We start from the raw sequence: 110,794 nt of genomic DNA on the forward strand, positions 1-110,794 counted from the left end.
GCCGCGCTGTTTCGCGGCGGCTATGCGGGCAAGACGCTCGCGATCTGGGCGATCTACCTGCTGAACTGGATTGCATGGTTCATGCTGCTGTCGTGGCTGCCGACCGTGCTGAAGGCGGCTGGCCTGACCGCGCAGCAGGCGCCGGTCGGCACCGTGATCGTCAATGCAGTGTTCATCGTCTGCGCGATTCCGCTGTCGATCATGCTGCCGCGCGTGAATACGCGCAACCTGCTCGGCGCGATGTTCGCGTTCGGCATCGCGATCGCGATCGGCCTCGGCTACGCCGGCACGAACTGGGCGCTCGTGTTCGCGCTCGTCGGTGCGGCCGGGTTCGGGATCGGCGGGCAGCAGATCGCGCTGAACTACCTGATCGTCGGCGCGTATCCGACCGCGCTGCGCGCGACCGCGACCGGCTGGGCGATCGGAATGGGCCGCGCCGGCGCGATCGCGGGCTCCGCCGTGGGCGGCACGTTCCTGTCGTGGGGCGGGCCGTCCGGGTTCTTTCTCGCGCTGGCCGTGCCGCTCGCGCTCGCCGCGCTGGCCGTGTTCAGTCTGCGCGTGGATCGCACGGACGCCGAAGTCGCATCGGCCATCCCGCACTGAGCGTGCGCGGCAGGCGATCCGGCCCGCTCAGTCCTGCGCGGCCGGATCGTCGCGTTCCGCGGAAGGCGGCAGGTACGTCATGCCTTCCTCGTCGTACAGCGCGTAGACGAGGTTCAGCATGCGCTCGATGTCTTCGGACGCATCGAGCCGGCGCATGCTCATGATGATCGGCGACACGAGCCGCGGATCGTCGAGGTCGTGGTAAGAGATGTCGTCGCGTTTGAGCCCGTGCACGCTTTTCGGCACGATCGACACACCTTCGCCGGCCGCGACGAGCCCGAGCGCGATCTGCAGCTCGCGGGTTTCCAGCACGCGCGCCGGCTTCAGCGCACGATCGTGGAAGGCCGACAGCACCTGGTCCGCATAGCTCGGGCGCGGCGTTTTCGGAAACACGATCAGCGTTTCGTTGAGCAGGTCGTGCAGCGACAGCGGCGTAGTGACCGTGCTCAGCCGATGGTCGAGCGGCAGCGCCGCGATCATCGGCTCCTCGCGCAGCACGACGCGGCGCACGTTCGGATCGTTGAGACGGATGCGCCCGAAGCCGACGTCGATGCGGCCTTCCTTCAGCGCCTTGATCTGGTCCATCGTCCACATCTCGTGCAGGCTGAGCTCGACTTCCGCATGCTGCTGGCGATAGCGGCGAATGACTTTCGGCAGCATCCCGTAGAGCGTCGAGCCGACGAACCCGACCGACAGGCTGCGCTCGATCTTGCCGACGCGGCGCGTCATCGATTCGAGCTCGGCCGTCTGCGCGAGCAGCTGCACCGCATGCTGATGAAAGAAGCGGCCCGCCTCGGTGAGCTTCAGCGGTCGCGAATTGCGCTCGAACAGCACGATGCCGAGGATCTCTTCCAGTTGCTGGATCTGCCGGCTCAGCGGCGGCTGCGCGATATGCAGCCGTTGTGCGGCGCGCGTGAAGCTGCATTCTTCGGCGACCGCAACGAAATAGCGCAGATGGCGTAGCTCCATGGTCCTTGCCGTCGAGTGGGGGGATGCGAAGCCCGAGCCGGAGCCGGACACGGCCGAGTGAGGATATCGAGAGGCCGGGAGAAGAGTTAGTGCTCCATATTTTACTTGAGCTTCTTCTTTCGCGTGACGGATTTATGCGATCGGGACGCATCGTATCGCGGGTCCGCATTGCACCAAAGCAGGGCGAATCGCGCATGCATACCTCGCAGATATCAACCGATACCCAATCGGTGTTGGACGCGTTTTTTTGCGGCCGATAGTATCGACTCAAACAGTTGCAACCCGAAGAACGGAAACCATGCAACAAGGAGACATCCCCCGATCACATTCCTCGCCCGCCGGCATGGCGCGCAGCGCGCGTCGTTCCCGGTCCAGTCGTGCCTTTCGGACAATCGTGCCCGCGTTTCGGATCGACGGCCATCCGCCGTCATCGGATCGAATCGCCGGGAAATAAACCGATCCGATTTATCTCGATCAATTAGTCATACGTAGTAATCGGAAGCATTCATATTCAGGTTTGGAGACAGCATGAGATTTCAGCATCTCGTTGGCGGAGCTTTGCTCGGATTCGCGACGACCGGTTTTGCACAAAGCAGCGTGACGTTGTACGGCGTGCTGGATACGGGCGTCGAATACGTGTCACATGCGAACGCCGACGGCAAGGGCATCGTGCGGATGCCGTCGATCACCGGCGAGTTGCCGTCGCGCTGGGGGCTGCGCGGTTCCGAGGATCTCGGCGGCGGCTACAAGGCGGTGTTCGCGCTCGAAAGCGGCTTCAACGTCGGCAACGGCACGATGGGGCAGGGCACGCGCCTGTTCGGCCGGCAAAGCTGGGTGGGGATCGAAAGCCCGTACGGCACGCTGTCGTTCGGCCGCCAGTACACGATGACGTACTACGCGGTGCTCGATTCGGACCTGCTCGGCCCGAACATCTACGGGCTGCCGTCACTCGATGCGTACATTCCGAACGGCCGCGCCGACAACGCCGTCGCGTGGCGCGGCAAGTTCGGCGGCTTCACGGCCGGCGCGATGTATTCGTTCGGCCGCGATTCGGCCGGCACCGGCAACTCGCCGGGGCAGGGCACCTGCGCGGGCCCGACGCCCGGCGAAACGACCGTGTGCCGGCTGTGGTCCGCGATGCTGAAGTACGACTCGACGGCGTTCGGCGTGGCCGCGTCGTACGAAGAGCAACGCGGCGGCAGCGCCACCGCGGCCGCGAACTTCTTCGACGGCGTCAAGCCGTTGCCGCTCTCCGCGAGCGGCGACAAGGACGATCGCGCGCAGGTCAACGGCTACGTCAACGCGTTCGGCATGAAGTTCGGCGGGGGCTGGATCGGCCGCTGGGTCGATACCGATGCGTCGGGCGGCCCGAACCTGCACTCGAACCTGTTCTACCTCACCGCGAACTACTACGTGACGCCCGCGTTCCTCGTCGATACCGGCGTCTATCACGTGACCGTGTCCGGCCAGGACGCGCGCGCGACGCTGGGCGTGCTGCGCGGCACCTACTTCCTGTCGAAGCAGACCGCCGTGTATCTGCAGGGCGCGTATCTCGCGAACAGCGCGCATGCGGCGTTCTCGGTCAGCGCCGGCGGCGGCGGCACGACGCCCGCGCCGGGGCAGAACCAGGTCGGCGTGATGGCCGGGATCCGGCACATGTTCTGAGCACGCGGGCGCGGGCGGCGCACGAACCGCCCGCGACGCGATGCACGCGGCTGTCGCGCGTGCGGACGCGGTTCGATAGACGCGCGACGCGATATGCGCGGCGGCCTCGCTCCTCAGCGATGTAGCGCCGCGCGCAACCGCCTCACATCCTGCTCCGATACCGGCGCGGCCCGATTCCCCCACGCGCCGCGGACGTAGCTGACCACCGCCGCGATCTCGCTGCTGGTGAGCGCGCCGCGCATCGCCGGCATCCGCTGCACGGGCCCGTGCGTGCCGGGCGCCGGCCGCGCGCCTTCGACGACGATCCGGATCGCGCTCGTCGGGTCGGCCGCGAGCACGGCCGAATTGCCCGCGAGCGGCGGCCCGTGATCGGGCACGCCGTTGCCTTGCGCACCGTGGCAGCGCGCGCAGAAGCCCGCATACACGCCGGCCCCCGGCGCCTGCTGGCCGCCTTCCGGGCGCGGCCCGGCGGGCGTCGAGCGCGCGACGCCGACACCCAGCGGGTTGGTCGCCGCAGTCGGTTGCGCGGGCAACGATTTCAGGCAGGCCGCGATCGCTTGGCGGTCGGCGTCGGTGAGCAGCGCGACCCGCAAGTGTTGACGGAAAATAGCATTCTCGACAAATTCGGACTCGTCTAATTGTTGTCTTGACTCCGGCCAATTAATGTCCAGCGGGGTATCCGCCGACATTTTGGGAGGGGCTATTGGCAACGAGCACGGTTATTTACGACGCGCCCGCACGCGCGGGCGTCAACATCCATCAGTTCTACAGCCTCGACATCAAGGGCAATCCCGCTGCCACGCTCGCGGACATCTACGAGTTCGAGGGCGCGCACGGGATCGGTGAGCCGACAAAGTACACAATCCGGTTCACCCATCCCCGGCATGACCTGTCGCGCGGCGAATTTCTGAACAGAATCGGCACGTTGGTGATCCAGCCTCCGCCGCGCGACCGTTGGAGTCAGCCGGAAGACGCGCGGCGCGTGCAAGGTGTCGTGACGGGGTTCGCGCTCAAGGATACCCATCGCGATCAATCCCTCTACGAGATTGTGCTGGAGTCCCGGCTGGCGTTGCTGCGTCAGGCGCCAAAATGCCGGTTCTTCCTCGACATGACCGTTCGCGAGATCATCGAGCAGATTCTCCGGGAACACGCGTTCAACAAGATTTTTGCCGGCTTTGAATTCACGCTGCACCGTACCTACCGCAAACGCAGCTTCGTGATGCAGTGGGGTGAGGACGACCTGGCGTTCATCACAAGACTGTGCCGCCGCTCGGGCATCTGGTTCGTATGCGAAGCGGGCGAGCGTTGCGAACGGGTACGCTTTGGCGACGACTATGCGCACTACCGACGCGATCCTGAGCGCCTGACCGTCGCCTACCGGCCGCGCAGCGGGCTGGAATCCAGCGGCCTCGAATCCGTCAGCGCACTGCAAATGACCGCAAGGACGCTGCCGGAGACTTATACGGTGCGCACGTTCAGTACGGAGGCGCAGCTTTCCGAACCGATCGAGGCAATCAGCCCGATCCGTGAGGACCGCACAACGTATGGTGACGCATATACGTGGGGGACGCCGAACCAGAGCCAGGACGAAGCGAACGAGGAAGCGCAACTACGGCGCGAAGTGGCGCTGGCCGAACAGATCGAGTATCGCGGCGAGTGCGACATGCTCGATCTCACGGCTGGTTCCATATTGAAGCTGTCGAACAGGGCATTGCCCGATGCGAAGCATGGGTTGCTGGTGGTCCGGATGGTGTGTCGGGCGTCGCGCAAGCAGGCGTATCACGTGACGTTCGACGCGATACCGTCCGACCGTCAATACCGGCTGCCGTTGAAGACGGAAACGTGGCCGAAGATTCACGGCGTTATCACGGGGACCATCGCGTCGTCGGGTGGCTGGAAAGACCCATACCTGGACGGTCAGGGTGAATATATCGTTCACCTTCATCTGGACCGCGACACGCGGATGCCCGGTCTGCGAAGTTGCCCGATGCGTCTTGCCAAGCCATTCGCGGGGCCGAATCAAACGGGCTTTCATTTCGGGCTGGTCGAGGGCACCGTCGTTGGCGTCAGCTTCCTGTGGGGCTGCGTCGATTTGCCGTTCATCAGCCACGTGCTCCATACCGCGCAGCACACGGACCCGATCATCTCGGGCGTTCCGTGGGGCACGCGCAATACCCTGCGGACCCGTTCGAACAACACGCTTGAGATGGACGATCGGGACGGTCGCGAACACATCAAGCTGGCGACGGAGCATGGCAAGACGCAGCTGAATCTCGGTCACACGGTGGACCGCGACCAAAAGCCGCGTGGCGAAGGCTTCGAACTGCGCACTGACAATCGCGGACACGTGCGCGCGGGTGGCGGCATATTGATATCGGCCGACCGGCAGGAGAAGGCGCGGGGCGAACAGACCGACATGCGTTCCGCGACCAACCAGTTCCAGCTTACGCAAGCGCATGCGCAGGGGTTGGCAGAGGCTGCGGCGGTGGCGAAAGCCGAGATCGCGGATCTGCGGGCAGAAAACGCGTGGCTCAAAGACGAACTGGCGGGCCTGAAAAAGTCGGTAATCGCGTTGTCCGCGCCGGCCGGCATTGGCCTGGCGACACCCGACCGCGTGATGGTGTCGGCCGGCAAGGACGTGAGCGTCGCCACGTCGTCGCGATTCAACGTGAATGCGATTCGACATGTCGCCATCGCCGCAGGCGAGGTGTTGTCGCTGTTCGCGAACAGGATGGGCATTCGTCTGTTCGCCGCACGCGGCAAGGTCCGGATTCAGGCGCAGTCGGACGCGATGGAACTGGTGGCACGGCAGAACATGCAATTGAGCAGCGCGGCGGGCACGCTGACGGCGAACGCGGCCAATGGCGTTGTGCTCAGTGGCGGCGGCACGGCTTACGTCAAGGTGCAGGGCGATAACGTCGAGATCGGCGGTGCGGGGCGCCTGATTCTGAAGATCGTCGAGATTCAGAAGGAAGGTCCGGGCGCGCTGTCGCTGCCATTGCCGAAGTTCGATCAAAGCAACGTCACGAATGACGAGCGGTTCATCCTGAGCGACGACGTGACCGGCCGGCCCATGAAGAACAAGCCGTACAAGATCCAGCTGGCGGACGGCCGAATCGTGGAGGGCATCACGAGCGCGAAGGGCGAAACGTCATTGACGCCGAACGACATTGCACAGGGCATCAAGCTGATGCTGTCGAAGAACAACAACGGAGCTCGAGCAAATGGATGATTCAGTTGATCGGTCGGGTGATACGGCGAACACGACGAGCGAAACACAGCCAAAGCGCTATCGGCATGAAGACGCAACCCGCATCGTGCCGATGCAGCGCGATCACCTCGGCCGCCCGTTTTGGGAGTCGTACCTGACGCCAACGAGCTATCAGGTGCGCGCCGAGGCGCGGATTCCCCCGCATCTGCCCGGTGTCATCATCTTCGTGCATGGCGTGAACTCCGAGGGGGAGTGGTATGACGCGGCGGAGCAGGCGCTTTGCGATGGATTGAATGAGCGCCTACTTCGAAAGGGGCATTCGTCTGAGCTAACGCCGAATGTGTACTCGGATAATGACGAAAGCACGGGGTATAAAGTGACGCGCTACATAAAACAAAGTGGACATTCGCCCGTGATCCGCTTCTATTGGGGCTATCGAGCGCAAAAAGGTAAGGAGAAAAATTGGCGAATCGCATTGCGCGATCAGCAGGGCTCCGATTATTGGGCGCCTGAATGTACGCCACACAAGGTCGAGGATCATCGCCAAAACACGCCGTGGTATTGGGGCGGCGGGCCTTTCCAGAATGGCACGAACAACCTGCAGCAGTTGTGGAGTGAAAAAGGCTTCACGCGCACGATCTACGGCTTCGACCTGCAACGGCTCAACACGGAAGTGGAGCGGCAGTTGCAGGATGCGCCGCCGCGCGACTACTACGCGCACGCCGCGCAGCGCCTGGCGAACCTGATTGACGAAATTCGGACCCGGTGCCCACGCGACACGGTGACGGTGATGTCGCACAGTCAGGGCACCATGATTGCAATGGCGGCCACTGCCTTGTGCAAGACTCGCGCGCCCGATGCATTGTTCGTGATGAATTCGCCGTTTGCGGTGGATGACAAGGCGACGGACGCGCTGACGTGCGGGAGTGAGCGACCGACTGCGCAGGCGCGCGTCAACACGTTCCGCCGGATCGCGAATCGCATCAAGCGGGACAAGCGAGTCTACACCGAAGAAATGATGGAGCAATTGCACGTCGGTGCAACCCAGGACATGAATTTCTGGCGGCCGGATTTGAAGCTGCATTACGGTATGCCGGAGCGCGACAATCACGGCCGGTTATACGTCTATTTCACGCCGCATGATCGGGTGATGGGCATCACGTCGTTGCAAAGCATTGGCTGGCAAGGCATTGACGATGAACTGCTGATGGAACTGGGCGATACCGTCAAGCAGCGGATGCTGGCGCGTGAAACGGCGGTGGGGGATGAACCAGGCGTTCGGCGGTTCGGCACACTGCCGCCGACCCCGGAGGAGAAGTTGGTCCCCGGTGCGAAAGCGACGGACTTCTGGAACGGCAATCGCGGACCGGCTGCAGGGGTGTTTGGTTTGACAAATCTATGGGCCGTGCCGAAGCCCAACCAGACCGTCACGATCAATGCCGAGCCGGTACCGAATCCGCTGACGGCGGAGGAGATGGAGGGTTTTGAAGAGTCACGCAAAGTTGCGCCTGAGTGGGGAAAGTTTGTTCCCGATTCGATTGACCCGGCAAAGGGCAGGTATCTGGACTCTTCCTTTCCCAACTTTGCCTCGATGTATGAGCGAGAAGAATACAAAACACGCGAAGACGTGTATGCCAATAGCGGGCGCACGCGTTCACTCGAAACACAAGAGGAACTCCAGGAGCGGATCAACAATTACCGTCCCGAGCCGACCAATCACAGCACGCTGCCGTCGCATGCCGAGTTCATGAAGCGCGTCGTGGCCTGGGACTTGCCGATCGGTTTTTGTGATGCTGCCGAGGACTGGGATTTCTGGGCTCGCCTGATCAAGAAGGCTGACTGGACGCAAGGCTACGATCCGTACTTTACGGACGGGGTTCTCAAGACTGTCGAAAAGCCAGACGTGATCGACTGGAGCACGGTGGCCGAAGAAAAGAGCCGCGCCGACGCAAAACGCGTCGAATGGGGGAATTCCAATGGTGCGTAACCTCGCTATCGTCACACTGATGCTGCTGATGCAGGCCTGTAGTGCGCAGCGTCCGTATTCATTCAATCTCGCGGACTTTCTGAGCGCCAAGGAACTGCCTTACGACTCGCCGCCCCAAGTCATTTACCGGCTCGACGATCACCGGTTCGTGACGCTGGAGCGGTATCGTGATTGCTATCACGGCGAGACGTTCTATAACGATACGAAAGCCCATATTCGCAAGAGGATCGGAATTGGTTTGTTCGAGGATTTTCAGGGGCGGATAGTTAATGCCGATCCGACCGGGATGAATATCGTGCTGCCTCTTGCATTTCCGCCTCGAATTTCATGCGGAGATCGAGGCTGTGCCGTGCCGCTGTGGTACTCGACTGATGGCGGAACGACGTTCCATCTCTTGACCTATATGCCGCATAGCTTCAGGCCATTCGAGGATTCGAAGAAATATACGATTACTGCTACAAAGGATGCGATGTTTGTCTACGAGAAGCCGATGGAGACGTCTGACTATCTGATTACTGCTCGATACCCCTTGGTGCAAGGATTCGTGTATGGAGCAGGTGCGAAACTGCCGGGCGGCTTGCGAATTGAATACGGCGTTCCGTTGGCTGAGAATACTCGAGCTCTCTCTGGCCAAGACCGCATCACGTGCGACGCGTCAATCAAGCCGACCAATCCAGATGCGCCACTGGTGCGCTAATACGCGTGGTCGTTCTGTAAGAGACAAGATCATGAAAAATCCGATCTGGGGAAATTCCAATGGTGCGTAACCTCGTTATTGTCGTGCTGATGCTGCTGATGCAGGCCTGTAGTGCGCAGCGTCCGTATTCATTCAGTCTCGCGGACTTTCTAAGCGCCAAGGAACTGCCTTACGATTCGCCGCCCCAAGTCATTTACCGGCTCGACGATCACCGGTTCGTGACGCTGGAGCGGTATCGTGATTGCTATCACGGCGAGACTTTCTATAACGATACGAAAGCGGGTATCCGTAGAAAGCTTGGACGGGGAACCGTCGAGAATTTCCAGGGAAGAGTCATTAATGCGGATCCGACTGGAATGAATCTCGTATTTCCATCCGCAGTCGCGCCTTATACAGTTTGTGGCGACCGAGGATGCAATCCTGTCATGGCGTATTCAACGGATGGCGGCAACACGTTTCATGGAATGGTGTATGCGAGGTACATCTATAAACCATTCGAGGATTCGAAGCGATATACGATTGCAGCAACGAAAGACAAGCTGTTTGTCGCTCAAGTCGATTATGGTGACGAAGACGGCGATCCTTACGTAAAAGAATATCCGTTGCTTCCGAATATCGATTTGAGCAAGCCATATCCTCCGGGCATACGCAGTTCCACATTTATGGCGTCGAAGAGACCTGGCCTTCTTTCGAAGCTTCGCACGCCCTCCGGCCAAGACCGCATCACGTGCGACGCATCAATCAAACCGACCAATCCAGATGCGCCACTGGTGCGCTAACGCACATGTCCCGCTCTGCAAGGAACAAGATCATGAAAAATCCCGTTTGTCTCGGTGACCCGACAACGCACGGCGGCACCGTCAAATCCGCCTCGTCCACGTTCACCCTCGACGGCCGCAAGGTAGTGTTGCTGCACGACGTTGTGTCATGCCCTGAGCACGGCGACAACCGCATCATCGAGACGGGTGTCGGCTATAGCGAAGGCGGGCGCCGGTGGGTGGTTGATCAATGTCGCACGGAGTGCGGCAGTCAGGTCATCGCCGAATCGCCGGGAGTGTCGATCGCATGAGCATGCAATGGCACATGCGGCTGCCGGCGCCGCGCGTATGCAGCAAGCCTCCGCCACTATGGATCGCGTTCGCTATCTACATCGTCATTCAAGCGGCCGGGGTGGTCATCACGGTGCTGACCTGGGGGGCGCAGCCGGTCGCGTCCGGTGACTTTTTCGTGCGCTTGCTGGTCCTGCCGCTTGCGCTGACGGTTGCTTTATGCGGGAGCCTCTACAGCGGCTACGAGAAAGAGCTCAACGACACGGACTGGTGGAACTACCTGTGCCGCGAGACACAGGCGAACTGGCGACGCTGGGCGCAGCGGCGTGTCGTCATCATCGCTAGCGCGACACTCACACCGGAGGTCGGACTGGCCGAACGCATGTTAGGCCTGGAAGGCTCGCGGCCGGCAAATGCCGGTAAGCGGCTGCCGCTGGCGAGCCAGGATCAGGCTTCCAGCGAGGCGAGGCTCGAAGGCATACTCACGGGCCTGTTGACGCCATTGTCGGCGACCATTGCCGGGATCGCGCGCACCCGTTCGATGCACGTCTACCTGCAATCGGCAACGCAGGACGACCTGTACGAGTTGAAGCAGCTTTGGCAGCGCCTACGCCTTCCTGATCTCGTCTCGTTCTCCTGGGTATCGCTCGATACGCCGCTGTCGCTCACCGAGCCTTGGTTTGGCAACGACCACCCGCCGGCGGAATTCGTGCTTACCCTTGCTTGCCAGTTGCATCGGCCTGACCAAGCACCGGCCTGGTCGGAGGCCGCGGTCGCGCTTTTGACCACCTCGTCCGACGTGATGGGCGACTACCGTGGCAAGCGCCGGCCGCAGGCGTATCTGTTCCGGCCCATCACGGCCGAAGCTGATGAGGCGATGGACGCAACCGCCGCCCTTCTGCGCGCGCAGCAGGTTCCGCCCGCCCGGATCAAGCACATGTGGACGAGCAGACTGCCCGTACATCTCCGGCACGCTACCGTATCCGCGGTCAAGGACTGCGGACTCGATTTGCCGGCGCACGACCTCGATAAAGCGATCGGTGAGCCGGGGCCAGTCAGCCCGCTGCTTCTGCGCGCGCTGGCGGCGCAGATCGTGCAGCACGGCCAAGGCGTACAACTGGTCGCCACGCCGATACGTCACGGCGTGCAACTGAACCTGATTGGCACACAGCTGGCGCCGGTTGAGCCTGTCAAGGCCGAGTATTACCGGCTGCTCAGCTTGTCCACGACCATCGGCTTGGTGGGGGTGGCCTGTTTGACGATGTTCGGAGCCGAGACATTCGGCGTCATGAGGCCATGGATCGGCTGGGCGGTGCTGGCATTAGTTATCCTGACGTTACCGATCCAGATGGGCGGGGCGATACTGAGCCGGCGTTTGCTGGAAGACGACTTTTTCAGTGAATTGCAACGTTCAAAGGAGCGGACATGAGCAAGCGCCAAACACGCGATGCTTGGCACGAGATCGAGCGCGCGGTTCGCAGGTCGGGACGGTGGCGCAGGTATCGCCACTACGCCGTACTGTATCTGTTCTGGGCGGGCGCGATACTGTGTGCAGTCTGGGAGACGATCGTTTGCCGGATGGCCGTACAGGCATTGGATACCACGTGGCCGTTCATGCTCGAGGCTGGACTATGGGCTGCGACGCTGTGCTGGGTTGGCCCGGACGCGCTGCGTCACTGGCGGCAGCAGATGGCGATGCGTTTGTATCACGAGGACATCGCCGACGGCATATGTCCCGACCGGGGCATGCAGATCACGGCGGAGAACGGTTGGAGGTGGTACAAGCAGCAGGGTTCGCCGCTGTGGATCAGTTCAAAACGCGCCCGCCCCAAGGTCCGGGTCGTTGACGCCCTCTATCGCCTGTACGGCGACCTTCCGCGGCGCCAATCGCGGTGAAGTTCGGTCAGGGGCGGCACGCGCGATTGAGTCATCGGCGTGTCGGCGCGCTGCCGTCGTGACGGATCAAGCAAGAAGCGCTCGACGATGCAGTGAAGGCCGAGCAGGGCGTACTGGACCTGGCGCGGGATCGCTATCGGAAGGGTTTGTCGCCGTTCCTCGACGTATTCGACACGCAACGCCAATGGTCGGAGGGGCAGCAGCAGGCGGTGCAGGGCGAATTGCAGACGACGATCGATCTCGTCGCACTGTACCAGGCGCTCGGCGGCGGATGGCAGACCGGCGCGGTGTCGGGCAAGGATCCAGTCAGCGCGGCGCCGCCGTCGCATCAGGCGGAAGCGGGCCCCGCGCGCTGGCCGCTACGCCGCGGCCGGCACGCGGCATCCCGCTCAGCGGCACGCGCGCGAATACAGCAACGAATCGGCGTCGTTGAAGCGGATGCGCACCGGATCGGCATACCCGGCTTTTTCCGCGACGCGGATCGATGCGGCGTTGGTCGGCGCGATCAGGCACACGCTGCGCTCGAACCGGTGCTGCGCGTCGAGCCAGCTGAGCGCATGCGTGAGCGCCTCGGTCGCATAGCCGTTGCCGTGCGCCCAGGTCGCGAGCGCCCAGCCGGCCTCCGGCACGCCGCGAATCGACGGCTCGACGGCGCGGTGGAAGTCGGCGAAACCGAGATCGCCGACGTAGCGGCCCGACGCCTTCTCGCGAATCGCCCAGTAGCCGTAGCCGAGCAGCGGCCACAGGCCGCGATACGCGAGCATCCGCATCCACGAGTCGCGCGGCGCCGACGGCTCGCCGTTGAAGATGTGCGCGACGACGGCCGGCTCGGCCCACATCGCGACGAGCGCATCGAAGTCGCCGAGCGGATGGCCTTCGAGGATCAGGCGCGGGGTGTCGAGAACCGGCGGGGACGTGACGGGCGGCAATGCGCTGGCGGTCATCGGATGTTCCACGGGGAAGGAGGATGAAGGCGGCGCGTTGCGCCGCCCGCGGGCACCGTACGATACCGCGGAAATCGCGGCGCGACCGCAAGCCCCCGGTCGTATCGGGCAATGTGCCCGACGCCGTCCTACTTCCGGCTTTTCAGGAAGCTGCGGCCATGCGCGGTGATCGATGCGCCGGAGCGGCCGTTGGCGGCATGGCTGACGAACCCGGCGCCGACGAGCTCCTGTTCGACCGACCAGCCGAGCGCCGGTGCATCCCGGCCGTAGCGCACGTCGGCGAGGCGCTCGAGCGCCCAGATCGCGGATGCAGACAGGGTGGGGGTGTTTGACGTGACGTTGTCGTTCATCGCTTCCTCGCAGAAAGATGATTCAGGGTGAACGGCACGAAGCCGTGGAAGCGGACGACGCAGGGTCAGTCCGCCTGGAGCAAGGGCAGCAGCGCCTGCAGCGCGGCTTCCTCGTCGGGGCCGGTCGCGAGCACCTGCGCGGAGGTGCCGCCATGCATCAGCAGTGACGCGATGGCATCGCCGCTCCTCGCGTTGCCGCTGAGCCCGTTGGCGATCAGCAGGATGTCGCTTTCGAAACGGTGTGCCGCCGCGACGACCGCGGCGCGGGTGGCGTTTGCGCGGCCGCGGTTCCATGCGGCGCCGATTTCAACGTAGACGACGGTTGGCACGATGCGGGTCAGCCTTGCGGAAGGTCGTCGGGACCGTGCGCGACGAGCGGCCGGCAGCACGGCATGAACGCGCGGAGCGCGGCTTGCCGCCGCACCGCGGGGCGTTGTACAGGCGATGTCGGCGCATCATTCATCTCGAACATGTCGACATCCTCAGCGAAACCGCCATCAAGTCCGGCGAATGATGGAAGGGACGCCATTATAATACGGCAGCTTGATTATGTGTATTGCATTATAATGCTGTGCGCGTGAAGCCCGGCCTGCCGATCCGTCGGCGGCGACGCGGCCGCGCGCGTCCGGCATTGTTTGCCGATCCCCGAACCCCCTCCGAATGGAAGCTGGAATGAACGCTGCACCCGCCTGCCCGCAATGCGCGATGGAAAACACCTACCCGGACGGCACGCTTTACGTGTGCGCGGACTGCGGTCATGAATGGTCGGCAGGCGCCGGCGCCGAAGCGGGCGACGAACCGGCGGGCGACGTCGTCAAGGACGCGAACGGCAACGTGCTGTCCGACGGCGATTCGGTCGTGCTGATCAAGGACTTGCGCGTGAAGGGTTCATCGATCACGCTGAAGATGGGTACCAAGGTCAAGAGCATCCGGCTCGTCGGCGGCGATCACGAAGTCGATTGCAAGACCGACCTCGGCGGCTTCATGCTGAAGGCCTGCTACCTGAAGAAGGTCTGACCGCGCGCGGTTCGACCGACTCTCCGATTATCCAGGCCTGCCGCGCATGAGCGAGGATCGAGCTTCCTATGACGCACTCCTGCGGTTCCTGGCGATGCCGTTGAACGACGGCCGCCCGTTCGTGCTCGAGACGAAGCACACGGTGTCGCTGCACTTCGACCACTTCGGCACGCAGAGCTTCATGTCGCTGAAGGATCCGGTGCGGCTCGAGCTCGGCTATACACGCGTGATGATGGGCTTCCTGCTGCTGCAGCCCGTGCCCGCGCGTATCTGCATGATCGGGCTCGGCGGCGGTTCGCTCGCGAAATACTGCTACCGGCATCTGCCCGATACCGCGATCGACGCGGTCGAGATCAATCCGGACGTGATCGCGCTGCGCAACGTGTTCCGGATCCCCGACGACGATGCGCGCTTCGCGGTGATATGCGCGGACGGTGCGGACTACGTGTCGAGGGAAGCGGTGCGGGCGGACGTGATCCTGCACGACGCATTCGTCGCCGACGGCATGCCGGGCCGGTGCACGGGCACCGCGTTCCTCGACGCGTGCCGCGCACGGCTGAGCGAAACGGGCGTGCTCGCGATCAACTTCATGGACGACGATCCGGCGCTGCCGCGGCATCTCGAGCAGCTGCGCGAGGTGTTCGACGCATCGTATGCGCTCGTTCCGTGCGGCGACGACAACAACTTCATCGCGTTTGCATGGAAGAACGGCAACCCGCTGCCATCGCTGCGCGTTTTGCTCGAACGCGCGCTCGGGATCGCATCGGCCGGCGAGCTGAAGCTGTCGCCGACGGCCCGGCGCATGAAGGAAGGCGAGTGCATCAATCCCGCGCGGCTCGTGTGGCGCGCGCGCGAGCATGCCCGTTGGGAAATCTGCGCGTGAGCGCCGCCGCGGGTTCGAGCGCGCTTACTTCATTCGCTTGCCGAGCGCGCTTTTCGTCCGGTACGTTACGCCGTGCTGGTCGAGATACTCGCGGATCAACTGTCGCACGACCTGCGACGGCGTGAGATCCTGCTCCGCGCAAAGTATTTCGAACGCCTCTTTCTTGGCGGGGTCGATCAGGACGGTGAGGCGGGCGGTTTTCGTTTCCATCGTGCGGCAGCGCTGGTGGGTATGTTAATCAAATTATAATACATCTGTTCCCGGCGTCACGTCCGGAATAGGGCATCGAGCGCATGCGTCGGCTCAACGTCGGCGATCGAGCCATGCCGGCGCGCCGGGTTGCTCGAATCGTCAATCGTATATGATAATTAAATTATCATAATCTGTTACCCGAATTTGGCCTTGAGTACAATGTCGGCCGACGTTGCGGCCCTGGGTTGCCCCGGGCGGCTGCGTCGTCTGCGCGACCGGTCGTCCGGCTGCTTCCGGTTTCACACGGCACGTGTTTGCCGTCACTTCGATATCCGCGTCATGACCCCGATCAAGTTCGTTCTTCGCTACACGGCTATCCCGTTTACGGCCATCGTGGCCGTCGTGGTGTGGGCCGTCATCCCTTCGTCGAAAGAAGTCGACGCGCGGCAATATGCGGCGCTGTCGCGCGGATACGCGAGCTTTCCGCTACCGTTCAGACATGAGATCGCGGAAGCGATGGATGAGGGCCGGATCAGCGACCGGCACTACCAGACGCTGGTGCGCGATTCGCTGGGCAATGGCGTGGCGCTGGACTGGCCGGCATCGGGCGTTGCCGACGTCGCCGCCGAGCGGCAGCGGCTGGCCGAACTGCTGAAGGCCGATGCGGGCCTGGAGGAGCATCAACAGTGAAGATTGCACTGGTTTCGATGGCGTTCGCGCTGATTGTCGCGAGCCTGATTTTCGCGCTGTATTTCATGAATCACGATCGCGGGACGAGCAAGCGGATGGCGTGGTCGCTCGCGGCGCGCGTCGGGTTGTCGATCACGCTGTTTCTGGCGCTGCTGATCGCGTACCGGCTCGGGTGGATCGAGCCGACGGGGCTGCCGATCGGGCGGTGATGCGCGGTGCGCCCGCGCATGCCCGCCCGGCAGCATGAGCGGGCCGGGCGGAGTCGGTTCGAAGCCGACCGAAGCCGACCGAAGCCGGCAAGCCGGCGAGCCGGCACCGCCGATGCTTACGCCGCCTGCGCGTAGCGGTTCGACGGATACGGCAGCCCGAGGTGTTCGCGCAGCGTCGTGCCGTCGTAATCGCGCCGGTACGCGCCGCGCTCCTGCAGGATCGGCACGACTTTCGACGCAAATTCCGCGAACGCGGTCGGCGTGCCGCCGCGCACGATGAAGCCGTCGGCGGCGCGCGCGTCGACCCACGCCTGCAACCCGTCGGCGACCTGTTCGGGCGTGCCCGCGAACGCGGGCCGCGGCGTGGCCGCTTCGAGCGCCACCTCGCGCAACGTCAGGCCGCGCGCGGCCGCGTCGCGCTTGATCGCGTCGGTGGTGCTGCGGAACTGGTTGCTGCCGAGTTCGCCGAGATCGGGGAACGGCGCGTCGAGCGCGTATTGCGCAAAGTCGTGGTGATCGAAGTAGCGGCCGAGATAGTCGAGCGCGTTGTCGATCGTCACGAGCCGGGCGGTGTCCTGGTATTGCGCTTCCGCATCGGCGGCCGACGCCGCGACGATCACGCTGATCCCCTGGAACACCTTCAGGCTGTCGGGCGCGCGGCCGTGCGCGGCGAGCCGTCGCTGAACGTCCGCATGGAACGCCTGCGCGAGCGGGATCGTCTCCTGGCGCGTGTAGATCGCATCCGCATGCTCGGCCGCGACGCCCTTGCCGTCGTCGGACGCGCCGGCCTGGAACAGGATCGGGCGCCCTTGCCGCGAGCGGCCGATGTTCAGCGGCCCGGCCACCGAGAAAAATTCGCCGACATGATTCAGCGTGTGCAGCTTGTCCGGATCGAAGAACACGCCGCTTGCCTTGTCGCGCACGAACGCGTCGTCCTCCCACGAATCCCATAGCCCTTTCGTCACCGTCAGGAATTCCGACGCGATCCGGTAGCGCAGCGCGTGCTCCGGGTGCGCGGCGCGCGAGAAATTCTTCGCGGAACCTTCGAGCGGCGACGTGACGACGTTCCAGCCGGCGCGGCCGTCGCTCAGGTGGTCGAGGCTCGAAAACTGCCGCGCGACGGTGAACGGATCGCTGTACGACGTCGACAGCGTGCCGACCAGCCCGATCCGTTCGGTGACGAGCGCGAGCGCCGACAGCAGCGTGAGCGGCTCGAAACGGTTCAGGAAGTGCGGGATCGACTTCGCGTTGATGTGCAGCCCGTCGGCGACGAACAGCAGGTCGAATTTCGCGGCTTCGGCCTGTTTCGCGAGCGTGCGGACGAAGTCGACGCTGATGCTCGCGTCGGCGACCGCGTCCGGGTGCCGCCACGCGGACATGTTGCCGGATGCGCCCTGGATGATGGCGCCGAGATGGATCTGGCGGGGAGAAGCGGAAGTCGATGGGCTCATGGCAGCGGCTCGGTGAAGGGCAAAGGTCAGGCGAGGGCGGGCAGCGGCGATGCTGCCGGCGCGTCGGGCAGGGTCGGCAGCGCGTCGAGCAGCGACGCGGTGTACGGGTGCGACGGCGCGCCGAACACCCGGTCGACCGGGCCGCTTTCGACGACGCGGCCGCCGCGCATCACGAGAATCCGGTCGGCGACGTGATGCACCACGCCGAGGTCGTGCGAGATGAACAGCATCGCGGTGCCGTGCTCGGCCTGCAGGTCGGCGAGCAGGTCCAGCACCTGCGCCTGGATCGACACGTCGAGCGCGCTGACGGGCTCGTCCGCGACGAGCAGCGCGGGATTCGACGCGAACGCGCGCGCGATCGCGACGCGCTGCCGCTGGCCGCCGGACAGTTCGCGCGGATACCGGTCGATGCAACCGGCGCCGAGCTGCACTTCGTCGAGGAGTTGCAGCACGCGCCGACGCCGCGCGTCGCCGTGGATACCGGCCGCATCGAGGCTTTCGCCGACGATCTGTCCGACCGCGTAGCGCGGGTCGAACGAGCTGTACGGATCCTGTGCGATCAATTGCAGCCGCGCGCGGCGGGCACGCCGCGCGGCTTCCGGCACGCCGTTCCACGGCTGGCCGTCGAGCGCGACGGTGCCGCCGTCCGGTTCGACGAGCCCGAGCACGATCCGCGCGACCGTGGATTTGCCGGAGCCGGATTCGCCGACGATGCCGAGCGTCTCGCCGCGTGCGAGCGTGAACGACACGCCGTCGACCGCGGCCGGCGTGTCGCGGCCGCCGTAGCGTTTCGTCAGCGCGTCGACGGCGAGCACCGGCGCGCCCGTATCGATGCGTTTCGGCGGCAGCGGCACGCGCGCGGTGGCCGCGAGCCGGTACCCGCGCGACGCGGCAGTGGGAATCGCCGCGAGCAACTGGCGCGTGTACGGATGCGTCGGCGCGCTCAGCACGTCGCGTGCCGGCCCTTGCTCGACGATCCGGCCGCCGCGCATCACGAGCACGCGGTCGGCCAGTTCGGCGACGACGGCGAGATCGTGGCTGATCAGCAGCACCGCGTCGCCGGCATCGCGGCGCGCGCGCAGCAGCGACAGGATCTGGCGTTGCACGGTCATGTCGAGCGCGGTGGTCGGCTCGTCGGCGATCAGCAGCGACGCGCCGCCCGCGATCGCGGTGCCGATCAGCACGCGCTGCCGCAAGCCGCCCGACAACTGGTGCGGATACTGCGGCAGCCGCCGCTCGGGATCGTCGATGCCGACCGAGCGGAGCAGGTCGGCGCTGCGCGCGGCGACATCGCGCCGCCGCGTGTCGTGCAGCGCTTCGGCGACGAGGTCGCGCACGCGCCACAGCGGATCGAGCGACACCAGCGCGTCCTGCAGCACATAGCCGATCCGGCGGCCGCGAATCGCGCGCCAGTCGCGTTCGCGATGGCGGCGCACGTCGGTGCCGGCGATGTCGAAGCGCGCCGCGTCGATCGCGGCATGCGGGCCGTTCAGCCCGACGAGGCTGCGCGCGGTAACCGACTTGCCGGAACCCGACTCGCCGACCAGCGCGACGCATTCGCCGGCATGCAGGGTGAGGTCGAGCGGTCCGACGACGGGCTGCGTGCCGCGCACGCCGCGGAACCCGACGGTCAGCTGCTCGATACGGACCACCGGCGCGCCACGCGCGGGCGTCGGCTGCGGCCCGATTTCGACCGTGCTCATGCCGCCTCCCGGCGCTCGAAGCGCGCCTGCCAGTAGCCGCCGAGCGCATTCACCGCGATCACGGCCGCGGTGATCGCGAGGCCGGGCCACACGGCAATCCACCATGCGTTGTACAGATAGTTGCGGCCTTCGGCGAGCATCAGCCCCCATTCGGCTGCCGGCGGCTGCGGCCCCATGCCGAGAAAGCTCAGCCCCGACGCGCCGATGATCGCGGTGCCGAGGCCGACCGTCGCGAGTACCGGCACCTGCGCGATCGCGTGCGGCAGCACGTGCCGCCAGACCAGCACCGCCGGCGGGAGGCCGAGCGTGCGCGCGTGCTCGACGTAGCCGGACGACGCGACGACGAAGGTCTGCGCACGCACGACGCGCGCGAAGCGCGGCACCGACGCGACGCCGAGCGCGAACACCAGGTTCACCGCGCCGGGGCCGGTGAACGAGATCAGCATCAGCGCGAGCAGCAGGTCGGGGAACGCGGACACGACGTCGAGCAAGCGCGTGATCAGCTCGTCGAGCCAGCCGCGGGCGAGCCCGGCGAGCAGCCCGAGCGCGGTGCCGAACAGCGTCGCGACGCCGATCGCGGCCATGCTGATCGACAGCGAGTAGCGTGCGCCATACACGACGCGCGAGTAGATGTCGCGGCCGAGCTGGTCGGTGCCGAGCCAGTGCCCGGCGCTGCTGCCGAGCTGCGCGGACAGCGGATCGGCGGCGAGCGGATCGGAGTGCGCGAGCCAGCCGGGCGCAACGACGGCGACGACGTTCAGCAGCAGATAGACGGCGGCGAGCGCCAGCCCCGGATGGCGGTACAGCCAGCCGGCCGTGCTGCGTGCCGCGCGCGGGTGCAATGCGAGGGCGACGGGAGTGGACATCGGTGCCTCCGGTTCAATGCCGTGCGCGGCGTTCGCGCAGGCGGGGATCGATCAGCAGGTACAGCAGATCGACGGCGGTGCTGAGCGCGACGTAGATCGCGGCCGACAGGATCGCGATCGCGAGGATCACCGGCATGTCCTTCGACAGCACCGCGTCGACCGTCACCTTGCCGAGGCCCGGCCGGCCGAACACCTGCTCGGTGATCACGGCGCCGCTCAGCAGGCCGCCCACGAGCCAGCCGGCGAGCGTGACGGCCGGCAGCGCCGCGTGGCGCAGCGCATGGCGCACGCGCAGCGCGAGCCCGCCGATCCCCCACGAACGCACCGTCAGCGCATACGGCTCGTCGAGCGCGCGCTCGATGCCTTGCCGCAGCACGCGGCCGATCACCGCGCCCTGCGCGAGCCCCAGCGACAGCGCGGGCAGCACGAGCGACGCGAAGCCGCGATCGCCCGCCACCGGGAACAGCTTCAGCGTGAAGCTGAACACGAACAGCAGCATGATCCCGAGCCAGAACGACGGCGTCGATGCCAGCAGCAGTTCGACGCCGGATGCGGCGCGCCCCGCCCAGCGGCGGCCGGCCGTCAGCACCGCGAGGCCCACCGCGAACACGATCGTCACGACGAGCGCCGCGCCCGTCAGTTTCAGCGTCGGCCACAGCTGGCCGAGCACGAGCGGCGCGACGTCGGTGTTCAGGATGTACGAGCGGCCGAAGTCGCCGTGCAGCACGCGCCACAGGTAATGCACGTACTGCAGCGCGAGCGGTTCGTCGAGCCCCCATTCCTGGCGGATCGCGGCTTCGATCTCGGGCGTGCTCACCTGCTCGCCGACCAGGATGCCGACGATGTCGCCCGGCGCGAGATGCACGGCCGCGAACGACAGCGTGACCGCGGCCCACAGCACGAGCACGCCGGTGGCAAGCCGCGTGACGACCGGCGAACCCGCCCAGCGGCGCCATGCGGCCGGCGACGGCGCGGCCGGCAGCGTGTCGGGGACGGAGACGGGCGCGGAGGTCGAATGGTTCATTTGGAAAATCTCCTGTCGGATCGGCGCGAACCGTGATGCAAAGGCGGGCGCGCTGCGCGCCGGCTTACTTCTTCACCCACACGTCGTACGGGTTTTCGGGCATCTGCGCGAACGAGCGGAAGCGCAGCCCCTGGACTGCCTTCGCGGCCGCGATCTGATCCTCGGGCTCGTACAGCGGCACCGCGTACGCCTGCTCGTTGATCGCGAAGTGCTGCAGTTCGCCGTACAGCTGCTTGCGCTGCGCGACGTTCTGCGTGCGCGCGGCCGCCTGCAGCCAGCGTGTGAGCTCGGGCGCCGATGCACGGCTGTAGTTCAGCGCGCCGCCGTGACCGACCGGCAGGTAGTGGCCTTCGATGTCGATGCCGTCGGGCGGCGTGTTCGAGTTCGCGATCGAGCCGAACTTGCCGCTCTTGCGCGCTTCGACGTACGTGCCGTCGTCGACGTACTGGATCTTCAGGTCGACGCCGAGGCGTTGCCGGGCTTGCGCCTGCAGTGCCTGCAGCAGCACGTCGCGCTGGTCGCGCACCGTCGCCTGCGCCTGGATCACCGCGATCGTCAGGCGTTCGCCGTTGCGGGTCCGGTAGCCGCTGCCGTCGCGTGCCTGCCAGCCGGCTTCGTCCAGCAACCGGTTCGCGAGCGCCGGATTGTTGCCGTAGGTCTTTTCGACGGCGGCGTCGTAGAGCGGATCGATCGGCGACGTGATGCCCCACGCGCGCGTGCGCTCGCCGCGGTAGATCGACTGCACGATACCGGTCGCGTCGAGTCCTTCGAGCAGCGCGCGGCGGACTTTCACGTCGCGGGTCGGGCCGTAGTCGACGTTCAGGAACAGCGAGTAGGGCGTGCCGGTGTTGAGCGCGCGGCGGTACGTGAAGTCGGCGTTCTTGCGGATCAGCGCAGCGTCGTTGCCGGACACGCCTTCGATCACGTCGACCTGGCCGGACAACAGCGCGCCGGTGCGCACCGACGATTCGGGCAGGAACCGGTAAACCACCCGGTCGAGGTACGCGGGGCCCTGGTGGCCCGCCGTCGGTGGCGCCCAGCGATAGTCGGGGTTCTTCGCGAACTCGATTTCCTGGCCTTTCACGTAGCGCTTGAGGATGAACGGGCCGGTGCCCGCGATGTCCGTACCGCCCGACTTCAGGCTCGGCCGGCCGAACGCGTTCGGCGACAGCAGCGGCAGACGGCCGGCGAATGTCAGGAACGGCGCATACGGCGCGTCGAGCGTGATCGCGACCGTATGCGCGTCCGGCGTCTTCACGTCCGCGACGTGCGAGATCAGCTGTGCCAGCTGGCTGCCGGCCGAATAGGACAGCTCGCGCGCGTTCAGGAAGTTGCGGGCGACGGCCTGCGCATCGAACGGCGCGCCGTCGGTGAACTTCACGCCGTCGCGCAGCGTGAACGTGTAGGTCTTGCCGTCGGCCGAGACCTTGTAGCCGGTCGCGAGCCACGGCACGTAGCTGCCGTCGGGCTTCTGCGCGAGCAGGCTTTCATAGGCGTTGCGCAGCAGCAGCTCGACCTTGTCCTGGCCGTTCAGTTGCGGATTCAGCGTGCGGGGCTCCGTTTCGACGCCCCAGGTCAGCGTGCCGCCGGAGACGGGCGCGCCCTGGGCGAACGCCGCATGCGGCATCGCGACGGCGAGCAGCAGGGCGGTCGAGGCGGCGCGGCGCGACGCGCGGAAAGCGGAATCCGGAAATGCGAGAGTCATGCGTTGAAGCCTTTCACGAGAGGGAGGGCAGGGGATGCAGGATGCGAAGCAGGGTGAGCCCGCGCGTTACGCGTTCGCGGAGAGACGCAGGCCGTCCGGCGCGGTGTCGGCCGTCGCCGGACCCTCGTAGAGCTCCGGGATCAGGATTTTTCTGAGCCAGACGAGCGGCGTGCCGAGCGCGTTCGTCGAGCGATCGAACGGCACGTAGCCGCCGCGCTCGTAGTACGACTGCAGCCACGGATGATGGGTCGCGGTCGCGAGATACGTCGCGGGCGCCTTGACCTGCGCGGTCAGGAACTGCGTCTCGACGTGTTCGAGCAGCGCGTGCCCGAGCCCTTGCCGCTTGAACGCCGGCGCGACCGCGAACCAGTGCAGGAACGGATGCGGCGTGCGATGGCGTTCGCCGGATACCCACGGAAACCGCACGGTCAACGTGGCCGCGAGGGCCGCGCGGCCGTCGGGTGCCGTCTGCTCCAGCACGAACGTCGTTTCGCGCGCGACGGCTTGCGCGACCCGTTCGATCGGCGAGCGCGTGATCGTGAAGTGCACGCCTTGCGGCACGAGCGGTGCGTAGGCGTCCTGCAGCAATGCATAGAGGGCCGGCACGTCGTCGGCGCCGGCGATGCGGATCGTGTCGGTCATGGCGCGGCGCCTTCGAAGTCCGGCTGGCAGGCGGCCGTGTGCGCGCTCGAGTCTCGCGAGTCCGGTGCGTTCAGCGCCGCCGCGCCGGCCAGCAGCCGCAGCGACGCAATTCGCGGTGCGGCGTCGGCGAGCGGCGTGTCGACGACGAATTCGTCGATCCCGTGGCGACGATGCAGCGTGTCGAGCTCGCGCAGTACGTCGTCGCGCGTGCCGTGCACGATTCGCGTTTCGCGCGGCTCGATCCGGTGCGGGCCGTTGCCTGCCTGACGGATGTATGCGTGTGCCTGTTCGAGGCTGCCGACGTTGACGGCCGGCGTGTCGCCGACCTGCACGCGAAAGCCCTGATGGCCGCTCGCCAGTTGCGCGGCTGCGTCGCGCGTCGACGCGACGATCGCGGAGACCGCTAGCAGCGGCGTGCGCCCGCCGGACGCGCGGCGGTACGTATCGAACGCGCGTTCCAGGTCCGTCGCGGATGCGTTCAGATGCGACGCATAGACGAACGCCCAGCCGAGCGTCGCGGCGAGCGTCGCGCTTTCCGCGCTTGCGCCGAGCAGGAACGGGTGTGCGGGCGCTGGCGGGCGCGGCGTCGCGTGCAGCGAAGCCGCGTCGTCCGATGCGTCGTGCGGGATGTCCGTGTGTTGAAGATGACGATTCAGTTCGTCGGCGAGATCGGCGAACGACGGGCGGCGCGCCGGATCGTAGCCGGCCTGCAGCGCGCGCGTCGACAGCGGCAGGCCGCCCGGCGCCTTGCCGATGCCGAGATCGACGCGGCCCGGCGCGAGCGACGCGAGCAGGTTGAAATTTTCCGCGATCTTGTACGGACTGTAGTGCTGCAGCATCACGCCGCCCGATCCGACGCGGATACGCCGGGTATGGGCCAGCACGTGCGCGATCAGGATCTCCGGCGACGGGCACGCGAGCGCGGCCGTGTTGTGATGCTCGGCGAGCCAGTAGCGGTGATAGCCGGCGGCATCGGCGAAGCGCGCGAGCGAGACGCTGCGCGCCAGTGCGTCGGCGGCGGTTTCTCCCGGCGCAACGGGGCTCTTGTCGAGCACGCTCAAGCGGAACGGCAGGGCGGACAAAGCGGAATCGGAGCGAGTGGCGTCGAACGTCATGATGATGCGATCGGCGCGGGTCGAAGCGGCCTGATCAACGGGTTGGCATGACGAATTATTTTTCGCTGCCGTTCGCGCGGTCAAACAATCAAGAAGAATATCGAAAGCCGAAAATATTGGTTCCGGCCGACCGGGGGGCTTGCGTTATGGTCATTGGCTGCGCGCCTCGCGGCGCGTTGCCGGAGCATGCCGGCCGATCCGGCGCGAGCGCGCTCGCCGTCGCGACGCCGGCATGCGTCCTCCGACCGACCGGAATCTCAAGGAATGCAGATGAACGACCAGGGTGAACGACGCGCGGCGCGCACCGCACGCCGTCGCGCGACGACCGGAGCCGCATCATGAGCGGCGCGCGCAGACGACTGAAGACGCTCGTCGGGGCCGCGAGCGTGCTGTACGCGCCCGGCGATGCGGATGTGGCGCAGGGCGTGCGACGCGCGGCAGCGCTCGCGCGCAAGGCCGAAGCCGAGAAGATCACCGGCCTTTTCACCGCCGATCTGCTGCAGGCCGATTCGGCCGGCCTCGCCGGCAGCACGGGCAGCCAGGAGCCGATCGTCGCGCTCGCGGCGCTGAGCCAGGCGACTTCGGCCATCGGGCTCGTCGCGACGGTGTCGACGACCTATCACCATCCATACAACCTCGCACGGCTGATCGGCACGCTCGATCATGTGAGCGGCGGCCGCGCCGCGTGGAACGCGGTGACGTCGTCGGTCGGCGAGGAGAATTTCGGCGACGCGGCGCTGCCCGATCCGGAACGGCGGTATGCGCGCGCGGCCGAATTCGTCGAGGTCGTCAACGCGCTGTTCGACGCGAATGACCCGGCCGCGACGCGCCGCGCTCCGTCAGGCGGCGTCTCGGTCGATCCGCGCAAGCTCGGTGCGATCGACTACCGCGGCGAGCACTTCCAGGTGCAGGGGCCGCTGAACGTGCCGCCGTCGTCGCAGCGCAGGCCCGTGCTGTTTCAGGCCGGGCAGTCGGCCAGCGGCGTATCGCTCGGCGCGCGGTACGCCGAAGTCGTCTACACGTCGCAGCCGACGCTCGACGATGCGCGCACGTTCGTTGCCGAGCTGCACCGGCAGGCCGTTGCATTCGGCCGCGGCGACCGGCTGCCGCTCGTGATGAACTCGTTTCATTCGGTGATCGGCGAATCCGATGCCGACGTCGCGCGGCGGCTGCGCGACAAGCACGAACGCATCGACTACGAACAAGGCCGGCTGAAACTCGCCGACATGCTCGGCGGCGGCATTGACCTGCGCGATCTGCCGCTCGACCAGCCGCTACCGGAATCGCTGCTGCCGGAGATCGACAGCGTGCAGCGCCGCCGCGGACGCGTGGCTATCTTCATCGGCTATGCGCGCCAGCGGCTCACGCTGCGCGAGCTGATCATCCGCGCGCAGGAGACCGGCCACTGGTTCGTCGCCGGCACGCCGGCGCAACTCGTCGATGCGATCGAAGCGCGCTATCGCGCGGGGCTCGTCGACGTGCTGTCGCTGCACGGGCTCGGCCAGCCCGATCAGGAGGATTTGCTGCTCAACGGTTTGCTTCCCGAGTTGCGTCGGCGCGAGCTGCTCGACACCGACTATGTCGGCGGCGATTTCCGCGCGAATCTGGAGCTGCCGGCGTTGCAGCGCGAAGCCGCGACGGCGTGAGCGAACGTGGCCGCGTGCGCCGCGGCCGCTGCATGGATTGCGCAGGCGGCGTGATCGTCGTCCCGCGACCGGGTGGCCGTGCCCCGCCGGCGTTTGCCGCGTGGAGCGGGACGACTGTCGACAGGGCCGGCGCGGTGCTTGCGAGCACACACGTCAGCTCGTTTAGGTATCCGATGATTCCGCTGACGGGGGGCGCAAGCCGAGTATTTCCGCCTGCCGATGCTGCCATTGAATCAGTTCGTCGCGAAACGCATCGGAGGATTGCCCGGGCGTTACCCGCAATGCGCCGGATCGAAAGGCGCTCGCGGCGCACCAGAACGATCGGGCATCCGGCGGTGCGTCAATGGCGGTAATCGGCAACTGATACGTTCGATGCAGATACGACAGGAAGGCGAGACCATGGCCGCGGCGTCTCATCGACGGGCAAATGTCCAGTCGATGGATGTAGACCCGATCGGTTCGTGGCGCCAGACTGTATATCGCCGTGCCGACGGTGTCGCCCGACGCCGCCAGGATCACGACTTCCCAGCCCGAATGGCGCGCATGGTCGATGCCCGGCTCGATCGCGATCGGCCGGGATTGAAAATGAATCGCGGGAAGCCGTCGGGATTTGCGTCGCGCGACAAGGGACCGCAAGCAGGAAAGCACGTTCAGCCTTTTGTCATGTCGACCGTGCGATTCTCGAGTGACGTCGGCAAAAACTATTTCCGGTTCTTCAGGAACGTCTGTCCGGCCGCCGTAATCGAAACGCTGCCGCGACCGTTCGTCGGATAGCGCACAAATCCGGCGCCGATGAGCTCCCGGGTGATGGACCAGCCAAGCGCGGGCGTATCGCGACCGTAGCGAATATCGGCCAGGCGCTCCAGTGCCCAGATCGCGGATGCCGAGATGGTCGGAACAGTCGAAGTTTCGTTTTCGCTCATGGCTTCTCCAGAAATGTGATCATGATCAGGTGCGCGGTATGTCCGGACTCAAACGGCAAGACACGCACTCAGGCGCGTCCAGTCGTAACCGGCGCCGACCTCGATGCGTACGGCCGCCTCAACGAGGTCGATGCCGTGCTGTCCACGGTGTCGATCCGCACGTTCAATCAATGTTTCAAGCGACGGTAGCGGTGCGTCGTGCTTCCACGCGAAGGCGATCACGTTGCCCGCGCTGTCCTCGGCCGGTGCGAGTGCGACCGAAGAACCGAACGTTGCATGAAGTCTCGCGAGACGATCGCCCAGGCGCGGATCGTCGCCCAGCAGATTGACGACAAGCACGCCGTCGTCGTTCAGGCGCGCGCGACAGGTGTCATGGAACGCGGCGCTGCAGAGTTCCGACGGCGTGCCATCCGCATTGAAACCATCCAGCAACAGGGCATCGAATGTGTGCGCGGTCGTCGACAAGTGCTGCGCCGCATCCGCGCAGATGATCGTCAGTCGTTCGTCGTCGGGCGGAATGTGGAACCGGTCGCGAAGGGCAATCACGTCCGGATTGATTTCGATTGCCGTGAGATGGGTGTTCGGCAGGTTCCGATGGCAATACTTCACCAGCGAACCGCCGCCGAGCCCGATCAAGCCCACGCGGGCGGGTTCCGGCTGAAGCAACAGGAAGCCCATCATCGTGCGCGTGTAACCGAGTGCGAGGGCATCCGGGGCCGCCCGCAGCATGGTGCTCTGCATGCCGCGGCCGTCGAAGCACAGCGAGACGAGATGCTCGGTTTCCACGACGATCGGCTTGTCGGCGGCCTGGGCCGGGGACGCCGAGCGCAGGCCCAGGTACGGGAGATCGACAGGTGGCACGCGGGTCAGCCCTCCTGCAGCAAGGGCAAAAGCGCGTGCAGCGCTGCCTCTTCGTCCGGGCCGCTGGCGAGGACTTGCGCGGACGTGCCGCGCCGTACCTGCAGCGACGAGATGGCCATGCCATCCTTTGCATTCCCGTGGCGCCCGTTCGCGATCAGCAGGATGTCGCTGTCGAAACGGCGCGCCGTGTCCACCAGCTCATCGCGCACGGACGCCGCACCGTTCCGGCTCCATGCGGAACCTATTTCGAAATAGACGACGGTTGCCATGTTCCTCGCGTATGCCGTGAGATTGGATCGTGGTATTCAGTGGGACGGAGCGAGCTGGCAGGCCATCAGAAACGCCTGGAACTCCATTTCCCATGCGGCGTTGCGCACATCGATATCGAGGCCGGCGAGACGCTTCATTTCCTCGCCCAGATACACCGCCTTCAGCAATCGAGGAGACACGCCCTGCGCGAAACAGCAGCCATCCACGTCGAGCAGCAGGCGCGGGTGGTGGCGGAATCGCGCACTGGCCACCGAGATCGGATCCATCACATGCCGGGCCGACTCCCTCGGATAAACGAAGGCCAGATGGATACCGGCTGCCGCCAGCCGTTCACCCGCATCGTGGAAGCGGTGAACCATCTGGAAGCCGCGCTCGCCGCCGCGCCCCACGCCCACCACGACAAGCCCCTGACTTCCCGCGACCTCCAGCAGGGATACGGGGCGCCGATCGGGCAACAGCAGCATCCCATCCATATCGAACATGTCGACTACCTCCGCAAATTCGCCCGCAATTCCGGCGAACGGCGGTTGGCAGACATTATAAGGCGACGTTAAGGAAATGTGTATTGCATTATAATGGTGTGTGCGCTTGCTCAGTCGTCGGCCCGTCCGCGAGCCGATGACGTGCCGCGCGCTCACCGATGGCGAACGCGATTGCCGTTGCGGTTCGCCACGGGGGATCCCACCCACTATTTGCTTACCTGGGCTATCGAGCATGGAGCAGGATCGAACCTCCTACGATGCGTTCGTCAAATTTCTGTCGACCCCGTTGAACGACGGGCGCCCGTATGTATTGGAGACGCAGCATGCACGCTCGCTGCACTTCGATCACCTGGCCACCCAAAGCTTCATGTCGCTGCGCACGCCGGACAAGCTTGCACTCGGCTACACGCGAACCATGATGGGATGTCTGCTGCTGTACCCGGCCGTAAGACACATCTGCATGATCGGGCTCGGCGGAGGCTCGCTGGCGAAGTTCTGTTATCGGCATCTGCCCGACGTCGCCATCGACGCGGTCGAAATCGATCCGGAAGTCATCGCACTGCGCGACGTGTTCAGGATTCCCGCGGACGATGCCCGGTTCAAGGTGATCTGTGCGGATGGCGCGGAGTACGTGACCCGGGAGGACGTCCGCACGGATGTGATCCTCCTGGATGCCTTTGTCGCGGAAGGGATGCCGAGCCGGTGCGCGGATGTCGCGTTCTTTACCGCCTGTCGCGAGCGGTTGAGCGATGCGGGGGTGCTCGCAATCAACCTCACGGACGACGATCCGTCGCTGCCCGCTTACATCGAGCGGCTAAGCGCCGTGTTCGGTCTTTCGTATGCGGTGGTCCGATGCGAGGACGACAGCAACTTCGTCGCCTTTGCCTGGAAAGGGCCGCTTCGACTGCCGTCCCGGCGAGTGCTGTTCGAGCGCGTGCTTTCGTTTGCTTTTGCCGGCGAACTCAAGCTCTCGTCGATCGCCCGGCGCCTGAAGGAAGGGGAGCGCCTGGACCCGAAACGATTGATCTGGCATGCGCAGGGGCACGCGCACTGGGAAATCGGCGCCTGAACTGCCTCGAGCTCAGGCCGCGCTTCGCTTCACCCGCTTGCTGAGCGGGCTTTTTGTCTTGTAGTTCACGCCGTGCTGATCGAGATATTCGCGAATCAACTGCCGCACGACTTGCGACGGCGTCAGATCCTGCGCCGCGCAAAGCATGTCGAACGCGGCTTTCTTGGCGGGATCGATCAGGATGGTCAAGCGTGCGGTTTTCGTTTCCATTGCGGGGCAGAGTCGGCAAATATGCTAATCGAATTATAATGCATTGGCCCTTGGCGAGCGGCACCGGACGGCGTGCGGCGCCCGCGTGTCGAGCGGGTTCGGCGGCAGCGCCTCAGGCAGGATCCGCCGCCGACAGGACGTTGACCAACGCGCGAACGGCCTCGCTCGCGTCGGCGCCGATTGCCGTGACATGAACCAGGGCGCCGGAGGGGACGCACAAGGTCATCACGGACATCACGTCCTTGGCGTTGGCCGTTCTGCCTTGCGACGTGCAGGCGACCTCGCTTGCGTAGCGCGACGCCGTCGCCGCAACGAGGGCGGAGCGGTGCCCGTTCAGACCCAGGCGTCCGCCGACATGAACTTGCTCTTCGACCATGCGTTCTCCGAAGTCGGGTTGCGTTTCGCGTTGTGCCGGCTCATGACCTGCGGTCAAGCCGGTAGAGATATTCAAGCACGTCGTCCACAATGGGCACGATCGCCAGCGTGACGAGCGCCGCGGCGAGCGGCACGGTCGAGACGTAGCCGACATGCTTGAAGCCGATTGCGCCGGCCAGGCCGCCGACGAAGAACGACGTCAGCATCGTTCCGTGAATCCTGAGCTTCGCGCGGTTGGCGATCACCGCCTGCGCGTGCACATCGGCATGCGAGCGATTCCAGTAAAAGAGCTTGCCCAGCTCGATGCCGAGATCTGTCACGATGCCCGTCATGTGCGTCGTGCGGATTTCCGCCCCCGACAGCTTCGTGATCATCGCGTTCTGCAGCCCCATGATGAAGCACAGCAGGATCACCGTGACTGGCATGAAGAACGCTTCCCAGAGCGCGAGGTGGCTGCCGAGCAGCCCGAACAACAGCAGCAGTGCGGCTTCGACCAGCAGCGGCAGCACATACTGACTCTGCAGGCTGCGGCGACGCCCCCAATTGACGAGCACCGCCGAGCACCCGGCGCCGACCAGAAACGACGCCAGCGAGCCGATGCCGGCCAGCACGAGCCGGACGTCGCCGAGCGCCGCCTGATCCGCGATCGTCGACACGACTCCGCTCATGTGCGACGTGTACTGCCTGACCGCAAGAAAACCGCCGGCATTGGCGGCGCCGGCGATAAAGGCAAGCGAAAACCCGAGCTGGCGGTTCGCGGCCGCACTGCGGTGTTTTCCCGTCAGGCTTCGGAAGTACTGCGCTGGCATAGGGTCTTTCCTCAGTCGCCAGGGTCGGGGCAATGACGCCATGAACGGAGCCCGGAGCGCCGCGACCCATCGTCGCGGCCATCCGTTCCATCCGGGGAAGCATGAGGTTTATATGATAACGGCATTATCATACCTTGTTATCCAGATTTGATTTTCGGTGTCATAATGCGGACAGGAATACGTCGCGGGAGCCGCGGCCATTTCAACCACCTCGTCCAACCCGAGCGTACTGGAGACATTCCGGATGGCACCCGTGCCGGTCGTCCATTTCGTCCTGCTGGCCGTGGCCGCGTGGCTCGCGGTCGGTACGCTGGGGCTCGGGGCCTTGCATCGCACGCGACTGGTGGCCCACGGCCTGTTTCCGCTCGGCGCACTGGCCGGGCTGCTCGTCGGCGCGGCGGGCCTCGCCGGCATCTTTGCCGAGCCCTCTTCGGCGGTGCTGCCGATCGGGCTTCCCGGCTTGCCCTTTCATCTGCGTCTCGACCGCTTGTCCGGCTATTTCCTGTTCGTGCTCGGCCTCGTCAGCACGGGGATCGGCGCCTTTTCGGCCGGCTATTTCCGCAAGGGCGAAGGGGCCGCGCCCGGGCTGATCTGCTTCGAATACCATGTCTGCGTCGCGAGCATCGCACTGGTGCTGATCGCTGACGATGCGTACGTGTTCATGGTCGCCTGGGAGACGCTGACGCTGTCCGCGACGTTTCTCGTGATGACCAACCACCGGATCGGCGAAATCCGCCGGGCGGGTTATCTGTATTTCCTGATCTCGCACGTCGGCGCGCTCGCGCTGCTGCTTTGCTTCGGCATTCTGCAGGCGCGCACCGGCGACTACACCTTCGCTAACCTGCGCGCGCAGTCGCTGGATTCGCTCCCCGCATCGTTCGCGTTCCTGTTCGCGCTCGTCGGGTTCGGCGCGAAGGCCGGGATCTTCCCGCTGCATGTGTGGCTGCCGGAGGCCCATCCCGCGGCGCCGTCGCCGGTCTCGGCGCTCCTCAGCGGCTTCGTGCTGAAAGTCGGTCTGTACGGCCTGCTGCGCGTCTTGTTCGACCTGTTGCACGTGCAGATGGCGTGGTGGGGCGTGCTGCTGCTCGTGCTCGGCATAGGCACCGCGCTGCTCGGCGTGGTGTTCAGCACCATCCAGGTCGACATGAAGCGCCTGCTCGCCTATTCGTCGATCGACAACATCGGCCTGATGATCGTCGCGCTCGGTCTCGCGGTGCTGTTTCGCGCGTACGGGATGACGAGCCTGTCCGCGCTCGCCTTGACCGCGATGCTCTATCAGATCGTCGCGCATGCGGCGTTCAAGAGCCTGCTGTTCCTGGGCACGGGCGCCGTGCTCCATGCTACGGGCGAGCGCAACCTCGGCAAGCTCGGCGGGCTGATTCGCTTCATGCCGTGGACCGCATGGGCGGTACTCGCGGGCGTCGCGGCGAGCGCGGGCCTGCCGCCGCTCAGCGGTTTCGTGGCCGAGTGGCTGCTGCTGCAGGGTTTTCTGTTCGCGCCGCAGTTGCCCGATTCGGTGCTCGCCATGACGGTGCCGATCGCCGCCGCGCTGGTCGCCATGTCGGCCGCGCTGGCCGGCTACACGATGGTCAAGTTCTTCGGCATCGTGTTCCTCGGGCAACCGAGAGAAGCGAAGCTGAACCGCGCCCGCGACGCGAACACGTGGGAACGGCTCGCGTTCTGCTGGTTCGCGGCCGCCAGCGTGCTGCTCGGGCTGATGCCCGCGCAATTCGTCAAGCTGCTGGATCGCGTCACGCACACGCTGGTCGGGGCCGGCGTCGGCGCGGCCAATCATGGCTGGCTGCTGTTCGCGCCCGTGTCGGCCGCTCGTGCCAGCTACATGCCCGCCGCGTTCATGCTGTTCTTCATCGCCTGCTGCGGGCTCGCGTGGCTGCTGGTGCGGCGTTTTTATCACGGCCGGCTGCGCCGCGCGGCGCCGTGGGGCTGCGGCTTCCCGTTCACGACCGCGCGCATGCAGGATACGGCGGAAGGCTTCGGGCAGCCGATCCGCGAAATCTTCGCGCCGCTGCTGCGCATCGAGCGGCAACTGCCGTCGCCGTCCGACGCACAGCCGGCCTACCGGGTGTCGGTGACCGATCGCACCTGGTCCGCACTCTACGCGCGCATCGCGGCACTGACGCAACGCGCCGCCGACTGGGCGGGCCGCCTGCAGACAGGCAAGATCGCGGTTTACCTGACATACAGTTTCGTCGTGCTGATCGTGCTTCTGATGTTGGTGAGACGATGGTAACCCTGTCCGGCGTCATCTCGCAGACCCTCGAAATCGTGATAGCGATCGCGGCCGCGCCGTTGCTCACGGGCTGGGTCAACCAATGCCGCGCGTGGCTTCAGAACCGGCGTGCGCCGTCCATCTGGCAACCCTACCGGATGCTTCACAAGCTGTTCAACAAGGAGTCGGTCATCGCGCACGGCGCGAGCCCCGTGTTCCGCGGCGCGCCCTATGTCGTCTGGGCCGCCATGACGCTCGCGTGCGCGATCGTGCCGACACTGTCGACCGAGTTGCCGCTGTCGCCCGCCGCCGATGCGATCGCGCTCGTCGGCCTGTTTGCGCTCGCGCGCGTCACGCTGTCGCTCGCGGCGATGGACGCCGGCACGGCGTTCGGCACGCTCGGCGCACGCCGCGAAATGCTGATCGGTTTCCTCGCGGAGCCGGCCCTGCTGATGGTGCTCCTGTCGGCCTCGCTGATTACGCAGTCGACGCTGCTGACGAGCATCGTCGCGACGCTCGGCCGAGGCGAACTCACGATCTATCCGAGCCTGGCGTTCGCCGGCATTGCGTTCACGCTGGTCGCGCTGGCCGAAAATGCGCGGCTGCCTGTCGACAATCCGACCACGCACCTCGAGCTCACGATGATCCACGAGGCGCTGATCCTCGAATATTCGGGGCGGCACCTTGCGTTGATGGAGTGGGCGGCAAGCCTCAAGCTGTTCGCGTATTCGTGCATCGGTCTCGCGCTGTTCGTGCCCTGGGGCATCGCGAATGCGGGCGATCCGGTGGCGCTGCTGCTGGCGGTGCCGGTGCTCTTCCTCAAACTGACGGCGGGCGGTGTTGCGCTCGCCGTGGTCGAAACGGCCAATGCGAAGATGCGCCTCTTCAGGGTGCCGGAATTCCTGGCGACCGCCTTCCTGCTGGCCGTGATCGGCATGCTCGTTCACCTGCTGCTGGGGGCATGAATGCACGGCTACGCGACGCAACTGATCAATTTTCTCGCGGCCGTGCTGCTGATGCTGTCGTTCGCGATGCTGAGCCAGCGCCGGATCCTGTCGCTGATCCATCTCTATACGCTACAGGGCGTCGCGCTCGTGTCGGCGAACCTGATCCTCGGCTTCGTCACGAACGACGTGCACCTGTATGTGTCCGCCGGGCTGACGCTCGTGCTGAAGGTCGGCGTGATCCCGTGGTTCCTGTATCGGCTCGTTCGCAGGCTCGACGTCACGACCGACGTCGAGCCGCTCATCAATATTCCGACCACGCTGCTGATCGGCATCGTCCTTGTGATCATCGCGTTCAATGTCGCCGCGCCGATCAGCCAGCTCGCGACCTCGGTCGCACGCGGCACGCTCGGCATTGCGCTTGCGTGCGTGCTGCTGTCGTTCATGACGATGATCACGCGCGCCAAGGCCATTCCGCAGGTGATCGGCTTTCTGTCGATGGAGAACGGGTTGTTCTTCGCGGCGGCGGCCGCGACCAACGGCATGCCGATGATCGTCGAGCTCGGCATCGGGCTCGACGTGCTGATCGGCATCCTGATCCTCGGCGTCTTCATGTTCCAGATTCGCGAGCAGTTCGACAGCCTGGACATCCATCACCTCGAGAAACTCAAAGATGAATGACGCCGACGTCGTGCTCGCCGTGCTGGGCCTGCCGCTCGCGGGCGCGGCGTGCCTTGCCTGCGTGCGGCCGAGCCGGGTCGCGCGCCATCTGAACGTCGGCTTCAGCTTCCTGACGTTCGCGGCGACGCTGGTGCTTGCCGCGCGCACCGTCGAGCACGGGCCGTCGTTCGCATTCGGACGGGCGTTTTTCGTCGATCCGCTCAATGTCTATCTCGTTGCGCTCACGGCGTTCGTCGGCTGGACGACGTCGCTGTTTTCCCGGCCCTACATGCAGATCGAGGAAGCCCGCGGCCGGATGACGACCGCGCGGATGCGGCTCTATCACAGCATGTATCAGCTCTTCATGTTCGCGATGCTGCTCGCGCTGCTGACCGACAACGTCGGCGTGCTGTGGGTTGCCATGGAAGCCGCCACGCTCGCCACCGTGCTGCTCGTCAGTGTCTACCGTACCGCCGCGAGCCTCGAAGCCGCATGGAAGTACTTCATCCTGTGCGGCGTGGGGATCGCCCAGGCACTGTTCGGCACGATCCTGCTGTACCTCGCCGCGAGCCGGCAACTGACCGACGGCGACGCGTTGCTGTGGACGAGCCTGGCCGCCGTCAGGACGCAGCTCGACCCGACGATCGTGTCGATCGCCTTCGTGTTCCTGCTGGTCGGCTACGGGACCAAGGTCGGCCTCGTGCCGATGCACAGCTGGCTGCCGGATGCGCATGCCGAAGGTCCGACGCCGATTTCGGCGGTGCTGTCCGGCCTGCTGTTGAACGTCGCGCTGTATGCGGTGCTGCGCTGCAAGGTGCTGGCCGACGGCGCGCTCGGCAACGGCCTGCCGGGGCGGTTGCTGGTCGGGTTCGGGCTCGTGTCGGTTTTGATCGCGTCGTTCTCGCTGTTCCGGCAGAAGGACGTGAAGCGCCTGTTCTCGTACTCGTCGATCGAGCATATGGGCTTGATGACGTTCGCGTTCGGGCTCGGCGGCCCGATCGCGACGTTCGCCGGGCTGCTGCACATGACGGTTCATTCCCTCGTCAAGTCGGCGATCTTCTTCGCGGTCGGTCATGCCGCGCAGAAGGCCGGCACGCAGGCGATCGACGGTATTCGCGGGCTGCTGCAGGTCAGCCCGGCGGTCGGCTGGGCGATGATGCTCGGCGCGCTTGCGATTCTCGGCCTGCCGCCGTTCGGCGTGTTCGCGAGCGAATTCCTGATCCTGACGACGGCCATGAACACCCTCCCGTGGACCGCGCCGTTGCTGCTGCTCGGGCTCGCCGTCGCGTTCGCGGCGATCTTCGCGCGCGTGCAGCGGATGGTGTTCGGCGAAACGACGACGGCGACCCCGCTCGAACACCGGCCGGCACTGCTGCCGGTGTTCGTGCATCTGGGACTCGGCCTGATGCTGGGGCTGTACGTGCCGCCTTATCTGGCGATGTGGTACCGCCAGGCTGCGACGATGCTGGCGGGGTAAGCGATGCGACTCGACTTGATTCAGGCGGACGGCTCGATTCGCCTCCGGCACGAGGCAGGCCAGGTTCCGGCTACGGTGGTCGACGTCGACGAACCGCGATGGCTCGAGATCGCACAGGCCGCGCGGATGGAGCAAAGCCGGCTCGTTGCGATGTGGGCCGGCGAAACGCCCGGGCGCGTGTTGTCGGTCAACGCGGCGTACGAATGCGACGACGGGCTCCTGTGGATCCGTCTCGCGACAGGGCGGCAACCGCGGGCCGACGGCGACTATCCCGATCTCGCGGCCGTGTTTCCCGCCGCCGCACGCATGCAGCGCGCGATTTTCGACCTGACCGGCCTGCGCGAGCGCGATGCGCGTGACACGCGCCCGTGGCTCAATCACGGCAACTGGCCCGGCGACTATTTCCCACTGCGCAAGCAGGCCACCGGAATCGAGCGATTCGAATCGAACGAAGCGGATTATCCGTTCGTGCAGGTTGCCGGCGACGGTGTGCACGAAATCGCGGTCGGACCGATTCACGCCGGCACCATCGAGCCGGGCCATTTCCGGTTCTCGGTCGTCGGCGAGAAGGTGCTGCGACTCGAGGAACGGCTTGGCTATACGCATCGCGGCGTCGAACGGCTGTTCGAACGGACGGCCGCATCGAACGGCCATCGCGTCGCGGGCCGGATCGCCGGCGACTCGACCGTCGCGTTCTCGTGGGCCTATTGCATGGCGCTCGAGCAGGCATGCGGCACGGCCGTGCCGGCGCGTGCACTGGCGTTGCGCGCACTCCTGCTCGAGCGCGAGCGCATCGCCAATCACCTCGGCGACCTGGGCGCGCTCGGCAACGATGCCGGATTCGCGTTCGGTCTCGCGCAGTTCTCGCGGCTCAAGGAGAACTGGATACGGACCAACGGCGGGATCTTCGGGCATCGATACCTGATGGACCGGATCGTGCCGGGCGGGCTGGCCGTCGACATTCATCCCGAGGACGCGGCGGTCCTCGCCGAACAGTGCGAACGCATCGCCCGCGAAGTGCACGTGATGCGGAAGATCTACGAAGACCAGTCCGGGCTGCAGGACCGGTTTCTCGGCACCGGTCGACTGACTGCCGACGTCGTCGCGCATTTCGGCGTGCGCGGCATGGCCGCCCGCGCCAGCGGCCAGACCTTCGACGTGCGCGCGAACCTGCGGCCGGCCCCTTACCACGACCTGGCCGTGAAGGCGGCAAGCGATGCGCGCGGCGACGTCGCCGCGCGGGTCGCCGTGCGGTTTGCCGAAGTCGACGAATCGCTGCGTCTGATCGGTGCACTGCTGGCGGCGCTTCCGGACGGGCCGATCGTCACCGGCGTCGCGCCCGCGACGGCGCCATCCAGCGGCGTCGGCTGGGTGGAGGGCTGGCGCGGTGACATATTCGTCGCGCTCGAGACGGCAGCGGGCGATGCCATCGCCCGCTGCCATTGCCACGATCCGTCGTGGCAGAACTGGCCGGCGCTCGAGCACGCGATCATCGGCAACATCGTTCCCGATTTCCCGCTGATCAACAAATCGTTCAACCTGAACTACGCGGGGCACGATCTCTGATGTGGCAACTCATCCGTCAATTCGCGCGCACCGAATTTCCCGATGAACCCGTGCCGGCCACGGAAGCTGCCTGGCGACACGAGGTGCAGCAGATTCGTCAGGACATTCTCGACCTCCTCGGGCGCGCATTGTGCATCCGGCAGATCGACGCGGGTTCGTGCAACGGTTGCGAGCTGGAGATCCACGCGCTGAACAACCCGTACTACAACATCGAAGGGCTCGGGATCAAATTCGTCGCCAGCCCGCGCCATGCGGACCTGCTGCTCGTGACCGGCCCCGTCACGCTGAACATGAAGGCGGCCTTGCTTGCCGCGTACGACGCGACGCCGGCGCCGAAGCTGGTCGTCGCGGCCGGCGAGTGCGCGTGCACGGGCGGCATCTTTGCCGACAGCTATGCGGTGTGCGGCCCCGTTTCGTCGGTCCTGCCCGTCGATGTGACCATTCCCGGATGTCCGCCGCCGCCGGTCGATTTGCTGCGCGGCATTTTGACGGCGTGCCGATCGCGCGGAGCGTGAAGCCGCCGCCCGTGGCAATCCTTCAGCGGCGGGACCTCGCTGGCTCCTGCGGTGAGCACGACCGGCATCGGGTGTCGGCGACGTTGCTGCCGAGCGGCAAAAGCCGGCTGCATTGATTCAAACTGATTCTGATCTCGCAAGGCATGAAAAATGAAGACGTTTCTGGTTGCTGTCGCATTTGTTTTGATTATCGGTAGCTTGATTTCCGCGCTGTACTTCATGAATCACGACCGGGGCACAACCAAGCGCATGGCATGGTCGCTCGCGGCTCGCGTCGGGTTGTCGATCACGTTGTTTCTGGCGCTGCTCATCGCGTATCGGCTGGGCTGGATCGAACCAACCGGTCTTCCTATCGGACGATAAGGCGCGCGGCCCCCGACGAAACATGAGCGAACGAGCCGCGTCGCAAGAACAGCGGGATTCTCGCGCGCTTCGCGCCGCGCGATATCCCGCATTATTTTTATTCAGGTGAAGGAGAACTATATGGCTGAAACAGGTAAAGATCAGATCGTTCGTGCGTTCCGCGCGGTCTTTCTGGCGTTTCTCGGGATCAACAAACGAAAAAATCTCGAAGCGGATGCGACGCAACTCAATCCCTTCGCCGTGATCGTTGCCGCACTCGTTGCAGTCGCTATTTTTATCGTGTTGCTGCTGTTCGTCGTGCATCTGGTCGTGGGTTGACCGTTGGCGCCGGCGTCGACCGGCCTTGTAGAACCCCCGTTGAGAGGGCAGGGGGTGCGGCTCGCGGTATTTGCGTCTGATCGAGTTTGGGTGGTAAATCGTGGCGTTGTGATAAGAATACTTATCCCGACGATGATGATGCGAATGAATGCGATTGGCAAAATGCACGATCCGCCGTGCAACTGAACCCTGAATGAACGTCAGCCGGGCCCGGCGTCGAGCGCGTCGCGCGGTTGACCGTCCGGTGCGCGGGCCTTTTCATGGCGATAAGCGCTCGGCGAGCAGCCGACGATGCGCTTGAATGCATGGCCGAACGCGCTATCCGAGTCGTAGCCGAGCATTTGCGCCACCGTCGATATGGATGCGTCCGAGCGTCGCAGTTCCCGCATCGCGAGCTGTATCCGCCAGCGCAGCACATATTCGAGCGGCCCGAATCCCAGCCGTCGCTTGAAATGCAGCGCGAACGTCGAACGCGAGACGTGGCAGCAGGCTGCGAGCGCGTCGACGGTCCAGTGTCGCGCCGGGGCCGCGTGGATCGCGGCAAGCGCGGCGCGCACGCGGGCATCGGCGAAGCCGGCGAGCCACCCGACATCGCTGTTGGCGCCGCTATCGACGTAGCACCGCAGTATCTGCACGAGCATCATGTGCCCGAGATGGCGGACCATCAACGATGCGCCCGGCGACGACGCACCGAATTCCTGCGCAAGCTGTTGCAGCGCCCAACGCAGGACCGCCGCCTGGTCGGATTCGCCGCTCACGATCACCACGGGCGGCAGGCTGCCGAGCAGCAGCGGCACGCCCTCGTCGTACGAGAACCGGCCGCCGATCAGAAAGCAATCGGCCGGTTCGCCATAGTGGGCGATGCCGCGTTCGACATTGCGGTACACGTCGGCGACGGTGAGCGGCGCCACCGACGGATCGCTCGCGAGGGTGAATGCCCGCGGCGACGCGAGCAGGAAGCAGTCTCCCGTCTGCAACTGCACGGGGGGGCCCGCGCCGTCGACGGTCAGCCAGCATCGTCCTTCGACGACCGCATTGAACTTGATGCCTTCGGGCGGCGGAAGGTCGACGGCCCACTCGCCGCCGGCGCGCAGGCCGGTGAAATACGAGTCGCGCGTTTTCAGCAGCGAGAGCACTTCGGATAGCGGATCCACGTACGGCCCCGGACGATCTCGACGAAAAACCGGATTCTATTGCATTCACAGTTCGGGCGCCGGTCCGCAGAATGGTCCGTACAGCGACGCAGCCGACGGGCGGCCGCGTGCTTGACGCAGCATGCGTGGAGGCTTCAATGACGAGCAGGCAGCACCCCCTTCATTCCGGATTCGATGCCGCATCGACGGCGAGCGACGTCCTGAGCGGACTCGATCTTCGCGGCAAAACGGCCATCGTCACGGGTGGCCATTCGGGGCTCGGCCTCGAAACGACGCGTGCGCTGGCGCGGGCCGGCGCGCACGTGGTGGTCGGCGCACGGCGCGCCGATACCGCGCGCGACGCGATGCACGGCATCGCCGGCGTCGAAGTCGCGGAACTCGACCTCGCCGATCTCGCAAGTGTGGCCGCGTTCGCCGCCCGGTTCGTCGACGCGCGGCGCGACGTGCACATCGTGATCAACAGCGCGGGCATCATGGCGTGCCCGGAGACGCGTGTCGGCCAGGGCTGGGAGTCGCAGTTCGCCGTCAATCACCTCGGTCACCATGCGCTCGTCAACCGGCTGTGGCCGGCGCTCGCGCATGGCCACGGTGCTCGCGTGGTTGCGGTGTCGTCGCTTGGACACCGGCTGTCGCCGATCCGCTGGGACGATCTCCAGTTCGCCCGTGCATACGACAAATGGCTCGCGTACGGACAGTCGAAGACCGCGAACGCATTGTTCGCGGTGCAGCTCGACGCGCTTGGTGCGTCCAGCGGCGTGAGGGCCTATTCGTTGCACCCCGGCAAGATCGCGACGCCGCTGCAGCGTCACCTGACACGCGAAGAAATGATGGCGCAGGGATGGGTGGACGCGCACGGCGAGCCCATCGATCCGACCTTCAAGACGCCGGCGCAGGGCGCGGCGACCCAGGTATGGGCCGCAACGTCGCCGCGTCTCGCCGATATCGGCGGGGTGTACTGCGAGGACTGCGATATCGCGGTCGTCACGCAAGGCGACGAGGAAGCCGGTGTGCGGCCGCACGCGATCGATCCCGAGGATGCGGCGCGTTTATGGGCGCGGTCCGCGGCATTGACGGGAGTCGATGCGTTTGCGGTTCGCCGCTGACGGGCATGGAAAGACCCGGTGCGGCGTCGCACCGAATGGAAGAACGCGGCAGGCCGCGCGCATGCCCGCTCACCCGCGCGTCGGCCGCAGCGCCTGCCCCATCTCCGCGATCGGCATCGCCACGATCGAATTCAACAGCCGGACTTCCCCCGCATCCGGCCGCGCGATCTCCCGCACTTCATCGAGCGTCAGCGCAACGTTGCGGTCGAGCGGTTCGAGAAAGCGCTGCAATTCGCTGGCCGCCGCTTTCTCCCGGAGCCCGAGCGCCTGGCCGAACGCGATCAGCGCATGCACGTCGATGTCCGCAAACCGCGTCGCCGTGCCGAGCGGCATCGTCAGTTCGCAGTGCGGCCAGTCATCGCCGCGATGCTCGGGGCGGTGCGTCGGCGTGTGGTACACCACCGTGCTGACGATGTCGTAGAACGGCGCGAGCCGGTAGCCGCGCGCATCGACGAAGAACGACAGGTTTTTCAGATGCGCGTCGGCATTGCCCACCACCACGTTGAACACGGTCCAGCGGAACACCGACAGGCGCGTCAGCGCACGCGTGCTGGTGCGATCGATCGCACGCGCGAGCTCCTGCGCATTCGCGCGCTGGTACTTGAAACCGCGGTCGTAGTTGAGCAGCTGCATCGCATCGATCGTATGCACGCGCCCGGCCGGCTTCGACGCGACGTCGCGGTCGAAACGGTCGATCACGTAGCACGCGGACGGCGCGCGCAGGAAATGCACGTCCGGCACGTCGAGCCCCATCCGCTTTGCGAGCTTCATGCAGAAGAACTCGTTGATCGCCGAATGCGGGTAGCCGGCCGCGCGCATGTCCGGCTTGAGCAGGTGCATCGACGGCTCGCTGCCGACGGGTTCGAACAGCGCATAGTCGGGCGCGTCGCCGCGCAGCACCAGCAGCAGCTTCTGCTGCGCGCCGGCCGCCGACATGCGCTTGGGCGCGGTGGCCGTCAGCGCGCGCTGCGGCATCGCCTGGATCCGGCGCTCGAGTTCGTCGAGCGACAGCGGCTGCAGGCTCCCGGGCGCCTCGTGCTCGCCGTCGACCAGCAACGTGAGCGCGCCGGCCGACTCGCGCCCGAAGTACGCGAGCAGGCCCCACGCGTCGGCCGCATCGACCTTCGCCTCGCGCGCGAGCGACATGCGCATGCCTTCCTCGGGCAGCAGATTGTCGAAGAACCACTGGACCGGGCGATCGGTGGACGTGTCGACGAACGCGTCGGGACGCAACGGGAACGCCGGCGACAACGGATAGGCCGCCGGGGACGCGCGCCACTGCGCGTCGTACGCGAACGACCAGATGCCTTTGTCGTCGGTCAGCGTGCCCATGCGCACGCCGTTTGCGGAGGCGATCAGCGTGTTAGCCGCCATGGGCGCTCCTGCGGCGTTGCGCGGCCTTGCGCGCGGTTTCTTCCGAAATCTCGACCGACGCCGCCGCGTACAGGCGCACGCCGAGCTCGCCGAGCAGCAGCATCACCTTGCCGATTTGCGCGGTCGGCTTTCCGGCTTCCACCTGACTGATGAATTTCGGCGACAGCCCGGTGGCGTTCGCGAGCTCATCGCGGGTGAAACCCTGCTGGAGCCGCGCGGCGCGGATAAGGTGGGCAAGCGCGCCGATCGTATCGACAGGCTGACTCTCCGACATGACGTTCTCCGTGCTTCGTATCTGATCGGGAACAGTATTGCATAACTCGCGCGTTCGGACAGGTTTTCGTATTCGCTCAGAAACGAATGGGCGTTCGCTGCTTTCGAATCGGCATTTCGTACCCGATCGGGAACCAGTAATGAAGGGAACGTGAAAAAAAGAGGGATTCGTATCCGATCGGATGCGGACAGGGCGATGTTCCGTGCCGTGACGCTGCAGTTCGCCGCCCGTGACCGGCGAAGCCGGCGGCTGGCAGAGGTTTCAACGGCGACGGCCGGGGCACGGCCGTGCGGCAGGCGAGAACGACCCGAACGATTCAATGACCGGCTGCGGAGCCGACGCGCACTCCGCGTCGGCAATCTGGCGCCGCACGCCGCACGCCGCACACCGCACGCCGCACGCCGCACGCCGCACGCCGAGCGGCATGCGGCGCCTTCCCGTCATTCCGCGAACAGGTCCGGCCCGAACACCTCGTAATGGATCCGCGCCTCGTGAATCCCGAGGTTCTTCAGCGCATCGTGCTGGATCCGCATGAACGGCACCGGGCCGCAGATGTAGTAATCGGCATCGGGCAGCAGGAGCGTGTCCTTGATCGCGTTCACGTCGACGAGCCCCTTGCGGTCGTAGTCGCTGCCTTCGGCATCCTGCGGCAGCGGGTCGTCGTAGAACACGACCAGCTTGAAGTTCGCGTGCGTCTTCGCGGTTTCGCGCAGCCGGTCGCGCATCGCATGCACGCCGCTGTTGCGCGCGCCGTGCACGAACACGACCTGCCGCTGCGGATCCTGGATCGCGCGCTTCAGCATGCTGATCATCGGCGTCAGCCCGACGCCGCCGCTGATCAGCACGATCGGCGTCTTCGCATCGACGTCGATGTGGAAGCTGCCGTACGGCGCGGCGAGCCTGATCTCGTCGCCGACGTTCACATGATCGTGCAGCAGACACGACACGTAGCCGGGCGGACAGGTGCCGCCGCTTTCGCGCTTCACGGAGATCCGGTACGTATGCCCGTTGGGCATGTCGGACAGGCTGTACTGGCGAATCTGCTGCAGGCCGAGCGCGGGCACGTCGACGGCGACGCTGATGTACTGGCCCGGCTCGAAGTTCGCGACGGGCTTGCCGTCGGCCGGCGCGAGAATGAACGACGTGATCACGCTGCTCTCGGGCCGCTTCTCGCGGACGACGAAAGTGCGCCAGCCGGTCCAGCCGCCCAGGCGGTCCGACGACTGTTCGTACAGTCCGCTTTCCATGCCCATCAGCACGTCGGCAAGGTTGCCGTAAGCCTGCGCCCACGCGGAGATGATGTCGTCGGTCGCCGCGTCGCCGAGCGTTTCCTTGATCGCGGCGAGCAGGTTCTCGCCGACGATCGGATAGTGCTCGGGCCGCACGCCGAGGCTCGCGTGCTTGTTCGCGATGTTCGTCAGCACGGCCGCGAGACTGCTCGGGTCCTCGATGTTCTCCGCATACGCATAGACGGCGCGCGCCAGTGCCTGCTGCTGTTGCCCCTGCTCCTGGTGCGCCATGTTGAACACGTTCTTCAGCTCCGGATGCGCGTTGAACAGCCGCGTGTAGAAGCATTTGATGATGTCGTAACCGTGTTGCGCAAGGACGGGGGCCGTGGCCTTGACGATGTCTTTCGTTTTCTGCGTAAGCATGGTCGAACTCCTTCGTAAGGGGGGCGTCGCGCTGCGGCGCGCGCGGGCGACGAGGGGGGGCGCGCGTCTCGTCTGTCGTATCGGTGGGGGATTCGAACCCGTGCGGCGCACGAGGCGAATGCATATTGTCCGGTCCGGCCGAACGACCGGTCAAGGTGCGGGCCGTGCGTATGGCGACGCATGAGCGACCGGATTCCGATCGACCGGATGCGCCGTTTCGACACGCCGTTTTGCCGCGCGACACGATGCGCGCGCCCGTGGGGCGGTACGGCATGACGCATGCCAGAACCGGGCCCGAACCTTGCGCACCGCTTGCGCCGTTCGCGGTCATACCGCGGCGCATCACGCACGACGACGTGCATGGAAACGCGCATGAAGCCGATGCCGGTCGTACCTCAACGGCACGAGATGTTCGTCAGGGTTGGGCGGGCGTTGCTCGCGGGCGGCCTGATCGGCCTCGACCGGAGTGAATCCGGCAAGGCGGCCGGGTTGCGCACGACGATCCTCGTGTGTCTGGCCGCGTGCCTGTCGATGCTGCCGATCAATGCGCTGCTGCCGCAGGCCGGCAAGCCGCAGGATGCGTTCCCGGCGCTCGACCCGATGCGGCTGCCGCTCGGCCTCCTGACCGGGATGGGGTTCATCGGCGCGCGCGAGCCACGTGACCGGGCAGATCTACGACGTGTCGGGCGGCGCGGGACAGCCTGGGTGCGGCGCCGTGGCGGCATGCCCCGTCGGGCCCGCCGCCCGAGCAGCGATCTTTATCGCTACAGCAGATAAACGTATCGAAATCGCTTCGTTGACGCAGTCCGGCACGCGCTCGTAGATTCGGCTTTTTACCGAAACAAGGGCTGTATCGTGACGACTCCCGCCATCCGCGCCACCGAGTGGACGTTCGCCGGCCAACGGCCCGTATTGCCGCCGCACGCCGGCGCGCAGCAGTTCGACATCGTGGCGTTCGACGCGCCGCTGGGCGCCGAAGTCGTCGGCATCGACCTGTCGCAGCCGCTCGACGCCGCCGGTTTCGCGCGCATCCACCGCGCGCATCTCGATCATCACGTGCTGGTGTTTCGCGACCAGCGCATCACGCCGGCCGAACACATCGCGTTCAGCCGCCGCTTCGGGCCGCTGCAGACCCACGTGCTGCATCAGTTCGCGCTGCCCGCGCATCCGGACGTGCTGATCGTGTCGAACATCGTCGAGAACGGCAAGCCGATCGGGCTCGGCGACGCCGGCCATTTCTGGCACTCCGACCTGTCGTACAAGGAAAAGCCGAGCCTCGGCTCGCTGCTGCACGCGCAGGAACTGCCGGCCGAGGGCGGCGACACGCTGTTCGCGAACATGCATCTCGCGTGGGACACGTTGCCCGCGCATCTGCGCCGCGCGGTCGACGGGCTGCGCGCCGAGCACACGTATCTCGCCCGTTATGCGGAACTGCAGGCGCGCAACCCGTGGCGGCCGAACCTGTCGCCCGAGCAGATCGCGCAGGTCGAGGCGGTCGTGCATCCGGTCGTGCGCACGCATCCGGAAACGGGCCGTCGCGCGCTGTTCGTCAGCGAGCATTTCACGACGCGCATCGTCGGCCTGCCCGAAGACGAAAGCCGCGCGCTGCTCGACGCGCTGTTCGCGCACAGCGTGCGTGCGGAGCACCTGTATCGGCACCACTGGCGCGATCACGACCTCGTGTTCTGGGACAACCGCTCGCTGATGCATCTCGCGGCCGGCACGCCCGACCATCTGCGCCGCAAACTGTACCGCACGACGATCGAAGGCGACGCGCCGTTCTGAGTCGCGCGCCGCTTCGTTCCGCTGCCCCCTTTCCGACTGGATCACTGGAGTTCCGATGTCGTTTTCGTTTTCGCCGGCGTTCAGCCGCACGACCCTGTCCGCGCGCCGCGCTTTGGCCGCCACGCTCACCGCCGCGCTCGCATTCGCGGGCGCCGGCCTGCCGCAAGCCGCGCATGCGGAAGGCAGCATCCGCATCGCCGAGCAGTTCGGCGTCGTCTACCTGATGCTGAACGTCGCGCGCGACCAGCAACTGATCGAGAAGGAAGGGCGCAAGGCCGGCGTCGACATCAAGGTCGACTGGGTGCGGCTGTCGGGCGGCGCGGCCGTGAACGACGCGCTGCTGTCCGGCGCGATCGATGTCGCGGGCGCGGGCGTCGGGCCGCTCCTGACGGTGTGGGATCGCACGCGCGGCCGGCAGAACGTGAAGGGCGTCGCGTCGCTGGGCAATTTTCCGTACTACCTCGTCAGCAACAACCCGAACGTGAAGACCATCGCGGACCTGAGCGCGAAGGACCGGATCGCGGTGCCGGCCGTCGGCGTGTCGGTGCAGTCGCGCGTGCTGCAGTACGCGGCCGCGAAGCAGTGGGGCGACAAGCAGTTCGACAAGCTCGATGCGCTGACGCAGGCGATTCCGCATCCGGATGCGACGGCCGCGATTCTCGCGAACAGCAACGTGATTACCGGCCACTTCGGCAATCCGCCGTTCCAGGAGCAGGAGCTCGCGGGCAATCCGGGCGCGCATATCGTGCTGAATTCGTACGACGTGCTCGGCGGCCCGAGCTCCGCGACGGTGCTGTACGCCACGCAGAAATTCCGCGACGACAACCCGAAGACGTACCGCGCATTCGTCGCCGCGCTGGCCGATGCGGCTCGCCAGATCGCGGCCGATCCCGAGCGTGCGGCCGACACGTATATCCGCGTGAACGGCTCGAAGATCGACCGCGCGTTGCTGCTGAAGATCCTGCGCAATCCGCAGGTGCAGTTCAAGACCGCGCCGCAGAACACGCTGCGGCTCGCGCAGTTCATGTATCGCACCGGTGCGATCCGCAACGAGCCGAAATCGTGGCGCGACTACTTCTTCGACGATCCGGCGACGGCCGGCGGCAGTTGAGCGCCGGTGCCGCTGCGACAGCGCGATCGACGCTTATACGTCGATCCGGTTTCGATATGCGCAATCGTTGGTTGGGTCGTGCCGCGCACGGCCGCATGCTGATGTTTTCTTCGCAAGAGTCTCGATCGTGAATGCCACTTCCCCCCGAACCTGGTTGCCGCCGTACGCGGCGCGCGGCGCCGCCGCGCCGGCCGCGCGTGCGGCATCCGATGCACGTACCGCGCCGCAGGCCGCACCGGCCGACGCGCGCAGCGAACGCCTGCTGGCCATCGATCGCGTGAACCTCGAATACCGGAGCGGCGCGCGGATCGTGCGCGCCACGCATCAGGTCAGTTTCGACGTGTACGGCAGCGACCGCTTCGTGCTGCTCGGCCCGTCGGGGTGCGGCAAGTCCACGTTGCTCAAGGCGATCGCTGGCTTCATCGAGCCCGTGTCGGGGGCGATCACGCTCGACGGCCGTCCCGTGCACGGGCCGGGCCCCGACCGCATCGTCGTGTTCCAGGAATTCGACCAGTTGCCGCCGTGGAAGACGGTCGCCGAGAACGTCGCGTTTCCGTTGCGTGCGGCCGCCAGGCTGTCGCGTGCCGAAGCGCGCGAGCGCGCGCTGCACTATCTCGACAAGGTCGGACTCGCCGCGTTCGCCGACGCATATCCGCATACGCTGTCCGGCGGGATGAAGCAGCGCGTCGCGATCGCGCGCGCACTCGCGATGCAGCCGCGCGTGCTGCTGATGGACGAGCCGTTCGCCGCGCTCGACGCGCTCACGCGCCGCAAGATGCAGGAGGAACTGCTGCGCTTGTGGGACGAGTTCCGCTTCACGCTGCTGTTCGTCACGCATTCGATCGAGGAGGCGCTCGTCGTCGGCAACCGGATCCTGCTGCTGTCGCCGCATCCGGGCCGCGTGCGCGCGGAGCTCAACAGCCACGAGCATTCGCTCGAGAACGTCGGCACCGGCGACTTCCGCGACAGCGTCGCACGCATTCATCATTTGCTGTTCGATACCGACGCGACCGGCGTCGCGAGCGCGACGAACCCGGAGGACACCGCATCATGAGCACGATCGACCCGGTCCTGCCGCCGTTGCCGCCCGTGCGCGCGGAGTACGAGCGCACGCTCGACACGCCGCCCGACGCCGAACGCGCGGCGCCCGCTCCGCTGTTGCGCCGCATCGCCGATGCGGGCTGGTTCCGCCGCGGCGTCATCGCGCTCGTGCTGATCGCCGCGTGGGAGATCGTCGCGCGCATCGTCGCGAACGATCTGCTCGTGCCGACCTTCGGCGCGACGCTCGCGGCGTTCGTGCAAGGCATCGAGTCGGGCGAACTGCTCGTGAAGACGGGCATCTCGATGTCGGTGCTGCTGCGCGGCTACGCGCTCGGCGTGTTCTTCGCGTTCGTGCTGACCTCGCTTGCGGTGTCGACGCGCATCGGCCGCGACGTGCTGACGATGCTCACGTCGATGTTCAATCCGCTGCCGTCGATCGCGTTGCTGCCGATCGCGCTGCTGTGGTTCGGGCTCGGCACCGGCAGCCTGCTGTTCGTGCTCGTGCATGCGGTGTTGTGGCCGCTCGCGCTCAGCATGTACACCGGTTTCGCCGGCGTGCCGGCCACGCTGAAGATGGCCGGGCGCAACTACGGGCTCACCGGCCTGCGGCAGATCGCGCTGATCCTCGTGCCGGCCGCGCTGCCGTCGATCCTGTCGGGGCTGCGGGTCGGCTGGGCATTCGCGTGGCGCACGCTGATCGCGGCGGAACTCGTGTTCGGCGCGAGCGCGGGGCAGGGCGGGCTCGGCTGGTACATCTTCCAGAACCGCAACGAGCTGTATACCGACCGCGTGTTCGCGGGGCTCGCGGCCGTCATCGTGATCGGCCTGCTCGTCGAGCACCTCGTGTTCGATACGCTCGAGCGCGTGACGGTGCGCCGCTGGGGCATCCAGCACTGATATTCCCGGCGCGCGCATAACCAAAGCTGAAATCGGTTTTTCACGCGCGCCGCGGGCGTCCCTATACTTTGCGGTGCCGCTTGTGGCGGGCGATCGAAGGATCGTACGGACCGGGCGCGCGTGCGCAATCGATCGTCGGAACGTTCTCGCCTCGGGCAGTTGGAGGTCGTCCCGAGCGGGCCGCGTATCGACGCGGCGTGCCGATGCACGCCCCCGGCCGGCATTGATTCGATATGCAAACGATTGCCGGCGGCAAGCCGCTGCCGCGCGATGCGCGGACGATCGGCGATCACGCACTGAACCGCGCGACCACGTACCGGCGTCAACGGGCGCGTGGCCCGCTCCGGCTGCACGCGCAGCCTTCTTTCCGGAAATTTTCCCGATGACGACCCGCACTGGCCATCTGCACCTCGGCGCGTTCCTGTACCCCACCGGCCATCACATCGCCGCCTGGCGCCATCCCGGCTCGCAGGCGGATGCCGGCGTCGACTTTCGCCACTACGTGCGGCTCGCGCAGGCGGCGGAGGCCGCGAAGTTCGATCTCGTGTTCCTCGCCGACGGCGTCGGCACGCGCGGCGACGATGTCGAATTCCTGAGCCGGACCGCGCACAGCTACGTCGCGCAGTTCGAGCCGTTGACGCTGCTGTCGGCGCTCGCGGCCGTCACCGAACGCATCGGGCTGGTCGGCACCGCGTCGACGAGCTTCAACGAGCCGTTCCACATCGCGCGCAAGTTCGCGTCGCTCGATCACATCAGCGGCGGCCGCGCCGGATGGAACCTCGTCACGTCGTCGAGCGCGCACGAAGCGCGCAACTTCAACCGCGACGCGCATTTCGATCACGGCGAACGCTATGCGCGCGCCGAGGAATTCGCGGACGTCGTGCGCGGGCTGTGGGATAGCTGGGACGACGACGCATTCGTGCGCGATCGCGCGGCGGGACGCTTCTTCGATCCCGGCAAGCGCCACGTGCTCGATCATCGCGGCCGCTTTTTCCAGGTGCGCGGGCCGCTGAACGTCGCGCGCTCGCCGCAAGGGCATCCGGTCGTCGTGCAGGCCGGTTCGTCGCCGGCCGGCACGCGGCTCGCCGCGCGCACGGCCGAGGTGATCTTCACCGCGCAGCAGACGCTCGACGACGCGATCGCATTCTATGCGGACGTGAAGGGGCAACTCGCCGCCTTCGGCCGCGACCCCGACACGCTGAAGATCATGCCCGGCGTATTTCCGGTGGTCGGCCGCACGGAGAGCGAAGCGCAGGAGAAATTCGACGCGTTGCAGGCGCTGATCGACCCGAGGGTCGGGCTCGCGCTCGTGTCGGGGCTGACCGGCGGCGTCGATCTCTCCGCGTATCCGCTCGACGGCCCGATTCCGCCGCTGCCGGAAACGAATGCGAGCAAGAGCCGGCAGACGCTGACGCTCGAACTCGCGCGCCGCGAGAACCTGACGATACGCGAGCTGTATCTGCGCATCGCGGGCGCGCGCGGCCACTGGCAACTCGTCGGCACGCCGGAGCAGATCGTCGACGCCCTTGAGGAGCGGTTCGTGCGGTACGGCGCGGACGGCTACAACGTGATGGCGCCGACCCTGCCGGGCGGCCTCGACGATTTCATCGAACTCGTGCTGCCCGAGCTGCGCCGCCGCGGGCTGTTTCGCCGCGACTATGCGGGGCATACGCTGCGCGATCATCTGGGGCTGCAGCGGCCCGAGCGGCGCGAGTTCGCCGCGCTTGGCGCGTCTGCGGCCTGAATTCGCAGGGGGGCGCCCGGCTGTCGAACGGCGATGGCGATGGCGGGGCGCTGCGACGAAGGTGTGGTCAAGACGGGCGTTGGCCGCCTGACGAAAATATCGTGCACACCATCCCGGGCTGCGCGGAAGATCACTCTCCGTCCCGCTCGCCCGGGCGCGGATGCGTCACAGCCTTCCCGGCCTGGGATCCGCCACGAAACCATCGCGGTTCGGCATCTTCACGCGCGGCAGCGTGCGCGCATCGAGCGTCGCGTCGTCCGGCACGATGCCGTTCAGGTGCAGCACGTATGCGGTGACCGCATAGACATCGTCCGCGCTCAGCGATTGCGGCGCGTTGTACGGCATCGCGCGCCGGATGTAATCGAACAGCGTCGTCGCATACGGCCAGTAGCTGCCGACCGTCTTTTTCGGTTTCGCGTCGGTGAGCGAGCCGATCCCGCCGACGAGCGGATCGCCGACGCCGCCCTGGCCGGCGGCGCCGTGACACATCGCGCATGTGTCCGCGAACACGCGCGCCCCGCGCGCGACCGTGCCCGCACCGCGCGGCAGGCCGCTGCCGTCGGGGGCGACATCGATGTCCCATGCGGCGATCGTCGCGCGGTCGACCGGCTGGCCGAGGCCGAAGCCCGCGCCGAACGCGGGCGCGGCGAGCGCGCAGCTGATCGATGAGGCCACCGCGAACGATGCAATCCGGCGCGTAATCGGCTTAGGCATTGCGCACCTCGCCGTCCGCGCCGACACGCCAGTTCTGGATGCCGTTGTAGTGGTATTGCGAGTTCACGCCACGCGCGGCGACGAGCGCGGCGCGGGTCGGCTGCACGTAGCCCGTGTCGTCGGTCGCGCGGCTTTGCAGGTCGGCCGGCTCGCCGTTCCAGACCCAGTCGGCCTCGAAGCGCGTCAGCGCGCGATCGCGCACGTCGCCCGCGAGCCGTGCGGCGCGCCAGGTGCGGCCGCCGTCGGTCGAGACGTCGACCGCGCGAATCCGGCCGCGCCCCGACCACGCATAGCCGCCGATCGGGTAGTAGCCGTGCGACGCGAGTCGGTGCCCGGCCGACGGCCGCGTGATGACCGATTTCGCGTCCATCTCGAACACGAATTGGCGCGCGCAGCCGTTCGGCAGCAGGTTCGTATATTTCGACGTTTCCTCGCGCGTCATCTCCGGCGCGCGAACCAGTTTCAGCCGCCGCAGCCACTTGATGTTCGTGTTGCCTTCGAAGCCCGGCACGATCAGCCGCACCGGATAGCCGTTCTCGGGCCGCAGCCGCTCGCCGTTCTGCGCATAGACGACCAGCGCGCGATCGAGAATCCGGTCGAGCGGCAGGCTGCGCGTCATTGCCGCGCCGTCCGCGCCTTCCGCGAGCAGCCAGTGCGCGGCCGGATCGATGCCGGTTTCGTCGAGCAGCGTCGACAGCCGCACGCCGGTCCATTCGCAGCACGACAGCAGCCCGTGCGTGAACTGAACGGGCAGCCCGCTCGGGCCGTTCCATTCGCTGCCGGTGTTGCCCGAGCATTCGAGAAAGTGGATCCGCGATTCGGACGGAAAGCGCAGCAGGTCGTCGATCGTGAAGATGCGCGGCTCGCGCACGAGGCCGTGCACGACGACGCGATGGCGTTGCGCGTCGATATCGGGCACGCCCGCATGATGGCGCTCGTAGACGAGGCCGTTCGGCGTGATGTCGCCGAACAGGTCGGCGAGCGGCGTCATCGACGAGCCGGATCCGGGCAGCGCCGGCGTGCGGGCGCTGCGACGGATCACGTCGCGCTCGTGCGCGCCCGGCAGGCCGTACGGCGGCGACAGCAACGGCGCACCGGGCGTGCGCGTCCACGGCGGCACGTCGAGCGGCGACAGCGGCGCGAGCGTCTGGCTCGCGAGTGCGCCGCCGGCCGGCAGCAGCGCGGCGGCCCAGCCGCCGGCGAGCCGGCGCAGCGCCGTGCGGCGGCCCGTGCGGTGCAGGCGGTGCGTGCGAAAGCGGGAATCGGTCATGGTCGAAGCCGCGCGGCAGCATGCAGAAAAACGCGTATTGTCGGCAACGGGGCGCGACGCGGCAAACAAGCATTCCCGCTTTGCTTATCGTGCCGCGCCCGCCGCGCGCGTCGTGCGTGCGGTCAGAACTTCACGCGCAGCCCGCTGACGAACGCGAGCTGGCGATTCGTCGACGACGCGGTGCCGATGTTCGAGATCGCCGCGATCTTGCGATAGCCGCCCGACGTCGCGGTGCTCGCATCGCCGGCCGCGAGCTGGTAGATGCCGGACAGATAGATGTCGGTGCGCTTGGACAACGCGTAGTCGAACCCGAGCGTGAACTGGTGCCAGCGCGGTTTCAGCGTCTGGCCGCCGGTGCCCGGCAGGCCGTTCGCGCGTCCGTCGGTGAACGTGTAGACGCCGATCAGCGTTGCCGCCGGCGTGATCTGGTAGCGGCCGTTGACGTCGTAGTTGTTGAGCTTGCGCGACGAGCCGTCGAGATAGTCGAGCTGCGTGTGGCTCCACGCGAAGCCGAGCGTCGTGCGGCCGAGCGCGTAGCTCGCGCCCGCGACGCCGATCTGCTGCTTGCGCACGCCGCCGTTCAGCCCGTAGAAGAACCCGCCGCTGTAGTCGTTGCCGGTCGTCGAGGTCGCGCCACCCACCGCGCCGCTGGTGTTCGACGTCGTGCTCGGGTTGTTCAGCCGCACGTAGCCGGCGCCCGCCGACAGCGGGCCGTTCACGTAGTTGGCCGACACGCCCCATGCGTTGTTGTTCGAGAAGCCCGTGCCCGCGCCGCCGTTCGCCTGGTTGCTGAACGCGTACAGCACGTCGGCCGTGAAGCCGGCGATCGTCGCGCTGCGGAACTTCACCGCGTTGTTGATCCGGAAGCTCTGGTTCATGTTGTCGTTGTCGCCGACATGGGTTGCCGGCGACCAGAAGCCGGAGCCCGAATACTGCGCGACGAGATCGGTGATCGGCTCGTACTGGCGGCCGAACGTCAGCGTGCCGATGCCGGTCTTGCCCAGGCCCACGTACGCGGAACGGCCGAACAGGCGGCCGCCCTGGCCGAGCCCGCCGTCGCTCGGCCGGAATCCGCTTTCGAGGGTGAACACGGCCTGCAGGCCGTCGCCGAGATCCTCGACGCCTTTCAGGCCCCAGCGGCTGCCGCTCAGCTTGCCGCTCGTCTGCTGGATGTTGCTCGCGCCGCCCTGGTTGTTCGTATAGGCGAAGCCGGCATCGACGAGGCCGTACAGCGTGACGGAACTCTGCGCGTGCGCGCCGAGGGAACCGACCGAAACCAAACCCAGGACTACCGATTTCTTGATCATGAATATCCTCTGTTTTTTATGGGTACATCTGCGAGGATCACGATGCTATTGAGTCCGGGTCGCGCGACGAACGGCCGATCCGTGGTTTGCAAATCGTCGGATTATTGAATTGCAATGCGCGTCGCCGCGCGCCCGGCGCGACCGTCGCCATCGCATCCGCGCTGCCTGCTGGCGCGGACGCATCGCATGAACGGCGAACGCCGATCGGCCGGAACGGACGGTCGCGGTCATATCGATCGATGCAATCGTTGGATGGGGTGCGCGCGGGTTGCGACGGTGCCGATGTTTTTATGCAACGGGGTGCTGGGCGGGAGCGGGCCGATGCGGTAGACGCGCAGAAATATGGATTCCGCGAAACGCGGGCAGGTCGTGCCGCGGCGGAATCACGGAGCCGCGCGCCCGCCGCCCCGCCATCGGGCGGGACGCACTCGGCTATTCGTCGAGCTCGGCCGACACGGCGCGCACGCGCTTGCGGATCTCCGAATCCAGAATCAACCGCCCGCGCAACTTTCCCTTCATCCGCTTCACGTGCTTCGGCGCCTCGGTCATGTGCTCGACCATCAGCGCGCGGACGCGTTCGACGTCGCGTTCGCGGGCGGCCTGCAGGATCGAGCGGTGAATCGCCACGTTCGCTTCGCCGAAGCGCTTGTGTTCGGCGATCGGCGTGTCGTTCCGGAACTCGATCAGTTGCCGGATCATCTCGTTGATCAGCTCGCAACTGAAGCGCAGGAACGGATTCGGGTTCGCGGCGGCGAGGATGTCGTGGAACGTCATGTCCTCCTGCCGCTGTCGGACCAGATGACCGCGCTCCGGCGCGCCCGACGAGCCGTCGCAGCATGCGATGTTGGCCTCGAGCGCGGCGAAATCCTGCTCCGTCAGATGCGGCACCGCGCCCGCGGCCAGCTCGGGTTCGAGCAGCTTGCGCACGGTGTAGATGTCGTCGATGGTGACGTCCTTGAAGAAAAGGTAGTTCTGCAGCAACTGCAGCGTCCGGTCGAGCGGCACCTCGACCACCATCCCGCCGCCCGTCGGCCCGGTCGTGACCTTGATCAGGCCTTGTACTTCCAGCGACTTCAACGCCTCGCGGATCGTGCTCTTGCTGACCGCATAGAGCTGCTGCAGCTCGGCTTCGCGCGGCAGGCGGTCGCCGGGCTTCAGGTCCTTTTCCGTAATGAGCCGCTTGATTTCCTCCGCGACGAGATCCGCGCGCTTCGGCTGCTTGATTTCGACCGCGAGGCCTGCCCTGGCTCGGTCCATGACCATCTTCGAGACTCCTTTGTCTGACATGCGCACGCCCGTTCACATCGTCGTCGATCGGCCCGGGCGCGGCGGTAGGGAATTTTGCCTGATTGACACGAATTTTGATCGTCTCTAGCATCGGGTTCATTCTATTTATCATGATAAATAGGATTAATTGACGACGCATCCCTTTCCGTAGAGCGTTGGCACGGTTTGGCAGTCCGTCGTATCGCGTGTGTTTGTCCCTCCAAGGAGCGTCAACTTGAATCGCCGAGAACTGTTGAAACTGGCCGCGCTGTCGGCCGTACCGGGCGCGCTCGGCGCCCTGGGGTCCCGTGCCGCATTCGCGCAGGGCGCCGCCATCCAGCTCGCCTGTCCGGTGCCGATGTCCGGCCCGTTCGCGGCCAACGGCAAATACGCCGACCTCGGCATGCAGCTGGCCGTCAAGCAGTACGGCAAGGTGCTCGGCGCACCGCTCGTCTACACGACGCTCGACACCGAGGGCAAGCCCGCAACCGCCGTGCGGCGCGTGCAGGAGATCGCACAGCAGAAGGGCGCGCGTTTTTTTGCGGGCGGTATTTTGTCGTCCGAATCGTTGGCGATGGGCAAGGAAGTGCAGAAGGCGGGCGGCGTGTTCATCACGACGGCCGGCGCGGACGAGCTGACCGGCAAGGACTGCAACGACGCGACGTTCCGCTGGTCGGTGCCGACCTTCGGCGCGATCGAGCAGACGGTGCGCCCGCTGGTCCAGATGCTGCCGAAGGCGAAGCGCTGGTACACGATCACCCCGCAATACGTGTTCGGCGACGGGCTGCTGTCGGCGGCGAAGGCGATCTTCAAGGAAAAGGGCATCGAGCATGTCGGCAACAGCTATCACTCGCTGGCCGAGAAGGAGTTCAGCGGCTACCTGACGAACGCGGCAGCCGCGCAGCCGGACGTGCTGCTGATCCTGAACTTCGGCTCGCAGTCGTCGGACACGCTGCGCCAGGCCGTCAGCTTCGGGATGAAGCGCAACTGCACGATCCTGCTCGCGTGGGCATCGGGCCTCGAGCAGTTCGAGGCGCTCGGGCCGGACATCTGCGACGGCGTGTATTTCGGCGCGCAGTACTGGCACGGGATCGATTCGCCGCTGAACCGCGACCTCGTGAAGCGCACGAACGCCGCGTTCAAGGCCAACCCGAACTACAGCCTCGCGGGTTCGTACATCTGCTCGAAGATCCTGATCGACGCGATGGTGAAGGCCGGCAGCGCCGATCCGAAGAAGGTGATCGCGGCGATGGAAGGCATGAAATACGACGGCCTCACCGGCCCGGAAGAAATCCGCAAGGGCGACCACCAGGTGATGAAGAACTACTACCTGCTGAAGGGCAAGCCGAAGAGCCGGATGAAGAATGCCGACGACTACGCCGACATCGTCAGCTCGGGCCAGTCGTTCCTGCCGGTCGACAAGACCGGCTGCAAGCTCGCCTGACACCCTGCGCGCGTCCGCGGGCGGGGTGCGCCGCGGACGTCCATTTCCTTCCTTTCTGACACGGAAGCCATGAACGTCTATCTGCTGCAGATCGTCAACGGCATCGGCGTGGGCATGCTGTACTTCCTGCTCGCCGTCGGCCTGTCGATCGTGTTCGGCCTGCTGCGCTTCGTGAATTTCGCGCACGGCGCGTTCTATCTGCTCGGCGCGTACCTCTGCTACCAGGCGCTGCAATGGTCGGCGAATTTCTGGGTCGCGCTCGCGGTCGTGCCGCTCGTCGTCGGCGCGTTCGCATGGATCGTCGAGAAGCTGGTGCTGCGTCACGTGTACGCGCAACAGCACGAATTCCACATCCTGGCGACGGTCGGCCTCGCGCTCGTGCTGCAGGAGTGCGCGATCCTCGCGTGGGGCCCGCTCGGCGACAACGTGCCGCCGCCCGACGCGCTGAACGGCGTGGTCGTCTGGGGCGGCTTCATCTACCCGAAATACCGGCTGTTCGTGATCGGCTTCACGGCGGTGCTGGCCGGGCTGCTGTGGTGGCTGCTCGACGGCACGCGGCTCGGCAGCACGGTGCGCGCGGGCAGCGAATCGTCGGAGATGGTGTCGCTGCTCGGCATCAACGTGACGCGCGTGTTCAGCCTCGTGTTCGCGCTCGGCGCGGCCACGGCGGCGCTGGCCGGCGTGCTCGCCGCGCCGATCCGCGGCGTCGATCCGTTCATGGGCATCGAGGCGCTCGGCGTCGCGTTCGTCGTGGTCGTGGTCGGCGGGATGGGGAATTTTCTCGGGGCGCTGGTGGGCGGGCTGCTGGTCGGCATCGTGCAGAGCCTGATGAGCACGCTGTGGCCGGAAGGCGCGCGGCTGATGATCTACGTGGCAATGGCAGCCGTGCTGCTGCTGCGTCCGAACGGTTTGCTGGGGAGGGCTGCATGATCGATTCGTCGAAATCGCTGTCGCCCGGCGCGGCAGCCGCGCCGCGTGCGCCGCTGTGGCGCTGCGCGCTGCAACGCCCGGAAGGCTGGCTCGCGGTGGTCGCCGCGTGCGTGCTGCCGCTGGTGTTGAGCTCGGGCTCGCTCGCGACCGAAGTGCTGGTGTTCGCGCTCGCCGCGCTGGGCTGCAACCTGCTGCTCGGGTTTACGGGGCTGCTGTCGTTCGGGCAAGGCATCTTCTTCGGGCTCGGCAGTTACGCGGCAGGGCTGGTGCTGACCCGCGGCGTCGAATCGGTGACGGTCGCGCTCGTCGCGGCCGCCGTGCTCGGCGCGGTTGCCGCCGCGCTCGTCGGCTGGTTCTCGATCCGGCAGCGCGGCACCTATTTCGTGATGCTGACGCTCGCGTTCGGACAGCTGTTCTATTTTCTCGCGTATACGACGCCGGACGTCACGGGCGGCGACAACGGGCTGCTCGACATCCCGCGCCCGGCGTTGTCCGCGTTCGGGCATGCGCTCGTTTCGATCGATTCGCCGTGGCGCTACTACGGTTTCGTCGCGGTGCTGTTCGTCGCGGTGTTCTGGCTGCTGCTGCGCGTGTCGCGCTCGATATTCGGCCGCACGCTGCTCGCGATTCGCGACAACGAGGCGCGCGCGGCGGCGGCCGGCTACGACGTGCAGCGCTTCAAGCTCGCGGCGTTCGTGATCTCGGGCGCGGTCACGGGCCTGGCCGGTGCGCTGCACGCGTTGATGACGGGCATCGCGCCGCTGTCGAACATCGACTATCACACGAGCGAGATGATCCTCGTGATGACGGTGATCGGCGGCACGCGCAACCTGTTTGCATCGGTGCTCGGCGCCGCGTTCTACGTGCTGTTCGCGGACTGGCTGTCGACGCTGTGGCCGCGCTGGCTGCTGTTGCTCGGCCTCGTGCTGATCGTGGTCAGCCTGTTCATGCAGCGCGGATTGTGGGGACTCGGCGAACGCGTCGTGGCGTCGCTGCGGCGCACCGATCGCATGGCGGCTACGGCCAGGGAGCAGCAATGAGCGAAGCGATTCTCGAAGCGCGCGGCATCGTCAAGCGCTACGGCAAGTTCACGGCGCTGGGCGGCGTCGACCTGCGGATCATGCCGCGCACCGTGCATTCGGTGATCGGCCCGAACGGCGCGGGCAAGACGACGCTGTTCCATACGCTGACGGGCACGCTGCCCATCACGTCGGGTTCGATCCTGTTCGACGGCCGCGACGTGTCGCGCGAACCCGATCACAAGCGCGTGCGGCGCGGCATCGCCCGCTCGTTCCAGGTGACGAGCCTGTTCCTGAACCTGAGCGTGCGCGAGAACCTGCGGGTGGCCGCGCAGGGCGTCGAATCGCGGCGCGCGCTGAACCCGTGGACGCTGCCGCGCGGCGCGCTCGCGCACGACGGCATCGTGGACGACGTGCTGGAGCGGCTCGGCCTGCAGCGCTTCGCCGGCACCGCGGCCGGCGTGTTGTCGCACGGCCAGCAGCGCCGGCTCGAAGTCGGGATGGCGCTGGCGGCGCGGCCGCGCGCGATCTTTCTCGACGAACCGACGTCGGGGATGGGCATCGACGACCTCGACGACATGAAGACGCTGATCCGGGGCTTGCGCGACGACTACACGGTCGTGCTGATCGAACACAACATGGGAATCGTGATGGACATCTCGGACACGATCACGGTGATGCAGCAGGGGCGCGTCCTCGTGGAAGGCAAACCCGACGCGATTCGCGGCGACGAGCGCGTGCGCAGCGCGTATCTCGGCAACATGATCACGGGAGGCCGCGCATGATGCTCGACGTGAAGGACGTCCATGCGTGCTACGGCAAGAGTCACGTGCTGCAGGGCATTTCGCTGAGCGTGAACGAGGGCGAGACGGTGACGCTGCTGGGGCGCAACGGCGCGGGCAAGTCGACGACGCTCAAGACCATCGCCGGTGTCGTGGCGCCCACCGGCGGCACGGTGACGTTCGCGGGCCGGTCGCTGTCCAGGCAGCCCGCGCACCGGATCGCCGCGCGCGGGCTGTGCTTCGTGCCCGAGCATCGCGGGATTTTCCGGCTGCTGTCGGTCGAGGAAAACCTGCGGCTCGGCGCGCGCCGCGATTCGCCGTGGCAGCTCGACGACATCTACCGGATCTTCCCGCGCCTGAAGGAGCGGCGCCGCAACGGCGGAGCGCAGCTGTCGGGCGGCGAGCAGCAGATGCTCGCGATCGGCCGCGCGCTGATGAACCACCCGCGGCTGCTGATGCTCGACGAGCCCGTCGAAGGGCTGGCGCCGGTGATCGTCGAGGAGATCGTCGCGCAACTGAAGCAGATCAAGGCGGCCGGCGTCGCGATCCTGCTCGTCGAGCAGAACCTCGAAGTGTGCACGCAGCTCGCGGATCGCCACTTCGTGATCGAACAGGGCGTGATCGTCTACGAAGGCAGCAACGCGGCGTTCGTGGCCGACCACGAGGTGAAGGACCGTTACCTGGGCGTCGGCGTCGCGTGAGCGCCGGGCCCTTTCATTGCGAGGATTTCCATCGATGCAAGTTCAGGATTCGACACCGGGCGTCGCGGCGTCCGGCTTGCGCGTCGACGGCGCGCGGCTGTGGGACAGCCTGATGCGTCTCGCGCGGATCGGCGCGACCGACAAGGGAGGCGTGTGCCGCCTCGCGCTCACCGAACTCGATCGCGACGCGCGCAACCTGTTCGTCGCATGGGCGAAGGACATCGGCTGCACGGTGCGGGTCGACGCGATCGGCAACATCTTCGCGCGGCGTGCCGGCGAGCGCGATGACCTGCCGCCCGTGACGACCGGCAGTCATATCGACACGCAGCCGACCGGCGGCAAGTTCGACGGCAACTACGGCGTGCTCGCCGGCCTCGAAGTGCTGCGCACGCTCGACGATGCGGGCGTGCGCACGCGTGCGCCGCTGGAGGTCGCGGTCTGGACCAACGAGGAAGGCTCGCGCTTCGTGCCGGTGATGATGGGCTCCGGCGTGTTCGCCGGCGCGTTCACGCTCGATCATGCGCTTGCGCAATGCGACCGCGACGGCGTGTCGGTGCGCGATGCGCTGGCCGCGATCGGCTATGCGGGCAGCGCGGACGACGGGCGTGTCGCGCATCCGGTCGGCGCGTATTTCGAAGCGCATATCGAGCAGGGCCCGGTGCTGGAGGCGCACGACACGACGATCGGCGTGGTCGAGGGGGCGCTCGGGCAGCGCTGGTACGACGTCACCGTTCACGGGATGGAGGCGCATGCGGGCCCGACGCCGATGGAACTGCGGCGCGACGCGCTGCTGGTCGCGGCCGATCTGGTGCGCGCGGTGAACGGCATCGCGCGCGCGCATCCGCCGCACGGGCGCGGCACGGTCGGCTGGGTCGACGTGCACCCGAATTCGCGCAACGTGATTCCGGGCCGCGTGACGCTGACCGTCGACCTGCGCGCGGCCGACGATGCGACGCTCACCGCGATGGATGCCGAGCTGCGCGCGGTGTGCGGCGACCTGGGCGCATCGGCCGGCATGCGGATCGACGTCGAGCCGGTCGTGTACTTCCCGCCGCAGCCGTTCGACGCGACGCTGGTCGAGCAGGTACGGGCCGGCGCGGGCGCGCTCGGGCTGTCGTCGATGAACGTGATCAGCGGCGCGGGCCACGATGCCGTGTATCTCGCGCGCGTGGCGCCGACGGCGATGATCTTCGTGCCGTGCAAGGACGGAATCAGCCACAACGAGATCGAGGATGCCGATCCGGTGCATCTGGAAGCCGGCTGCAACGTGCTGCTGCAGGCGATGCTGGGCGCGGCAGGCATGGCGCAAGGGGGCGCGCGATGAAGCTCCTGATCGCCCGGATGAACCACGAGACCAACACGTTCTCGCCGGTGCCGACGCCGCTTGCCGCGTTCGGCCGCAACGGCCCCGACTGGGGCGACGACGCGTATCGCGCGAACCACGGCATGCGCACCGCGATGGCCGCGTTCCTCGACGCGGCCGCGCGCGAGGGCGCCGACATCGTGACGCCCGTATCGGCGGCGGCGAACCCGAGCGGACCCGTCGCGGCCGACGCGTATGCGGCGATCTGCGACGCGATCGTCGCGGCCGCGCCCGGTTGCGACGCGGTGATGCTCGATCTGCACGGCGCGATGGTCGCCGAACAGAGCGCGGACGGCGAGGGCGACCTGCTCGCGCGCGTGCGCGCCGTGCTGCCCGACGCGCCGATCGCGGTCGCACTCGACCTGCACGCGAACGTCACGCAGAAGATGATCGATCACGCGGATGTGATCGTCAGTTTCAAGACCTATCCGCACGTCGACATGTACGAGACGGGCGAGCATGCGGCGCGCCTGCTGCTCGACCGGCTGCACGGCCGCGCGCGGCCCGTGCTCGCGTGGCGGCAGCCGCCGTTGATGACGTCGACGCTGCGCAGCGCGAGCGCCGCAGGCGCGATGCAGCGCGCGGTGGAAGCCGCGCGCGCGGCCGAGGCCGACGGCATGCTCGCGGTGTCGGTGCTGCCCGGCTTCTCGCTCGCGGATATTCCGGCGCCCTGCATCAGCGTCGTCGTGGTCGCCGACGGCGATCGCGCGGCGGCCGACGCGGTGGCCGAGCGTATCGCCCGGCAGATCTGGGACGCGCGCGACGAATTCGTGTATCGCAGCGCGCCGCTCGCGGAATCGGTCGCACAGGCCGCGGCGCTGGCGCGCGGCGCGGATCGTCCGGTGCTGATGCTCGACCACGGCGACAACTGCATGTCGGGCGGCCCGTGCGACACGATGGACCTGCTCGAGGCTGCGCTCGCGCAGGGGCTCGACGGGATCGTCAGCGGGCCGTTGTGCGACCCGGAAGCGGTCGCGGCGCTGATCGACGCGGGCGTCGGCGCGACCGTCACGGTGCCGGTCGGCAACCGGATGCCGTCGCACGGCGGGGTGCGTCGCGAGCCGTTTCGCGCGACGGGCATCGTGCGCGCGATCACCGACGGCGAATACGTGATCACCGGGCCGACCTATACGGGCCAGCGCGCGTACATGGGGCGCGCGGCCGTGCTCGATATCGGGGTGGCGACGCTGGTCGTCACCGAGCGTACGCAGGAGCCGTGGGATCTCGGCGTATTCGAGAGCGTCGGCGTCGATCCGCGCCGCGCGCGCTTCCTGTTGCTGAAGTCGCGGATGTATTGCCGGCCGGTGTTCGTGCCGATCGCGGCGGCACTGGTCGAATGCGACAGCCGCGGCGTGACGGGCTCCGATTTCGGGCAGTTCGACTATGCGCGCCTCGCGAGGCCGGTGTTTCCGCTCGATGCCGGTGCGGGGTGGCACGGGCGGTGAAGGGGCGGCGGTTCCGGGGGGACGTGGTCGTGCCGTCCTCGAACCCCCGGTTTTGATTCGGTGCATCGCCGCCGCGCACCGGCCGTGTCGATGGACTCAGGCTTCCCGGTACGTGCCTTTGGCCTTGGCCGTATGCGTGGCCAGCGCATCCATCAACGCCGGGCTCAGGCAATCGTAGGGCTCGAGCCCTTTATCGCGCAGCGTATCGCGCACGTCCGCCATCGACGACGGCGGCGTGCCGCTCTCGATGATCGACGACACGAAGGCGGCGAAGCCGGGGCCGTCCCAGCCGGCGTCCGGCGACAGTTCGGTATGGATGAAATCCAGCCCGTAAAACGCATGCTCCGAATTTTCGATCCGCCCGAACAGGTGGGTGCCGCAGGCGGAGCAGGCGTGGCGCTGGATCAGCGCCTTGTCGTCGACGACGCGCAGCTTCTCTTCGTGCGCGGTCACGGCAAGCTTGTCGCGCGGCACGACGCCGACGACGGAAAACAGCGCACCAGCCGGCTTCCAGCACTTCGTGCAACCGCACGCGTGATTGAAGGCGACCTGGGCGTCGACGCGAACCTCGATCGGATCCTGCGTGCACAGGCAGCGCAGCGTACCGCCCGCGAACGAATCGGCCCCTTTCTGAATACCGCGATCGACAGTGGGATGAATGGCGACGGACATGGTCATGCTCCTTTTCGGTGCTTCGGTAGTGAACGACGGTTCGGATCGACTTCCCTTCGTGCAGCGGATCGCATGTTGCATTGAAGCAGGAGAGCGACTTCGTATTTCACGCACGGCGCAGGCTGGATCCTGCCTCGGCCATCCGGCGGCTGCGGGCGGCTTTCGACGTCAGCAAATGTCGTACCGAATCGGCGTCGGGGAGGGCGAACCGGCGCGCACGCGTCGTGCTTCGATTATCGACCTGCGCGCGCCGAAGCGCGGTTTTCTTCTCCGCGGACATGCCGGATCTCGCACTGCTTCATAAACTGGGGGGGAGTATATGCCAGATACTGGAGGGGAGTATACCCGGCGATTCCCCGATGCCGGACATGATCGGGTCGCGGCAGGCACGAACGCGAACGCGTGCGATGCGAACGACGCCGGCACAGGTCGCCCGCGCGCGGCGCGCCGGCCCGGGCGCGTCGCGCAGGTTTCGATTCCGATGGAGACGTTCGCGAGCCCGGCCCGTCGGGCCGGGTCGTGGGCAAGCGGGGGACGAGCGCGCCGCCGGGAAACCGCCCCGGCGGCCTGGCCCCGGCCCCGGCCGTTTCGCTAGACGGCCGCCGGCGTGCGGCGCGCGAAGAACCGCTGCATCTCGCGGTCGGTCGGCAGCTTGCCGGTGAACACTTCCGCGTAGGTGGCGATGCGCGCCATGCGCTCGTTCATCGGCTCCGTCGTCTTCATCGACACGTAGCCGAGCTGGGTCAGATACATCGTGCGGGCGCGCACCTGCGCGGCGACCGGCGCGTAGTCGAAGCGCTCGAACATCGCGGTCAGCGCCGCGATCCGTTTCGTATCCGCGTCGGCCAGCTCGGTTGCGATCTCGGGCGCCTGCTGCCCCCAGCTGCGGATCGCGGCTTCGTAGCGGTTGTCGAAGATCGTGTCGTCGAACCAGCAGTCGAACACGTTCAGCACGGCCTCCGAGATCGAGTCCGCATACGCTTCCGTGCGCGCGACCCAGTTGGAGGTGTTTTTTCCCTTCCAGCGCGCGAGCAGGGTGGCGAGCAATTCCTCGCGGTCCTTGAAGAACCAGTAGAAGCTCGTACGCGACAGATTCAGCTTCTTCGCGAGCGGCAGGATCCGCACGGACTCGATGCCGCTTTCGAGCAGGCTTTCCGTTGCGGCGTCCAGCCACGTGTCTGCCGAGCCGCGAAGGTTCTCGGCTGCAATCGGTTCTTCCATCAGGCAAACGTCCTCTCGTTCCAGTCGTCGATCGGTTGCGCACATCGCAACCCGCATTGTGCCGCAGCCCACCGCCGCGGCGACTCGCCCATCCGTTCAAAACCTCCTGCGACACCCGTCGTAGGGAGTTTCCCGAACTCAATGTACATATTTGTTTTGTCAACTTGACACATATGTACAGCGATTCTAACCTGAGTCGCAACTGGTGTTCATGTCAGGCAGTCACGAACCACGCTCCCGTTCCTTTCACGAGGCATTCCATGTCGAACGATCCACTGCTCCAGCCGTACACCCTCAAACATCTGACGTTTCGCAATCGCATCATGACGACGTCGCACGAGCCGGCTTATGCGGAGGACGGGATGCCGAAGGCGCGCTACCGCGCGTACCACGTCGAGCGCGCGAAGGCAGGCATCGCGCTGACGATGACGGCCGGCTCGGCGGCGATCTCGAAGGACAGCCCGCCGGTGTTCAACAACATCCTCGCGTACCGCGACGAAGTGGTGCCGTGGATGAAGGATCTCGTCGACGAGTGTCACGAGCACGGCGCGAAGGTGATGATCCAGCTCACGCATCTCGGCCGCCGCACGCGCTGGGACAAAGGCGACTGGCTGCCGGCGGTGTCGCCGTCGCACGCCCGCGAACCGGCGCACCGCGCGTTTCCGAAGAAGATGGAGGAGTGGGACATCGAACGCATCGTGCGCGACTATGCGGACGCGGCGGAGCGGATGAAGGCGGCCGGCCTCGACGGGATCGAGCTGGAAGCTTACGGACACCTGATGGACCAGTTCTGGTCGCCGCTGACGAACACGCTCGACGCGCCGTACGGCGGCCCGCTCGAAAACCGGATGCGCTTCACGTTCGACGTGCTGCGCGCGATCCGCGAGCGCGTCGGCGACGAATTCGTCGTCGGAATCCGCTATACCGCCGACGAAATGATCGCGGGCGGGCTGACGAAGGAAGAGGGTGTCCAGTTGTCGCTCGCGATGAAATCGAGCGGCCTGATCGACTTCCTGAACGTGATTCGCGGGCATCTCGAAACCGACGCGGGCCTGACGGACATCATCCCGATCATGGGGATGAAGAGTGCGCCGCACCTCGATTTCGCGGGCGAGATACGCGGCATCACCGAGTTTCCGACCTTTCACGCGACGCGCATCCAGGACGTGCCGACCGCGCGCCATGCGATCGCGTCGGGCAAGGTCGACATGATCGGCATGACGCGCGCGCACATGACCGATCCGCATATCGTGCGCAAGATCGTCGAGCGCCGCGAAGACGACATTCGCCCGTGCGTCGGCGCGAATTACTGCCTCGACCGGATCTATCAGGGCGGCGCCGCGTTCTGCATCCACAACGCGGCCACCGGCCGCGAGACGACGATGCCGCACGTGATCCCGCCCGCGCCGGCGAAGCGCAAGGTCGTCATCGTCGGCGCGGGGCCTGCCGGGCTCGAAGCGGCGCGCGTGGCGGGCGAGCGCGGGCACGAGGTGGTCGTATTCGAGGCGACCGGCCATCCGGGCGGGCAAGTGCGCCTGACGGCGCAGACGCCGCGTCGCAAGGAGATGCTCGGCATCGTCGACTGGCGGATGGCGCAATGCGAGCGGCTCGGCGTGCGCTTCGCGTTCAACACGTGGGCGGACGCGTCGACCGTGCTCGACGAACGGCCCGACGTCGTGATCGTCGCGACGGGCGGCATGCCGGACGTCGACGTGCTGACCTCGGGCGGCGAGCACGTGGTGTCCGCGTGGGACATCATTTCCGGCGACGTGAAGCCGGGCCGCAACGTGCTGATCTACGACGACGCGGGCGATCATCCGGCGCTGCAGGCAGCGGAAACCATCGCGCACGCGGGCGGTGCGGTCGAGATCATGACGCCCGACCGCGCGTTCTCGCCCGAAGTGATGAGCATGAATCTGGTGCCGTACATGCGTTCGCTGCAGAAGCTCGACACGACGTTTACGGTCACGTACCGGCTCGAGGCCGTGCGGCGCGAAGGCGACGAACTGGTCGCGATCGTCGGCAGCGATTACGGCGGCATCCGCAACGAGCGCCGCTACGACCAGATCGTCGTCAATCACGGCACGATCCCGATGGACGAGCTGTACTTCGCGCTGAAGCCGCAGTCGACGAACCTCGGCGCGGTGAACTACGACGACCTGATCGACGGCAAGCCGCAGGTCGAGAACCGCAACCCGGCGGGACGCTTCCAGTTGTTCCGGATCGGCGACGCGGTGTCCGCGCGCAACACGCATGCGGCGATCTACGACGCGCTGCGGCTCGTCAAGGATCTGTAAAGCGGCGGGCCGGCGCGCGTCGCCGGCCCCGCGTCTGAATGGCCGTAACGGGGCGGCTTCCGCGCGAACGCGCGGGTGCCCGCCTGCATTCCGCCGACCCTTCGCGGGCCGTTCGCGAAGCAAGGGTAAACACATTTTTAGCGCATTGACAGTTGGTTCCACGCGGGACTAATCTGCGTCGACACAGGCAATGCGTCGGATCCGCGCTCCATCCCGGGCGCTCACACTCCAGTCAGAAGGGAGCCGTCGTGATCGTGAATACTGCCCCGCAATTTCCCCGCGCTGTTTCGTCGCTGTCAGGCATGCCCGACGCTCCCGCGTACCGGGACGACGCATTGGTGCGGGGCCACCGCGTCGCGCCGGTCGATCGCGCGCTGCTCGACGCATTCGATGCGATCGATCGCCGCGCGCTGCGCGCGTACCGTGTCGAACGGCTGCGGGAACAACTGCGCAAGCACGATTACGCGGGGATGCTGCTCGCCGATCCGCTGAACATCCGCTATGCGACGGACACGAACAATCTCGGCCTGTGGGTCATGCATTCGCCGAGCCGCTACGTGTTCATCGCGACCGACGGCCCGCTCGTGCTGTTCGATTTCACGAGCAGCAAGCACAACAGCGAACACATCGAATCCATCGACGAGATCCGGCCCGCCACGCCGTGGATCTATTTCCTGGCCGGGCCGCGCGTCGAGGAGAAGGCCGATGCGTGGGCGCACGAGATCGCCGATCTGCTGCATGCGCACGGCGGCGGCAACATGCGGCTCGCCGTCGACCGCTGCGACCCGTGGGGCGCCGAACGGCTGACGCGGCTCGGCGTCAGCCTGTTCGACGCGCAACCGCTGACCGAACAGGCGCGCGTCGTGAAAGGCCCGGAGGAAATCGCGCAGCATCGCGTGTCGATGGGCGTGTGCGATCTCGGCGTCGCGCGCATGCGCGAGGCGCTGCGCCCGGGCATCACCGAGAACCAGTTGTGGAGCGTCTTTCACGAGACGAACATCGCGCACGGCGGCGAATGGGCGGAAAGCCGGCTGCTGTCGTCGGGCCCGCGCACCAATCCGTGGTTCCGCGATGCGTCGAACCGCGTGATCGAGCCGGGCGACATGGTGTGCTTCGACACCGACATGGTCGGGCCCGGCGGCTACCTGTCCGACATTTCGCGCAGTTTCGTGTGTCCGGGCCGCGGCGTGTCGGCGCGCCAGCGCGATCTGCTCGGCTATGCGGAAGACCAGATCCTGCACAACGTCGGGCTGCTGCGTGCGGGCGTCACGTTCCGCGAGTTCGCGGAGCGCTGCTGGCCCGTGCCGGAGCGCTACGTCCACAACCGCTACATGATGATGCTGCACGGCGTCGGGCTGGTCGACGAATATCCGAGCGTCGCGTATGCGGTCGATTTCGACGCGTGGGGGTATGACGGCACGTTCCAGGAAAACATGGTCGTGTCGGTCGAAAGCTACATCGGCGTGCAGGGCGGCGCCGAAGGCGTGAAGCTCGAGGAACAGGTGCTGATCACGTCGACCGGCGCGATCCCGCTGTCGGCCGTACCGCTGATCGCGGACCGCGATGCGTGAGCAGGACCCGGCCGGCCAGGTGCCGGCCATGCGCCCGGCCGCGTCGTCCGCCGCCGGTTTCGACGTCACATGTTTTGACAGGGCAAGCCCGTTTCCGATGACCGAATCCAGTCCGTTGCCGCAACTGATTTCCGCCGATGCCGTCTTGAGCCGCATGCCGCCCGCGCACATGGTCGATGCGCTGGAAGCCGCGCATCGCCAGGCGTATGCGCCGCTTGCGCGCCTGCATGCGAGCGTGCCGCGCGATGCGCGCGAGAACGGCGAGATGCTGATCTGGCTCGGCGGCGCGCCCGACGGCGCGACCGGCACGAAAGTCGTGTCGATCTCGCCGGACAACGGCCGGCGCACGAACGATTCGGCCGACACGTGGCATGCGGTGGTGCTGCTGAGCGATCCCGAGGACGGCCGGTTCCGTTCGATCATCGTCGGCAACGCGTTCAGCCGTTACAAGACGGCGGCCGACTCGGCGCTCGGCGCACGTCTGCTCGCACGGCGCGCGCCGCAGACGCTGACGATCATCGGCGCGGGCGCGCAGGCGCAGACGCATCTGCGCGTGATGGCCGCCGAATTTCCGACGCTGCGCCGGATCGACGTGTGGAACCGCACGTACGAGCGTGCGGCGCGGCTCGCCGACCACGCGGCCGGCGACGCGCCCAATGCGGACGTGCGGGCCGTCGCGTATCTCGAGCGCAGCGTTCGCGAGGCCGACCTCGTCGTGTGCGTGACGTCGTCGACGTCGCCGGTGCTCGACGGTGCATGGCTGCGCGACGGCTGCCACGTGGATCTGGTCGGCGGCTACACGCCGTCGATGCGCGAAGCGAACGACGCGGCGCTGCTGCGCTCGCGCATCTACGTCGATCATCGCGCGCTCGTGACCGAGCACTGCGGCGACATTCGCCAGCCGCTCGATGCGGGCGTGATCGACGCGGCCGACATCGAGGGCGACCTGTTCGACCTGTGCGGCGGCCGCGCGGCGGGGCGCCGGCACGATGCGGACATCACGCTGTTCAAGAACGGCGGCGGCGGTCATCTGGACCTGATGTTCGCCGACTGGCTGAGCCGCCGGTGCGCGACGCCGGACGACGGCCGCATGCCGTCCGATCACTGACCCGATGGAGCCGCTTGCGATGAAGGAATCCGATCTCGAGTCCGAACCTCACGACCACGACGAGCACGACGACCACGAAGCGTACGACGACGCGACGGGCAGCGACGCGGTGTTCGACGCGATCGTCACGAACGGCCCGCTGAACGATGCATGGCGGCTCACGCTATGGTCGAACTGCTACACCGAGCCGGTGTTCGCCGAGATGATCCAGGCGTTCGACGTCAGCCGCGACGAGTTCAACGTGCTGGCCTGCCTGTCGACCGTCGGCGCGATGACGGCGAAACAGATCTGCGAAGTGACGGGGCGGCCGAAGAACAGCATCAGCCGCGCGGTGAACCGGCTCGCGGAACGCCGGATGATCCGTCGCAAGACGAACGAGGACGACCGGCGGGAGATTCGCCTCGCGCTGAACGAAAGCGGCCGCCGGCTGTACGAACGCGTGCTGCCCGTCTCGCTCGACCGGCAGGCGCTGATGCTGAGCGCGCTCGACGCGGACGAACGCGCGATGCTCGATCGCATCCTGAACAAACTGATGGGCGCGCGGCGCGGATGGTGAGCACGAGGTGAGCGCGGTCGCGCCGCCGTAGCCCGCACGCGTGCGGGCGGGCGATCGAGTTGATGCGTGTCGCGCAAGACATGATGAAAAACGATCGCTTGAGGCTTGAATATTGGACGCATTCAATATCGTTCAGCGATTCATGTCGTTGTACTGAATAAATGAAAGGCGTATCCCGGATCGAAAGCGCGCCCCTTTCCGGCGCGACGACGGTCGATCGATCCGGAGAGTTGCGTTGAAAGCCATTGACGGAGAAGCTTCCATGAACAGCATTGTCGCACCTCCCCTGCAAACCGAACCCGGCGCGATGCAGGCCGGCCGTCCCGGCATGCAGCCGATCCTGTGCGTCGAAGGCGTCGGGAAGACCTTCGGCGCGCATCGCGTGCTGCAGGACGTCAGCTTCTCGATGAATGCGGGCGAGGTGATCGCGATCATCGGCCCGAGCGGGTCCGGCAAGAGCACGCTGCTTCGCTGCATCAACCAGCTCGAACCGCCGACCGAAGGCCGCGTGACGATCGGCGACGTGACGATCGAGGCGAACCATACGCCGCCGCGACGCGAGCTCGTGACGCTGCGCCGCCGGATCGGGATGGTGTTCCAGTCGTTCAACCTGTTCCCGCACCTGAGCGTGCTGCGCAACGTCAGCCTCGCGCAGGAGCGCACGATGGGCCGCAACCGCGCGGACGCCGACCGGCGCTCGATGGAACTGCTCGAACGGGTCGGTCTCGCGAACAAGGCCGGCCAGTATCCGGTGCGCTGTTCCGGCGGCCAGCAGCAGCGCATCGCGATTGCCCGGGCGCTCGCGCTCGAACCGGAAATCATGCTGTTCGACGAGCCGACGTCGGCGCTCGATCCGGAGCTCGGCCTCGAAGTGCTCGCGGTGATGAACGAGCTCGCGCAATCCGGGATGACGATGATCGTCGTCACGCACGAGATGCATTTCGCGGAGAGCGTGTCGGACCGCGTGATCATCATGGCCGACGGACGGATCCTCGAAGCGGGGCCGAGCGAGGCCGTGATGCGCCACCCGAGCACCGAGCGCGCGGCGAAATTCCTGAACGCCGTGAGGGACCGCTGAATGATCGACCATCTTTCCGCCATTCTCGCCGGCGTGCCGTGGACGATCGCGCTGACGCTGACGGTTTTCGCGATCGGCGCGGTGCTCGGGATGCCGCTTTGCGCGCTGCGCAGCGCCCGGAACCCGATCGTGCGCGCGCTCGCGACGGCGTTCGTCGTCGGGTGCCGGTCGGTGCCGCCGATCGTCTGGCTGTTCTTCGTGTTCTTCGGGATCGGCAACGACCTGCTGCCGCTCAACCCGTTCACGGCGGCCGCGCTCGGCCTCGGCCTCGTGACCGCGGCCAATTTGTCGGAGGTCTATCGCGGTGCGCTGACGGCGATTCATCCGGGGCAGTACGAAGCGGCGAAAGTGCTGAATCTCACGCGCACGCAGCAGTTTCGCGACGTGATTTTCCCGCAGATGATGCGTATCGCGCTGCCCACCGCGGCGACTTACCTGATCGGCCTGTTGAAGGACTCCGCGGTCGCGTCGACGATCGGCGTGAACGAACTGGCGTTCCAGGCGTACCACGTGTCGCAGCAGACGTTTCGCGGGCTGGGCGTCTACGCGGCCGCCGCGCTGCTGTATATCGCCCTCAGCATCCCGGTCGCATGGCTGTCGCGCTGGGCCGACCTTCACCTTCGTTCGCGGGTGTCGCGATGAGCTCCATGATCGATCTCTGGCAATCCTGGCTGCCCGACCTGCTCGGCGGCTACCGTCTGTCGCTCGAAGTCACCGCGCTGAGCCTCGCGATCGGCATTCCGCTCGGCCTCGTGCTCGCGCTGTGCGTGTCGATGAAGCCGAAGGCGATCCGCGTTGCGGCCATCGTGTTCGTCGAGATCGGCCGCGGCGCGCCGGCGCTGATCCTGCTGCAGTTCTTCTACTTCGGGTTGCCGAATGCGGGGCTGACGTTGTCGTCGTTCCTGTCCGCCGTGGTGGCGCTCGCGTGCTGCACCGGCGCCTATACGAGCGAGATCATTCGTGCCGGCTTCGATGCGGTGCCGCACGGACAGAAGGAGGCGGCTGCGGTGATCGGGCTCAATGCGGTCGACGCGCTGCGCTTCGTGATCGTGCCGCAAGGCCTGCGCGTCGCGCTGCCGGCCTTGCTCGGCTTCTCGATCATGATGCTGCAGGCCACGTCGCTGTGCTTCACGATCGCGCTGCCGGAACTCGTCAGCCGCGCATCGAGCATCGGTTCGTCGACGTTCGAATACATGCCCGTGCTGCTGCTCGCCGGCCTGATGTTCGCGCTGATCTGCGTGCCGGCGACGTTCGCCGTCTCCGCGCTCGAGCGCCGTCTGGGGCGGCATGCGGTTCGCTAAGCCGACGATGCCGTCCGATCCTTTCTTTCCGTTTTCTTAACAGCCACGCTCTTTCGGGGACATTCTCATGACATCAACCAAGCGTCGCCTTTCGTTCGCGCTCGTCGGCCTGTGTCTCACGGGCTTCGGCGCCGCCGCCCACGCGCAGTCCTGCAAGCCCGCGCACCAGTTCGAGACGATCCGGCCCGGCACGTTGTCGGTCGCCGTGTGGGATTTCCCGCCGTATTCGATTCCGGCTGGCACGAGCGACATCAAGGGCGTCGACGGCGAGATCGTCAAGCAGATCGCCGCGCGCGAATGCCTGAAGATTGCGGTGTCCGTCATCGATCCGGCCGCCGTCGTGCAGTCCGTCGTGTCGCGTCGCGCCGACATCGGCCTCGGCGACTGGTATCGCACGGCCGACCGCGCGAAGGTGCTCGGCCTGAGCGATCCGATGTATCTCGACCAGATGGCGGTGATCTCGAAGCAGGGCGTCGACACCGTCGCGAGCATCGTCGGCAAGCGCGTCGGCACGGTGCAGGGCTATCTGTGGACCGGCGATCTGCAGAAGCTGCTCGGCAGTTCGCTGGTCGTCTACCCGAACCCGGTCGCGATGGCGCAGGATCTGGCCGCGGGCCGGATCGACGTCGGCACCGACAGCTATGCGGTGTCGAAATACAACCAGGCGAAGGGCGGCTATGCGTCGATGAAGATCATGCTCGTGAAGCCCGATCCGCGCGTGCCCGCGTCGCTCGAACCGGGGCAGACGGCGCTGCTGTTCACGAAGACGAACGCCGCGCTCGGCACGGCGCTCGGCGCCAATATCGACGTGATGCGCCAGTCGGGGGAGATCGCCCGGATCCTCAAGACCTACGGCCTGTCGGCATCGGCCGCCGATGTGGGCGCGCCGCGGATCATTCAGTGACGACAGCCGGCTGAGCCGCCCGCGCGGCGGCCGGAGCCAGGGCGGCAGGCGATGCGCCCGCCCCGGGTGAAACGCCATTCACGTTTGAATCGCCCCCCGTTCATGGCATCGGGCCGGTTCATTGTTATCAATCAGGAGACCAAATGAACAAGAGTATGCGAAGACTGTCCGTCTGGCTGACCGTTACGTCGGCCTGCGTCGTTTGTCCGATCGCCGCGCACGCGCAGTCGACCGTCACGCTGTACGGCGTGATCGACGAAGGCATCGACTACACGAACAACAGCGGCGGCAAGTCGCTGTGGCACATGCAGGACGGCACCTATGACGGCATCTACGGAAGCCGTTGGGGCTTGAAGGGCAGCGAGGATCTCGGCGGCGGCCTGTCGGCGATCTTCAAGCTGGAATCGGGGTTCAGCGCGGAAAACGGGCAAATGCGACAGGGCGGCCGCCTGTTCGGCCGGCAGGCGTACGTCGGCTTGTCGGATACGCGATTGGGCACGGTGACGTTCGGTCGCCAGTACGATTCGATCGTCGACTATCTGCAGCCGTTGACCGCGCCGGGCCAGTTCGGCGGCCCGTTCGTGCATGCGGGCGACATCGACAACACCGACAACTCGTTTCGCGTCGACAATTCGATCAAGTATGCGAGCCCGAGCCTCGGCGGCCTGACGTTCGGCGGCATGTACTCGTTCACGAATTCGACGGCTCCCGGGCGCGGCACGACCGGCATGTGGAGCGTCGGCGCGAGCTATTCGGTGGCGTCGTTCAATGTCGCGGCCGCCTATCTGTATGCGAAGAATCCGGCGCTGCTGTTCACGGACGGCGATTTCGTGTCCAACACGACGGGCCCGGTGATCGGTGCATCCGGGCCGTTCAGCTATGTCGGCAATCCGGCCAACGAGCAGGTGGTGGGCGCGGCGGCCAGCTATGCGTTCGGTCATGCGACGGTCGGGCTCGACTTCACCGATACGCGCTTCGAGCGCGCGAACGGCACGACGTCGACGGTGCGCTTCGACAACTACGAAGCGTGGGTGCGCTATGCGCTCACCGCCGCGTGGTCGGTCGGCGGCGCCTATACGTATACGCACGGGCATGTCGGTTACTCGGATGCCGCGCCGATCTACCATCAGGCCGGCCTGACGACGACGTACGCACTGTCGAAGCGCACGTCGGTGTATGCGATGGGCGTCTACCAGCGTGCGGGCGGTGCGGCGACGCAGGCCGCGATCTTCGACGGCGTGGTCGGCAATGCGTCGAGCAACAATCATCAGATCGCGTTGCGGATCGGGATGTATCACCTGTTCTAAACCTTGTGGGGCGGGCGGCAGGCGCCGGCCCCTTCATTTCTGGCGGATATGCGATGAGGATTCTGGTTCCAGTGAAAAGAGTGGTCGATTACAACGTGAAGGTCCGGGTGAAGTCGGACAACACGGGTGTGGACATCGCGAACGTGAAGATGTCGATGAATCCGTTCGACGAGATCGCGGTGGAAGAAGCCGTGCGCCTGAAGGACGCGGGCGTGGCGACGGAAGTGATCGCGGTGTCGGTCGGTGTCGCGCAAGCGCAGGAAACGCTGCGCACGGCGCTGGCGATCGGCGCGGATCGCGCGATCCTGGTCGAGTCGAACGACAGCGTCGAGCCGCTGGCCGTCGCGAAGATCCTGAAGGCGCTGGTCGACAAGGAGCAGCCGCAGCTGGTGATCCTCGGCAAGCAGGCGATCGACGACGATTCGAACCAGACGGGCCAGATGCTGGCCGCGCTGGCTGGCCTGCCGCAAGCGACGTTCGCGTCGAAGGTGACGATCGCCGACGGTAAGGCAACCGTTGCACGCGAAGTCGACGGCGGTGCGGAAACGCTGTCGCTTCAACTGCCCGCGGTCGTGACCACCGACCTGCGCCTGAACGAGCCGCGCTACGTGACGCTGCCGAACATCATGAAGGCGAAGAAGAAGCCGCTGGAAACGGTGAAGCCGGAAGACCTGAGCGTGGACGTCGCGCCGCGTCTGAAGACGCTGAAGGTGGTCGAGCCGCCGAAGCGGGCGGCCGGCGTGAAGGTGCCGGACGTGAAGACGCTGGTCGAGAAGCTGAAGACCGAAGCCAAGGTGCTGTAAGAGGGAGCGGAAAGAAATGACGATTCTGGTGATTGCAGAACACGGCAACGCGTCGATCAAGGCCGCGACGCTGAACGCGGTGGCAGCGGCGGCCGAAGTGGGCAAATTCGTCGGCGGCGACATCCACGTGCTGGTGGCGGGCCACAACGCGCAAGCGGCGGCCGATGCGGCAGCGAAGATTTCAGGTGTCGGCAAGGTGCTGCTGGCCGATGCGCCACAGCTCGCGGGCGGTCTTGCCGAGAACGTCGAGGCGACGGTGCTGACCATCGCGGAAAACTACTCGCACATCGTTGTACCGGCAACGGCCTGCGGCAAGAACATCGCGCCGCGTATCGCCGCGAAGCTGGACGTCGCGCAGATCTCCGAGATCACGGCGGTTGTGTCGGCCGACACGTTCGAGCGTCCGATCTACGCGGGCAACGCGATCGCGACGGTTCAGTCGAGCGATCCGATCAAGGTGATCACGGTGCGTGCGACGGGTTTCGATCCGGTTGCGGCGGAAGGCGGCAGCGCATCGGTCGAGAAGATCGAAGCGGCAGCGGACGCAGGCAAGTCGCAGTTCGTGAGCCGTGAAGTGACGAAGCTCGATCGCCCCGAACTCACCAGCGCAAAGATCATCGTGTCGGGCGGCCGTGGTCTGGGTAGCGGCGAAAACTACACGAAGGTCCTGGAGCCGCTGGCGGACAAGCTCCAGGCAGCACTCGGCGCGTCACGTGCCGCAGTCGACGCAGGCTACGTACCGAACGACTATCAGGTCGGCCAGACCGGCAAGATCGTCGCACCGCAGCTGTACATCGCGGTCGGCATCTCCGGTGCGATTCAGCACCTGGCCGGCATGAAGGATTCGAAGGTGATCGTCGTGATCAACAAGGATCCGGAAGCACCGATCTTCAGCGTGGCCGATTACGGTCTCGTCGGCGATCTGTTCGTCGAGCTGCCCGGAATCGTGGCCGCGCTGTAGCATGGCAGCCCACTACCGGTCATCCCGATTCGCGAGCGCGCCGGGCGACTTGCGGGACGTGCGCAGGCAGGCAGCGATCGTCGCCAATTCCGACGACGCTGCCGTATGGCGCTGGTTTTCTTCGTTGATGGACGATCGCCGGGTTCGCTGGTGTCACGCGACAGACCGATGGTTCGTCAGCGTCGACAACCGGCACGTGGCAACCGAGCCGAGCTTCGACAGCGCGATTCGCGCCGCCAAGGCGGCGGTGGAGAGACGGGAAGGGCACGGCGCGGCCGGGTGAGGCGCCAGGTTTCTCCGATCCAGTCGCTCGACTGGCCCGATTTCACGCGGCGTATCGCCCGCCGCCGTCCGCATCGATCACGACGCCGCTCAGGTACGATGCGCGTGCCGAGGCGAGAAATGTCACCAGGTCGGCAATTTCCTGCGGTTTCGCGGCACGGCCGAACGGGAGATTCGCCAGCATGTCGTGCCATTTCGATGCATCGCCAAACCGTTGCGCGGCGCGCGTTTGCGATAGCGAAATCAGCCGCTCGGTTTCCGTCGGGCCCGGATTGACACCCAGCACACGCACGCCACGCCGTGTCGCGTGTGCTCCCACCGCCCGCGTGAAAGCCACGAGCGCCGCGTTGCCTGCCGAGCCGCATAGATAGTCATAGTTCGGCATGACGCCGGCGATACCGACGACGTTGAGCACCACACCGGATCCGCGCGCCATCATCGACGGCAGCACGGCCCGCGTCAGGTTGATATAGCCGAATACCTTCAATTCCCACGCGCTTCGCCATTGGGTGTCGTCGATGTTTTCCAGCCCGCCGCCGGGAATGGCGCCCGCGTTGTTGACCAGGACATCCACCGATTCGAGCCGCTGCTGCAACCGTTCGCGGCCTTCGTCGCTCGCGATATCCGCTACCACGCCCTCTACGTCGGCGCCGTGAAGCGTCTTCAGGCGCGCGACGGCATTGTCCACGCCATCCTGCTTTTGTCCCACCACGACGACTCGACTGCCTTCGCGCGCAAACGCGTCGGCGCAAGCAAACCCTATACCGCGTGTCGCGCCGGTGATCAGCACGTGCTTACCGCTCAACTCGAGATCCATGGTTCATCCTTCTATCTGTCGTTCGACATCGTTGATGAAATCGAGCACCGCGCGATTGAACGCATCGGGCGCTTCGAGATTGATCGCGTGGCTCGTGTCGGGCAGGATCCATAGCCGCGCGTTCGGGATCGTGCGCTTCAGGAAGAGCGACGGAGCAAGGCAGGGTTCGTCGTCGTCTCCCGCGACAATCAGGGCCGGCACATTCAATTCGCGCAGCGGCGCTTCAAGTTCGTAGAGCGTAGGGCGGCGCATCTGACATCCCCTTGCGGTCAGCGCCGTGCCTATTGCGGAATGTTGGGCAAACTGACGGAGGAATTCGTCGAAGCCCCGCGGATCCTTCTCCTTGAGCTTGCGCCTTGTCGGGCCGTTCAGATAGTCGGCTGCGCCGGCTTCCAACCCGTGGGCCAGGATGCGCGTGGCCAGCGCCTCGCTTGCCTCGCGGAACTGTTCAGGGGCGTCCGAGCCATGCCCGGCCGCGGCAACCACGATGGACCGCGTCATCTCCGGATGCGCAATGGCAAAACACAGTGCCGCATACGCGCCCATCGACAGGCCGACGATATGAGCATTCGACACGCCTGCGGCCTTTAGTACGCTCGCGATATCGGCTACCGCATGAAGGTGGCTGTAAGACTCGATATCGTCTGGAACGTCGGACGGCGGGTAGCCGCGCGCATTGAACGTAATGCAGCGAAATCGCTGCGACAGCGAGCGTACCTGATGCGCCCAGTTTCGGTGATCTCCCGCGAACTCGTGCAAGAACACGATGGCCGGGCCCTGCCCGGTCACTTCATAGAAAAGATTGATCCCGTTGGATGATGCAGTGGGCATGTCTGCTCCATTTTCGTGCAGGAAAGAGGGGCGCGGCGCAGGCTCGTCCGGATTCGCTACGCGCGTTCCACAAGGCACGAGTGTAGGTCTATTATCGATAAGGTAAAAATATGGGATTGTTATGGGTCTATCGTGTTTGGTTATTTCTCGACGATCGCCGATCGATCGGCCGCGAGCCTTTGCCATGAGCGTGAGAGGACGGGATGGATTTCAAGCAACTGCAATATTTCGCACGCATTGCCGAGCTGGGTAACATGACGCGCGCCGCGGAGACGCTCCACGTCGCCCAGCCGGCGCTGAGCCAGCAGATTGCCAATCTCGAGGGCGAACTCGATGCCCGGCTCTTCGATCGCGGCGTCTACGGGGTTCGCACCACCCCGGCAGGGGAAACGCTTTATCGCTATGCGAAGTCGCTGCTCAAGCAACTGGAGGACGCGCGACAGGCCATCTCAAGCGAGGTCGACCAGCCCAGCGGGCATGTCGTGATCGGCATTCCGGGCAGTGCCGGCAAGCTCGTCGTCACGCCACTGGTGAAGGAGTTGACCAGCCGGTCGGCGATCATGACGGAGATCATCGAACGGCCGAGCGCCGAACTCGTCGATCTGGTAATCGACAGCAAGCTCGACGTCGCGCTCGGCGTCGACGTGCCGCGCCGCCGAGGGCTCGCCATTCATCCGGTCCTGCGCGAAGCGTTATTCGCGATCGCGCCGCCGAGCGAAGCGCGGACCGATGCGAGAACGAGGAAATCCGTCACGGCGAAAGAACTGGCCGCGCAGCCGCTGTTCCTGCCGGGTTTCCCCAATACGATCCGCCAGCGCGTCGAGGCGGCATTCCTCGAAGCGCATCTGGAATACAGGATAGTGAGCCAGGTGAGCTCGCTGGATATGGTGGTTCGACTGGTTTCTTCCGGGCTGGGCTGGGGCGTGCTGCCCTGGTCGGCCGTGGCCGATGAGGTACGGCAGGGCAGAATCCGCGCACTGCGTGTGTCGGATCGCGCCCTGTCGCGCGAGCTTTCGGTGTGCATCTCCGACTCCGTGCCATTGAGCCGCGCGGCGGAGGTGGTGCGCGACTGCATGCTCGACATCATTCAGGCCTTGATCCGGTCGAAACGATGGGAGCATGCCAGACTGGTCTCTCATGATTGACGTGTTAACGCCAAGGCGATAAGCCAGTCTTATCGATCCATCGGTATTCCATATTTGTTTGCGTATTGATCGGGTTCATACAATCGATCTGTCCGTGATGGATTGCGGCGCACGCGAAGACACGGATCTTCGCGAATACACAAAACATATGGAGACAACCATGTCAGGCAATTCCAGCCCATCCGCCACGACATGCGAGGCGGCATGCGCAAAGGCATTCTGGCGCATCGTGCCCGTGCTGTTCGTGAGCTACGTGCTCTGTTCGATGGATCGTTACAACGTCGCATTCGCGCAGATCCAGTTGCGCGAGGCGCGACACATCACCGACAGTATCTACGGTCTCGGCGCGACCCTGTATTTCGCAACCTATGTGGCGTTCGCCGTCCCGGCCAACATGCTGTTGCGCCGATGGGGGGCAAAGAGGGTGTTTTTCCTCATCATGCTCGGATGGGGCGTGTGCTCGACAGGCATGCTGCTGATCCGGACTCCCTATGAATTCTTTGCCGGCCGGCTACTGCTGGGCGCATTCGAGGCCGGTTTCTATCCCGGCGTCATTTACTATCTCGGGACATGGTTTCCGCAAACGCATCGCAGTCACGCTTTCGCGGTATTCACCTCGGGCGTGACTGTGGCAGGGGTCGTGGTGGGGCCGCTGTCGGGGTGGATCATGACCCGCTTCCATATGGCCGCCGGACTGGCCGGCTGGCAATGGCTATTCCTGCTCGAGGGATTGCCCAGTTGCCTGATGGCGATCGTTTGCTTCCTGGTTCTCAAGCAGGGGCCGTCCGAAGCCACCTGGCTGTCGCTACAGGAACGGCGCGCGCTGGAAGCGGCGCTCGCGCAAGACCGGCTCGCCGCATCGCGGCAGATCGTTCCTGCCGGCCGGTTCGGGATGCTTCGTTCAAAGCAGGTGTATCTGTTTGCGCTCGTTTATTTTTGCTCGATCTCCGGTGTCTATGCGTTGGGGTTCTGGGTGCCGGCGATCATTCGTGCCTATGGCGCGACCACGCCGCTCGAGATCGGCCTGTATTCAGTGATCCCCTGGGGGCTGGCGGCAATCGGCACGATCGTGATTTCGCGCCGCTCCGACCGCATGAATGAGCGGCGCTGGCACTCAGCGGGTGCGCTTCTCGTCGGCGCAGCCGCGCTTGGGCTGTCCACGCTGCCGCATCTGGGCTTTGCCGTCGCAATGTCGTTGCTCAGTGTCGGCGCGGTCGGGGTCATTGGCGCGATTCCCGTCTTCTGGACCATTCCCGCATCGGCGATGCCGGCGGAATTCGCCGCAAGCGGGGTGGGATTCATCAATTGCCTCGGCGTCAGCTCGGGCATGATCGCGCCGCTGTTGATCGGCCTCTTGAAGGAGCGAACCGGATCGCTGTCCCCGGGACTCTGGTGCCTCGTTGCAATGCTCGTTTCGGGCGCCGTCCTGCTGCTTGTCGTGACCCGGCCCGCACGTCGCTTGCCTCATGCCGCCGTCTCGCCCGTCATCGCGGCCCCGGTGCGCGCGCCTGGCGCCCATTCATCGACAGTCGAGGAACGCTAGTTCGATCGATAGTCTGCCTGCTCGGGAACGTATGGAGATATTAGGACTACTCATGCAAAACGAAAAAACTTCGTCATTTCAGCAACCGCTCAAAGGGCTCAAGGTACTCGAACTGTCTCAGATCATGGCCGGGCCGGTATGCGGCTTGATGCTGGCCGATATGGGCGCGGACGTCTACAAGGTCGAGAAGATTCCCTATGGCGACGACGCCAGAAGTTACGGGAAAGCGTCCGACGCGGGCACGCCGCCGTCGTTCATGATGCTCAATCGGGGCAAGCAGTCGATCGGGATCGACATCAAGAGCCATGCGGGCAAGGCAGTGCTACTGCGTATGGCGGGACAGGCGGACGTGTTGACGGAAAACTTTCGGCCGGGCGTGATCGAGCGTCTCGGACTTGGCTACGAAGTGCTGAGTCAGCTCAATCCGGCGTTGATCTATTGCTCCATCACCGGATACGGTCGTGAAGGGCCGCTCGCGCGCAAAGGCGGCTTCGATCTGATTCTGCAGGCATTCAGCGGCCTCATCAGCGTGACGGGCGAGGAAGGCGGCGAGCCCGTCAAGCCCGGCGTATCGATCGCGGACGTCAACGCCGGCATTCTCGCGGCGCTCGGTATCCTCGCGGCTTATGTGCATCGGTTGCGCACGGGGCTCGGGCAACGCGTGGACACTTCGCTGGTGCAGGCGTCGCTGCAGCAGATGTACTGGTACGCGGCCGCGTATTTCTCGCGAGGCGCGATCGCGAAACCCTCGGGCACCGCACATCCGCTGATCTCGCCTTATCAGGTCTATCGCTGTCGAGACGGACGCATTGCGATCGGTGGCGCGAACGAAGCCAACTGGGCACGGATCGCCGAAATGCTTGGTCATCCAGAATGGAAGGCAGATCCGCGCTTCATGACACCGGATTCGCGACTTGCCAACCGAAAGGCACTGGAGCGACTCATCAACGATGTGCTGGCCACCGACGACGTGGCGTCGTGGCTGCGCCGATTCGACGAGGCATCGGTTCCGGCCGGCCCGGTACAAAACGTCGCTCAGGCACTGGAACACGAGCAGTCAAAGGCGACGCGAATGGTCGTCGAAGTCGAGGCCCCGAACGGGGGCACGACGCGTGCTCTCGGTTTGCCGATCCATTTCAATGGCACGACGCGGATCGCGTCGCGGGCGGCACCGCGTGTCGGGCAGGATACCACCGACATTCTGCGTCGCTTCGGATTCACTGACGGCGAGGTCCGGGATCTCATCGCATCGGGTGCCGTGCTGCAGGCGGGTGCCTCGGTCGAAGCCGCTGCCGCCACGCAAGGATGACGCTCATGCATCGCCTCGATATCGACGCGGATCGCGCCGGCTCTGCCCACGGACTCGAACTGCACGTCGAAGGCCATATTGCGACCATTACGCTAGCTCGTCCCGAGAAGCGCAATGCGATGACGCTCGACATGTGGCGTGAGCTTGCCTGGCTTGCCGAACAACTCGATGGCCGCGATGACGTGCGCGCGGTCGTTCTGACAGGCAGCCATGACAGTTTTTGCGCGGGCGCCGACATCACGGAATTCGATGAACTGCGTAACGACACGGCACAGGTGCTCGCCTATGACGCGATTTACGAGGCGGGATGCCGGGCACTCGAAACGCTCGGCAAGCCGGTTATCGCTGCGATCAACGGCTATTGCATGGGCGGCGGATGCAATCTCGCGCTAGCGTGCGACATCCGATTTGCTGCACCGCAAGCCACATTTGCAATTCCGGCGGCAAGGTTATCGGTGGTCTACGGCGCAGCGGGTACCCGCCGGCTTCTCAATCTCGTCGGCCCCGGGCGCGCGCGACGTATTCTATTCACGGGTGCCCGGATCGGTGCTTTCGATGCGCTGGGCGCGGGTCTGATCGACGAAGTTCATGACAATGTGTATGAAGCCGCGCGCCGATGTGCCGCGACGATGACGGCCGTTGCGCCGTTATCGATTCGCGGTGCAAAAGCGATCCTGGCAGCGCTCGAAACAGCATCGGAAAACCACGGCGAGCGGGTGGCCGAAGCCGCTATCCGTCGAGCCGCCAACAGCGCAGACTATGTCGAGGCGCGCACGGCTTTCAGGGAAAAGCGGGCGCCGCGATTTTGCGGTCACTGACCAGAATCGCCATACCCGCCATTTGCCCATCGCTCATGCATTCGGCGCGTGCCCCGCCGGCGACGTGCGCCCGAGCGCATCGAACGCCGGTTATGACGGAACGGGCATGCCGCCGTGCGTTGCGCTGCCGGGCGTGGTCTTCTAGCCTCGCGGACACTGAAGCACGATTCGCGCGATGAGCCCGGTCGGTTTGCGATTGACGAGCGTGAACGTGCCGCCGTGCGCATGCACGATTTCCCGAACGATCGACAAACCGAGCCCGACGCTCCCCGGGCGGTCGCCGCGTGCCGGATCGAGACGCACGAAAGGCTCGATCACGTCCTTGAGTCGATGCTCGGGAATGCCTGGCCCGTCGTCGACCACGTCGATATGCACGCTCTGGCCGTCGACCGATGCAGTTACCGCGACGCCGCTCCCGAAGTGCAGCGCATTCTCGATGAGGTTCGTCAGCACCCGGCGCATCGCGTCCGGCCGGCAGAAGAAGCGGATCTGCTCCGGGCCGATATAGTGCACCGCCGCGCCGGCTTCCTCGTATTCGTCGCACAGCGTGGAGATCAGTGCGCCGAGGTCGAGCCACTCCTTCTCTTCGCGGTCCACACCGCTGCTGAGGAACGCCAGCGCGGACGTGACCATCGCCTGCATCAGCTCGATGTTTCGTATCAGCTTGTCGCGCACGGATTCGCTCTGTTCCATTTCCAGCTGCAGCCGCATGCGCGTCAGCGGCGTGCGCAAATCGTGGCTGATCGCGGCCAGCATGCGCGTGCGGTTCTGGATCGACAGCGTGATGCGCTCCTGCATCAGGTTGAATGCATGTGCCGCCGATCGAATTTCGAGCGGACCTTCTTCCGCGATCGGCGATACCGACATCTGCTGGCCGAATGCGTCGGCGTGTTCGGACAACCGTCGCAACGGACGAATCACGCGCGAGATGGCCCACGCCGACATCGCGGCCACGCCCACGCACATGAAGATCAACGCGCCGTAGAAGGGAAAGGAATAGCGCGGCGGGTCGGCCGTGTCGCGGGCGGTCCGAATCTCGAGCGTCCGGCTGCCGAGCGGCACCCGTACCTGGATTGCCGCGTCCCCGGCATGTTCGGCCCCGCAAGCGCGTACGGACAGATCGGCCGCGCCCGTCAGCTCGGATTTCAGCACGGATTCGAGGTCCCGGGTGTCCAGCGTTTCCGTGGAGCAGGCCGACGCCGCCTGCGAGAGCCGGAACGACAGCCCCGGCTGCCGCATCGTCGCGATCACGGCGCCGCGCTCGGCGTCGGGAACCGCGCGGAGACTCTCGACCGCGCTGGCGATGCGATAGGCGCTCTGCCACGGCCACGGCGGAGCCGGCGGGGTGTGGTGCGACAGCAGAACGATGAACAGCAGGGCCGTCGCGCTCGACGAACACGTCAGGATCAGCAGGATCTGCCCGAGCGTGGTGGAGAAGACCCGGCGCATCAGACGAAGACCACGTCGGGCTGGAACGCGTAGCCGTCGGTGCGTACCGTCCGGATCGTTTCCTCGAGCGGATCGTTGCCCGCGAGCTTGCGCCGCAACCGGCTCACGAGCAGATCGATCGAGCGCCCCGAGATCGGGAAGTTGGTTCCGCGCGTGAGGTTGATGAGCTCTTCGCGCGAGAGCACCTTGCGGACGTGCTGGCAGAGCACGAGCAGCAGGTCGGTTTCCGCGCCCGTCAGCGGCACGCGCAGGCCGGCCGGCGAGCGTACGAAACGCCGGTACGGATAGAACGTGAAACCGGAAAACTGCAGGACCAGCTCGGTGACCGGTTTGCGTTCGTCGCCCTCCGCGGCGACGGGGCGGCGCAACACGGCGCGGATGCGCGCCAGCAACTCGCGCGGATCGAACGGCTTGGGCACGTAGTCGTCCGCACCGAGTTCGAGGCCGACCACCTTGTCCGTCGGATCGTCGAGCGCCGTCAGCATGATGATGCGCGGCCCGCCCTTCGCATGCAGGCGACGGCACAGATCGAGCCCGTCCTTGCCCGGCAGCATCACGTCGAGCAGGACCAGATCGACGTCGTCCGTCGCGAGCAGCGCATCGGCGGCTTCGACGCTGTCCGCGACGTGCGTGACGTAGCCCTTGCCGGACAGAAAGGCGGCCAGCGGGACGCTGATGTCTGCGTCGTCTTCGACGATCAGGATGGAATTGCCGGTCAATGGAGTCCCCGTTGTTGCGTGCGTGTCGTATGCGGCGCGCGGCCGCGGTGCATTCGCCGACCAATGTACTCCGGTGCGCGCGATCGGTCTGTGTCAATCACGACACATTATATAAATTCACATAAGAATCAACAACTTACGAGACGTTTGACGTATCGTGCACCCCATCTTGGAAGGGTGATGGTCGTACACATGAACAAGCAGTTGGAGTGTTGCCGGTTGCGTTTGCCGGCGTTATCCGGGCCAGCATCGCCGGCGCGCGCGACGCGCTGGCCGGCCATGCTGGCGTTGTGCGCGTCGCTCGCGCTCGCGGGTTGCGGCGATCGCGGTACGGCAGCTGGCCCGGGTGCCGCCGCGGCGGCCGTCGAGGTCGGCGTCCAGACCCTCGCGCCGCAGCGGATCGACGAGCGCACGGCGCTGTCGGGGCGCCTGTCGGCGCTGCAGGTGTCCGACGTGCGGCCGCAGATCGGCGGGATCGTGCGCAAGCGGCTCTTTACCGAAGGTGCCGACGTCAAGGCCGGACAGGTGCTTTACCAGATCGATCCGGCGGCTTACCAGGCCACCTACGACCAGGCGCGCGGCACGCTTGCGAAGGCCGAAGCGACGCTCGCGTCGGCGAAGACGAAGGCCGCGCGCTACGCGCAGCTCGCGAAGATCGGCGCGGTCAGCGCGCAGGACAACGACGACGCGGTCGCGGCCGTGCGCGAGGACGAGGCCGACGTGCTGGCCGATCGCGCGTCGCTCGAATCGGCGCGCGTCAATCTCGGCTATACGCGGATCACCGCGCCGATCGCCGGGCGCATCGGCGCGTCGTCGGTGACCGAAGGCGCGCTGGTGACGGCCGACCAGACCACCGCGCTCGCGACCATTCAGACATACGACCGGATGTATCTCGACGTCACGCGCTCGAGCGCGGAATGGCTGCGACTGCGCAAGGCCTATGCATCGGGCCGCCTGCAGCGCGCCGGCGACGGCGCCATCGTGCGGCTCACGATGGAAGACGGCACGCCGTATCCGCATGACGGCGTGCTGCAGTTCTCCGGCATCACCGTCGACCAGACGACCGGATCCGTCACGCTGCGGATCATCTTCCCGAATCCCGACGGCGAACTGCTGCCGGGGATGTTCGTGCGCGCGCAACTCGACGAGGGCGTCGATGCGAATGCGCTGCTGGTGCCGCAGCTCGCCGTCACGCGCGCGTCGGACGGCACCGCGAGCGTGTGGGTCGTCGATGCGACCGGCCACGCGAAGCAGATAACCGTGCGCGCCGACAACGCCTATCGCGACCAGTGGATCGTGTCGAGCGGATTGAAGGCGGGCGATCGCGTGATCGTCGACGGCTTGCAGAAGGTGCAGGCCGGCACGGCGGTGCGCGTGGCGGCCGATACGCCGGCCGCGAAGTCGTAAGGAGGGCGCATGGCAGGATTCTTCATACAGCGCCCGATCCTCGCATGGGTGATCGCGATCGTGATCATGCTGATCGGCGCCGCCGCGACCACGACGCTGCCGGTCGAGCAGTATCCGACCATCGCGCCGCCGTCGGTGCGCGTGAGCGCGACCTATCCGGGCGCGTCGGCCGACACGGTGGCCAAGACCGTCACGCAGGTGATCGAGCAGAAGCTGTCCGGCATCGACAACCTGATGTACATGTCGTCGACGAGCAGCAACGCGGGGCAGGCGACGATCAACCTGACGTTCGCTCCCGGCACCAACGCCGACATCGCGCAGGTGCAGGTGCAGAACAAGGTGACGCAGGCATCGGCGTCGCTGCCCGAAACGGTCCAGGAACAGGGCGTGCAGGTCGCGAAGGCGTCCAGCAACTTCCTGATGATCGTTGCGCTGTCGTCGCCCGGCGGCACGCTGAACTCGATCGATCTCGGCAACGTAATCGCGACGCAGATCGAGGATCCGCTCACGCAGCTGACCGGCGTCGGCGACGTCACGCTGTTCGGCGCCGAGCACGCGATGCGGATCTGGCTGAACCCGGTCAGGCTGAAGAGCGTCGGGCTCACCGCGTCGGACGTGACGACCGCCATCACCAGCCAGAACGTGCAGTTGTCGGTCGGCGAGCTGGGCGGGGCGCCCGCGACGGATGCGCAGGCGATCAACGCGACCATCGCGTCGTCGAGCCTGCTGACCACGCCCGAACAGTTCGGCAACATCCTGCTGCGCGTCAATGCCGACGGCTCGAAGGTGCTGTTGAAGGACGTCGCGCGCATCGAGGTCGGCGGCGATTCGTACGATACGTCGTCGCGCAGCGACGGCAAGCCGGCCGCCGCGCTCGCGATCAAGCTGTCGACCGGCGCGAACGCGATGTCGACGGCGAAGAAGGTGCGCGCGAAGCTCGCCGAACTGCAGCCGCAGTTGCCGAAGGACGTCGCGATCAGCTATCCGTACGATTCGACGCCGTTCGTGAGGATCTCGATCGAGGAAGTCGTGAAGACGCTCTTCGAGGCCGTGATCCTGGTGTTCCTCGTGATGTACCTGTTCCTGCAGAACCTGCGCGCGACGCTGATCCCGACCATCGTCGTGCCGGTCGCGCTGCTGGGCACGCTGGGCGTGATGTCGGCGATCGGGTTCTCGATCAACGTGCTGTCGATGTTCGCGATGGTGCTCGCGATCGGGCTGCTGGTCGACGATGCGATCGTCGTCGTCGAGAACGTCGAGCGGATCATGGCCGACGAGAAGCTCGGGCCGAAGGCCGCGACGAAGAAGGCGATGGGGCAGATCACCGGCGCGCTCGTCGGCGTGACGACCGTGCTGACCGCCGTGTTCATTCCGATGGCGTTCTTCTCGGGCTCGACGGGCGCGATCTACCGGCAGTTCTCGGTGACGATCGTGTCCGCGATGGTGTTGTCCGTGCTGCTCGCGCTGACGCTGACGCCCGCGCTGTGCGCGACGCTGCTCACGCCCGCGTCGGCCGAGCAGCACGCGCGCCGCGGGTTCCTCGGCGCGTTCAACCGGATGTTCGAGAAAAGCAACGCGGGATACAGCGCGACGCTCGCACGCGTCGTCGCGAAGCCCGCGCGCTGGATGATCGCCTATGCGCTGGTCGCCGGCATCGTCGCGCTGCTGTTCGCGACGCTGCCGTCGTCGTATCTGCCGGAAGAGGACCAGGGCTCGATCATGGTGTCCGTGTCCGCGCCGGTCGGCACGCCGGCATCGGGCACGCTGAAGACGGTCCAGGCGGTCGAACAGTATTTCCTGAAGCAGCCGGCCGTCGCGCACGTCATGACGGTCAACGGGTTCAGCTTCAACGGCCAGGGGCAGAACAACGCGTTCGCCTTCGTGCAGCTCAAGGACTGGGGCCAGCGCGGCTCGAACGACAGCGCGCAGGCGGTGATCGATCGCGCGAACGCCGCGTTCGCGAAGCGTCGCGATGCGCAGATCTTCGTGATGAACCAGCCCGCGATCCAGGGGCTCGGCACGCAAAGCGGCCTCGACTTCGAGATCGAGGATCGTTCGGGCCAGGGGCACGACAAGCTGCTGAGCGCGCGCAACCGCTTCATGGCGCTGGCCGCGAAGGAGCCGTCGCTCGCGATGACGCGCCCGGCAGGCCTCGAGGACACGCCGCAGCTCTATGTCGACATCGACCGCGAGAAGGCCAGTGCGCTCGGGCTGTCGGTCTCGGATATCGACACGACGCTGTCGACCGCGTTCGGCTCGTCGTACGTGAACAACTACATCGATACCGGCCGGATCCAGAAGGTCTACGTGCAGGCCGACGCGCCGTACCGGATGATGCCGTCGGACATCGGGCAGTGGTATGTGCGCGCCGATTCATCGTCGTCTTCGACCTCTTCGTCGGGCACGTCGGCTTCGTCGACGACGACGTCCTACGACGGGCAGATGGTGCCGTTCTCGGCGTTCTCCAGCACGCGCTGGACCTTCGGCCCGCCGCAGATCGAACGCTACAACCGCGAGCTCGCGATGGAGATGAGCGCGCAGACGGCGCCCGGCGTCAGTACCGGCCAGGCGATGAAGGCGGTCGAGAAGGTCGCGCAGCAGTTGCCGAGCGGCTTCGGCATCGAATGGACGGGCCAGTCGTATCAGGAGGTGCTGGCCGGCTCGCAGGCGACCTACCTTTACGCGATCTCGCTGATCGTCGTGTTCCTGTGCCTGGCCGGGTTGTACGAAAGCTGGTCGGTGCCGCTCGCGGTGATCCTCGTGGTGCCGATCGGCGTGCTCGGCGCGCTGGCCGCCGCGCATCTTCGCGGGCTGTCGAACGACGTGTATTTCAAGGTCGGCTTGTTGACGACGATCGGCCTGTCGACGAAGAACGCGATCCTGATCGTCGAATTCGCGAAGGACCTGCAGGCGCAGGGGCGCGGGCTGCTCGACGCGACGCTCGAGGCCGCGCACCTGCGGTTGCGGCCGATCCTGATGACGTCGCTCGCGTTCGTGTTCGGCGTGCTGCCGCTCGTAATCAGCACCGGCGCCGGCTCGGCCGCCCGGCATGCGATCGGAACGGGCGTCGCGGGCGGGATGATCGCCGCGACGGTGCTCGCGATATTTTTCGTGCCGGTGTTTTTCATCGTCGTGCGCAGGCTGTTCAACGAACACGGCCACGACGGCGCGCGGCACGACGAGGAACAAGCATGAAACTGAAATGCCTGACGCTGGTTTGCGTTGCCGCGCTCGCCGCGTGCTCGCTCGACCCCGTCTATCAACGTCCGGCCGCGCCGATGGCCGGCGCATGGCCGAGCGGGTCGGCGTACGGCACCGCGTCCGCGCCGTCCGCGGCCAGCGGGGCCGCGACGCCGGTGGCGGCCGAAGTCGGCTGGCGCGATTTCTATCGCGATCCGCACCTGCGGAAGCTGATCGCGCTCGCGCTCGACAACAACCGCGACCTGCGCGTGGCCGCGCTTCAGGTCGCCGAATACGAAGCGCAGTACCGCATCACGCGCGCGGCGCTCGCCCCGTCGATCGACGCGACGGGATCGCTGTCGAATGCGCGCAGCGACGGCGCGACCACGCGGTCGAGCAGCGTGTCGGTCGGCACGACGTCGTGGGAGATCGACTTCTTCGGCCGCCTGCAAAGCCTGAAGCGGCAGGCGCTCGAGAACTACCTGTCGACCGATGCGTCGCGCGTGAGCACGCAGTTGTCGCTGGTCGCGACCGTCGCGACCGACTATCTGCAACTGCGCGCCGACGAGGCGATGCTCAAGATCACGACGGATACGGCGGCAGCCGACCAGCGCACCTACGACGTGACGGTTGCGATGCAGAAGATCGGCAGTGCGTCGCTGCAGGACGTGCGCGAGGCGCAGACGTCGCTCGCGAGCGCGAAGGCGAGCGTCGCGTCGTACACGCGGGCGGTCGCGCAGGACCGCAACACGCTCGCGGCGCAGATCGGCTGCGCGCTGCCGGACGATCTCGACTCGGGCCCGACGCTGTTCGACGGCGACGCGATGTTCGCGGACATCGGCGCCGGCGTGCCGTCCGACCTGCTGGCGCGCCGGCCCGACATCGAGGCCGCCGAACATACGCTGAAGGCCGCGAACGCGAACATCGGCGCCGCGCGCGCCGCGTTCTTCCCGAAGATCGCGCTGACGGCGACGGCCGGGACGGCCAGCACCGGCCTGGCGCAGCTGTTCAAGGCCGGCACCGGCGCATGGACGTTCGCGCCGTCGATCACGATGCCGATCTTCGATTACGGCAGCAACAAGGCATCGCTCGACGTTGCGCGGATCGAGAAGGACATCGACGTGGCGGACTACGAGAAGGCGATCCAGACCGCGTTCAAGGAAGTCGCCAATGCGCTGGCCGGGCGCGAGACCTATGTGACGCAGGTCGACGCCGATCGCGAGTACGTGCGATCCGCTCAGGATTACTACGATCTTGCGCAAGCGCGCTACCGGACCGGCACCGACAGCTTCCTCACGCTGCTGACCGCGCAACGAACGTTGTATACGGCGCAGCAGCAGCTCGTCACCGATCAACTGTCGAAGCTGTCGAATCTGGTGACGCTGTACAAGGTGCTCGGCGGCGGCTGGTCGGAAAGGGCCGACGGTGCGTCGCAAGCGGGCGACGCTCGGCATGTGTCAGGGCAGTCGTGAGCGAAGCGCGGAAGCTGCGAGCTTCAATCGATTGCCGGAAGTCGGGGGCGGCAGATGGCGGCCGTCTCCGGATGCAGTGCATTCACGACGTGACGTGTTTCGGTCCGCTCGCGGGCGGCATGCGGATTGTCGTGTTTGATTTCAGGAGAAAAGCACCATGAAGAAACGGATTCTCGCGTTGCTCGTTGCCGCCGGGATGTCTGGAACGTCGATCGGCGCGTCGGCGCAGCAGGGGCCCGGCGATGCGCCGGGCGGCCCCGGGGCGGACCGCGCCCGCGAGACGCGGCCGGATCGTGCGCCGGATCGCGACGGCGCGATGCGTGCGCGTCCCGACGCGCGGATGGACGCTGCGCGAGGCGACTGGCATCGCCGCGGCGGACGCGTGCCCCAGGACTATCGCGGTCCGAAGTATGTGGTCGACGACTGGCGCGGGCACGACCTTCAGCCGCCGCCGTCCGGCTATCAGTGGCTGCAGATCGATGGCGATTTCGTGCTGGCCGCGATGACGACCGGCGTGATCACGAGCATCCTCAGCGGCCCGCATCATTGAACGGACAAGGAGTGACATGAGAAACACGCTTGCACTGGCGGCATTGATTGCACTGGTTTCCGCGCTCAGCGGATGTTGCCTGTTGCCGTATTGCGGCGGCTGGGGCGGGCCGGGCGGCGGCCCCGGGGGCCCGGGCGGACAAGGCGGGCCGGGAGGCCCCGGCGGCGGCGGCGGCGGTGGGCCGCAAGGCGCGATCGTCGTGCCGCATCCGTCCGCGTTGAGCTGATCGATGCGATCCCCGGCGGCCGGCCGTGCCGCCGCCGGGCATGCAGCTGCCGTGTGTCGTCGGCGAAATCCAGCCGGCCGCTCACGATTTCCTTCAATGCGTCGCGCCAAGGCACCGCCGGAATCAGCGTGCTCCCGTGCGTCAAACCGTGACTCGTCATGCTCTATCGTTCCAGTCTGTCCCGCCGCGCGTTTCTGTCGTCCGTGTTGACGACGGGCGCTGCGCTCGGTTTCGCCATGCATGCCCGCCCCGGGGTCGCGGCGAACACGGGGGTGTGCGTGGCGAGTGCGGAGCAAGTCCTCGGCCCGTACTATCTCGACAAGCGCCTGATGCGGCGCGACATTCGCGAGCACAAGCCGGGCGTGCCGCTCGATCTTCGCTTCACGGTGATCGACGTGCGCGGCTGCGTGCCGCTGGCCGATGCGCTTGTCGACGTCTGGCAATGCGACGCGCTCGGCGTCTATTCGGGCTTCGGTCAGCTCTCGCATTCGGGGCCGCCCGCTGGACCGCTGCCCGGGCCGCCGCCGTCCGGCTTCGGTCCGGCCGGCGCGAATCATGGGCTACCGTCGGGCATGCCGCCGGCACCGCACCCGACCGACGCGTTGACGTTCTTGCGCGGGGTGCAGCCAACCGATCGGAACGGCATCGCACGTTTCGATTCGATCGTTCCCGGCGTATATCCGGGGCGAACGAATCACGTGCATTTCCGGGTCCGCTCGGCCGCGAACGCGTCGCATGGCGATCACGTCGCGCACATCGGGCAAGTGTTTCTTCCGGAAACGCTGATCGTGCCGTTGATGCGAGACGTCGCGCCGTATCGCGACAATCGCGTTGCCCGTGTCGCGCTGACCGACGATCCGGTCTACGCGAGCCAGCATGGCGCTCAAGCCGTTGCGCGCACGACGTTGGTGGACTCGCGCGATCCGGCACGCGGGGTCGTGGCGAATGTGATCGTGGCGATCGATCCGGGAGCGATGTCGCGCGAGCTTGGGTGACGGTGGCCTCCTCGGGTGAAAAGGGGAAACAGGCGCGGGCTTGCGCTGCGATGGCCGTCATCTTCCACCCGCCCATATCCGGTTCGATAGTGCCGGGTTGAGCCTGCGTCATCGACCATTCTCGCCGTGTCGACGGAGAGCCTGTCGGGTTCAGATCTACCGCCGGGCACCGCGATCGAACGTCGCGAAGGCATTCACGAAACTCGCGTCGTCCGATACGGGGTGGCGGTCGTGTTTGTCACGAATCCAGTGATTCGTATTCCTTATGTGCACATTGGACTTTGCCAAGGGCGATCATCACCTGGTCGACAGACGGCATCGCGCCCGGCTCGCCGATCGACAGCGCATTCGGCACGCCGCCGATGCCGCAGTGATGGCGCGACGTCGCGACGAAAATCATCACGGTCGGCCGCCGCAGCGCATGCGCCATGTGCACGAATCCGGTATCGACTCCCGCCACGAGCGCGGCCCGGCCGATCGCCGCGCCCAGTTCGCGCACCGACATCGCGGGCAGTACGACCGCGCCCGGCGCGCGTGCCGCGATGTCCCGCGCGTCGTCATGTTCGGCGGCCGATCCCCACGGCACCAGCACGCGCACGCCGCGCGCCATCATCTGCATGGCGAGCGCAGCCCAGTGATCGGCCGGCCATTTCTTGTCCGGATTGGAGGTGGCGTGAAACAGCAGCATGAACGGCGCGCCGTCGGTCACGGCGGCCGGCAGGCTCGTGTCCTGCGGCGCCACGATGCCGTATGCCGCGCCCCCTTCGGGGACATAGCCCAGCGCCTCGCCGGCGCTCACGCGCATCCCGTGCCATGCGTCGCAGTCCGGGCGCGGACCGAAGCGATGCGAATACGCGAAACGCGCGCCCGTCTCGCCGAGATCCTGCGTCTGATAGCCGACGCGGCGCGCAGCACGCGCGAGCACCGAGATGATCGCGCTCTTGTAGACGCCGTGCAGATCGATGACGGCGTCGTACCGGTGCGCGCGCAACGCGCCGATCGACGCGGAAATCGCCTTCAGGTCGCCGCGGTTCCGGCGCTTCTTGAACCGCCGCAGCGGCGCGCAGAGCACGTTGCCGACGCCCGGGTGCCAGCGCACGACTTCGGCACACGATTCGTCCACGGCCCAATCGACCGTCACGCCGGGAAATGCACGATGGAGGTCCGCGACGACCGGCAGCGTCTGGACGACGTCGCCGAGCGACGTCACCTTCACGATCAAAATGCGCTTCATTGCAATCATTGGTTTTACTTGCGGAATAACACGCCGAATACATTGACCCGGATGTCCGCGAGGTCGAATGGCCTCGACGGCTTGGGCGAGCGCGGGACGTTTCCGGCCTCGGCGGCGACTGTCGGAAGCCGGGGCAGGCTTCGCCGGGGGCCTACGCGAAGCTGCGTTCTTCTGAAGCGAAGTTCAGCGTTTGCGGCGTCCATGCGGTCAGAATGGTCCCGAGCACACTGATTTCACCGTCCGCGAGGTGTCCATCCGCCGATGCGACGGCGAGACACATCTCGATGATCCTCACGCGCAAATCGGGGTCGTCGATTTCCGCGAGTAGCGTTTCCAGCGTGGCGTGATCGAGATGGCCGGAAATGGCGCCGGACGAAACGTGGCTGATTGCCTGATCCTCGCATACCGTCTGGACGATTTGCGCAAACTCGGTCGACGCGATCCCGAACCTGCGTTCGGTCTCGAGTTTCTCGAGGAACCGTTCCTCGCTGGGATCGACGTGGCCGTCCGCGATCAGCACCAGCGCAACGATGCGTGCGGCTGCCTGGGCGCTGTTGCGGGGATAGGTTCTCATGCTGTTGCTCCTTTGCGGGATCGTTCCGCGTTGTTGAAGAGTCAACAGTTTCGACGGTTTGGGTGATCGGAAAAATCAGTTAATCCAATACTGAAACTTCGGAAAAACCGAAGTGAGGAGGGCGGTTCCGAATCCCGCCCGACCCTCGAGCGATCCCGCCGAACACGCGAATCCGGATCGCCGCCGGTGCCCGGCTCGATGACGCGGCGGGCGGTACTTCGGCAAACCGGCAGATCGCTCGAAACCGGCGCGGATTGGCATGATTCGTGCGTGACATGGTTGCTGGGTCGTCGGAACATTTCCGCGGCAGTCAACCGGTCGGGAAGGGGACACATATGTACCAGACGGAGGAAATCACGATCGATATCGTCATTTTCGACGGATGCAAGGCACTGGAGGCAATCGGTGCATTGAGCGTTTTTCATTATGCAAACCTGCATCTGCAGCGCCGGCGTATCGATGGCCGCTACGATGTCCAGTTGGTATCGACCAAGCGCGGCCCTTGCGTGACCGATACGGGTGTTCCGCTGTACGCGACAAAGATGCTGAGTCGCCTCTCGCTTCCCCACACGGCCATGATCGTCGGCGCGTGGTCGATCGAACAGGCGCTCGACCGTGCACATGAGATTGTCGAGTGGGTCGAGGCTGCGTTCGACCGTCTGGAACGGCTGGCGGCGTTGTGCTCCGGCGCGTTCTTTCTCGCCGCCGCGGGCCTTCTCGATGGTGTCCGGGCGACGACGCACTGGGCAGTCGCGGATGCGTTGCGCGCCCGGTATCCTGCCGTGCGCGTCGATACGGACTGCATTTTCATTCACGCGGGCAAACTCTGGACGTCGGCAGGCGTCACAGCCGGAATCGATCTGGCCTTGGCGCTCGTCGAAGCGGATTTCGGCCGCGACGTGGCGCTCGATGTGGCGCGCGACCTCGTCGTATTTCTGAAGCGGCCGGGTGGGCAATCGCAGTTCAGTTCGCACCTGATGAGCCAGACGACGCACCACCCCAGCATCAGGGACATTCAGGACTGGATGCTGGAGAACTGCCAGAAGGAGCTGAGCGCGTCTCAAATGGCGGATCGACTTTCGATGAGCGTGCGGAGCTTCAACCGTTGCTTCAAGAAGGAAACGGGCATGACGCCATCCGGATTCCTGACGCGTATCCGTATCGAAGCCGCCCGCCGGATGCTTGAAGAAGGGCGTCTGCCGGCCAAGACCGTCGCGGCAAACGCCGGCTTCAAAACCTACGAGACGATGAGGAAAGCATTCCAGAGCGCGCTCAACGTGACGCCGCTCGAATACCGCGAGCGTTTCGGCGCAGTGCAGCGTCATGGTGACGGCAACGTGCGCCGAAGCCCGTGATACGTCGTCGAGCCGGGACGGGAACCCGCTCGACGCCGTATTTCCGGCGCGGATATAAACGTCGAATACTGGCCGATGTCACATCGAGCGCGTCACGCGGGTTTGAAACAGTAAACCGCGAGCTTGTTGCCGTCCAGGTCGCGGACATAGGCCGCATAGGCGTTGGGTGCCCAGTCGCGAGGGCCGGCCGCGCCTTCGTCCTTGGCGCCGGCAGCCAGCGCGGCATCATGGAAGGTGTGAATCGAATCGCGATCCGGTGCTTCGAATGCCACGGTGACACCGTTGCCGATAGTCGCCTGCTGACCGTTCACGGGTTTCAAGACGAAAAAGGACGGTGCGTCTTTCCCCCAGATCGAACCATTTTCGCCGAGGTCGGTGATGCGTTTCAGTCCGATCTCGCCGAGAACGGTATCGTAAAAGCCGCGAGCGGCATCGAGATTGTTGGTGCCGACAGTGACATGCGTGAAGATGGCCATGATGTTCCTTTTGCGTCGTTGGGAGTGGAAAGGCGATTCATGGAGCGCGGGGAAGGGCGAGTACGATTCCCCTGGCCACATGCGGTGATCGACGAAGTTTTTCAGCCGGGGCGGAGCGTCTCCGAGTGGTGGCGGATATGGTCGCCGATGAAGCTCTGTATGAAGTAGTACCCATGGTCATAACCCGGGTGACGACGCAAGGTCAGCGGCTGGCCGGCCTTCGCGCAGGCGGCTTCGAACACGTCCGGGTTCAGCTGGTTGGGGAGGAACTGGTCGGCGAGACCCTGATCGACGAGGATGCCGTCCGCGAACTTCGGCGCATCCGCGCGCGCGACGAGTTCGCTCGCATCGTGCTGCTTCCACGCTTCGCGATCGGCGCCGAGATAACCGGAGAACGCTTTTTCGCCCCACGGGCAGCGCGTCGGCGCGGCGATCGGCGCGAACGCCGACACCGACCGGTACAGGCCCGGGTGACGCAGCGCGAGCGTCAGCGCGCCGTGCCCGCCCATCGAATGCCCGAAGATCCCGAGCCGCGCGCCGTCGATCGGCAGTTCCGCCGTGACGAGTTCGCGCAGCTCGCCCGTCACGTACGACTCCATCCGGTAATGCGCGGACCACGGCGCCTCGGTCGCATCGACATAGAAACCCGCGCCGACCCCGAAGTCCCACGCATCGGTCTCGCCCGGCACGCCCGCGTCGCGCGGGCTCGTGTCGGGCATCACGAGCGCCACGCCGTGCTGCGCCGCATGCGGCTGCGCGCCGCCCTTGATCGCGAACGTCTCCTCCGTGCAAGTGAGCCCCGCGAGATAGAACAGCGCCGGCACGCGGTCGTGTGCCGCCTGCGGCGGCAGGTACACCGAGAACTTCATCGGCAGGCCGATCGTCGTCGAATCGTGACGATAGAAGCGCTGCTCGCCGCCGTGGCAAGCATGCGATGAAACGAGTTCGAGCATCGTCGTGTGCCTCCTGTCAGTACAACACGACCGAGCGGATCGATTCGCCCCGCTTCATCAGGTCGAAGCCGTCGTTGATCTTCTCGAGCGGCAGCGTGTGCGTGATCAGGTCGTCGATGTTGATCTTGCCTTCCATGTACCAGTCGACGATCTTCGGCACGTCGGTGCGGCCGCGCGCGCCGCCGAACGCCGAGCCTTTCCACTCGCGGCCCGTCACCAGCTGGAACGGACGCGTGCCGATTTCCTCGCCCGCCGCCGCCACGCCGATGATGAACGACTGGCCCCAGCCCTTGTGCGTGCACTCGAGCGCCTGGCGCATCAGCTTCACGTTGCCGACGCACTCGAACGAGTAGTCCGCGCCACCGTCGGTCAACTGCGCGATGTGGTCGACGACGTTGCCGACCTCGTTCGGGTTGATGAAGTGCGTCATCCCGAACTTCTTCGCGAGTTCGACGCGCTTCGGGTTGATGTCGACGCCGATGATCTTGTCCGCGCCGACCATCTTCGCGCCCTGGATCACGTTCAGCCCGATCCCGCCGAGACCGAACACGACCACGTTCGCGCCCGCCTCGACCTTCGCCGAGTACACCACCGCGCCGACGCCGGTCGTCACGCCGCAGCCGATGTAGCAGATCTTGTCGAACGGCGCATCCTCGCGCACCTTCGCGACCGCGATCTCCGGCACCACGATGTAGTTCGAGAACGTCGACGTGCCCATGTAGTGGAACAGCGGCTTGCCGTCGAGCGAGAAGCGCGACGTCGCGTCGGGCATCAGGCCCTTGCCCTGCGTCGCGCGGATCTTCTGGCACAGGTTGGTCTTGCGCGACAGGCAGAACTTGCACTCGCGGCATTCCGGCGTGTACAGCGGAATCACGTGGTCGCCCTTGCGCACGGTGCCGACGCCGGGGCCGATGTCGACCACGACGCCCGCGCCTTCGTGGCCGAGGATCGCCGGGAAGATCCCTTCCGGATCCGCGCCCGACAGCGTGTAGTAGTCGGTGTGGCAGATGCCCGTGGCCTTCACCTCGATCAGCACCTCGCCCGCGCGCGGGCCGTCCAGATCGACTTCCTCGATCGTCAGCGGCGCGCCCGCCTTCCATGCAATCGCTGCTTTCGTCTTCATGTTCTCTCGTCGCCCAAGTCAATGATTGAGACGACGCCATGATTGTCGATTGCCGCGAGGATGGCGCGCTTGAGACGGGTTTTGGCGCAAATGCTGTGCAAGTTGTCCAAACCGAAGTGGGTTCCGGGTTGTCCGTCGACCGAAGGGCGATTCGTCAGGGTTTCCCGAATCCGCGGTTGACGCCGGAGCCGATCCCGTTGTCGCAATTCGGGAAAAATTCCCGTCCGACGTCGTTGTCAACCGATTCTTCGAGCGTTACCTTGCTCGAACGGCGCGAATTCTCGCGGCGCAGCGCTTTCAAAACAAGGAGTACATCGATGCGGGAGACACGATTTCAAATCAGGACGACGCGGCATTTCCGCGCTTTCTTCGCCGCGCCTTCGGTCATTGCCGCCGCAACGCTCTCGCTCGCAACGACCGCGGCTTATGCGGTCACGCCGACTGCCTATGTGACGAGCGAGAAGGCCGGTGTCGGCGTGATCGATCTGGGCAGCATGACATTGACGAAGACGCTACCGGTGGGCACCGACGGCCCGCGCGGCCTGAGCTTGAGCGCGGATGGCGCGCTGCTTCTGGTGGCCAACAAGAATACCGGCGATCTGGCCGTCATCGACACGGCATCGGGGCAGGTCGTGCGGCGCGTGAAGATCGGCAAGAATCCCGAATATGTGCGCGTGCACAACGGCTACGCGTACGTGACCTACGAGCCTGCGGGGTCGGGAGGGCCTGCTGCGGGAACCGGCCGAGCGGGCGCAGCCGGCGATGACGACGCCGACAGCCCCCCTGCGGAAATTGCGATCGTCGACATGAAGCGTTGGCAGGTGGTCCGTTCGGTGACGAGCGGCCACGAAACCGAGGGGATCGAGTTTTCGCGCGACGGCAACACGATGCTGGTGACCAACGAGGGGGACGATACCGTTTCGGTTTATCACGCCCGGACGGGCGCGCCGATTCGAACCGTAAAACTCGCGAAAGGCGGCCGTCCGCGCGGTATCCGGCTGTCGCCCGACGGCAAGCGCTACATCGTCACGCTGGAATCGTCGAACAAGTTCGTCGTGATCGACGCGCGCACGCTTCAGGTCACGAAGACGGTCGATACGAAGCTGGGGCCGTACGGCGTGGCGTTCGGCCCCGACGGCAAGCGGCTCTTCGTCGCTGCGGCGCGAGACAAGACGATCCAGGTCTTCGACGGCAACAGCTACGCGCATGTTGCCGACGTTCCGGTCGGCCAGCGGTGCTGGCATTTCAGTTTCACGCCGGACGGCGCGAAACTGCTGGCGGCATGCGGGCGATCCGACGCGGTCTACGTGCTCGATGCGCAAAACTACCAGCCGATCAAGCAGATCGACGAATTGCCGCTTGCGTGGGGCATCGTCACGTATCCGCATAGCGACGGCTCGATCGAATCGCATTGACCGTTTCCCCCGGGTGTCCCGTTCCGCCGATTCACGAACGAGGTCGAGCCGGCCTGCAGTCGATGCGATGCGGCTGCGGGCCGGCGGCTTGGCGTAGCGATCTACGCGCGTTGCACTATTTCCACGCGTAGCGCAAACCGACCCAGAAGCTGCGCGGCGCGCCCGGCCCGATGAATTGCTCGTTGGTCGGGTTCGCACCGTCGAACGCATGGCCGGGGCCGCTGAAGAAGTTCTGTCCGAGCGTGCCGAAGCTGGCATAGCGTTTGTCGAGCAGGTTCTCGACGTTCGCGAAAATCAGGATCTGCTTGGTCAACTGGTACGAGGTGTTCAGATCGACCAGCAGATAGCCGCTGATCTTGCCGTTGACGTCCTGATTGTTTTCGTCGCCCTGAGCATAGATGCTGCCGCGCCAGGTCAGGTTGGTGCCGATGTTCCAGCGCGGGGTGGCCGCGTAATCGAGTCGCAGCTTGACCGTGTTTGCCGGAATGCCGGGAATGTGGTTGCCCGGCTTGACGGCGATGTTTCCGTTCGCGTCCGCGCTGGAGTTGCTCGGGCTGCTTTCGGTCCAGCCCGACCGGTAGGTGGCGTCGACGTAGTTGTAACTGGCGGTGACGGCGAGCGGCCCGATCTGGCTGTGCCCCGACAGTTCGAAGCCCTGCCGGCGCGTGCGGCCGACGTTCTGGAAAAAGCCCTGGTTGCTGGCCGCGCCGTTGCTGCTGATGAACTGTATGTCGTTGTCGAGCGTCGTGCTGTATGCCGCGGCGCTCCAGGACGTGTTCTGGCCGATTCGACCGCGTGCGCCGATTTCGACGGTCTTCGAGATCACGGGCTGGAGCGGTGGGTCCGACACGAAATCGTTCGGCAGCGAGCAGGGGGCGGCCGGATCGGCGCAGGTCAGTTCGATGGCGGTCGGCGAGCGCATGCCTTCGTTATACGTCGCGTAGGCCGTAAAGGCCGCGGTCGGATTCCAGTTGATGCCGATCGCCGGATTGAAGCGGGAAAAAACATGGTGGCCGTCGAGTTGCGGCTGCATGCCGCTCGCGTCGCCTATCGTGGCTTCCGCCCAGTTGTAGCGTCCGGCGAATGTCAGCGACCATTGCGGGGTGAGCGACAGGGTGTCTTCCAGATAAATGCCGTAGCTGCCGTTGCGGGTCTTCGCCGCGGTCTGCTGCTCGAAATCACCGATACCGATCGTCGCGCGTGAGGCGGTGAATACGGCATCCTGCGACGATTCGGTGTATCGGGAGTGTGCAAAGTCGGCGGATACGCCCGCGACGAGCTGATTTTCCATCCCGCCGAGTTTGCCCAACAGGGTGAGCTGCAGATTCGCGCCATAGCTGTCGGTCGAGATGACCGACTTCTCGTTCGTCGCCTGGGTCGTATCGACGTCGCCGTCGTCTTCGACGGTTCCGAAATCCGCATTGGTGTTGCTGCTGACATTGCTGTTGCGGAAGTGCCGGTAATACAGGTTGCCGCTCAATTCGACGTGATCGTTGAAGTAGTGGTCGCCCGACAGCGTCACGTAGCCGGCGCTGTTCAGATTCTGGTCGGGGTACGTATAGGGTTGCTTCGGATTACCCAGAAAGGACCGTGGAATCGTCTGCGTGCCGTGGAGATCGTTGTCCGCGCCGCCGGCCGACAGCGACAACGTCGTATCGGCGTCAGTATAGCGAATTTTTCCGAAGATCTGCCGCACGCGGCTGGCGTTCTGTTCCGCCCAGCCGTTGTCGTTGGTCACGTTGCCGGTCAGGTAGTAGTCGAGGTTCTGCCCGATGGTGCCGCCTTGCTCGATCTGCGCGGTCTTGCGGCCCCAGGAGCCCAGCGTGACCTCGGCCGCGCCGCCGGGGCTCGTTCTGCCGTTCTTCGTCGTGATCGACAGTGCGCCACCGAGCGTGTTGAGTCCGTAGGTCGGATTCGAACCGGGAATCAGCTGGATCGTGTCGATGGCCTGTTGCGGAAGCAGATCCCAGTTGACCACGTCGCCGAACGGCTCGTTGACGCGGACGCCGTCGACGAACACCGAGATGCCCTGCGGCGTGCCGAGCAACGGCGACGCGGTGAAGCCGCGATAATTGACATTGACCTGATACGGATTGCCTTGCGCATCGGCGACGTCGACGCTCGGCAGGTTCTTCGCCAGGTAATCGGTGAGCGTGTTGCGGTGCTGCCGGTCGAGATCGCGCGCGCGAACCGTTTGAACGTTGAGCGGCACTTGCGCCAGCGGGGTGCCGATACCGAGCAGCGGCGTCGTGCCGACCACGACGATCGGCGCGAGTTCGATCGAACCGGTGTCGGCGTTCGAACCCGACGGCGCGACAGACGACGTTGCCGACTGGGCCCATGCGCCGGTGGACAGACTCGCCAGCGCGCCTCCGAGGCACAGGGTGAATCCGGCACGTCGCCGGAAGCGATGGATCCGGACCAGGTCCGGCAACGGGGCGGTATTGCGCTGGCGGGATGGCGTGCTCATTGCTTCAACTCCTGTCGGCGTGATGCGATCTTCGCTGGCGAAGTCGTGTTTTGGTGTAGGTGGCGTGTTCTTTTCAAGTGTGCAAAGCTTCACACATACCGCGACGAAAAAGCCCGGGAGCTTTTCCCGATATCGTTGGGAAGCGTTCCCAATGCACGCCACGGGCGTTGTGCGCGGTCAGCCAAAATGGAAGGCCAACGTGATGCGACGCAATTCTTCCCGTTCATCTTCTGCGCGCCGCGCGTCGCCGAGTTCGTCGGCGCGGCGAGACCTCGTATGGGTCATCGCGCTGACGGTGCTTGCCGCGGCGCTCGGTTCGATATTCGATGTCAGCGAACTGGCCTATCGCTGGACGCGAGGCCTCGAACGCTTTCAGCTCGACGAATTGCCCGGTTCGTTGTGCGTGTTGTCGATCGGGCTCGCCTGGTTCGCGTGGCGACGCTATCGCGAGGTCGTGCACGAACTGGGTCGACGCCGCGAGCTGGAAGCGCAGACCGAACGCCTGCTCTCGGACAATCGGCGGCTTGCCGGTCAGGCGCTGCAGGCGCGCGAGCTCGAATGCCGCCATCTGGCGCGTGAGCTGCACGACGAACTGGGTCAATACCTGAATGCGATCTCGCTCGATGCCGCGCGCATCCGCGATTTGTCCGGCGAGCGGGAGCCGGAAATTCATCGCATCTCGCTCGGCCTGATTCGCAGCGCGAGCCTCGTTTATCGGCAGATCGGCGGAATGATCCGGCGTTTGCGTCCGATCGGCCTCGACGAGTTCGGTTTGCCGAGCGCGCTCGAACAGTGTGTCGACGACTGGCGCGAACGGCTGCCGGATGCGTCGTTCTCGCTGGCGATCGAAGGCGAATTCACCGGACTGAGCGACGCGCTGACGATCACGCTATACCGGCTCGTGCAGGAGGGGCTGACCAACGTTTCGAAGTTTGCCCGCGCGTCCCGCGTGGAAGTGTTTATGGTGCGCACGCCGAGCGAGGCCCTCGGCAGCGGGATGGCGGACGAAATCGTCGTGACGGTGAGCGACGACGGGCCCGGCGTCGATCTCGGGCAGCCGCGCGGCGGGCTCGGGCTGATCGGCATGCGTGAGCGCGTCGAGGCGCTCGGCGGCGAATTTCATGCGGCGAGCCAACCGGGGCAAGGCTTCTTGTTCTGCGCGCGCGTGCCGGCTCATGCCGGGGTGGCTCACGCGAAGGATGCCGCGCCCGCGAATTGAAGCCCGAGGCGACTCGCCATCTGGGCGAGCTGGACGCTGTTGTCGGCGCCGAGTTTCTGCCGGATCATCGACTGATGATTGGCGACAGTCTTCTGGCTCAGCCCCAGTTTCTCGGCGATGCTCGGCAACGTAAAGCCTTGCACGAGCAGGCGCAGCACCTCGAACTCGCGCGCGGACAACTGCCGCCCGGGCGGCCCTTCGCTGAATGCATTGCGAAGGGCAAGCGCCTGCGTGATGTCCGGGCTCAGGTAGCCAACGCGCCGGGCGATCGTGCGAACGGCTTCCACGAGCACGTCCGGCGCGCTGGCCTTGGTCACGTAGCCGAGCGCGCCTGCGTCGAGCGCGCGGCGTACAAAAATCGCTTCCTCGTGCACGCTGAACATCAGCACGCGGGCACCCGGCTCGCGCGCGAGCATGCGCCGCATGGCTTCGATGCCGCTCGCGCCCGGCAACGACACGTCCATCACGACGACATCCGGGCGCAGCATGCAGAAGCGCTGATAGGCTTGCGCCGCGTCGGCCGCCTCGCCGCATACGGATACGTCGGAATTCAGTTCGAGCAGGCGCCGGTAGCCCTCGCGCACCACGGCGTGATCGTCCACGAGCAACACGGAGATATCGCACGCCGTCATCGTGAGTCCACCGCCTGGCGAGCGGCCCGCTTGCGCGAGCTGGCGTCGCTGCGAAACAGGATGGGCTGCACGGGCGGCGCGATCGCGTCGGCTGCCCGTCGCACGACGTCGACCGCCACGGCGTGCTTCGACGTGCCGAGTACCTTGATCTTCATGCGATGCAGCGCGCGACGCGCGCGTCGTGAACGGGTGAGAGGAACAGCGAGGCCGGCGTGAACGACACGCGGCGTCCGTCGCGAGTGCGCAGTGCATCAACCGTCGGCGGCATCGGCGGAGAATCGGGATCTGTCATGGCAACTTCCTCGCGAGACGAACGTCGCGCGCGGTCGGGATGAAAAAAGCCTGCATGATGCGCGCGGCGGCGCGCTGCCACGAACGTATCGGCGGCCACGGTAGCCGGTGGATGGCTACGCGTGCCCCGGTGCGCGGATGCATCAGCAGGAAAACCGTCGATCCGGGCAATGCGCGGCGCTGGCCTGGGCGCGCCGCGGCAGGAAGGCCGCGGGCCGAACAACGTATGGGCACGCGCGGCGTGTGGGCCGTCAATGGGTTCATGCGAAGCGGATCGATGAGCGAGAAATGCATGGCGCATTCTGAGCAAGCTTCGTGCCGGTTCGACGTCGTGACGGCCGGGCACATGCGGAATGAACTGCATATTGCCGGCCCGACGTTCGCCGGATCGGGACAAACGATCGTGGTTCCGGCGGGAGCCTGCGCCGGACGCGCGGCGCAACAGGCCTTGTGCGTCGCACAGGTTGTGCGTGACGCCGGAGCAGAGTGTTGCACGCCGCCGCATGGATTTGACGCATCTCCGTGCGCATCTGTCTTTCCGCGCTTGGCATGGATTTTGTATGAATTGCGCGAGGCAGGGAGACGGAAGAACGATGCCGAACGGCTTGCCATCGGCGAGCGGGGAACGGGCGGACAACGCGGTTAATCCGAAGCGAGGACAGCGCTCATGTGGGTCGTCAAGATCGGTGGGGGCTTGAGTCACGAGCCGGCGTTGCGCCGGTGGCTGACCGAGCTGTGCGAAATTGGCGGCGGGCGCGTCGTGATCGTGCCCGGCGAAGCGGATTTTGCGGACCAGGTACGGCAATATCAGAACGAGTGGCGCTTCGACGATCTGGCTGCCCACAACATGTGTCTTCTCGCGATGACGCAGTACGCGTTTCTGATGCGGGGCGTATCGCCCGAACTGGTGCTCGCCACGAGCGAAGCGAAGATCCGCCGCACGCTGCGCGACGGCCATGTTGCCGTATGGGTGCCGATCGCGCTGATACGCGAAACGCCGGACGCGATGAGTACCTGGGACACGACTTCCGACAGCCTCGCCGCGTGGCTCTCCACGATGCTCAATGCGGAACGCCTGTTCGTGGTGACGTCGCGGCTGATCGCCGACGGCGAGCCGCTGGAGACGCTGGCCGCGGCAGGCGTGATCGACCGGCGCTTCGTCGATTACGTGCGCGATGCCAATTACGTCGTCGAAGTGCTCGACAAGAACGACATCGAATTGATGCAGGATCGGCTGCTGAACACACCGATGCTGTAGCGCCCCGCAGGATGCGCGGCGCGTCGCCATTTGCGCGTGGCGGCGGCGGTCGATCCGGTGGCGCCGCAAGCCGCCTCCCGGCCGCGACGGGCCGGGAGAAGTGCGTGACGCACGCGGGAAAGGCCGCGTTTCGCGGCCCCCTGCGGGTTCAGCGCGTGGCGATATACATCGTGACCTCGAACCCGAAGCGCAGATCGGTATAGCTCGGTGTCGTCCATTGCATAGCTGCTTCCTCCATGTGTCTATGTACCGCATCGTGCCGTCGGCTCGGCAGGTGCCGAACCTCATGGGCGGTTTGTCGGCACGCAAGCTTCATGCCCGACGCCGGGCGACGACAGGCGGTACGCGTATCGTCGCGTCGTCATGGGCCGACCGCGAATGCGCGCGGAACACGGCACCGCGGCGCACTGTTTCGGGAACGTAGCAGAGTGTCCTCCACGCGGCCGGAGGATGGCTTGCGGATGACACATGCCGGGCGGTGACCGGCCGGCGAATTGCGGTGGAACCGGACGGCGAATGCCCCGGTGCCGCGCGACATCGGCGACGACGATCGTCGGCATGCGTCAAGACATCGCGCCGATCATTCAAAAACTTTTATTCGAACGCAAAGGAAAACTGAATTTTCAATTGTCGTCGCGCCCAATAACCTTGGTATCCACGAGGTCAGCCAACAGGAGCGAGACGATGACCAAGCCCGTCGAAGGCAGCACGAATTCCGATACACGGCAGCGCTACGCGGCCGGGGTGCTCAAGTACAAGCAAATGGGGTACTGGCAGCCGGACTATGAACCGAAGGACACCGACGTCATTGCACTGTTCCGCATCACGCCGCAAGCCGGCGTGGAGCCGGAGGAGGCCGCGGCCGCGGTGGCGGGCGAGTCGTCGACGGCGACCTGGACCGTGGTCTGGACCGATCGCCTGACCGCCTGCGACAAGTACCGGGCGAAGGCATACCGCGTCGACCAGGTGCCGAATACCGGCCCGGGCACGTCGGCCGAGCAGCAGTATTTCGCCTATATCGCCTACGAACTCGAACTGTTCGAGGAAGGATCGATCGCGAACCTGACGGCGTCGATCATCGGCAACGTATTCGGCTTCAAGCCGCTGAAAACGCTGCGTCTCGAGGACATGCGCATTCCGGTCGCTTACGTGAAGACGTTCAAGGGGCCGCCGACCGGCATCGTCGTCGAGCGCGAGCGGCTCGACAAGTTCGGCCGGGCGCTGCTCGGCGCAACGATGAAGCCGAAGCTCGGTCTGTCCGGGAAAAACTACGGGCGTGTCGTCTACGAAGGGCTCACGGGCGGCCTCGATTTCACGAAGGACGACGAGAACATCAACTCTCAGCCGTTCATGCACTGGCGCGACCGCTTCCTGTTCTGCATGGAAGCGGTCAAGCGGGCGGAAGCCGCGAGCGGCGAGGTCAAGGGCCACTACATGAACATCACCGCAGCGACGATGGAGGACATGTACGAGCGGGCCGAATTCGCGAAGGAGCTCGGCTCCTGCGTCGTGATGATCGATCTCGTCATCGGCTGGACCGCGATCCAGTCGATCTCGAACTGGGCGCGCAGGAACGACATGATCCTGCACATGCATCGTGCCGGCCACAGTACCTACACGCGGCAGAAGTCGCACGGCGTGTCGTTTCGCGTGATCGCGAAGTGGCTGCGTCTGGCCGGTGTCGACCACCTGCATACCGGCACGGCGGTCGGCAAGCTCGAAGGCGATCCGTACACGGTGCAGGGTTTCTACAACGTGTGCCGCGAAACGCTCAACGAGGTCGATCTGCAACGCGGGCTGTTCTTCGAACAGGACTGGGCCGCGACGAAGAAGGTGATGCCGGTGGCATCGGGCGGCATTCACGCGGGCCAGATGCATCAGCTTCTCACGTTGTTCGGCGATGACGTCGTCCTGCAGTTCGGCGGCGGCACGATCGGCCACCCGATGGGCATCCAGGCCGGTGCGATCGCCAACCGCGTCGCGCTCGAGACGATGACGAAGGCGCGCAACGAAGGCCGCGACATCGCGGCCGAGGGACCGCAGATCCTCGAAACCGCGGCGCGCGGATGCACGCCGCTGAAGCAGGCGCTCGACACCTGGCGCGACGTGACCTTCAACTATGCGTCGACCGACACGCCGGACTATGTGCCGACGGCAACGGCGTCGTAACGAACGGAGAACGACATGCGATTGACTCAAGGCGCTTTTTCCTTCCTGCCGGATCTGACCGACGACGAGATTCGCGCGCAGATCGAGTATGCGTTGCGTCAGGGCTGGGCCTGTTCCGTCGAATTCACCGACGATCCGCATCCGCGCAATGCGTACTGGGACATGTGGGGGTTACCGATGTTCGATCTGAAGGACGCGGCGGGCGTGATGCTCGAAGTCGATGCGTGCCGCAAGGTGAAGACGCGACATTACGTGAAAGTCAACGCCTTCGATTCGACCTTCGGTTTCGAGACGACGCGGCTGTCGTTCATCGTCGGGCGCCCGGCGTCCGAGCCTGGATTCGCGCTCGTGCGCGACGAGGGCGCGGCGCGCACGGTCCACTACCGCTTGCGGCCCTATGTGGAGGACCAGCCCGCGGGCGAGCGTTACGAGTGATGAGTGATGTCCGGTGCCGCGACGCACCCCTGCAACCCGCTGACGGGATTCGACGCCATGAGCAACGAAAGCGCCATCGATCTGCACGCCATCGTGCGTGACGCGAAAATCAACGACGTGCTGGAACGGCTCGATCACGACCTGGTCGGCCTCGCGCCGGTGAAGGCGCGCGTTCGCGAAATTGCCGCGTTTCTCGTCGTCGAGCGTGCGCGCAAGGCGCTCGACCTGGCGACCGTGGCGCCGTCCCTGCACATGTGCTTCACGGGCAATCCCGGCACGGGAAAGACCACGGTTGCGCTGCGCATGGCCGAGATTCTCCATCTGCTCGGCTACGTGCGCAAAGGGCATGTCGTCGCGGTGACGCGCGACGATCTCGTCGGCCAGTACATCGGTCACACCGCGCCCAAGACGAAGGAGGTGCTCAAGCGGGCGATGGGCGGCGTGCTCTTCATCGATGAAGCGTATTACCTGTATCGCCCCGAGAACGAGCGCGACTACGGCCAGGAGTCGATCGAGATCCTGCTGCAAATCATGGAAAGCCAGCGCGACGATCTCGTCGTGATTCTCGCGGGCTACAAGGATCGCATGGACACGTTCTTCAAGAGCAACCCGGGGATGGCGTCGCGCATTGCGCATCACATCGACTTTCCGGACTACACCGACCGGGAATTGTTCGAGATCGCGGAAGTGATGCTGCGCGACATGC

The 110,794-nt window shown here is 66.0% G+C and carries 110 protein-coding genes and 3 pseudogenes (2 of these 113 only partly in view); 68 read left to right on the plus strand and 45 right to left on the minus strand.

All coding sequences use genetic code 11. The features are described 5' to 3' along the window. Positions 1-603 carry the 3' end of an MFS transporter gene (locus DCN14_RS33965; protein ID WP_096507054.1) on the plus strand. 744 nt of this gene lie to the left of the window's left edge, so 603 of the gene's 1,347 nt are visible here — the last part of the coding sequence; its start codon lies off the left edge, out of view; the stop codon is at positions 601-603. Between the two features lie 27 nt (positions 604-630). Here DCN14_RS33965 and DCN14_RS33970 read toward each other — a convergent pair whose 3' ends face one another. Next, positions 631-1,572 (minus strand): LysR family transcriptional regulator, encoded by a 942-nt coding sequence (locus DCN14_RS33970; RefSeq protein WP_096507053.1) that lies wholly within the window; start codon positions 1,570-1,572, stop codon positions 631-633. 528 nt (positions 1,573-2,100) lie between these two features. Here DCN14_RS33970 and DCN14_RS33975 point away from each other — a divergent pair. Beyond that, positions 2,101-3,237, plus strand: coding sequence for a porin (locus tag DCN14_RS33975; RefSeq protein ID WP_096507052.1), 1,137 nt, complete (start codon positions 2,101-2,103; stop codon positions 3,235-3,237). 113 nt (positions 3,238-3,350) lie between these two features. On the opposite strand, the pseudogene DCN14_RS33980 reads toward DCN14_RS33975, so the two are convergent. Next, positions 3,351-3,821 (minus strand): annotated as a pseudogene (locus tag DCN14_RS33980) (cytochrome c); the annotation flags it as partial. 119 nt (positions 3,822-3,940) lie between these two features. On the opposite strand from DCN14_RS33980, the gene vgrG reads away from it, so the two are divergent. The 8 genes and pseudogenes from vgrG to DCN14_RS34020 form a co-directional block, all read left to right on the plus strand. Then, positions 3,941-6,469: a type VI secretion system Vgr family protein gene (gene vgrG / locus DCN14_RS33985; RefSeq protein WP_096507051.1), complete on the plus strand. Its 2,529-nt coding sequence runs from the start codon at positions 3,941-3,943 to the stop codon at positions 6,467-6,469. Then, positions 6,462-8,435, plus strand: a complete 1,974-nt coding sequence (locus tag DCN14_RS33990; RefSeq protein ID WP_096507050.1) for a DUF3274 domain-containing protein — start codon at positions 6,462-6,464, stop codon at positions 8,433-8,435. Before vgrG ends, DCN14_RS33990 begins: the two co-directional genes overlap by 8 nt. Further along, positions 8,425-9,132, plus strand: coding sequence for a hypothetical protein (locus tag DCN14_RS33995; protein WP_096507049.1), 708 nt, complete (start codon positions 8,425-8,427; stop codon positions 9,130-9,132). The genes DCN14_RS33990 and DCN14_RS33995 overlap by 11 nt, the downstream gene beginning before the upstream one ends. Before the next feature lie 59 nt (positions 9,133-9,191). Next, positions 9,192-9,911, plus strand: a complete 720-nt coding sequence (locus DCN14_RS34000) for a hypothetical protein (protein ID WP_096507048.1) — start codon at positions 9,192-9,194, stop codon at positions 9,909-9,911. Between the two features lie 32 nt (positions 9,912-9,943). Further along, positions 9,944-10,201, plus strand: a complete 258-nt coding sequence (locus DCN14_RS34005; protein WP_096507047.1) for a PAAR domain-containing protein — start codon at positions 9,944-9,946, stop codon at positions 10,199-10,201. Next, the gene (locus DCN14_RS34010) at positions 10,198-11,610 is read left to right on the plus strand and encodes a hypothetical protein (RefSeq protein ID WP_115531489.1); all 1,413 of its coding nucleotides are present in this window, start codon (positions 10,198-10,200) and stop codon (positions 11,608-11,610) included. The genes DCN14_RS34005 and DCN14_RS34010 overlap by 4 nt, the downstream gene beginning before the upstream one ends. Next, on the plus strand, positions 11,607-12,077 hold the full coding sequence (locus DCN14_RS34015; RefSeq protein WP_096507045.1) for a hypothetical protein: 471 nt from the start codon (positions 11,607-11,609) through the stop codon (positions 12,075-12,077). Before DCN14_RS34010 ends, DCN14_RS34015 begins: the two co-directional genes overlap by 4 nt. Before the next feature lie 16 nt (positions 12,078-12,093). Beyond that, positions 12,094-12,358 (plus strand): annotated as a pseudogene (locus DCN14_RS34020) (TolC family protein); the annotation flags it as partial. 108 nt (positions 12,359-12,466) lie between these two features. Here the strand turns inward: DCN14_RS34020 and DCN14_RS34025 are convergent. The 3 genes from DCN14_RS34025 to DCN14_RS34035 form a co-directional block, all read right to left on the minus strand. After that, a complete protein-coding gene (locus DCN14_RS34025) occupies positions 12,467-13,021 on the minus strand; it encodes a GNAT family N-acetyltransferase (protein ID WP_096507044.1) in 555 nt (184 codons plus the stop codon). A gap of 128 nt (positions 13,022-13,149) precedes the next feature. Then, entirely contained in the window at positions 13,150-13,371 is a 222-nt protein-coding gene (locus DCN14_RS34030; RefSeq protein ID WP_096507043.1) for a hypothetical protein, read from the minus strand. A 65-nt stretch (positions 13,372-13,436) separates the two neighbouring features. Next, entirely contained in the window at positions 13,437-13,700 is a 264-nt protein-coding gene (locus DCN14_RS34035) for an HPr family phosphocarrier protein (RefSeq protein WP_096507042.1), read from the minus strand. Positions 13,701-14,043: 343 nt separating this feature from the next. On the opposite strand from DCN14_RS34035, the gene DCN14_RS34040 reads away from it, so the two are divergent. Both DCN14_RS34040 and DCN14_RS34045 read left to right on the plus strand, forming a co-directional pair. Beyond that, positions 14,044-14,388, plus strand: a complete 345-nt coding sequence (locus DCN14_RS34040) for a zinc ribbon domain-containing protein YjdM (RefSeq protein ID WP_096507041.1) — start codon at positions 14,044-14,046, stop codon at positions 14,386-14,388. Positions 14,389-14,434: 46 nt separating this feature from the next. Then, on the plus strand, positions 14,435-15,271 hold the full coding sequence (locus tag DCN14_RS34045) for a spermidine synthase (protein ID WP_096507040.1): 837 nt from the start codon (positions 14,435-14,437) through the stop codon (positions 15,269-15,271). 24 nt (positions 15,272-15,295) lie between these two features. Here the strand turns inward: DCN14_RS34045 and DCN14_RS34050 are convergent, their stop codons facing one another. Continuing rightward, the gene (locus DCN14_RS34050) at positions 15,296-15,481 is read right to left on the minus strand and encodes a ribbon-helix-helix protein, CopG family (RefSeq protein WP_096507039.1); all 186 of its coding nucleotides are present in this window, start codon (positions 15,479-15,481) and stop codon (positions 15,296-15,298) included. A gap of 321 nt (positions 15,482-15,802) precedes the next feature. Between DCN14_RS34050 and DCN14_RS34055 the strand changes: the two genes are divergently transcribed. Next, the gene (locus DCN14_RS34055; protein ID WP_096507038.1) at positions 15,803-16,153 is read left to right on the plus strand and encodes a hypothetical protein; all 351 of its coding nucleotides are present in this window, start codon (positions 15,803-15,805) and stop codon (positions 16,151-16,153) included. 17 nt (positions 16,154-16,170) lie between these two features. Beyond that, entirely contained in the window at positions 16,171-16,362 is a 192-nt protein-coding gene (locus DCN14_RS34060; RefSeq protein WP_162826288.1) for a DUF2909 domain-containing protein, read from the plus strand. Positions 16,363-16,478: 116 nt separating this feature from the next. Here the strand turns inward: DCN14_RS34060 and DCN14_RS34065 are convergent, their stop codons facing one another. From DCN14_RS34065 to DCN14_RS34095, 7 genes are all read right to left on the minus strand, one after another. Continuing rightward, positions 16,479-17,813, minus strand: a complete 1,335-nt coding sequence (locus DCN14_RS34065; protein ID WP_096507036.1) for an LLM class flavin-dependent oxidoreductase — start codon at positions 17,811-17,813, stop codon at positions 16,479-16,481. A 26-nt stretch (positions 17,814-17,839) separates the two neighbouring features. Continuing rightward, positions 17,840-19,516 carry an ABC transporter ATP-binding protein gene (locus tag DCN14_RS34070; protein ID WP_096507035.1) on the minus strand — a complete coding sequence of 559 codons (1,677 nt, stop codon included), beginning with the start codon at positions 19,514-19,516 and terminating at the stop codon, positions 17,840-17,842. After that, the gene (locus DCN14_RS34075) at positions 19,513-20,382 is read right to left on the minus strand and encodes an ABC transporter permease (RefSeq protein ID WP_096507034.1); all 870 of its coding nucleotides are present in this window, start codon (positions 20,380-20,382) and stop codon (positions 19,513-19,515) included. The genes DCN14_RS34070 and DCN14_RS34075 overlap by 4 nt, the downstream gene beginning before the upstream one ends. 13 nt (positions 20,383-20,395) lie before the next feature. Continuing rightward, positions 20,396-21,406 carry an ABC transporter permease gene (locus tag DCN14_RS34080; RefSeq protein ID WP_096507033.1) on the minus strand — a complete coding sequence of 337 codons (1,011 nt, stop codon included), beginning with the start codon at positions 21,404-21,406 and terminating at the stop codon, positions 20,396-20,398. 64 nt (positions 21,407-21,470) lie between these two features. After that, complete coding sequence (locus DCN14_RS34085; protein WP_096507032.1) at positions 21,471-23,111, minus strand: ABC transporter substrate-binding protein; 1,641 nt, start codon at positions 23,109-23,111, stop codon at positions 21,471-21,473. A gap of 66 nt (positions 23,112-23,177) precedes the next feature. After that, the gene (locus tag DCN14_RS34090; RefSeq protein WP_096507031.1) at positions 23,178-23,753 is read right to left on the minus strand and encodes a GNAT family N-acetyltransferase; all 576 of its coding nucleotides are present in this window, start codon (positions 23,751-23,753) and stop codon (positions 23,178-23,180) included. Continuing rightward, on the minus strand, positions 23,750-24,868 hold the full coding sequence (locus tag DCN14_RS34095) for an MsnO8 family LLM class oxidoreductase (protein WP_096507030.1): 1,119 nt from the start codon (positions 24,866-24,868) through the stop codon (positions 23,750-23,752). The genes DCN14_RS34090 and DCN14_RS34095 overlap by 4 nt, the downstream gene beginning before the upstream one ends. A 338-nt stretch (positions 24,869-25,206) precedes the next feature. Between DCN14_RS34095 and DCN14_RS34105 the strand changes: the two genes are divergently transcribed. Beyond that, entirely contained in the window at positions 25,207-26,514 is a 1,308-nt protein-coding gene (locus DCN14_RS34105) for an NtaA/DmoA family FMN-dependent monooxygenase (protein ID WP_096507029.1), read from the plus strand. Between the two features lie 162 nt (positions 26,515-26,676). Here DCN14_RS34105 and DCN14_RS38900 read toward each other — a convergent pair whose 3' ends face one another. The 5 genes from DCN14_RS38900 to DCN14_RS34130 form a co-directional block, all read right to left on the minus strand. Continuing rightward, the gene (locus tag DCN14_RS38900) at positions 26,677-27,150 is read right to left on the minus strand and encodes a hypothetical protein (protein ID WP_240327453.1); all 474 of its coding nucleotides are present in this window, start codon (positions 27,148-27,150) and stop codon (positions 26,677-26,679) included. 65 nt (positions 27,151-27,215) lie between these two features. After that, a complete protein-coding gene (locus tag DCN14_RS34115) occupies positions 27,216-27,437 on the minus strand; it encodes a hypothetical protein (protein ID WP_096507028.1) in 222 nt (73 codons plus the stop codon). Between the two features lie 48 nt (positions 27,438-27,485). Beyond that, entirely contained in the window at positions 27,486-28,178 is a 693-nt protein-coding gene (locus DCN14_RS34120; RefSeq protein ID WP_240327507.1) for a fused MFS/spermidine synthase, read from the minus strand. A 125-nt stretch (positions 28,179-28,303) separates the two neighbouring features. Then, positions 28,304-28,567, minus strand: coding sequence for an HPr family phosphocarrier protein (locus tag DCN14_RS34125; RefSeq protein WP_096507026.1), 264 nt, complete (start codon positions 28,565-28,567; stop codon positions 28,304-28,306). Positions 28,568-28,603: 36 nt separating this feature from the next. Beyond that, positions 28,604-29,050, minus strand: coding sequence for a hypothetical protein (locus DCN14_RS34130; RefSeq protein ID WP_096507025.1), 447 nt, complete (start codon positions 29,048-29,050; stop codon positions 28,604-28,606). A 232-nt stretch (positions 29,051-29,282) separates the two neighbouring features. Here DCN14_RS34130 and DCN14_RS34135 point away from each other — a divergent pair, with 232 nt between their 5' ends. Continuing rightward, positions 29,283-30,119, plus strand: coding sequence for a fused MFS/spermidine synthase (locus DCN14_RS34135; RefSeq protein WP_096507024.1), 837 nt, complete (start codon positions 29,283-29,285; stop codon positions 30,117-30,119). A gap of 12 nt (positions 30,120-30,131) precedes the next feature. Here the strand turns inward: DCN14_RS34135 and DCN14_RS34140 are convergent, their stop codons facing one another. The 3 genes from DCN14_RS34140 to DCN14_RS34150 all read right to left on the minus strand — a co-directional run bounded on the left by DCN14_RS34140 (position 30,132) and on the right by DCN14_RS34150 (position 31,513). Next, the gene (locus tag DCN14_RS34140; RefSeq protein WP_096507023.1) at positions 30,132-30,329 is read right to left on the minus strand and encodes a ribbon-helix-helix protein, CopG family; all 198 of its coding nucleotides are present in this window, start codon (positions 30,327-30,329) and stop codon (positions 30,132-30,134) included. Between the two features lie 112 nt (positions 30,330-30,441). Continuing rightward, on the minus strand, positions 30,442-30,705 hold the full coding sequence (locus DCN14_RS38195) for an HPr family phosphocarrier protein (RefSeq protein WP_162826275.1): 264 nt from the start codon (positions 30,703-30,705) through the stop codon (positions 30,442-30,444). 40 nt (positions 30,706-30,745) lie between these two features. Next, entirely contained in the window at positions 30,746-31,513 is a 768-nt protein-coding gene (locus DCN14_RS34150) for a YoaK family protein (protein WP_096507022.1), read from the minus strand. 244 nt (positions 31,514-31,757) lie between these two features. On the opposite strand from DCN14_RS34150, the gene hyfB reads away from it, so the two are divergent. The 8 genes from hyfB (at position 31,758) to DCN14_RS34190 (ending at position 39,586) form a co-directional block, all read left to right on the plus strand. Further along, positions 31,758-33,764 (plus strand): hydrogenase 4 subunit B, encoded by a 2,007-nt coding sequence (gene hyfB / locus DCN14_RS34155; RefSeq protein WP_096507021.1) that lies wholly within the window; start codon positions 31,758-31,760, stop codon positions 33,762-33,764. Next, positions 33,758-34,708 carry an NADH-quinone oxidoreductase subunit H gene (locus DCN14_RS34160; protein ID WP_096507020.1) on the plus strand — a complete coding sequence of 317 codons (951 nt, stop codon included), beginning with the start codon at positions 33,758-33,760 and terminating at the stop codon, positions 34,706-34,708. The genes hyfB and DCN14_RS34160 overlap by 7 nt, the downstream gene beginning before the upstream one ends. Further along, entirely contained in the window at positions 34,709-35,368 is a 660-nt protein-coding gene (locus tag DCN14_RS34165; RefSeq protein ID WP_096507019.1) for a formate hydrogenlyase, read from the plus strand. Beyond that, complete coding sequence (locus DCN14_RS34170; protein WP_096507018.1) at positions 35,361-36,824, plus strand: hydrogenase 4 subunit F; 1,464 nt, start codon at positions 35,361-35,363, stop codon at positions 36,822-36,824. Before DCN14_RS34165 ends, DCN14_RS34170 begins: the two co-directional genes overlap by 8 nt. 3 nt (positions 36,825-36,827) lie before the next feature. Then, entirely contained in the window at positions 36,828-38,390 is a 1,563-nt protein-coding gene (locus DCN14_RS34175) for an NADH-quinone oxidoreductase subunit C (RefSeq protein WP_096507017.1), read from the plus strand. Further along, positions 38,390-38,905, plus strand: coding sequence for a formate hydrogenlyase (locus DCN14_RS34180; protein WP_096507016.1), 516 nt, complete (start codon positions 38,390-38,392; stop codon positions 38,903-38,905). The genes DCN14_RS34175 and DCN14_RS34180 overlap by 1 nt, the downstream gene beginning before the upstream one ends. 150 nt (positions 38,906-39,055) lie before the next feature. After that, on the plus strand, positions 39,056-39,268 hold the full coding sequence (locus DCN14_RS34185) for a twin transmembrane helix small protein (RefSeq protein ID WP_096507015.1): 213 nt from the start codon (positions 39,056-39,058) through the stop codon (positions 39,266-39,268). Positions 39,269-39,388: 120 nt separating this feature from the next. Beyond that, positions 39,389-39,586 (plus strand): DUF2970 domain-containing protein, encoded by a 198-nt coding sequence (locus DCN14_RS34190; protein WP_096507014.1) that lies wholly within the window; start codon positions 39,389-39,391, stop codon positions 39,584-39,586. Positions 39,587-39,786: 200 nt separating this feature from the next. Here DCN14_RS34190 and DCN14_RS34195 read toward each other — a convergent pair whose 3' ends face one another. Continuing rightward, complete coding sequence (locus DCN14_RS34195) at positions 39,787-40,740, minus strand: AraC family transcriptional regulator (RefSeq protein WP_096507013.1); 954 nt, start codon at positions 40,738-40,740, stop codon at positions 39,787-39,789. 137 nt (positions 40,741-40,877) lie between these two features. Here DCN14_RS34195 and DCN14_RS34200 point away from each other — a divergent pair, with 137 nt between their 5' ends. After that, positions 40,878-41,843: an SDR family NAD(P)-dependent oxidoreductase gene (locus DCN14_RS34200; protein ID WP_096507012.1), complete on the plus strand. Its 966-nt coding sequence runs from the start codon at positions 40,878-40,880 to the stop codon at positions 41,841-41,843. A gap of 69 nt (positions 41,844-41,912) precedes the next feature. On the opposite strand, the gene DCN14_RS34205 is transcribed toward DCN14_RS34200, so the two are convergent. The 3 genes from DCN14_RS34205 to hmpA form a co-directional block, all read right to left on the minus strand. Then, positions 41,913-43,217 (minus strand): HipA domain-containing protein, encoded by a 1,305-nt coding sequence (locus DCN14_RS34205; protein ID WP_096507011.1) that lies wholly within the window; start codon positions 43,215-43,217, stop codon positions 41,913-41,915. Then, positions 43,207-43,491, minus strand: a complete 285-nt coding sequence (locus DCN14_RS34210) for a helix-turn-helix transcriptional regulator (RefSeq protein ID WP_096507010.1) — start codon at positions 43,489-43,491, stop codon at positions 43,207-43,209. The genes DCN14_RS34205 and DCN14_RS34210 overlap by 11 nt, the downstream gene beginning before the upstream one ends. A gap of 440 nt (positions 43,492-43,931) precedes the next feature. Beyond that, positions 43,932-45,143, minus strand: coding sequence for an NO-inducible flavohemoprotein (gene hmpA, locus DCN14_RS34215; protein ID WP_096507009.1), 1,212 nt, complete (start codon positions 45,141-45,143; stop codon positions 43,932-43,934). Positions 45,144-45,515: 372 nt separating this feature from the next. Here hmpA and DCN14_RS34220 point away from each other — a divergent pair. The 6 genes and pseudogenes from DCN14_RS34220 to DCN14_RS34245 form a co-directional block, all read left to right on the plus strand. Then, positions 45,516-45,788: pseudogene (locus tag DCN14_RS34220) on the plus strand (MgtC/SapB family protein); the annotation flags it as partial. 210 nt (positions 45,789-45,998) lie between these two features. Next, complete coding sequence (locus DCN14_RS34225) at positions 45,999-46,928, plus strand: TauD/TfdA family dioxygenase (protein ID WP_096507007.1); 930 nt, start codon at positions 45,999-46,001, stop codon at positions 46,926-46,928. Positions 46,929-46,983: 55 nt separating this feature from the next. After that, the gene (locus tag DCN14_RS34230; RefSeq protein ID WP_096507006.1) at positions 46,984-48,039 is read left to right on the plus strand and encodes an ABC transporter substrate-binding protein; all 1,056 of its coding nucleotides are present in this window, start codon (positions 46,984-46,986) and stop codon (positions 48,037-48,039) included. A gap of 67 nt (positions 48,040-48,106) precedes the next feature. Beyond that, positions 48,107-49,093, plus strand: coding sequence for an ABC transporter ATP-binding protein (locus tag DCN14_RS34235; RefSeq protein WP_096507005.1), 987 nt, complete (start codon positions 48,107-48,109; stop codon positions 49,091-49,093). Then, complete coding sequence (locus tag DCN14_RS34240) at positions 49,090-49,977, plus strand: ABC transporter permease (RefSeq protein WP_096507004.1); 888 nt, start codon at positions 49,090-49,092, stop codon at positions 49,975-49,977. Before DCN14_RS34235 ends, DCN14_RS34240 begins: the two co-directional genes overlap by 4 nt. A 382-nt stretch (positions 49,978-50,359) precedes the next feature. Then, positions 50,360-51,721, plus strand: a complete 1,362-nt coding sequence (locus DCN14_RS34245) for an LLM class flavin-dependent oxidoreductase (RefSeq protein ID WP_096507003.1) — start codon at positions 50,360-50,362, stop codon at positions 51,719-51,721. Positions 51,722-51,886: 165 nt separating this feature from the next. Here DCN14_RS34245 and DCN14_RS34250 read toward each other — a convergent pair whose 3' ends face one another. From DCN14_RS34250 to DCN14_RS34270, 4 genes are all read right to left on the minus strand, one after another. After that, positions 51,887-52,435, minus strand: a complete 549-nt coding sequence (locus DCN14_RS34250) for a cytochrome c (protein ID WP_096507002.1) — start codon at positions 52,433-52,435, stop codon at positions 51,887-51,889. Next, positions 52,428-53,705 (minus strand): sulfite dehydrogenase, encoded by a 1,278-nt coding sequence (gene soxC / locus DCN14_RS34255; protein WP_096507001.1) that lies wholly within the window; start codon positions 53,703-53,705, stop codon positions 52,428-52,430. The genes DCN14_RS34250 and soxC overlap by 8 nt, the downstream gene beginning before the upstream one ends. 122 nt (positions 53,706-53,827) lie before the next feature. Further along, the gene (locus tag DCN14_RS34260) at positions 53,828-55,012 is read right to left on the minus strand and encodes a porin (protein ID WP_096507000.1); all 1,185 of its coding nucleotides are present in this window, start codon (positions 55,010-55,012) and stop codon (positions 53,828-53,830) included. Positions 55,013-55,444: 432 nt separating this feature from the next. Further along, a complete protein-coding gene (locus tag DCN14_RS34270; protein ID WP_096506998.1) occupies positions 55,445-56,275 on the minus strand; it encodes an FCD domain-containing protein in 831 nt (276 codons plus the stop codon). 238 nt (positions 56,276-56,513) lie between these two features. On the opposite strand from DCN14_RS34270, the gene DCN14_RS34275 reads away from it, so the two are divergent. From DCN14_RS34275 to DCN14_RS34305, 7 genes are all read left to right on the plus strand, one after another. Continuing rightward, positions 56,514-57,722: an ABC transporter substrate-binding protein gene (locus DCN14_RS34275; RefSeq protein ID WP_096506997.1), complete on the plus strand. Its 1,209-nt coding sequence runs from the start codon at positions 56,514-56,516 to the stop codon at positions 57,720-57,722. 69 nt (positions 57,723-57,791) lie between these two features. Continuing rightward, on the plus strand, positions 57,792-58,652 hold the full coding sequence (locus DCN14_RS34280) for a branched-chain amino acid ABC transporter permease (protein ID WP_096506996.1): 861 nt from the start codon (positions 57,792-57,794) through the stop codon (positions 58,650-58,652). Next, positions 58,649-59,692: a branched-chain amino acid ABC transporter permease gene (locus DCN14_RS34285; protein WP_096506995.1), complete on the plus strand. Its 1,044-nt coding sequence runs from the start codon at positions 58,649-58,651 to the stop codon at positions 59,690-59,692. Before DCN14_RS34280 ends, DCN14_RS34285 begins: the two co-directional genes overlap by 4 nt. Next, positions 59,689-60,456, plus strand: coding sequence for an ABC transporter ATP-binding protein (locus DCN14_RS34290; RefSeq protein ID WP_096506994.1), 768 nt, complete (start codon positions 59,689-59,691; stop codon positions 60,454-60,456). The genes DCN14_RS34285 and DCN14_RS34290 overlap by 4 nt, the downstream gene beginning before the upstream one ends. Beyond that, positions 60,453-61,154 (plus strand): ABC transporter ATP-binding protein, encoded by a 702-nt coding sequence (locus DCN14_RS34295; RefSeq protein WP_096506993.1) that lies wholly within the window; start codon positions 60,453-60,455, stop codon positions 61,152-61,154. The genes DCN14_RS34290 and DCN14_RS34295 overlap by 4 nt, the downstream gene beginning before the upstream one ends. Before the next feature lie 34 nt (positions 61,155-61,188). Continuing rightward, positions 61,189-62,478, plus strand: coding sequence for a Zn-dependent hydrolase (locus DCN14_RS34300; RefSeq protein WP_096506992.1), 1,290 nt, complete (start codon positions 61,189-61,191; stop codon positions 62,476-62,478). Then, the gene (locus DCN14_RS34305) at positions 62,475-63,962 is read left to right on the plus strand and encodes a M81 family metallopeptidase (protein WP_096506991.1); all 1,488 of its coding nucleotides are present in this window, start codon (positions 62,475-62,477) and stop codon (positions 63,960-63,962) included. The genes DCN14_RS34300 and DCN14_RS34305 overlap by 4 nt, the downstream gene beginning before the upstream one ends. A 96-nt stretch (positions 63,963-64,058) precedes the next feature. Here the strand turns inward: DCN14_RS34305 and gfa are convergent, their stop codons facing one another. From gfa to DCN14_RS34320, 3 genes are all read right to left on the minus strand, one after another. Further along, positions 64,059-64,634 carry an S-(hydroxymethyl)glutathione synthase gene (gene gfa / locus DCN14_RS34310; RefSeq protein WP_096506990.1) on the minus strand — a complete coding sequence of 192 codons (576 nt, stop codon included), beginning with the start codon at positions 64,632-64,634 and terminating at the stop codon, positions 64,059-64,061. 106 nt (positions 64,635-64,740) lie between these two features. Continuing rightward, the gene (locus tag DCN14_RS38200; protein WP_162826276.1) at positions 64,741-64,914 is read right to left on the minus strand and encodes a hypothetical protein; all 174 of its coding nucleotides are present in this window, start codon (positions 64,912-64,914) and stop codon (positions 64,741-64,743) included. Between the two features lie 311 nt (positions 64,915-65,225). Then, positions 65,226-65,855, minus strand: coding sequence for a TetR/AcrR family transcriptional regulator (locus tag DCN14_RS34320; protein ID WP_096506989.1), 630 nt, complete (start codon positions 65,853-65,855; stop codon positions 65,226-65,228). Positions 65,856-66,115: 260 nt separating this feature from the next. Here DCN14_RS34320 and DCN14_RS34325 point away from each other — a divergent pair, with 260 nt between their 5' ends. The 12 genes from DCN14_RS34325 to DCN14_RS34380 all read left to right on the plus strand — a co-directional run bounded on the left by DCN14_RS34325 (position 66,116) and on the right by DCN14_RS34380 (position 78,024). Continuing rightward, entirely contained in the window at positions 66,116-68,152 is a 2,037-nt protein-coding gene (locus tag DCN14_RS34325; protein ID WP_096506988.1) for an NADH:flavin oxidoreductase, read from the plus strand. Positions 68,153-68,454: 302 nt separating this feature from the next. Continuing rightward, on the plus strand, positions 68,455-69,723 hold the full coding sequence (locus DCN14_RS34330) for a Xaa-Pro peptidase family protein (protein WP_096506987.1): 1,269 nt from the start codon (positions 68,455-68,457) through the stop codon (positions 69,721-69,723). A 97-nt stretch (positions 69,724-69,820) separates the two neighbouring features. After that, positions 69,821-70,831: a hypothetical protein gene (locus DCN14_RS34335; RefSeq protein ID WP_162826277.1), complete on the plus strand. Its 1,011-nt coding sequence runs from the start codon at positions 69,821-69,823 to the stop codon at positions 70,829-70,831. Positions 70,832-70,850: 19 nt separating this feature from the next. Further along, the gene (locus DCN14_RS34340; RefSeq protein WP_162826278.1) at positions 70,851-71,387 is read left to right on the plus strand and encodes a MarR family transcriptional regulator; all 537 of its coding nucleotides are present in this window, start codon (positions 70,851-70,853) and stop codon (positions 71,385-71,387) included. A gap of 262 nt (positions 71,388-71,649) precedes the next feature. Then, positions 71,650-72,465: an amino acid ABC transporter ATP-binding protein gene (locus DCN14_RS34345; protein WP_096506984.1), complete on the plus strand. Its 816-nt coding sequence runs from the start codon at positions 71,650-71,652 to the stop codon at positions 72,463-72,465. Then, positions 72,466-73,107 carry an amino acid ABC transporter permease gene (locus DCN14_RS34350; protein ID WP_096506983.1) on the plus strand — a complete coding sequence of 214 codons (642 nt, stop codon included), beginning with the start codon at positions 72,466-72,468 and terminating at the stop codon, positions 73,105-73,107. It begins immediately after the preceding gene. Then, positions 73,104-73,766: an amino acid ABC transporter permease gene (locus DCN14_RS34355; RefSeq protein ID WP_096506982.1), complete on the plus strand. Its 663-nt coding sequence runs from the start codon at positions 73,104-73,106 to the stop codon at positions 73,764-73,766. Before DCN14_RS34350 ends, DCN14_RS34355 begins: the two co-directional genes overlap by 4 nt. A 67-nt stretch (positions 73,767-73,833) precedes the next feature. Next, a complete protein-coding gene (locus tag DCN14_RS34360) occupies positions 73,834-74,670 on the plus strand; it encodes a transporter substrate-binding domain-containing protein (protein ID WP_096506981.1) in 837 nt (278 codons plus the stop codon). Positions 74,671-74,813: 143 nt separating this feature from the next. Continuing rightward, a complete protein-coding gene (locus DCN14_RS34365; protein WP_096506980.1) occupies positions 74,814-75,977 on the plus strand; it encodes a porin in 1,164 nt (387 codons plus the stop codon). A gap of 53 nt (positions 75,978-76,030) precedes the next feature. Next, complete coding sequence (locus DCN14_RS34370) at positions 76,031-76,780, plus strand: electron transfer flavoprotein subunit beta/FixA family protein (RefSeq protein ID WP_096506979.1); 750 nt, start codon at positions 76,031-76,033, stop codon at positions 76,778-76,780. 16 nt (positions 76,781-76,796) lie between these two features. After that, on the plus strand, positions 76,797-77,741 hold the full coding sequence (locus DCN14_RS34375; protein WP_096506978.1) for an FAD-binding protein: 945 nt from the start codon (positions 76,797-76,799) through the stop codon (positions 77,739-77,741). A 1-nt stretch (position 77,742) separates the two neighbouring features. Next, positions 77,743-78,024 (plus strand): hypothetical protein, encoded by a 282-nt coding sequence (locus tag DCN14_RS34380; protein WP_096506977.1) that lies wholly within the window; start codon positions 77,743-77,745, stop codon positions 78,022-78,024. A gap of 42 nt (positions 78,025-78,066) precedes the next feature. On the opposite strand, the gene DCN14_RS34385 is transcribed toward DCN14_RS34380, so the two are convergent. Both DCN14_RS34385 and DCN14_RS34390 read right to left on the minus strand, forming a co-directional pair. Next, on the minus strand, positions 78,067-78,840 hold the full coding sequence (locus DCN14_RS34385; protein WP_096506976.1) for a short-chain dehydrogenase/reductase: 774 nt from the start codon (positions 78,838-78,840) through the stop codon (positions 78,067-78,069). A 3-nt stretch (positions 78,841-78,843) separates the two neighbouring features. Further along, positions 78,844-79,671 carry an alpha/beta hydrolase gene (locus tag DCN14_RS34390; RefSeq protein ID WP_096506975.1) on the minus strand — a complete coding sequence of 276 codons (828 nt, stop codon included), beginning with the start codon at positions 79,669-79,671 and terminating at the stop codon, positions 78,844-78,846. A 203-nt stretch (positions 79,672-79,874) separates the two neighbouring features. On the opposite strand from DCN14_RS34390, the gene DCN14_RS34395 reads away from it, so the two are divergent. The 4 genes from DCN14_RS34395 to DCN14_RS34410 all read left to right on the plus strand — a co-directional run bounded on the left by DCN14_RS34395 (position 79,875) and on the right by DCN14_RS34410 (position 84,486). Beyond that, positions 79,875-80,816 carry a LysR substrate-binding domain-containing protein gene (locus tag DCN14_RS34395; RefSeq protein WP_096506974.1) on the plus strand — a complete coding sequence of 314 codons (942 nt, stop codon included), beginning with the start codon at positions 79,875-79,877 and terminating at the stop codon, positions 80,814-80,816. Between the two features lie 160 nt (positions 80,817-80,976). Then, positions 80,977-82,359, plus strand: a complete 1,383-nt coding sequence (locus tag DCN14_RS34400) for an MFS transporter (RefSeq protein ID WP_096507080.1) — start codon at positions 80,977-80,979, stop codon at positions 82,357-82,359. Positions 82,360-82,411: 52 nt separating this feature from the next. After that, positions 82,412-83,668: a CoA transferase gene (locus tag DCN14_RS34405; RefSeq protein ID WP_096506973.1), complete on the plus strand. Its 1,257-nt coding sequence runs from the start codon at positions 82,412-82,414 to the stop codon at positions 83,666-83,668. A gap of 5 nt (positions 83,669-83,673) precedes the next feature. Further along, entirely contained in the window at positions 83,674-84,486 is an 813-nt protein-coding gene (locus tag DCN14_RS34410; protein WP_240327454.1) for an enoyl-CoA hydratase-related protein, read from the plus strand. 141 nt (positions 84,487-84,627) lie between these two features. Here DCN14_RS34410 and DCN14_RS34415 read toward each other — a convergent pair whose 3' ends face one another. Beyond that, the gene (locus tag DCN14_RS34415; protein WP_096506971.1) at positions 84,628-85,935 is read right to left on the minus strand and encodes an ATP-binding protein; all 1,308 of its coding nucleotides are present in this window, start codon (positions 85,933-85,935) and stop codon (positions 84,628-84,630) included. Then, on the minus strand, positions 85,935-86,654 hold the full coding sequence (locus tag DCN14_RS34420) for a response regulator transcription factor (RefSeq protein ID WP_096506970.1): 720 nt from the start codon (positions 86,652-86,654) through the stop codon (positions 85,935-85,937). Before DCN14_RS34420 ends, DCN14_RS34415 begins: the two co-directional genes overlap by 1 nt. 279 nt (positions 86,655-86,933) lie before the next feature. On the opposite strand from DCN14_RS34420, the gene DCN14_RS34425 reads away from it, so the two are divergent. The 6 genes from DCN14_RS34425 to DCN14_RS34450 all read left to right on the plus strand — a co-directional run bounded on the left by DCN14_RS34425 (position 86,934) and on the right by DCN14_RS34450 (position 94,484). Then, entirely contained in the window at positions 86,934-88,061 is a 1,128-nt protein-coding gene (locus DCN14_RS34425; RefSeq protein ID WP_143331700.1) for an efflux RND transporter periplasmic adaptor subunit, read from the plus strand. Positions 88,062-88,070: 9 nt separating this feature from the next. Continuing rightward, entirely contained in the window at positions 88,071-91,256 is a 3,186-nt protein-coding gene (locus tag DCN14_RS34430) for an efflux RND transporter permease subunit (RefSeq protein WP_096506968.1), read from the plus strand. Next, entirely contained in the window at positions 91,253-92,713 is a 1,461-nt protein-coding gene (locus DCN14_RS34435; protein ID WP_096506967.1) for an efflux transporter outer membrane subunit, read from the plus strand. Before DCN14_RS34430 ends, DCN14_RS34435 begins: the two co-directional genes overlap by 4 nt. Before the next feature lie 157 nt (positions 92,714-92,870). Further along, a complete protein-coding gene (locus tag DCN14_RS34440; RefSeq protein ID WP_096506966.1) occupies positions 92,871-93,263 on the plus strand; it encodes an RcnB family protein in 393 nt (130 codons plus the stop codon). Positions 93,264-93,279: 16 nt separating this feature from the next. Beyond that, complete coding sequence (locus DCN14_RS34445; RefSeq protein ID WP_096506965.1) at positions 93,280-93,489, plus strand: hypothetical protein; 210 nt, start codon at positions 93,280-93,282, stop codon at positions 93,487-93,489. 158 nt (positions 93,490-93,647) lie between these two features. After that, positions 93,648-94,484 carry an intradiol ring-cleavage dioxygenase gene (locus DCN14_RS34450; RefSeq protein WP_096506964.1) on the plus strand — a complete coding sequence of 279 codons (837 nt, stop codon included), beginning with the start codon at positions 93,648-93,650 and terminating at the stop codon, positions 94,482-94,484. A 238-nt stretch (positions 94,485-94,722) separates the two neighbouring features. Here the strand turns inward: DCN14_RS34450 and waaC are convergent, their stop codons facing one another. Together waaC and DCN14_RS34460 are read right to left on the minus strand one after the other, a co-directional pair. Further along, positions 94,723-95,718 (minus strand): lipopolysaccharide heptosyltransferase I, encoded by a 996-nt coding sequence (gene waaC / locus DCN14_RS34455; RefSeq protein ID WP_096506963.1) that lies wholly within the window; start codon positions 95,716-95,718, stop codon positions 94,723-94,725. A gap of 151 nt (positions 95,719-95,869) precedes the next feature. After that, the gene (locus DCN14_RS34460) at positions 95,870-96,292 is read right to left on the minus strand and encodes a TerB family tellurite resistance protein (protein ID WP_096506962.1); all 423 of its coding nucleotides are present in this window, start codon (positions 96,290-96,292) and stop codon (positions 95,870-95,872) included. Positions 96,293-96,627: 335 nt separating this feature from the next. Here DCN14_RS34460 and DCN14_RS34465 point away from each other — a divergent pair, with 335 nt between their 5' ends. Further along, a complete protein-coding gene (locus DCN14_RS34465; RefSeq protein WP_096506961.1) occupies positions 96,628-97,647 on the plus strand; it encodes a helix-turn-helix domain-containing protein in 1,020 nt (339 codons plus the stop codon). 92 nt (positions 97,648-97,739) lie between these two features. Here the strand turns inward: DCN14_RS34465 and DCN14_RS34470 are convergent, their stop codons facing one another. The 3 genes from DCN14_RS34470 to DCN14_RS34480 all read right to left on the minus strand — a co-directional run bounded on the left by DCN14_RS34470 (position 97,740) and on the right by DCN14_RS34480 (position 100,199). After that, on the minus strand, positions 97,740-98,123 hold the full coding sequence (locus tag DCN14_RS34470) for a VOC family protein (RefSeq protein WP_096506960.1): 384 nt from the start codon (positions 98,121-98,123) through the stop codon (positions 97,740-97,742). 101 nt (positions 98,124-98,224) lie between these two features. After that, a complete protein-coding gene (gene fghA / locus DCN14_RS34475; RefSeq protein ID WP_096506959.1) occupies positions 98,225-99,076 on the minus strand; it encodes an S-formylglutathione hydrolase in 852 nt (283 codons plus the stop codon). Between the two features lie 16 nt (positions 99,077-99,092). Further along, positions 99,093-100,199 carry an S-(hydroxymethyl)glutathione dehydrogenase/class III alcohol dehydrogenase gene (locus DCN14_RS34480; RefSeq protein ID WP_096506958.1) on the minus strand — a complete coding sequence of 369 codons (1,107 nt, stop codon included), beginning with the start codon at positions 100,197-100,199 and terminating at the stop codon, positions 99,093-99,095. Between the two features lie 317 nt (positions 100,200-100,516). Between DCN14_RS34480 and DCN14_RS34485 the strand changes: the two genes are divergently transcribed. Then, on the plus strand, positions 100,517-101,614 hold the full coding sequence (locus DCN14_RS34485; protein WP_096506957.1) for a beta-propeller fold lactonase family protein: 1,098 nt from the start codon (positions 100,517-100,519) through the stop codon (positions 101,612-101,614). Positions 101,615-101,729: 115 nt separating this feature from the next. Here DCN14_RS34485 and DCN14_RS34490 read toward each other — a convergent pair whose 3' ends face one another. Continuing rightward, a complete protein-coding gene (locus DCN14_RS34490) occupies positions 101,730-104,084 on the minus strand; it encodes a TonB-dependent receptor (protein WP_096506956.1) in 2,355 nt (784 codons plus the stop codon). Positions 104,085-104,286: 202 nt separating this feature from the next. On the opposite strand from DCN14_RS34490, the gene DCN14_RS34495 reads away from it, so the two are divergent. Then, entirely contained in the window at positions 104,287-105,303 is a 1,017-nt protein-coding gene (locus DCN14_RS34495; RefSeq protein ID WP_096506955.1) for an ATP-binding protein, read from the plus strand. On the opposite strand, the gene DCN14_RS34500 is transcribed toward DCN14_RS34495, so the two are convergent. Together DCN14_RS34500 and DCN14_RS38205 are read right to left on the minus strand one after the other, a co-directional pair. Further along, entirely contained in the window at positions 105,273-105,935 is a 663-nt protein-coding gene (locus DCN14_RS34500; protein ID WP_096506954.1) for a response regulator transcription factor, read from the minus strand. The genes DCN14_RS34495 and DCN14_RS34500 overlap by 31 nt on opposite strands. Next, entirely contained in the window at positions 105,932-106,090 is a 159-nt protein-coding gene (locus tag DCN14_RS38205) for a hypothetical protein (protein ID WP_162826279.1), read from the minus strand. Before DCN14_RS38205 ends, DCN14_RS34500 begins: the two co-directional genes overlap by 4 nt. A gap of 176 nt (positions 106,091-106,266) precedes the next feature. Here DCN14_RS38205 and DCN14_RS39080 point away from each other — a divergent pair, with 176 nt between their 5' ends. Further along, positions 106,267-106,872, plus strand: coding sequence for a hypothetical protein (locus DCN14_RS39080; RefSeq protein ID WP_143331699.1), 606 nt, complete (start codon positions 106,267-106,269; stop codon positions 106,870-106,872). A gap of 21 nt (positions 106,873-106,893) precedes the next feature. After that, positions 106,894-107,484, plus strand: a complete 591-nt coding sequence (locus DCN14_RS34510) for an aspartate kinase (protein ID WP_096506953.1) — start codon at positions 106,894-106,896, stop codon at positions 107,482-107,484. 148 nt (positions 107,485-107,632) lie between these two features. Here the strand turns inward: DCN14_RS34510 and pqqA are convergent, their stop codons facing one another. Then, positions 107,633-107,707 (minus strand): pyrroloquinoline quinone precursor peptide PqqA, encoded by a 75-nt coding sequence (pqqA, locus tag DCN14_RS34515; RefSeq protein WP_096507079.1) that lies wholly within the window; start codon positions 107,705-107,707, stop codon positions 107,633-107,635. A gap of 461 nt (positions 107,708-108,168) precedes the next feature. Here pqqA and DCN14_RS34520 point away from each other — a divergent pair, with 461 nt between their 5' ends. The 3 genes in view from DCN14_RS34520 to cbbX are tightly spaced (at most 57 nt apart) and all read left to right on the plus strand, a layout consistent with a single transcriptional unit that may run on beyond the window. Then, complete coding sequence (locus DCN14_RS34520) at positions 108,169-109,653, plus strand: form I ribulose bisphosphate carboxylase large subunit (protein ID WP_096506952.1); 1,485 nt, start codon at positions 108,169-108,171, stop codon at positions 109,651-109,653. Between the two features lie 15 nt (positions 109,654-109,668). Further along, positions 109,669-110,088 carry a ribulose bisphosphate carboxylase small subunit gene (locus DCN14_RS34525; protein ID WP_096506951.1) on the plus strand — a complete coding sequence of 140 codons (420 nt, stop codon included), beginning with the start codon at positions 109,669-109,671 and terminating at the stop codon, positions 110,086-110,088. Positions 110,089-110,145: 57 nt separating this feature from the next. Beyond that, positions 110,146-110,794, plus strand: partial view of a CbbX protein gene (gene cbbX, locus DCN14_RS34530; protein ID WP_096507078.1) — the 5' portion only. The gene runs 230 nt beyond the window's last position; the window shows 649 of its 879 coding nt (coding positions 1-649); its start codon is at positions 110,146-110,148; the stop codon falls past the right edge of the window.

Source organism: Burkholderia sp. IDO3 (assembly GCF_003366075.1).
GTDB lineage: Bacteria > Pseudomonadota > Gammaproteobacteria > Burkholderiales > Burkholderiaceae > Burkholderia > Burkholderia anthina.

What these genes read in the sequence shown, in the direction of transcription:
- DCN14_RS33970 (WP_096507053.1), bottom strand. Translation starts at nt 1,572, where the DNA reads ATGGAGCTACGCCATCTGCGCTATTTCGTTGCGGTCGCCGAAGAATGC.
- DCN14_RS33975 (WP_096507052.1), top strand. Translation starts at nt 2,101, where the DNA reads ATGAGATTTCAGCATCTCGTTGGCGGAGCTTTGCTCGGATTCGCGACG.
- DCN14_RS33990 (WP_096507050.1), top strand. Translation starts at nt 6,462, where the DNA reads ATGGATGATTCAGTTGATCGGTCGGGTGATACGGCGAACACGACGAGC.
- DCN14_RS33995 (WP_096507049.1), top strand. Translation starts at nt 8,425, where the DNA reads ATGGTGCGTAACCTCGCTATCGTCACACTGATGCTGCTGATGCAGGCC.
- DCN14_RS34000 (WP_096507048.1), top strand. Translation starts at nt 9,192, where the DNA reads ATGGTGCGTAACCTCGTTATTGTCGTGCTGATGCTGCTGATGCAGGCC.
- DCN14_RS34005 (WP_096507047.1), top strand. Translation starts at nt 9,944, where the DNA reads ATGAAAAATCCCGTTTGTCTCGGTGACCCGACAACGCACGGCGGCACC.
- DCN14_RS34010 (WP_115531489.1), top strand. Translation starts at nt 10,198, where the DNA reads ATGAGCATGCAATGGCACATGCGGCTGCCGGCGCCGCGCGTATGCAGC.
- DCN14_RS34015 (WP_096507045.1), top strand. Translation starts at nt 11,607, where the DNA reads ATGAGCAAGCGCCAAACACGCGATGCTTGGCACGAGATCGAGCGCGCG.
- DCN14_RS34025 (WP_096507044.1), bottom strand. Translation starts at nt 13,021, where the DNA reads ATGACCGCCAGCGCATTGCCGCCCGTCACGTCCCCGCCGGTTCTCGAC.
- DCN14_RS34030 (WP_096507043.1), bottom strand. Translation starts at nt 13,371, where the DNA reads ATGAACGACAACGTCACGTCAAACACCCCCACCCTGTCTGCATCCGCG.
- DCN14_RS34040 (WP_096507041.1), top strand. Translation starts at nt 14,044, where the DNA reads ATGAACGCTGCACCCGCCTGCCCGCAATGCGCGATGGAAAACACCTAC.
- DCN14_RS34045 (WP_096507040.1), top strand. Translation starts at nt 14,435, where the DNA reads ATGAGCGAGGATCGAGCTTCCTATGACGCACTCCTGCGGTTCCTGGCG.
- DCN14_RS34050 (WP_096507039.1), bottom strand. Translation starts at nt 15,481, where the DNA reads ATGGAAACGAAAACCGCCCGCCTCACCGTCCTGATCGACCCCGCCAAG.
- DCN14_RS34055 (WP_096507038.1), top strand. Translation starts at nt 15,803, where the DNA reads ATGACCCCGATCAAGTTCGTTCTTCGCTACACGGCTATCCCGTTTACG.
- DCN14_RS34060 (WP_162826288.1), top strand. Translation starts at nt 16,171, where the DNA reads ATGGCGTTCGCGCTGATTGTCGCGAGCCTGATTTTCGCGCTGTATTTC.
- DCN14_RS34065 (WP_096507036.1), bottom strand. Translation starts at nt 17,813, where the DNA reads ATGAGCCCATCGACTTCCGCTTCTCCCCGCCAGATCCATCTCGGCGCC.
- DCN14_RS34070 (WP_096507035.1), bottom strand. Translation starts at nt 19,516, where the DNA reads ATGAGCACGGTCGAAATCGGGCCGCAGCCGACGCCCGCGCGTGGCGCG.
- DCN14_RS34075 (WP_096507034.1), bottom strand. Translation starts at nt 20,382, where the DNA reads ATGTCCACTCCCGTCGCCCTCGCATTGCACCCGCGCGCGGCACGCAGC.
- DCN14_RS34080 (WP_096507033.1), bottom strand. Translation starts at nt 21,406, where the DNA reads ATGAACCATTCGACCTCCGCGCCCGTCTCCGTCCCCGACACGCTGCCG.
- DCN14_RS34085 (WP_096507032.1), bottom strand. Translation starts at nt 23,111, where the DNA reads ATGACTCTCGCATTTCCGGATTCCGCTTTCCGCGCGTCGCGCCGCGCC.
- DCN14_RS34090 (WP_096507031.1), bottom strand. Translation starts at nt 23,753, where the DNA reads ATGACCGACACGATCCGCATCGCCGGCGCCGACGACGTGCCGGCCCTC.
- DCN14_RS34095 (WP_096507030.1), bottom strand. Translation starts at nt 24,868, where the DNA reads ATGACGTTCGACGCCACTCGCTCCGATTCCGCTTTGTCCGCCCTGCCG.
- DCN14_RS34105 (WP_096507029.1), top strand. Translation starts at nt 25,207, where the DNA reads ATGAGCGGCGCGCGCAGACGACTGAAGACGCTCGTCGGGGCCGCGAGC.
- DCN14_RS34115 (WP_096507028.1), bottom strand. Translation starts at nt 27,437, where the DNA reads ATGAGCGAAAACGAAACTTCGACTGTTCCGACCATCTCGGCATCCGCG.
- DCN14_RS34120 (WP_240327507.1), bottom strand. Translation starts at nt 28,178, where the DNA reads ATGCAGAGCACCATGCTGCGGGCGGCCCCGGATGCCCTCGCACTCGGT.
- DCN14_RS34125 (WP_096507026.1), bottom strand. Translation starts at nt 28,567, where the DNA reads ATGGCAACCGTCGTCTATTTCGAAATAGGTTCCGCATGGAGCCGGAAC.
- DCN14_RS34130 (WP_096507025.1), bottom strand. Translation starts at nt 29,050, where the DNA reads ATGTTCGATATGGATGGGATGCTGCTGTTGCCCGATCGGCGCCCCGTA.
- DCN14_RS34135 (WP_096507024.1), top strand. Translation starts at nt 29,283, where the DNA reads ATGGAGCAGGATCGAACCTCCTACGATGCGTTCGTCAAATTTCTGTCG.
- DCN14_RS34140 (WP_096507023.1), bottom strand. Translation starts at nt 30,329, where the DNA reads ATGGAAACGAAAACCGCACGCTTGACCATCCTGATCGATCCCGCCAAG.
- DCN14_RS38195 (WP_162826275.1), bottom strand. Translation starts at nt 30,705, where the DNA reads ATGGTCGAAGAGCAAGTTCATGTCGGCGGACGCCTGGGTCTGAACGGG.
- DCN14_RS34150 (WP_096507022.1), bottom strand. Translation starts at nt 31,513, where the DNA reads ATGCCAGCGCAGTACTTCCGAAGCCTGACGGGAAAACACCGCAGTGCG.
- hyfB (WP_096507021.1), top strand. Translation starts at nt 31,758, where the DNA reads ATGGCACCCGTGCCGGTCGTCCATTTCGTCCTGCTGGCCGTGGCCGCG.
- DCN14_RS34160 (WP_096507020.1), top strand. Translation starts at nt 33,758, where the DNA reads ATGGTAACCCTGTCCGGCGTCATCTCGCAGACCCTCGAAATCGTGATA.
- DCN14_RS34165 (WP_096507019.1), top strand. Translation starts at nt 34,709, where the DNA reads ATGCACGGCTACGCGACGCAACTGATCAATTTTCTCGCGGCCGTGCTG.
- DCN14_RS34170 (WP_096507018.1), top strand. Translation starts at nt 35,361, where the DNA reads ATGAATGACGCCGACGTCGTGCTCGCCGTGCTGGGCCTGCCGCTCGCG.
- DCN14_RS34175 (WP_096507017.1), top strand. Translation starts at nt 36,828, where the DNA reads ATGCGACTCGACTTGATTCAGGCGGACGGCTCGATTCGCCTCCGGCAC.
- DCN14_RS34180 (WP_096507016.1), top strand. Translation starts at nt 38,390, where the DNA reads ATGTGGCAACTCATCCGTCAATTCGCGCGCACCGAATTTCCCGATGAA.
- DCN14_RS34185 (WP_096507015.1), top strand. Translation starts at nt 39,056, where the DNA reads ATGAAGACGTTTCTGGTTGCTGTCGCATTTGTTTTGATTATCGGTAGC.
- DCN14_RS34190 (WP_096507014.1), top strand. Translation starts at nt 39,389, where the DNA reads ATGGCTGAAACAGGTAAAGATCAGATCGTTCGTGCGTTCCGCGCGGTC.
- DCN14_RS34200 (WP_096507012.1), top strand. Translation starts at nt 40,878, where the DNA reads ATGACGAGCAGGCAGCACCCCCTTCATTCCGGATTCGATGCCGCATCG.
- DCN14_RS34205 (WP_096507011.1), bottom strand. Translation starts at nt 43,217, where the DNA reads ATGGCGGCTAACACGCTGATCGCCTCCGCAAACGGCGTGCGCATGGGC.
- DCN14_RS34210 (WP_096507010.1), bottom strand. Translation starts at nt 43,491, where the DNA reads ATGTCGGAGAGTCAGCCTGTCGATACGATCGGCGCGCTTGCCCACCTT.
- hmpA (WP_096507009.1), bottom strand. Translation starts at nt 45,143, where the DNA reads ATGCTTACGCAGAAAACGAAAGACATCGTCAAGGCCACGGCCCCCGTC.
- DCN14_RS34230 (WP_096507006.1), top strand. Translation starts at nt 46,984, where the DNA reads ATGTCGTTTTCGTTTTCGCCGGCGTTCAGCCGCACGACCCTGTCCGCG.
- DCN14_RS34240 (WP_096507004.1), top strand. Translation starts at nt 49,090, where the DNA reads ATGAGCACGATCGACCCGGTCCTGCCGCCGTTGCCGCCCGTGCGCGCG.
- DCN14_RS34245 (WP_096507003.1), top strand. Translation starts at nt 50,360, where the DNA reads ATGACGACCCGCACTGGCCATCTGCACCTCGGCGCGTTCCTGTACCCC.
- DCN14_RS34250 (WP_096507002.1), bottom strand. Translation starts at nt 52,435, where the DNA reads ATGCCTAAGCCGATTACGCGCCGGATTGCATCGTTCGCGGTGGCCTCA.
- soxC (WP_096507001.1), bottom strand. Translation starts at nt 53,705, where the DNA reads ATGACCGATTCCCGCTTTCGCACGCACCGCCTGCACCGCACGGGCCGC.
- DCN14_RS34260 (WP_096507000.1), bottom strand. Translation starts at nt 55,012, where the DNA reads ATGATCAAGAAATCGGTAGTCCTGGGTTTGGTTTCGGTCGGTTCCCTC.
- DCN14_RS34270 (WP_096506998.1), bottom strand. Translation starts at nt 56,275, where the DNA reads ATGGTCATGGACCGAGCCAGGGCAGGCCTCGCGGTCGAAATCAAGCAG.
- DCN14_RS34280 (WP_096506996.1), top strand. Translation starts at nt 57,792, where the DNA reads ATGAACGTCTATCTGCTGCAGATCGTCAACGGCATCGGCGTGGGCATG.
- DCN14_RS34285 (WP_096506995.1), top strand. Translation starts at nt 58,649, where the DNA reads ATGATCGATTCGTCGAAATCGCTGTCGCCCGGCGCGGCAGCCGCGCCG.
- DCN14_RS34290 (WP_096506994.1), top strand. Translation starts at nt 59,689, where the DNA reads ATGAGCGAAGCGATTCTCGAAGCGCGCGGCATCGTCAAGCGCTACGGC.
- DCN14_RS34295 (WP_096506993.1), top strand. Translation starts at nt 60,453, where the DNA reads ATGATGCTCGACGTGAAGGACGTCCATGCGTGCTACGGCAAGAGTCAC.
- DCN14_RS34300 (WP_096506992.1), top strand. Translation starts at nt 61,189, where the DNA reads ATGCAAGTTCAGGATTCGACACCGGGCGTCGCGGCGTCCGGCTTGCGC.
- DCN14_RS34305 (WP_096506991.1), top strand. Translation starts at nt 62,475, where the DNA reads ATGAAGCTCCTGATCGCCCGGATGAACCACGAGACCAACACGTTCTCG.
- gfa (WP_096506990.1), bottom strand. Translation starts at nt 64,634, where the DNA reads ATGTCCGTCGCCATTCATCCCACTGTCGATCGCGGTATTCAGAAAGGG.
- DCN14_RS38200 (WP_162826276.1), bottom strand. Translation starts at nt 64,914, where the DNA reads ATGTCCGCGGAGAAGAAAACCGCGCTTCGGCGCGCGCAGGTCGATAAT.
- DCN14_RS34320 (WP_096506989.1), bottom strand. Translation starts at nt 65,855, where the DNA reads ATGGAAGAACCGATTGCAGCCGAGAACCTTCGCGGCTCGGCAGACACG.
- DCN14_RS34325 (WP_096506988.1), top strand. Translation starts at nt 66,116, where the DNA reads ATGTCGAACGATCCACTGCTCCAGCCGTACACCCTCAAACATCTGACG.
- DCN14_RS34330 (WP_096506987.1), top strand. Translation starts at nt 68,455, where the DNA reads ATGCCCGACGCTCCCGCGTACCGGGACGACGCATTGGTGCGGGGCCAC.
- DCN14_RS34335 (WP_162826277.1), top strand. Translation starts at nt 69,821, where the DNA reads ATGACCGAATCCAGTCCGTTGCCGCAACTGATTTCCGCCGATGCCGTC.
- DCN14_RS34340 (WP_162826278.1), top strand. Translation starts at nt 70,851, where the DNA reads ATGAAGGAATCCGATCTCGAGTCCGAACCTCACGACCACGACGAGCAC.
- DCN14_RS34345 (WP_096506984.1), top strand. Translation starts at nt 71,650, where the DNA reads ATGAACAGCATTGTCGCACCTCCCCTGCAAACCGAACCCGGCGCGATG.
- DCN14_RS34350 (WP_096506983.1), top strand. Translation starts at nt 72,466, where the DNA reads ATGATCGACCATCTTTCCGCCATTCTCGCCGGCGTGCCGTGGACGATC.
- DCN14_RS34355 (WP_096506982.1), top strand. Translation starts at nt 73,104, where the DNA reads ATGAGCTCCATGATCGATCTCTGGCAATCCTGGCTGCCCGACCTGCTC.
- DCN14_RS34360 (WP_096506981.1), top strand. Translation starts at nt 73,834, where the DNA reads ATGACATCAACCAAGCGTCGCCTTTCGTTCGCGCTCGTCGGCCTGTGT.
- DCN14_RS34365 (WP_096506980.1), top strand. Translation starts at nt 74,814, where the DNA reads ATGAACAAGAGTATGCGAAGACTGTCCGTCTGGCTGACCGTTACGTCG.
- DCN14_RS34370 (WP_096506979.1), top strand. Translation starts at nt 76,031, where the DNA reads ATGAGGATTCTGGTTCCAGTGAAAAGAGTGGTCGATTACAACGTGAAG.
- DCN14_RS34375 (WP_096506978.1), top strand. Translation starts at nt 76,797, where the DNA reads ATGACGATTCTGGTGATTGCAGAACACGGCAACGCGTCGATCAAGGCC.
- DCN14_RS34380 (WP_096506977.1), top strand. Translation starts at nt 77,743, where the DNA reads ATGGCAGCCCACTACCGGTCATCCCGATTCGCGAGCGCGCCGGGCGAC.
- DCN14_RS34385 (WP_096506976.1), bottom strand. Translation starts at nt 78,840, where the DNA reads ATGGATCTCGAGTTGAGCGGTAAGCACGTGCTGATCACCGGCGCGACA.
- DCN14_RS34390 (WP_096506975.1), bottom strand. Translation starts at nt 79,671, where the DNA reads ATGCCCACTGCATCATCCAACGGGATCAATCTTTTCTATGAAGTGACC.
- DCN14_RS34395 (WP_096506974.1), top strand. Translation starts at nt 79,875, where the DNA reads ATGGATTTCAAGCAACTGCAATATTTCGCACGCATTGCCGAGCTGGGT.
- DCN14_RS34400 (WP_096507080.1), top strand. Translation starts at nt 80,977, where the DNA reads ATGTCAGGCAATTCCAGCCCATCCGCCACGACATGCGAGGCGGCATGC.
- DCN14_RS34405 (WP_096506973.1), top strand. Translation starts at nt 82,412, where the DNA reads ATGCAAAACGAAAAAACTTCGTCATTTCAGCAACCGCTCAAAGGGCTC.
- DCN14_RS34410 (WP_240327454.1), top strand. Translation starts at nt 83,674, where the DNA reads ATGCATCGCCTCGATATCGACGCGGATCGCGCCGGCTCTGCCCACGGA.
- DCN14_RS34415 (WP_096506971.1), bottom strand. Translation starts at nt 85,935, where the DNA reads ATGCGCCGGGTCTTCTCCACCACGCTCGGGCAGATCCTGCTGATCCTG.
- DCN14_RS34425 (WP_143331700.1), top strand. Translation starts at nt 86,934, where the DNA reads ATGCTGGCGTTGTGCGCGTCGCTCGCGCTCGCGGGTTGCGGCGATCGC.
- DCN14_RS34430 (WP_096506968.1), top strand. Translation starts at nt 88,071, where the DNA reads ATGGCAGGATTCTTCATACAGCGCCCGATCCTCGCATGGGTGATCGCG.
- DCN14_RS34435 (WP_096506967.1), top strand. Translation starts at nt 91,253, where the DNA reads ATGAAACTGAAATGCCTGACGCTGGTTTGCGTTGCCGCGCTCGCCGCG.
- DCN14_RS34440 (WP_096506966.1), top strand. Translation starts at nt 92,871, where the DNA reads ATGAAGAAACGGATTCTCGCGTTGCTCGTTGCCGCCGGGATGTCTGGA.
- DCN14_RS34445 (WP_096506965.1), top strand. Translation starts at nt 93,280, where the DNA reads ATGAGAAACACGCTTGCACTGGCGGCATTGATTGCACTGGTTTCCGCG.
- DCN14_RS34450 (WP_096506964.1), top strand. Translation starts at nt 93,648, where the DNA reads ATGCTCTATCGTTCCAGTCTGTCCCGCCGCGCGTTTCTGTCGTCCGTG.
- waaC (WP_096506963.1), bottom strand. Translation starts at nt 95,718, where the DNA reads ATGAAGCGCATTTTGATCGTGAAGGTGACGTCGCTCGGCGACGTCGTC.
- DCN14_RS34460 (WP_096506962.1), bottom strand. Translation starts at nt 96,292, where the DNA reads ATGAGAACCTATCCCCGCAACAGCGCCCAGGCAGCCGCACGCATCGTT.
- DCN14_RS34465 (WP_096506961.1), top strand. Translation starts at nt 96,628, where the DNA reads ATGTACCAGACGGAGGAAATCACGATCGATATCGTCATTTTCGACGGA.
- DCN14_RS34470 (WP_096506960.1), bottom strand. Translation starts at nt 98,123, where the DNA reads ATGGCCATCTTCACGCATGTCACTGTCGGCACCAACAATCTCGATGCC.
- fghA (WP_096506959.1), bottom strand. Translation starts at nt 99,076, where the DNA reads ATGCTCGAACTCGTTTCATCGCATGCTTGCCACGGCGGCGAGCAGCGC.
- DCN14_RS34480 (WP_096506958.1), bottom strand. Translation starts at nt 100,199, where the DNA reads ATGAAGACGAAAGCAGCGATTGCATGGAAGGCGGGCGCGCCGCTGACG.
- DCN14_RS34485 (WP_096506957.1), top strand. Translation starts at nt 100,517, where the DNA reads ATGCGGGAGACACGATTTCAAATCAGGACGACGCGGCATTTCCGCGCT.
- DCN14_RS34490 (WP_096506956.1), bottom strand. Translation starts at nt 104,084, where the DNA reads ATGAGCACGCCATCCCGCCAGCGCAATACCGCCCCGTTGCCGGACCTG.
- DCN14_RS34495 (WP_096506955.1), top strand. Translation starts at nt 104,287, where the DNA reads ATGCGACGCAATTCTTCCCGTTCATCTTCTGCGCGCCGCGCGTCGCCG.
- DCN14_RS34500 (WP_096506954.1), bottom strand. Translation starts at nt 105,935, where the DNA reads ATGACGGCGTGCGATATCTCCGTGTTGCTCGTGGACGATCACGCCGTG.
- DCN14_RS38205 (WP_162826279.1), bottom strand. Translation starts at nt 106,090, where the DNA reads ATGAAGATCAAGGTACTCGGCACGTCGAAGCACGCCGTGGCGGTCGAC.
- DCN14_RS39080 (WP_143331699.1), top strand. Translation starts at nt 106,267, where the DNA reads ATGAAAAAAGCCTGCATGATGCGCGCGGCGGCGCGCTGCCACGAACGT.
- DCN14_RS34510 (WP_096506953.1), top strand. Translation starts at nt 106,894, where the DNA reads ATGTGGGTCGTCAAGATCGGTGGGGGCTTGAGTCACGAGCCGGCGTTG.
- DCN14_RS34520 (WP_096506952.1), top strand. Translation starts at nt 108,169, where the DNA reads ATGACCAAGCCCGTCGAAGGCAGCACGAATTCCGATACACGGCAGCGC.
- DCN14_RS34525 (WP_096506951.1), top strand. Translation starts at nt 109,669, where the DNA reads ATGCGATTGACTCAAGGCGCTTTTTCCTTCCTGCCGGATCTGACCGAC.